This is a genomic window from Leisingera caerulea DSM 24564 (assembly GCF_000473325.1).
Taxonomy (GTDB): domain Bacteria; phylum Pseudomonadota; class Alphaproteobacteria; order Rhodobacterales; family Rhodobacteraceae; genus Leisingera; species Leisingera caerulea.
Window position 1 is genome coordinate 114925 of sequence record NZ_AXBI01000019.1, and the last position, 114581, is coordinate 229505.

Consider the following 114581-nt stretch of genomic DNA (forward strand, 5'->3'; position numbering starts at 1 on the left):
TGCCGGCAACGGCCAGAACGGCCGAGGCGCAGAGCAAGGATTTAACGGACATGAGCTTCTCTCCCAGTTTTGTTCTGCAAAAGCTTTTGTCCGGCCAAGGGAATAATTCAAGCAAAAGTTTTTTGACAAAATTCATAACATCATGTTATGCGGCGGCGTGTTCACCGCCAGCCAAAGGCCGCTAACCCCTTGAAATTCAGTCTCAGACAGCTTGAGGCCTTTCAGGCCGTCGCCCGCACCGGTTCCGTCACCCGGGCTGCGGAATCGCTGGGAATCTCGCAGCCTGCCGCCAGCCGGCTGCTGTCGGATTTTTCCAAGTCGGTGGCGGTGGAGCTGTTCACCCGCCAGGACGGGCTGCTGATTCCCACCAGTGAGGCGCGCTATCTCTTGTCCGAGGTGGGGCGGGTGTTCGACAGCCTGAACCACCTGGAAGAACTCAACCGCGACTTGACTGAGCGCACCGCCGGCCATCTGCGCATCGCCTGCCTGCCGGGGTTTGCAACCGCGCTGCTGCCCAAGCTGCTGGCCCGGTTCCTGGAACACCGCCCCGGCGTGCGGCTGACGCTGGAGCCGGACCGGCCGGAGCGGATCCTGGAGTGGATCATCGGCGAGCAGTATGACTGCGGCATCACCGACGGCTTTGCCGCCCATCCGGCGGTGGAAAACATCGACATCCCGATCCGCACCGTCTGCGTGCTGCCCGAAGGGGATCCGCTGGCAGAACAGGATGTTATCACCCCCCGCGACCTGCGGGACCGCAAGATCATCCACACCCGGCGCGACAGCCCGTTTTACCGCAGGCTGCACAAGGCCTTTTCCGAGGCCAGGGTGGAGCTGAACAGCTGGATCGAGGTGCGCCAGTTCTCCACCGCCTGCATCATTATCAGCCAGGGGCAGGGGGCCTCCGTCGTCAGCGCCCTGGACGCCGAGCAGTTCCACGGCCAGGGCATCGCCATCGTGCCCTTTGCGCCGGAGCTGCACCACCGCCTGTCGATCCTGCGGCCGGTGTCGGGCAGCCGTTCGCTGCTGGCGCTGGATTTCCTGGATGCGTTTGTGGACAGCTTGAAGCCCTTCCGCGCCGATCCGCCTCAGCCGCCGCGGATCTGAGGCCGCGCCGGCGGTGCGGCACGCAAACTGAAATCCGGCGCGGATTTCAGCCGTGAAAAATCGGATTTTTCATGGCCGGTTTCCTCGCAGGAAATCGGTTACCCCTCGTTCAGCAGCCGTTCGGCGGTGTGTTTGGCGTCGCTCAGATGCTGTTCAATGGCGGCCTGCGCGGCCTCGGCATTACCTGACACGATGGCCTGGCAGATTTCCTGCATATGGGCGGGGCCGGGTTTCTGCCGCTCTTCGGTTGACAGTGTCACCGCCCGCAGCCTGCTGATGCGGCCGTTCAGACGCTGGGCGATTTCCCAGGCGACGTTGTGGCCGGCGCCTGCAAAGATGATACGGTAGAACTCCGTCGTGGCGCGCAGCATCGGGCCGGGCACGCCTGCTGCAACAGCCTCTTGCAGCTCAAGCAGCGCGGCGGTCAGCTGCTCTGCCAGTTCTGGCGTGATGTTCTGCGCGCAGGCGGTGGCGGCGGCGGTCTCCAGCATCTGGCGGATGTCGTAGATCTGCCGCGCGTCCTGCCACGTGAGTTTGGCCACTATCGGCCCTTTGCCGGGCAGGATCTCCACCAGCCCCTCCGCCTCCAGATAGCGGATCGTCTCGCGCACCACGGTGCGGCTGACGCCAAGCTGGTCGCACAGGGGCCGCTCCACCAGCCGCTCGCCGGGGGCAAACTGGCCCGAGATGATCGCCTCCCGCATCCGCTCCTGCACGATATCGCGCAGGGTCTGCGGGGGGTGGTCGATTTTGCTCATCACAGGCTGGTTCATTGGGCTGGTCATGTGACCTCCGATAGCAACAGGGGCAGGGCGGAACAAGGCTGCATTGACATACTGTATGATGGTATACCATATTACGGCAACTGGAATCAGACAGGAAAGACCCGCCCATGCCCGCCGAAATCCGCAAGACGCTGCTGCATGTCGAAGAGACCCTGATCGAGGGCGGCAAGGCGGCCGAGCAGCCGCTGAAGATGATTGCCGCGGTGGCGGTGATCAAAAACCCCTGGGCGGGGCAGGGGTTTGTCGAGGACTTGCGCCCGGCGATCCACGACTGCGCGCCGGGTTTGGGCGAGAAGCTGACCGCGATGATCCTGGAGGCCGCAGGCGGCGGTGACCGGGTGGAGGGCTACGGCAAATCCGCCATCGTCGGTGTCAACGGCGAGGTGGAGCATGCCTCTGCCCTCATCCACACGCTGCGCTTCGGCAACCACTTCCGCGAGGCGGTGGGGGCGAAATCCTACCTCGCCTTCACCAACACCCGCGGGCCGGCCAATGCACCCTTGCAGATCCCGCTGATGGACAAGAACGACGGCGGGCGGCGCAGCCATTACCTGACCATCCAGCTGTCGGTTGCCGATGCGCCGGGGCCGGATGAGATTGTGATCGCGCTTGGCGCCTCCATCGGCGGGCGGCCGCATCACCGCATCGGCGACCGCTATCAGGACCTTAAGGAACTGGGCCATGACGCCGACAACCCTGCCGCTGTCTGAGCCTTACGGGGCCGTCTCCTGCCTAAGGGCAGGGGAGGGGACGCCGCTGGTGCTGATCCATGGTGTCGGCATGCAGTCGGCAGCCTGGGGGCCGCAGATTGAGGCTTTTGCGCAGACCCATGAGGTCATCGCGCTGGACATGCCCGGCCACGGCGGCAGCGCGCCGCTGCCTGCGGGGGCAGACCTGCCGGATTACGTGGCCTGGCTGCACGAGGTGCTGCGGGTGCTGGATCTGGGGCCGGTCAGCCTGGCCGGCCATTCGATGGGCGCGCTGATTGCCGGCGGCTATGCGGTCAGCCGTCCCGAAGACGCGGCCCGCGTGGCGCTGCTGAACGGGGTGTTCCGCCGCTCAGCAGAGGCCAGGGCAGCCGTTGAGGCCCGCGCCGCTGAAATCCGGGCTGGCAGTTTTGACCTGGAAACGCCGCTGGCGCGCTGGTTCGGGGACCGCCCCGCCGACCGGCACGCGCGGGCGCAGGTGGCGGAATGGCTATCGGGGGTGAACCTGGATGGTTACGCTGCCGCCTATTCCGCCTTTGCCCGCGGCGACAGCACTTATGCGGACGGCTTCGGCGGCATCCGCTGCCCTCTGCTGGCGCTGACCGGCGACGGGGACCCGAACTCGACGCCTGCGATGGCGCAGGCAATGGCTGATGCCGCGCCGCGGGGCAGGGCGGTTGTCATCGAAGGCCACCGGCATATGGTCAACCTGACTGCCCCCGCAGAGGTCAACGCCGCCCTGCGGGACTGGCTGTACACGGAAGGAGCGACGTCATGAGCGATATCGACCCGAGATCCCTACGCAACGCGTTCGGCACCTTCATGACCGGCGTCACCGTGGTGACGGCGCAGGATCCGGACGGAAACCCCATCGGCTTCACCGCCAACTCCTTCACGTCTGTCTCGCTGGACCCGCCGCTGGTGCTGGTCTGCATCGCCAACTCCTCCAGCAACTTCGCCGCGTTTGAGCAGGCGGGCGGCTTTGCCGTGAACGTGCTGGCAGAGGATCAGAAGGACGTCTCCAACACTTTTGCGCGGCCCGTCGAGGACCGCTTTGCCGCCGTCCGCTGGCAGCAGGGACCGCAGGGCAGCCCGGTGTTCGAGGGTGTTTCCGCCTGGTTCGACTGCTCCATGCACAACCGGGTAGAGGCGGGCGACCATCTGATCCTGATCGGCCGGGTGGAAGCGTTTGAGACCTCGCCCGCGCCGGGGCTGGGATATGCCCGCGGCGCCTATGTGACCGCCGCCGCCGAGGCCGAGGCGCTGACACAGGGCGCCAAGCTGATCGTCTCGGCCCTCATTGAGCATGAGGGCAAGGTGCTGCTCATGGGCAACGGTCAGGGCAAGCTGACGCTGCCGGAAACGCGGGTCGGCAAGGAGGGCGCCTCAGCCGCGCTCGCCCGGCTGATTGCGGAAACCGGGGTCGAGGCGGAGCCGGGGTTCATCTATTCCGTTTTCGAGGACGAAGCGCGCGAGCATCAGCACATCTCGTTCCTGTGCCAGTCCGCCGGGGGCACGCCGGCCAAGGGCGCTTTCACCCAGCTCAGCCAGACCACGCTGATGGACATTGCCGACGCGGCGGTCTGCACCATGCTGGAACGCTTCGCCAGTGAAAGCCGGATCGGCAATTTCGGGGTGTATTACGGAAACCAGATCCGGGGCCAGGTGCGCCCGGTGGCGACAGGGAGCAAGGGCGCATGAAATTTTCCCTCTTTGCGCATATGGAGCGGATTTCTGAGGATCAGGATCAGAAGCGGCTTTATGACGAGTTCATCCAGCTGTGCAAAATCGCCGATGACGGCGGCATGCACGCGGTCTGGACGGGGGAGCATCACGGGATGAATTTCACCATCTCGCCGAATCCGTTCCTGAACCTGATCGACGTGGCGCGGCATACGAAAAACGTGCGCCTGGGCACCGGCACGGTGATTGCGCCGTTCTGGCACCCGATCCGGCTGGCCGGTGAGGCGGCGATGACCGATATCATCACCGATGGCCGTCTGGACCTGGGCATCGCGCGCGGCGCCTACAGCTACGAATACGAACGCATGATGCCGGGCATGGACGCCTGGGAGGCCGGCCAGCGGATGCGGGAGCTGATCCCGGCGGTGCAGGGCCTGTGGCAGGGCGATTACGCGCAGGAGGGGGAGTTTCATTCCTTCCCGGAAACCACGTCCTCGCCCAAGCCGCTGCAGGAAAACGGCCCGCCGATCTGGGTCGCCGCGCGCGATCCCAACAGCCATGAGTTCGCAGTGGCCAATGGCTGCAACGTGCAGGTGACGCCGCTGTGGAAGGGCGACGGAGAGATTGCGGACCTCATGGGCAAGTTCAATGACGCCTGCGCCAAGCACGCCGATGTGCCGCGGCCCAGGATCATGCTGCTGCAGCATACTTATGTGGCCGACAGCGCGGCGGATGTGAAACGCGGCGCGGAGGAGCTGAACCGCTTCTACTGCTACTTCGGGGCCTGGTTCATGAACCAGCGCGACGTCAGCCAGGGCCTGATCGACCCGCTGAGCGACGAGGAAATCGCCGCGCACCCGTTCTATTCACCCGAGGCGATGGAGCGCGATCTGGTGATCGGCGAACCGGCCGCGGTAATCGAGCGGCTGAAGAAATACGAGGCCCTGGGCTATGATGAATACTCGTTCTGGATCGACTCCAGCATGAGTTTCGAGCGCAAGAAAGCCTCGCTTGAGCGGTTCATCACCGAAGTCATGCCCGCGTTTCAGTAAGGAGCGCCATATGCCTCGCCTTTTTCTGATCGCCATAGCTGTAATCCTTGGAGGGTGTGGCGTCCAAGTCAGCGAGAATACTAACCCATCGCCAAGGTTCCCGGAGGCTCAGTACACGGCCACTACTTTCTGGTACTCGAACAACAAAGCGGTGCCTCGGAGGAAAATGCTGCGGGCAGCCGCGAGAACCTGCCATCTGTCTAAGGATGCAGCGGAGACATCGTTGCTCTGGCAAGAGCCGTATGGACTTGCAGGCACCTGGTGGTTGGACTTCGCCTGTCCCACCCCTGAGACGGATTAGGACATAGAGGAACCTGAACATGCAGACCTTCCAGCAGTATATCGGCGGCGCGTTTGAGGACGCAGGCAGCACCTTCGAAAGCCTCGATCCAGCCACCGGCAAACCCTGGGCGCGTATGCCTGCCGCATCTGCGGAAGATGTGGACCGGGCGGTCAGGGCTGCGGAGGCTGCCTTTTTCTCCAGCGAATGGGCCGGAATGACCGCCACCCAGCGCGGCAAGCTTCTGCTGCGGCTGGCGGATCTGGTGGCGGAACACGCACCAAAGCTGGCAGAGCTGGAAACCCGCGACACCGGCAAGATCATCCGCGAGACCTCGGCCCAGATTGCCTATGTGGCGGAATACTACCGCTATTACGCAGGCCTTTCCGACAAGATCGAGGGCGCGCATCTGCCGATTGATAAACCGGACATGGAGGTCTGGCTGCGCCGCGAGCCGGTGGGTGTGGTGGCGGCCATCGTGCCGTGGAATTCGCAGCTGTTCCTGTCCGCCGTCAAAATCGGCCCGGCGCTGGCGGCGGGCTGCACGGTGGTCCTGAAAGCCTCCGAGGAAGGCCCGGCGCCGATGCTGGAGTTTGCCCGGATTTTTGACCAGGCAGGATTCCCGCCCGGCGTGCTGAACGTGATCACTGGCGGGCCGGAGGCGGGGGCGGCGCTGACCAGCCATGCATCGGTGGCCCATGTCGCCTTCACCGGCGGGCCGGAGACCGCGCGTCATATCGTGCGCAACTCGGCGGAAAACCTCGCTTCCACCTCGCTGGAGCTGGGCGGCAAATCGCCCTTCATCGTGTTTGACGACGCCGATCTGGAAAGCGCGGTGAATGCGCAGGTGTCGGGGATCTTTGCGGCGACCGGACAAAGCTGTGTCGCGGGATCGCGGCTTGTGATCCAGAAGGGCATAAAGGACGCCTTCCTTCAACGGCTGAAAGAAAAGGCCGAAGCGGTGGTCATTGGCGCGCCGGACGACATGGCGACGGAGGTCGGGCCGCTCTGCACTCTGAAACAGCGCGACCACGCGCTGCGGCTGATCGAAGCCTCGGTCAATGCCGGGGCCAAGCTGGTCACTGGCGGCACAGTGCCTGAAGGGGAGGGCTTCTATTTCCTGCCCACGGTGCTGGACTGTTCGGACGCGCCGGAGGCGCCCTGCCTCAGCACCGAATTCTTTGGTCCCGTCCTGTCGGTGGTCACCTTTGGGACCGAGGCAGAAGCGATGGAAATTGCCAACAACACCGCCTTTGGCCTGGCCTCCGGCGTGTTCACGCAGAACCTCACCCGGGCGCACCGGATGATCCGGGGCATCCGGGCGGGCATCGTCTGGGTCAACACCTACCGCGCGGTCAGCCCGATTGCGCCCTTTGGCGGCCACGGCCTGTCGGGCCACGGGCGCGAGGGCGGGCTGCAGGCGGCGCTGGATTACACCAAGGTGAAGGCGGTCTGGCTGCGCACCAGCGACGATCCGATCCCGGACCCCTTTGTGATGCGGTAGGGCGGGACGGACCTTAACATCTCCGGCAGCGCCGCCTGACCTGGCGTTTTGTCCCTTTGCCTGCCGCAGGCACCGGATCCGTTCTTCATCTGGCTGAAAATATCCTCGGGGGAGCGCGAGGGGGCAGACAGCCCCCTCGTTCAAGCCCTTGAACTAAGACAGAAACCCCTGCTTAGCCCCACGCGAACCAGAGGTAAGCCATAGATTTCTTTTGCCCGGCCCGGCGGTGTGGAATTCCTGATGAGGAAGCGCGGCAGGCGTGCAGCCCGTGCCGCAGTGTCAGGAGAGGGTCTGGAGATGGCGATGGAAAAGATAGACACGCTGGTTGTTGGTGCGGGCCAGGCGGGCATCGCCATGAGCGAGCATCTGAGCAGCAACGGCGTGCCGCATCTCGTGCTGGAAAAGAACCGCATCGCCGAGGCCTGGCGGACCGGGCGCTGGGACTCGCTGGTGGCCAACGGCCCGGCCTGGCACGACCGCTTTCCGAACCTGGAGTTCACCGGCACCGATCCGGAGGCCTTTGCCGGCAAGGAGCGGGTGGCGGAGTATTTTGCCGAATATGCCGAGCGCATCAAGGCGCCGGTCCGCACCGGGGTCGAGGTTCTGAAGGCTGAGCGCGTCAATGGCAGCGGCGCGTTCCGGGTCGAGACCTCGGACGGGGTGATCGAGGCGCAGCGCATCGTTGCCGCCACCGGCGCCTTTCAGCATCCGGTGATCCCGCCGGTGGTGCCGGAGGGGGCTGGTATCAATCAGCTGCACTCTTTCCATTACCGCAACCCGGAGCAGCTGCCCAAGGGCGCGGTGCTGGTGGTGGGCGCGGGGTCTTCCGGCGCGCAGATTGCTGATGAGCTAAACCGGGCGGGCCGCAAGGTGTACTTGTCGGTCGGCCCGCACGACCGGCCGCCGCGCATGTACCGGGGCCGAGATTTCGTCTGGTGGCTGGGGGTGCTGGGCCTGTGGGACCAGGCCGCGCAGGAGCCGGGCAAGGAGCATGTGACGATCTCTGTCAGCGGTGCCTATGGCGGCCGGACCATGGACTTCCGCCGTCTGGCGGGTGAGGGCGTGACCCTGCTGGGGCTGACCGAGTCCTATGACAAGGGCACCATGACGTTTGCAGGCGACCTGCAGGACAATATCGCCAGCGGTGACGCCGATTACCTGAAGATGCTGGATCTCGCCGACGCTTATGTGGCGCGCACCGGGATCGGCCTGCCCGAGGAGCCGCAGGCGCGCGAGGCGTATCCGGACCCGGACAGCCTGACCCATCCGATCCGGGAACTGGATCTGGAGAAGGAAGGCATCACCACTATCCTGTGGGCCACCGGCTTCCGCCAGGATTTTGGCTGGATGAAGGTCAACGCCTTTGACGCGCAGGGCCGCCCGCAGCATCAGCGCGGCGTGTCGAGCGAGCCGGGGATCTACTTCCTGGGCCTGCCCTGGCAGTCGCGGCGCGGCTCCACCTTCATCTGGGGGGTCTGGCATGATGCCAGGCATGTGGCCGACCAGATCGCCATTCAGCGCCAGTATGAAGGCTACCGCAGCCCCGGCGAGCGCCGCGCGGACCAGGTTTGAGCGCTGGCTTAGCCGCAGCCGAAGCAAGGGGTAGCCAGAAGGTGCTTTGGCTGTCCCGCCGCGCGTGAGAGTTTTTCCGGCAACCGCACTGTCCGGCCGGCCCCGTCACATCAGGAGGATTTCATGGCCCATACCCGCATCCGCAAGTTCAACACCTCGGACACCTACCCGGAACAGAACCTGGACAACGACCTGTGCCAGGCGGTGGTGACCCAGGGCGGCAAAACCGTGTACCTGCGCGGCCAGTGCCCGCAGAACCTGGATGATGCCAAGAATATCGACAGCCACGATCCGGTGGAGCAGACCCATAAGGTGATGCAGAACATCCAGCAGCTGATCGAAGAAGCGGGCGGCTCGATGGCGCATCTGGTCAAGGTGGTGGTCTATATCACCGACGTTCGCCACCGCGAGGCGGTCTACCGCACCATGGGCGAGTATATCAAAGGCGTGCATCCGGTGTCCACCGGCCTGGTGGTGCAGGCGCTGGCGCGGCCCGAGTGGCTGGTGGAGATCGACGGCACGGCGGTTATCCCGGACTGATCCGGAAGCGGGGAGGGGGCTGTCTGCCCCCTCTTGAGCCTGCGGCTCAATTCACCCCCGAGGATATTTCCGGCCAGATGAAGAACGGATCATCTCCAGCGGCTGGTGAGGAGGAAAGACGATGACATTTTCGCTTGTGGCGCGCTGCGCGGAGACGGGCATGTTCGGGGTGGCGATTTCGTCCTCCTCGCCGGCGGTGGCGGCGCGCTGTTCCTTTGCCCGCGCGGGTGTCGGCGCTGTGGCCAGCCAGAATGTGACCGACCCCAGCCTGGGCCCCTTGGCGCTGGACCTGATGGAACAGGGCATGACGGCTGCCGCCGCGGTGGCCAAGGTGCGCCAGATCGGGCGGTTCATCGAATACCGGCAGGTGCTGGCGGTGGACAGCATTGGCGGCACCGCCATTCATTCTGGGCCGGAGTCCCTTGGCATCTGGACCCAGGCGGAAGGCAAGGATGCGGCCTCTGGCGGCAACCTGCTGGCCAATGACGGGGTGTGCCAGGCGATTGTGGACGGGTTTCAGGCGGCGGAGGGCCATCTGGGCGACCGGCTGATTGCCGCCTTGCGGGTCGGGCTGGCGGCGGGCGGCGAGGCCGGGCCGGTGCATTCGGCGGGCATAAGAATGGTCGACAAGGTAAGCTGGCCGGTGGCTGATCTGCGCTGCGACTGGACCGAAGACTGCCCGGTTGAGGCCGTCGCCACCGCCTGGGAGATCTACAAGCCGCAGCTGGACGCCTATGTCCAGCGCGCGCTCGACCCGCGCGAGGCGCCGTCCTACGGCGTTCCCGGCGACGAATGAGCGGCGGATCAGGGAGAAAGACATGCTGGACTACACATACGACGACTGGAAGAGCCGCGCCGCGGCGCTGACCTTCCGCGGGCAGGCGTTCATTGACGGGACGTTCACGGATGCGGCCTCGGGCAAGACCTTTGCCAGTGTGAACCCGGCGACGGGCGAGGTTCTGGCGCAGGTGGCTGAATGCGATGCGGAGGACGTGAACCGCGCGGTGGCCGCCGGGCGCCGCGCGTTCGAGGACGGGCGCTGGTCGCGGATGGCGCCGGGGGACCGCAAGGCGGTGCTGCTAAGGCTGGCGGATCTGATCCGGGAAAACCTGGAGGAAATGGCGCTGCTGGACAGCCTCGACATGGGCAAGCTGGTCACCGATGCCGCCACCATTGATGCGCCCGGATCGGCGCATTTCTTCCAGTGGTATGCCGAGGCCATCGACAAGGTATATGACGAGGTGGCGCCAACCGGGCCGGGCGATCTGGCGCTGGTCTCCCGCGTGCCCCTGGGGGTTGTGGGGGCGGTGACGCCCTGGAATTTCCCGCTGGACATGGCGACCTGGAAAGCGGCGGCGGCGCTGGCGGCGGGCAACTCCGTTGTGCTGAAACCGGCGGAGCAGTCGCCGCTGTCTGCGCTGCGTTTGGCGGAACTGGCGGCAGAGGCCGGGGTGCCGGACGGGGTTTTCAACGTGGTGCCGGGATACGGCGCCACCGCGGGCAAGGCGCTGGGGCTGCATATGGATGTGGACTGCCTCGCCTTCACCGGCTCCACCGCCATCGGCAAGATGTTCATGCAGTATTCCGGCCAGTCGAACCTGAAACAGGTCTGGCCCGAAACCGGCGGCAAATCCCCCAACCTGGTGTTTGCCGATTGCGAGGATCTGGATGCGGCTGCGGACATGGCGGCCTTTGGCATCTTCTTCAATCAGGGCGAGGTGTGTTCGGCCAACTCACGGCTGTATGTGGAGCGTTCGATCAAGGATGCATTCGTCGAAAAGCTGATTGCCCGCGCCGAGGCCACCCAGCCGGGCGACCCGCTGGACCCGGCCTCGAAAATGGGGGCCATCGTCGATGAGAAGCAGACCGAGGGCATCATGCGGTTTGTTGAGGCGGGCAAATCCTCGGCCAAGCTGGTCGCGGGCGGCGCGCGCGTTACCGTTGATGGCAAGGGCTGCTTTGTGCAGCCGACGATTTTTGATGACGTCAGCCACGATAACCCGCTGGCACGGGATGAGATTTTCGGCCCCGTCCTGTCGGTCATTCCCTTTGACAGCGAGGCGGAGGCCGTCGCCATGGCCAATGACTCGATCTATGGCCTTGCTGCCTCGGTCTGGACCGATAACCTCAGCCGCGCTTGCCGCGTGGCAGACAGGCTGCATGCCGGCACGGTTTCGGTCAACACGGTGGACGCGCTGTCGGCGCAGACGCCCTTTGGGGGCATGAAGCAATCCGGCTTCGGGCGGGATCTGTCCTTGCACTCGCTGGAGAAGTACACTGCCCTGAAAACCACCTGGATCAAGTACAAGACCTGATCCGCCAAAACCCGGGAGAGCCTGCCCTTGCCAGTCAGATACACGCTGCGCCAGCTGGAGTATTTCGTGGCCGTGGGGGAGGCGGGCTCCATCGCGCTGGCCTCGGAAAAGGTGAATGTGTCGTCGCCGTCGATTTCGGCGGCGATTGCGCAGCTGGAACAGGAATTCGGGCTGCCGCTGTTTGTGCGCCAGCATGCGCAAGGACTGGCGCTGACCCAGGCCGGGCGGGTGATGCTGGAGCAGGCCCGCACCGTGCTGCGCGAGGCTGACAGGCTGATGGATATCGCGGGCGATATCTCCGGCCAGGTGCGCGGGCCGCTGGCAATCGGCTGCCTGCTGACCTTTGCCCAAGTGGTGCTGCCTGCGGTGCGGCGCGGGTTCGAGGACCGCTATCCGGACGTGAACGTGCGCCAGATCGAGCTGGACCAGGCGGCGATCTTCAGCGGCATCCGGCGGGCGGAGCTGGACATTGCGCTGACCTACAACCTGGATATCCCGGCGGATCTGCGCTTTGTCACCCTGGCGGAGCTGCCGCCCTATGCGCTGGTGGCCGAGGGCCATCCGCTGGCGGATCTGCCGGAGGTCACGGTGAAGGATCTGCGCGAGCATCCGATGGTGCTGCTGGACTTGCCGTTCAGCGCGGAATATTTCCTGTCGTTCTTTCATGAGGCAGGCATCAAGCCCAACGTGGCCGAACGCACCCGCGACATGGCGGTGATGCGCAGCCTGGTGGCTAATGGCTACGGCTATTCGATTGCCAACATCCGCCCGGTCAACGACCAGTCCCCCGACGGCAAGACGCTGAAGTTCATCCCGCTGAAAGGCGATCTGCGCCCGATGCGGATGGGCCTGCTGATGGCGCCGGATTCGGAGAATTCGATCACTATCCGCTCCTTTGTCGAACACTGCGCGGAGCTGGTGAAGGACGGTGCGCTGCCGGGGCTGAACGCCGCGCCGCAGGGCCAGGCCACCGGCTTAGCGGCAGGCTAATCAATGCTTCCGCAAGCTGACCTTTAGCGCCCTGGCCAGTCCTGTACCCTTCGAGTGCTCTTGCACCGAAGGAGATGGAAATTGCGCGATCCCCGCTATGATATTCTGTTCGAGCCGATGAAGATCGGCCCGCTTACCGCCAAGAACCGGTTTTACCAGGTGCCGCATTGCAATGGCGGCGGCTACCGCGACCCCTCTGCCGCGGCGGAGATGCGGGGCGTCAAGGCCGAAGGCGGCTGGGGCGTGATCTTCACCGAACAGTGCGAGATGCACCACACCAGCGAAATCACCCCCTTCATCGAACTGCGCCTGTGGGAGGACAAGGACATCCCGCAGCTGCGCCGGATGTCGGAAAAGATGAAGACCCACGGCGCGCTGGCGGGCATCCAGCTGGCCTATTCCGGGATCAACGGCCCGAACCTTTATTCCAAGGAGGTGCCGCTGGCGCCCTCTGCGCTGCCGATCCGCACCTTCACCAATGACCCGGTGCAGGCGCGTGCGCTGGACAAGCGGGACATCAAGGACCTGCGCCGCTGGTTCGTGAACGCGGCGAAACGGTCCAAGGAGGCCGGATTTGACCTGATCTGCCTGTATGGCGCGCATGGGTTCGGCATCTTCCAGCACTTCCTGAGCCGCGCCACCAACCAGCGGTCGGATGAATACGGCGGCAGTCTGGAAAACCGCGCGCGGTTCAGCCAGGAAGTGATCGCGGATATGCGCGATGCGGTGGGCGACAGCATGGCGATCACCCTGCGGGTTTCCTTGGATGAGACCATTGGTGAACTCGGATTCTCCAACGCCGAGGTGCGCGACTATATCGAGATGAACAAGGACCTGCCGGATCTGTGGGATCTGGCGCAGGGCACGTGGGAGGATTGCTCCGGGCCGAGCCGTTTCAAGGAGGAAGCCGCGCAGGAGCAGCTGGTGCGCGGCATACATGAGCTGACGGAGAAGCCCATCGTCGGTGTCGGCCGCTTCACCAGCCCCGATGTTATGGCGAAGATGGTGAAATCCGGCACGCTCGATTTCATCGGCTGCGCGCGGCCCTCGATTGCCGACCCCTTCCTGCCGAAAAAGATCGAGGAAGGCCGCATCGAGGACATCCGCGAATGCATCGGCTGCAACATCTGCATCACAGGCGACATGACCATGTCGATCAGCCGCTGCACCCAGAACCCGACCTTCATGGAGGAATGGCGCAAGGGCTGGCATCCGGAGAAGATGAACACCAAGGGTGGCAGCGATAACGTGCTGATTGTGGGCTCCGGCCCCGCAGGCCTGGAAGCCGCCTGGGCGCTGTGCCGCCGCGGCTATGACGTGGCGGTTGCGGAGGCCAGGGACGTGATCGGCGGGCGGGTAACGCGCGAGCGCCAGCTGCCGGGCCTTAACGCTTGGGGGCGTGTCGTGGACTACCGCGACTATCAGCTGAGCCAGCGTCCGAATGTGGAGATCTACCGCGAAAGCCCGCTGGACGCGGACAGCATCCTGGAGTTCGGGTTTGAGAACGTCTGTATCGCCACTGGCTCCACCTGGCGCCGTGACGGGGTCTCCCGCCAGCATGTGGTGCCGATGCCGATTGGTGAGGGTGCCAAGGTCTATACCCCTGACGACCTGATGGACGGCACCATCCCCGAGGGCCGCGTGGTGGTTTATGACGACGACCACTACTACATGGGCGGGGTTCTGGCCGAGCTTTTGGCCTCGAAAGGCGCGCAGGTGACGCTGGTCACGCCGTCGGCCTATGTCAGCGACTGGACCAACAACACGCTGGAGCAGGTGGCAATCCATCCGCGTCTGGTCGAGGCCGGGGTGAAAATCGTGCTCAATCAGGGCATTACCGAAATCCACGCCGGTCACGTGGTCAGCAACTGCACCTATACGGACCGCACCTGGACCATCGAAGCGGACGCGGTGGTGATGGTTGCCTCGCGCATTGGCAACGACGCCCTTTATGAAAACCTCCTCAGCCGCCAGGCGGAATGGCTGGACGCAGGCATCAAATCGGTCAAACTGATTGGCGATGCGAACGCGCCGGGGCCGATTGCGTGGGCTACTTACGCAGGCCACCGCTATGCGCGCGAGCTGGACGGGCCGGACCTCGGCGATGCGCTGCCGTTCCGCCGCGAGATCACCGAGCTGGCCGCAGAGTGAGGAGAAAGGTGATGAGTGACGCAATTTACAAGACGGTCGATGTGGTGGGCAGTTCCGCCAGCAGCATCGAGGACGCGGTGAGCGGGGCAATTGCCCGGGCGTCCAAGACCATCGACCACATCAGCTGGTTCGAGGTGGGCGAGATCCGCGGCCATGTCGAGGACGGCAAGGTCGCCCACTATCAGGTCGGCCTCAAGATCGGGTTCCGGCTTGACTGACCTTGCCACGACGCTGGAGATCCTGGAGCGGCTGACCGCCTTCGACACGGTCAGCCGCAACTCCAACCTGGACCTGGCCGCCTATGCCGAGGGTTTCCTGACCGGGCATGGCTTTGCGGTGACGCGTATCCCGTCGCCGGATGGCACCAAAACCGGGCTTTACGCCGAAAAAGGCCCGGATGGACCGGGGGTTCTGTTGTCGGCGCATACGGATGTGGTGCCGGTGGACGGGCAGGTGTGGACCCGCGACCCCTTCCGCCTGACCCGCGAAGGCGAACGCGTCTATGGCCGCGGCACCACCGACATGAAGGGCTATGCGGCCAGTGTTCTGGCGCTGGCCGGGCGGGCGGCAAAGGCTGATCTGACAGAGCCGCTGAAGATTGTGCTGTCGTATGACGAGGAGATCGGCTGTGTTGGCATCCAGCAAATGCTGGAGCGTCTGGCGCCGCTGGCCGGCAGCCCACGCGCCTGTTTTGTGGGGGAGCCGACAGGGATGCAGGTGGCCACGGGCCACAAGGGCAAGGCCGCCCTGCGCGCCGTCTGCCACGGCCAGAGCGGCCATTCGGCCCTGGCGCCGGAATTCACCAACGCGTTGCACCTGGCGGCGGACTTCCTGACCGAACTGCGCGCGCTGCAGGCGGATTTCGCCGCCAATGGCGCGCAGGACGCAGCCTATGACGTGCCTTATACCACTGTGCACGCAGGGAAAATCACTGGCGGCACCGTGCTCAACATCGTGCCGGACCGGGCTGAGATCACATTCGAGTACCGCCATCTTGCCGCCGACCGGGCTGGAGATATTCTGGCCCGGATCGAAGCCGCAGCGGAGAAGGTCAGCGCCCGCTACCCGGCGCCGGAGGCGCGGATTGAGGTGGCGCAATACAACGCCTACCCCGGCCTTGACGTGGCGCCGGACAGCCCGGTCGTGGCCTATGCCCGCAAACTCGCCTGCAGCAGCGGCTCGGCCAAGGTGGCGTTTGGCACCGAGGCCGGGTTCTTTGCCCAGCTCGGCATTCCCACCGTGGTTTGCGGTCCCGGCTCGATGGCGGGGCAGGGGCACAAGCCGGACGAATACCTGGAGCTGAGCCAGCTGGCCGCCTGTGATGCGATGATGGACCGGATCCTGGAAGACCTGACCGGCTGAGGCCGGAGCTTAATGCTCCGGCCCTTTCAGCATGGCGGCATTGCGTAAAATCTTATCGGATTTGTCAGCTGACAATTTGCCGGTCTCCTCCAGCACTGCGCGGAGGCTGCGGCCGCTGGCCAGCGCTTCCTTGGCGATGCCGGCGGCGGCGTCATAACCCAGATGCGGCGCCAGGGCGGTGGCCAGCACCAGGCTGTTGTCCAGCAGCGCGGCGCAGCGGTCTTCGTTGGCGGTGATCCCGGTCACGCATTTCTCTGTCAGAACCTCCACCGCGTTTTTCAGAATACGGATGGATTCCAGCAGGTTGTAGGCCACCACCGGCTCCATCGCGTTAAGCTGCAATTGCCCGGCCTCTGCCGCCATGGTGATGGTCAGATCGTTGCCGATCACCTGATAGCAGACCTGATTGACCACCTCCGGGATCACCGGGTTGACCTTGCCCGGCATGATCGACGACCCCGCCTGCACCGCGGGCAGAGTGATCTCGCCGATCCCCGCCCTCGGGCCGGAGGACAACAGCCGCAGGTCGTTGCAGATCTTCGAGAGCTTCACCGCCACCCGCTTCAGAACCCCGGAATAGGTGACAAAGGCACCAAGGTCGGAGGACGCCTCGACCAGGTGGCCCGCCTGCGACAGCTCAAACCCCGACAGCTCCGACAGGCAGCGCAGCGCCAGCGGTGCATAGCCCGGTTCCGCATTGACGCAGGTGCCGATGGCGGTGCCGCCCAGGTTCACTTCGGTCAGCAGCCGGCTGACATCGCGCAGCCGGTCGATATCCTCGCCCACGGTGACCGCGAAAGAGGCGAACTCCACCCCCAGGGACATCGGCACCGCGTCCTGCAGCTGGGTGCGGCCCACCTTGGCGATGCCGTCAAAGGCCTGGGCGCGCTCGTCAAAGGCCTGCTGCACCTTGTGCAAGGCTTCGCACAGCGGCGCGGTGCTGGCCAGCACCGCCAGCCGGATGGCGGTGGGGTAGACGTCATTGGTGGACTGGCCGTGGTTCACGTCGTCATTGGGGTGCAGATGCGCGTAATCGCCCGGGCGGTGCCCCATCCGCATCAGAGCCAGATTGGCGATCACCTCATTGGCGTTCATGTTGGTGGAGGTGCCGGCCCCGCCCTGGATCATATCCACGCTGAAATGCGCATGATGCTGCCCGGCGATGATCTCTGCACAGGCGGCGGTGATCGCAGCGGCCTTGTCCGGCGTCAGCCCGCCGGTTTCTGCATTGGCGCGGGCGGCGGCGGATTTCACCATCGCCAGGGCCCGCACCAGCGCCGGGAAATGCGACAGCGGCACGCCGGTGATCGGGAAATTCTGCCGTGCCCGTTCTGTCTGGATGCCGTGCAGGCTGTCTGCGGGCAGGTCCAGCTGCCCGATCGTGTCTCGTTCCGCGCGGGTTGCGTGCATTGTCTCACCGTTTTGCTGTTGGGAATGCCGCCGCCAGCTTAGCCGTACCGGCACGCGGACCAAAGATGCTGTTTCCACCGCAGGGCTTAGGGGCAGGCAAAGCGGGTGCGCGTCGAGCTAAGGCGCTGAAAGTGCTGGAGTATTAAAGATTAGGCAAAGACTAACATTTGCTGAGGGAGTCAATTCTTAATGCGGCCTCCGGGCCTTCCTATGCTGGATCAAACGACACACGGCAGACGGGGAGGCGCAAGTGCCCGCAAACAAGACAGATGCGATTGATGTGCGCAACGCGGTCAAGCGCTACGGGGACTTCACCGCCCTCAAGCGCATTTCGCTGACCATCAGGGACAACGAGTTCTTCACCCTGCTGGGGCCGTCGGGCTGCGGCAAGACCACGCTGTTGCGGATGATCGCCGGGTTCGAGGATGTGACCGAGGGCGAGATCCTGCTGTTCGGCGACGGCATCGCAAGCCTGCCGCCGCACCAGCGGCCGGTGAACACGGTGTTCCAGAACTATGCGCTGTTTCCGCATATGACGATCCTGGACAACGTGGCCTTTGGCCTGGAGATGCGCGGCAAGTCCAAGTCCGCCGCCCGCGAACGCGCGGCGGAGATGCTGGAGCTGGTCCAGCTGTCGCAATTCGCTGCCCGCAAGCCGTCCCAGCTCTCAGGCGGCCAGCAGCAGCGTGTGGCGCTGGCGCGTGCGCTGGCGCCACAACCAAAAGTCCTGCTGCTGGATGAGCCGCTGTCGGCGCTGGATCTGAAGCTGCGCAAGCAGATGCAGCTGGAGCTGAAGCACCTGCAGCGGGAAACCGGGATCACCTTCATTTTCGTGACCCACGACCAGGAAGAGGCGCTGACCATGTCCGACCGCATCGCGGTGATGTCGGCGGGCGAGCTGCAGCAATTGGGTACCCCGACCGAGATCTATGAACGGCCGCGCAATATGTTCGTGGCGGATTTCATCGGCGAAACCAACCTGTTGGAGGTGTCGGTGGATCAGGTGATGAATGGCCGCGCGACCTGTCATCTGGGCGGCGGCCATGCGCTGACCTGCAATTCGGTCGACGGTATCGGCGCAGGCGCCAAGGTGCATATGTCCGTGCGGCCTGAGCGGCTGTTCATGTCCGACGTGCCGGTGGAGGCCGAAAGCCTCAAGGGCCGGGTTGCCGAAAACATATTCGTGGGCACCGACATCAGCACGCTGGTCGATCTGGCCGAGGGGCCGCAGTTCATCGTGCGGACCTCCAATTCCGACCGCGGCAACAAGCGGATCTTTGAGCCGGGCAGCGAGATTTTCGTCAACATGGAGCTGGGGGCCGGGCGCCTCCTGATGGACTGATGGCAGCAGGCGCAGCAACCGGCGGCTCAGTCCGCGCAGACACATACAAGGACGCCCGCGGCTGGCTGCTGCTGCCGTCCTGGGCGGTGCTCGGCATCTTTGTGCTGGGGCCCGTCTGCATGATGCTGGTCTATTCCTTCCTGACCAAGGAATTCCGCGGCGGGGTGATCTGGGAGTTCTCCCTTGCGGCCTATGACCAGTTCTTCTTTGACCGCGGGCTGTTCGGGGATGAGCCGCCCACCATCGAGTGGACCTATATCGCTATCTTCTGGCGCTCCATCTGGCAGGCGGGGGCGGCGACGCTCCTCAGCCTCCTGATCGGTTTTCCGACCGCCTATTTCATCGCCACGCGGCCGGAACATATCCGCCCCGTCTGGGTGTTTTTGATCACCATTCCCTATTGGGTGAACCTGCTGATCCGCACCGTTTCGATGAAGTTCCTTTTGCGCGACCAGGGGCCGCTGAATGACTTCCTGACCGGCACCGGGCTGATCGACAGCCCGATCCATATCATCAACACCGACTTTGCGGTGCAGCTGGGGCTGTTCTACTCCTACCTGCCGTTCATGGTGCTGCCGATTTACGCGGCGGTGGAGCGCTATAACTTCTCGCTGTCTGAGGCGGCGGCGGACCTTTACGCCAGCAAATGGACCACCCTGCGCCGGATCGTGCTGCCCGCGGTGAAACCGGGCGTGGTGGCGGGCTGCATCCTGGTGTTCGTGCCCTCGATGGGCTCCTTCCTGGCGCCGGATCTTCTGGGCGGGGCCAAAAACTTCATGATCGGATCGCTGATCGAGGAGCAGTTCAAGGGCAACGCAGGCAACTGGCCGTTCGGGGCCGCCGCCTCGATGATCCTGCTGACCATGGTGCTGATCATCCTGCTGTTTTCCGCCCGCCAGCAGGCCAAAGCAGACAAGGCAGGGGGCTGAGCGATGGCGTATGTGAACGAAAATATCAAAACGTACAAAGGCTTCCGCGCGATCACCCTGTTGTGCCTGGTGGTGCTGTATGCCCCCTTGGTGATCGTCACCATTTACAGCTTCAACGCCTCCCAATCCATCACCAACTGGGAAGGTCTGTCGTTGCGCTGGTACGCCGATGTGTTCACCGGGCCGGAAAGCGCCAAGTTCAAGACCGCGGCCTTTAACAGCTTCACCATCGCGATCATGGCGGCCACCGCCAGCACGATGATTGCCACACTGGCCGCCACCGCCATGGTGCGCGGCGGCCAGTTCAAACTGCGCACTGTGTCATTCGGCCTGATCAGCCTGCCGCTGATGGTGCCGGAGATCGTGACCGCGGTGGCCACTCTGATCTTCTTCAACGCCATCGGCTTCACCCGCGGCTATCTGACCATCCTGGTCGCCCATATCGCCTTTTGCATCCCCTTTGCCTACCTGCCGATTTCGGCCCGGATGCAGGGGATCGAGGACAGCTTTGAGCAGGCGGCGATGGACCTTTACGCGACCCGCAGGCAGGCCTTTACCCGGATCCTGATGCCCCTGATGGCGCCGGGCATCATTTCGGGCTTTCTCTTGGCCTTCATCGTCTCGCTCGACGACTTCATCATCACCAATTTCGTCAAGGGCGCGGGTGTCGAGACCCTGCCCACCGCGATCTTCGGCTCAGTCAAGCAGGGCATCAAACCCAACATCATGGCGATCTCGACCATGCTGCTGAGCGTCTCAATCGTGATGGTCACCATCAGCTACTTCGTCAGCAAATCCGACAGCAACAAATGATCCAACACGGGAGGACCCCCATGAAAACCCTGCTGAAATCCAGCGCCGCCGCGCTTGCGCTGAGCCTGGCCGCCAATGCCGCCGCCGCCGAGGGCAAGCTGGTGCTGTACCACTGGTTCGAATACATGCCGCAGGAGCTTTTGGAGAAGTTCACCGCCGAAACCGGCATCGAGGTGACGATGGACACCTATGACTCCAATGAATCCATGCTGGCGACGCTGAAGGCGGGCGGCATGGGCACCTATGACCTGGCTGTGCCGGGCGATTACATGGTCAAGATCATGGCCGGCGAGGGCCTGTTGGACACCATCGGCGAGGGCGAGCTGGTCAACAAGGGCAACATCGCGCCGGAATGGGCCGATCCCGGCTTTGATCCGGGCCGGGCGCATTCCATTCCCTACCAGTGGGGCTCAACCGCCTTTGCGGTGAACCGCGACATCTATGGCGGCGATATCCTGACCACCGCCATCCTGTTCGATCCCCCGGAGGAGCTGTCGGGCAAGATCAACGTGCTGGACAGCCAGGGTGAGATGATGGCTCTGGGATCGCTGCATCTGGGCATCCCGCAGTGCTCCGATGACCGCGAACAGCTGAAGGCGCTGAACGCGATGCTGCAGGGGGCAAAGCAGCATTGGGCCTCTTTCAACTCCGACACCGCCAAGGAAGTGCTGGTCTCCGGCGATGCAGCCGCGGGGATGATCTATGATGGCTTTGCCGCCAAGGCGCGGGCGGAAGGCGCCAATGTGGAATATGCCTTCCCCAAGGAGGGCTATGTGGTCTGGATGGACAATGTGGTGCTGCTGAAGGATGCGCCGAACCGCGAGAACGCGCTGAAATTCATGGATTTCCTGCTGGAGCCTGAGAATATCGCCGCGGTTACCAATTATGCCCAGTACAATGCGGGCGTGGCCGGAACCGGGGATTACCTGGACGCGAACCTGGCCGCCCTGCCGGAACGCAACCCGCCTGCGGCAGCGGGCGAGGGCGTGTTCATCGAGGTCTGCGGTCAGCAGACGCAGGCGGTTTACGACCAGATCTGGACCAATCTCAAGAAGTGACCGGGCAAGCGAGGGGGCTGTCTGCCCCCTCCGGGCTCTGCCCGTTCGGTCCTGAAACCGTCCCCCGGACGGTTTCCACCACGGACCTCACCCCCGAGGATATTTTCAGCCAGATGAATAAAGGATCTTGCTGTTCAGGGGGGTACGACCAGCCGGGCCGCAATTCATGCTGTCGGTGGCCCAGGCGGCCCGCCGCGCTATGTGATGGCGCAGCTATGGGTTGCTCCGCCCGGGCATATGCGCTGCCCGGGCAGGCCTGTGGCGGGACGGGGCCGGCAGCGGTCCGCGTCCGTTGCACGGGCTAACGCGGGGCAATGCGCCATGAAGACCAGCGTCCGGAATGTGATTGTGCTTGGCGGCACCGGGTTTCTCGGCCAGCGGGTGGTGCGCCGTCTGCAGGACCGCGGCTGCCCGGTCAGCGCCGGGACGCGGTCTCCGGACGCCGCCGCCTCCTATCGCAGCAGCTGGGACAGCGGGGTCGGGCTGGTTCGTGTGGATCTTGCGGACCCGGACGTGCTGGCGCGGGCGCTGGAGGGGGCCTCCGCCGTGGTCAATTGCATCGGGTTTTATGCCGAGACCCGCCAGCAGAGCTTTCAGGATGTTCATGCCGAGGCCGCCCGCCGGATTGCCCGTCTGGCGCGCGACGGCGGGGTGCAGCGGCTGGTCCACATTTCCGGGATCGGCGCCAGCCTGCAATCGCCCTCGGCCTATGTGCGCGCCCGCGCCGAGGGCGAGGCCGCGGTGCGCAGCGTCTGCCCCGGAGCCATCATCCTGCGGCCCAGCGTGATGTTCAGCCGCAGCGGCGCCTTTTTCGGTGACCTGCAAAAGATCGTCGATCACCTGCCGGTGATCCCGCTGTTCGGCAACGGGCACACGCGGCTGCAGCCGGTCTGGGCGGGCGATGTGGCCGAAGCCGTGTGCCGGATCCTGGATGGCGCCCGCGTGCCCCGCAAGGTGTTTGAACTGGGCGGGCCGGATGTCTTTACCTACCGGGAAATACTGCGGCGGCTGGCGGCCCGCTCAGGCCGCAGGCGCCTGCTGCTGCCGGTGCCCTTTGCGCTGTGGCGGGCGGGGGCGGCGCCGCTGTCGCTGCTGCCGCGGCCGCCGGTGACCCAGGCGCAGATCGCGCTGATGGAGCACGACAATACCGCGGGCGAGACAATGGCGGGATTTGCCGATCTCGGGATCACCCCCCAGTCCGCCATTGCCATGGGGCTGGTCTGAGACGGGGCGGTCAAACCCTTTCACTTAAACGGATTTCCCCGCACCGGACCTGTTGTCCGGCGCGGGGAGAGGGTCAGGCGAAGCTGACGCCGTTCAGGATCATCGGCAGCTCAGTGACCCGCGGGCCGTTCGCCGCGATGGCATTGGCCAGCGCCGGAGCGGCGGGCGGGGTGCCGGGCTCGCCCACGCCGGTGGGCATCTCGGCAGAGGGCACGATATGCACCTCGATGGCGCCGATATCGCCGATCCGCAGCGGCTCGTAGTCCGGGAAGTTGAACTGGTCCACGACGCCCTCGGTCAGGGTGATCTCGTTGCGCATCGCGTGGCCCAGGCCATAGCCGATGCCGCCCTCCATCTGCGCCTTGACCACGTCCGGGTTGACCGCGATGCCGCAGTCCACCGCGCAGGTGACCTTCTCGATCTTCACGCCGTCATCGGCAGTGCCGGAAATCTCCACCAGCTCGGCCACATAGCTGCCAAAGCTTTTATGGACGGCGATGCCCTGGCTGCGGCCCTCCGGCGCGCTGCTCCAGCCGCCCTTGTCCGCGGCCAGTTTCAGCACCCCCGCCAAGCGCTGCTGATCGGCGCCGCCGCCCTCCAGCAGGGCAAGGCGGAACGCCACCGGGTCGCGGCCCGCGGCGCGGGCGGCTTCGTCCAGCATCACCTCCATCACATAGGCCGTATGGGTGTGCCCGACCGAGCGCCACCACAGCACCGGGGTTGCCTTGGCCACATCGCTGAGGCCGGTGAACTGCCCCGGGATCCGGTAGGGGGTGTCTGCCGCCCCCTCGACCGAGCTGTGATCGACGCCGCCGTGCACCATCATGCTCTCAAACGCGGTGCCTTTCAGGATCGACTGCGCGGCGATGCGGTGGTCCCAGCCGGTGATATTGCCCTCCGCGTCCAGACCAACCCGCACCCGGTGCGCAACGGCGGGGCGGTAATAGCCGCCGGTGATGTCATCCTCGCGCGACCAGACCAGTTTAACCGGGCGCGAGCGGTCGGTGAGGGCAAAGGCCAGCGCCGCCTCCACCTGGTAATCCGCCGTCGGCGTGGCGCGGCGGCCGAAGGAGCCGCCGGCAAACATCGTGCTGATGCGGACCTTGTCCATCGGCAGCTGGAAGATCTGCGCCATCGCCATATGCGGGCCGGAGGGGAACTGGCAGCCGTCGTGCAGGGTGACGCCGCCGTCAGCGTCGGCCTCAATGGTGCAGGTGAGCGGCTCCATCGGCGCGTGCGCCAGCAGCGGGAAGTAGAAGGTCTGCTCCACCACCTTCGCGGCCCCTGCGATCTGCTCTGTGGTGGCGGCGTGGTCCGCGCCGGTCACGTTGTATTCCGGCTCCGCGTTCACGGCGGCCAGCAGCTCCTCGCGGATCTGGTCCGAGCTGCGGTGTTCGGCGTTTGAGAAATCCCAGTCCACGGTGATCGCGTCGCGGGCCTGGAACGCGGCCCAGGTGTCCTCGGCATAGACCGCGACGCCTGCCTGGTTGGGCAGCACGGCGGCGCGGATGTAGCCTTTGACCGTCTTGGCGCCGGCATCGTCGAACCCGTTGGCCAGCCCGCCCATCCGCGGGCTGCGGATGATCACTGCAACCATCTGGTCCGGCAGATGCATGTCCATGGCAAACTTCGCGGTGCCGTTGGTCTTGGGCAGCGAGTCCTTGCGCTTGACCTGCGGGTTGCCGATCAGGCGGAATTCGCTGGGGTCTTTCAGCCGCGGTTCTGCCGGGGCCTCCATCTGCGCGGCGGCGGCGACAAACTCTGCCAGCGGCGCCTCCTGGCCTGCGCCCTTGAGGATACCGTCCTCCAGCGTCAGCTCTGCGGCGTCCGCGCCCCAGGCTTCGGCAGCGGCCCTGATCAGCATCTCGCGCGCGGCGGCCCCGGCCTGGCGGTACTGCATAAAGGAATTGGCCATCGCGGTGGAGCCGCCGGTGCCCTGCATCTGCCCGAACGCCAAGTTGGCATAGCGCGAGGCATCGGAGGGCGCGAATTCGTATTGAATGTCCTCCATCGACACGCCCAGCTCCTCGGCGATCAGGGTGGTGAGGCCGGTGGCCGGGCCCTGGCCCTTCTCGAAATGCTTGACGATGGCGGTGACGGTGCCGTCTGCGCCGATCTTCACAAAGGGGTTCAGCTGCGCAGGCGCGGAGCCAGCGGCCAGCGCGCCGTTCGGACGGACGCCGACATAAAGAACCGCAGCAGCGGCGGCAGCGGACGTGAGGAAGCCGCGGCGGGAGGTGGTGAGAGTCATATCAGGCCTCCATCATCTGGGATGCGCGCTGGATCGCGGCGCGGATGCGCTGGTAGGTGGCGCAGCGGCAGACGTTGCCGTTCATGTAATCGTCGATCTCCTCAACCGTCGGCTTGGGGTTTTCGCTCAGCAGGCCCACGGCGGACATGATCTGGCCCGACTGGCAGTAGCCGCACTGCACCACGTCCAGTTCGACCCAAGCGTCCTGCACGGCCTTGGAAGCCTTGGACTCCAGCCCTTCGATGGTGGTGATCTCGGCGCCTTCCACGTCTTCGACATAAGTCTGGCAGGAGCGCACGGGTTCGCCGTCCAGATGCACGGTGCAAGCGCCGCAGGCGGCTACGCCGCAGCCGAACTTGGTGCCGGTGAGCTTCAGCTCATCGCGGATCACCCACAACAGCGGTGTTCCGGGTTCGGCCTCGACCTGATGCGTCTGGCCGTTGAGTTTCAATGATATTGCCATGGCTATGGGGCCTCCCCTTGGCTGGAATTTTTGGGTCAGGAATTTTCGAAGTCTGCGAAGGCATCCGCGTAATCGGGATGCCAGCGCGACAGGGCCGGGCGGTTTTCCAGAATGTCGCCCAGGGCCCAGGCGACCCGGCGCCGGTCGCGTTCGGGCGTGACGTCGTTGTCGGGGCAGAGAATGTAGAAATCACCCGCCGCCATGCGGGACAGCAAGTGATCGACGGTCTGCCCGGACGTCCAGGCAGAGGCGGGTTTTTCCGGCATGAAGCTGGCGATCATGCCGGTATAGGTGAAGCCGGGCACAAACAGATGCGCGGAAACCGGTGCGCCGGCCTGGCGCAGGTCGTGGGCCAGCATCTCAGTCAGCACCTTCACGCCCGCCTTGGAGACGTTGTAGCCCGGGTTGCCTGGCGGCGTGGTGATGCCCTGTTTGGAGCCGGTGTTGACCACCACCGCGGGGCGCGCGGCGGCGATCATCCGGGGCAGGAAGGCCTGGACGCCGTTCAATACGCCGAACAGGTTCACCTCGATCATCGCGCGCCAGGCGTCAGGGTCCTCCCAGCTGCCGGAGGGGCGGGCGATGCCTGCGTTGTTCATCAGCACCGCCACCTCGCCCGCGTCAAAGGCCGCATCGGCCAACGCCTGAACCGCCTCTGCGTCGCTGACATCTGTGGGAACGGCCAGAACCGGCGCGCCGGCCTTTGCCTGGTTGCGCAGCGTCTCTGCCGCCTGGTCCAGCGCCTCGCCCGGAAGGTCGGCCAGCACCACCCCCAGCCCGGCCTGGGCAAAGCGTTCGGCGGCGGCATAGCCAACCCCGCTGGCGCCGCCGGTCACCACCGCCACGCCGCCTGCTGCAACTGCGTCTTTGTACATGAAATCTCCTCCCGCTAGCATTGTGCCGCCAGGGTTTGCCGCCGCCCCGGCTGTGCTGCTTGCAAGAAAAAGATAGGGCGGGCGGGGCGGATTGCCTTGCCTGATCCTCCGGATGATCTGCCTGATCCTCCGGCGCGCCGGGAATTACGGTTCTTTCGCCGCCGCCGCCCGCCTATATTCAGGGCGAAGAGGAGGGCCGCCCATGGTGCCGCTGGATCTGATCGACGACGTTGCCGCCTTTGTCCGCGCCAGGGGCACGCCGGAGGACGGCTGCGAGACCGGGGTGGAGGGGCTTCTGGCCTTTTGCCGCGAGACCCCGACTGCGTTTCAGACGATGGTCTATGAGCCGGTCATGTGCCTGGTGCTGCAGGGCGCCAAAGAGGCGCATCTGGACGACCGGGTGATCCGCTATGGCGCGGGCATGTCGCTGATCGTCAGCCATGCGCTGCCGGTGACGGCCGGGGTGATCGACGCTGCGCCGGATAAGCCCTATGTCTCGCTGGTGCTGCGGCTGGATCTGGCCACTGCGCGCAGCCTTTATGATGAGGCGGGCGCGGCGCAGGGGCAGCGGCGGGGCACGCATTCGATGAGCGTGGCGGACAGCGATGCGGCGCTGACCGATGCGATGGCGCGGCTGTTCCGTCTGTCGCAGGACCCGGCCGAGGTGCAGGCGCTGGCGCCCCTGGTGCTGCGGGAGATCCATTTCCGTCTGTTGCGCGCCCAGCACGGCGGGATGCTGCGGCAGCTGCTGCTGCACGAAAGCCCGGCCAGCCGGATTTCCAAGGCAATTGCGCTGATCCGCTCCGGCTACAAGGCGCCGATTGCGGTGGCCGATCTGGCCGCCGCGGCGGGGATGAGCCAGTCGACCTTCCACGAGCATTTCAAGTCGCTCACCTCGACGACGCCGCTGCAGTACCAAAAGGAACTGCGCCTGCTGGAGGCGCGCCGCCTGCTGATGAGCGGGGGGAAATCGGTGGCTTCGGCGGCCTATGACGTGGGCTATGAAAGCCCGACCCAGTTCAGCCGGGAATATGCCCGCAAGTTCGGTATCCCGCCGCGGGATGAAAAGCCGGCGCCAGCGGAAGCGTCTTAGCCTTCCAAGTAAAATATTGTCCCGCCCGGCCGCAAGCCGGGCAGCACCCGACCTCCCCGTCAAACTAGAGGTTTGCCTTCGGCAAAACGGGAGGGCGCTTCGCACCCACCCGAGGCCGGGCGCCGCCCTCAGCGCGTTGTTTAGCCGTTGCTTTTCTTCACCCAGGGCCGCTCCTGCCCCCGCGCCTCGCGGAGGGTCCGGCCATAAAGCCCGCTGTATGACCGCCCCAGCGACGACGCCGAGGAAAACCCGCAGCGCAGTGCGATCTGTTCCAGGCTCAGATGGGTTTCCTCTGACAAATAGCGGGCATGCTGAAGCCGCAGCATCTTGTAGTATTTGCCCGGCGTCATCCCCAACTCGCGCTGAAACGCCCGCGCCAGTGTGCGCTCCGACAGCGACACGCGCTTGGCCAGTGCTGCCGTGCTCAGCGGGGTTTCGATGGTTTCCGCCATCAGGTTCGCCGCCTTCAGCACCTTGGGCGAGCCCTTCTGCTCCAGCCGCGCGGCGCCGCGGTTCAGCTCTGACTGGCGCGACGGGTCATAGACAAACATGGTGGAGGCGCCAAAGGCGGCCGCGGAGCCATAGAGGTCCTGAATGAGGCTCAGCATCATGTCGAGCGCGGTGCTGGCGCCGCCGCAGGTGAGGAACGGCCCCGAGCGCACAAACCGCGCGGTGGAAACCTCGACCTTGGGGAAGGTCTCGGTAAAGGCCTCCAGCTCCTGCCAGTGGATTGTCGCGGTATGGCCGTCCAGCACGCCAGCGGCGGCCAGCAGCCAGGCGGCGGTGTCCAGCGCCAGCACCCGCTCTGCCCGCCGCACCGCGCTGCGCAGCCGGGTCAGCAGCGCAGGCGTCACCTGTTCGCGCACGTGGTAGCCCGCAACCAGCACCAGGGTGCGGTTGCCCTGATCCTCGCTGAACGCCCCGTCGGGGGTGATCTGCAAGCCGCTGGAACTGGTGACGGGCGCGCCATCCAGGGTGCTGACCCGCCAGCCGGCGACCTCCTGGCCGGAGTTCATCCGCACATCGCGCAGCGGCTCCATGGCGCTGGCCAGCACCATGTTGGAAAACCCGTCGAACAGCAGAAATTCGAAGATTGGCGGCGATTTTGGCTGCATCTGTGTAGTATCTGACCGAAACTGTATAAACGTAAGGTCAACTCCTGCGCTAATCACGCCTTAAGTCAAGCCTCTTGACGATCCGCTCACGACGCCCGCTCTCTAGCCACTGAGATTTCCATGACAACCGCGCCCCTTCTCTGGCAGCCGGATCTTTCGGCGCGCCGCAAACCTCTAATGTCCGACTTTCTGGCGCAGGCCAGGGCCGCCTCCGGTGCGGGGGTGGAGACATATGCCGATCTGCACGCCTGGTCGGTCTCCCGGCCGGAGGAGTTCTGGCCGCTGGCCTGGGATTTTTGCGGGCTGGAAGGGGAAAAGGGCGCGGTGCCGCTGTTGGCGGATGCCGATCCGATGCAGGTGCGCTTCTTCCCCGAAGCGCGGCTGAACATCGCGGAAACCTTCCTGAAGAATGCCGACGGACGCGAAGCCATTGTATTTATTGGCGAGGATGGCCGCCGCATGGTCTGGACCCGCGCCGACCTGAAGCGCGAGGTGGAAATGCTCGCCGCCGCCCTGCGGGACGCCGGGATCGAAGCGGGCGATCACGTTGCAGGCTATGTGCCGAACATGCCGCAGACCGTGGCGGCGATGCTGGCCACGGCGTCGCTGGGGGCGGTCTGGTCCTGCTGTGCGCCGGAAAGCGGGCCGGATGTTGTTGTCGACCGCTTCGGCCAGATCGCGCCCAAGCTGATGTTTGCCGCCGACGGCTATTTCTACAACGGCAAGACGTTTGAGACCCGCGCCGCGATTGCCGAAGTTGCCGCCCGCGTGCCGTCGGTCCGGCAGATCGTGGTCTGGCCCTATGCGGGCGATGCCGCGGACCTGCCCGAGGGCATGACCGCCTATGAGGCTTTCAAGCAGGCGGACGCCCCGGTGCTGGACTGCCGCGTGATGGGGTTCCGCGATCCGCTCTATGTGATGTTCTCCTCCGGCACCACGGGCAAGCCCAAGTGCATTGAGCATTCCGGCGGCGGCACCCTGCTCAGGATGCTGGTGGAGCAGCAGCTGCACTGCGACCTGCGCCCCGGTGACCGGATGTTCTATTATACCACCTGCAATTGGATGATGTGGAACTGGCAGGTGGCGGCGCTGGCCTCCGAGGCGGTGATCGTGCTGTTTGACGGCAACCCGATGTATCCCGGCATACGCCGCCTGTTTGACCTGGCGGAGGCCGAGATGGTCACCCATTTCGGTATTTCCGCCAAATACATAGACGCCTCGCAAAAGCGCCGGAACCGTCCGGTGGAGAGCCACGATCTGAGCGCCTTGCGGGTGGTGCTGTCCACCGGCTCGCCGCTGTCGCCGGAGGGCTTTGCCCATGTCTATGCCGACTGGAAAGCGGATGTGCAGCTGGCCTCGATCTGCGGCGGCACCGATATTCTGGGCTGTTTCATTGGCGGCTGCCCGCTGCTGCCGGTCCATCAGGGAGAGATCCAGGCGCCGGTGCTGGGGCTGGATGTGGCGACCCTGAACGATCAGGGCGAACCGGTGGAGGGCGTCGCGGGCGAGCTGGTTTGCCGCAACGCGCATCCGTCGATGCCGGTGCGGTTCCTGAATGACCCCGGCAATGCCCGCTATCGCGCCAGCTATTTCGAGACCTATCCGAACATCTGGCGGCAGGGCGATTACACCATCCGCACGGAGCACGGCGGCTATGTGGTGCTGGGACGCTCAGACGCGACGCTGAACCCCGGCGGCGTGCGGATCGGCACGGCAGAGATCTACCGGCAGCTCGACAAGATCGGCGAGGTCGCGGATGCGGTGGTTGTCGGCCAGAACCTCGACAACGACGTGCGGGTGGTTCTGTTTGTGATTCCCGCCGAGGGCGCAGCGCTGAACGATGTTCTAACCAACCGGATCAAAACGGAAATCCGCAAGAACGCCTCGCCGCGGCATGTGCCCGCCAAGATCATCGCCGTCGCTGACATCCCGCGCACCAAGTCCGGCAAGACCGCCGAGCTGGCGGTGCGCGATGTTGTGAACAACCAGCCTGTCCGCAACCTCTCCGGCCTCGCCAACCCGCAGGCGCTGGCGCTGTTTGCGGATCACCCCGAATTGCAAGCTTAACCTCAAAGGAGCGAGACCATGCCCCTGACCATGAACCGAGACGTTTTCATCACCGCCGCCGTGACCGGCTCTGGCGGCACCCAGGATAAATCCCCCCACGTGCCGCGCTCGCCCAAGCAGATTGCGGAGTCCGCGATTGCTGCCGCCAAGGCCGGGGCGGCGGTAGTGCACTGCCATGTGCGCGACCCGGAAACCGGCGCGCCGTCGCGGAAACTTGAGCTTTACCGGGAGCTTACCGACCGCATCCGCGATTCCGAGGTGGACGTGGTGCTGAACCTGACCGCGGGCATGGGCGGCGATATTGTGTTCGGCTCGACGGAAAACCCGCTGCCGGTCAACGAAGCGGCGACCGACATGATCGGCGCGACCGAACGCATGGCCCATATCGCCGAATGCCTGCCGGAGATTTGCACCCTCGACTGCGGCACCATGAACTTTGCCGAGGCGGATTACGTGATGACCAACACGCCCGGAATGCTGCGGGCGATGGGCCGGATGATGACCGATCTGGGTGTGAAGCCGGAGATCGAAGCCTTTGACACCGGCCATCTGTGGTTTGCCAAGCAATTGGTAAAAGAGGGAATTCTGCAACCGAACGCGCTGGTGCAGCTGTGTATGGGGGTGCCGTGGGGGGCGCCGAATGACCTCAACACTTTCATGGCGATGGTCAACAACGTGCCGTCGGACTGGACCTGGTCGGCGTTCTCCCTTGGCCGGGACCAGATGCCGTACGCGGCGCAGTCGGTTCTGGCGGGTGGCAATGTGCGCGTGGGGCTGGAAGACAACCTGTTCCTGGACAAGGGCGTGCTGGCGACCAATGCGCAGCTGGTGGAGCGCGCGGCGGGGGTGATCGAGGGCATGGGCGCCCGGATCATCGGCCCGGAGGCGGTCCGTGAAAAGCTGGGCCTGACCAAGCGCGCGCCGGTGGCGAAGTAAGCGGGGCAGGGAGTGGCATGCGTGCACCGCCTGTACACCCCCTGTGCACCGCTGCGCTGCGGCAAAAGGGGTAGATTGGGGGCTGGCCCCCAAACCCCCAGGATATTTTCGGCCAGAAGAAGAGCCGGGCGTTTTGTAAAGGACATCAGATGAAAACAGCAGCAATCATCGGCGGCGGCGTGATCGGGGGCGGCTGGGCCGCGCGGTTCCTGCTCAACGGCTGGAAGGTGCGGGTGTTCGACCCGGACCCGGAAGCGGAGCGCAAGATCGGCGAAGTGCTGGCCAATGCCCGCCGCTCGCTGCCCTCGCTTTATGACAAGGCGCTGCCGGCCGAGGGCGAACTGACCTTCCATTCGGAGATGGCGGAAGCGGTGGCAAATGCGGCCTGGGTTCAGGAAAGCGTGCCGGAGCGGCTGGACTTGAAACACAAGATCCACGCGCAGGTCCAGGCGCACGCGCCGGAAAGCGCGGTGATCGGCTCGTCTACGAGCGGTTTCAAGCCGTCGGAGCTGAACGCCGAGGGGGCCCGCGTTGTAGTCGCGCATCCGTTCAACCCGGTTTACCTGCTGCCGCTGGTCGAGCTGGTGGGGGATGCGGAGACCTGCGCGCAGGCCTCTGGCCTGCTGCGCGAAGTGGGGATGTACCCGCTGACCGTGCGCAAGGAGATCGACGCGCATATTGCCGACCGTCTGCTGGAGGCGGTCTGGCGCGAGGGGCTGTGGCTGATCAAGGACGGCATCTGCACCACCGAGGAACTGGATGAATCGATCCGCATGGGCTTTGGCCTGCGGTGGGCGCAGATGGGATTGTTCGAGACCTACCGGATTGCCGGCGGCGAGGCGGGCATGAAGCATTTTATGGCGCAGTTCGGCCCGGCCCTGAAATGGCCCTGGACCAAACTGATGGATGTGCCGGAGTTCACCGGGGAGCTGGTGGATCTGATCGCGGGCCAGTCGGATGCGCAATCGGGCCACATGCCGATCCGCGCGCTGGAGCGGCTGCGGGATGACAACCTGGTCGGCATGATGCGGGCGCTGAAGAAATCCGGCAGCGGCGCTGGCGGTGTGATCAACAGCCATGAGGCCACGCTGCCCGTGCCGGACGCGGTGGAGCTGCCGGTTACTGTCAGCCGCCCGGTGCCGCAGAGCTGGACCGATTACAACGGCCACATGAACGAGGCGCATTACACCGAGGCCTCAGCCCAGGCGACCGACCGGTTCATGGAGATGATCGGCTGCGATGCGGCGTACATTGCCGCGGGCGGCAGCTATTTCACCGTCGAGAACCACGTGCGCTTTCTGGATGAGCTGCACGAGGGCGATGCGCTGAAAGTAACCACCCAGGTGCTGACGGGCGAAGGCAAGAAGATGCATCTGTTTCACCGCCTGTCCGGCCCCGAGGGCACGCTGGCAGCGACCGTGGAAACCCTGCTCTTGCACATGGACCTGAACGCGCGCGGCACCTCGCTGCCGTCGCCGGAGGTGGCGGACAAGCTGGCCTCCTATGCCGCGGCCCATGCCGGGCTGCCGCTGCCGGAGGGCGCCGGGCGCCACGTCGGCCAGCGCGGATGATTTGGAAACCGGCGGCGTGCGGGCTGCCGGTTTTCCTTTGCGGGCCGGGCATCCTCCCCGATCCGGCCCGCAATTTTTGAACTGCGGCCGCAGGGGACGGCCGGAATTTGGCAGCCCGGTCAGCCGGGCAGCCCCCGCGGCGGAGGATCCCCGGGGGCATCGGAACAGGGTCAAGGGAGGACCAAATGTCTGAGAGCAATTCCAACAGCCACCTGGTGGCGAAGTCCGGTTTTTTCGCCGGTCTTCACCCGGGGATGGGCACGGCGGCGAAGGGGATGATCGCGTTTTTCGTCATCTTCACCGTTTTGAACGTGGATCTGGCGGGCGGCCTGTACAAGTCGGTGCGTGCCTGGATCGAAGGCTGGTTCAGCTGGTATTACATTTCGCTGCTGATCGGCATCATGTTTTTCTGTTTCTGGCTGATGGCCTCGAAGTTCGGCAAGCTGCGGCTGGGCGACGACGACTCGCGCCCCGAGTTCGGCAACTTCAGCTGGTTTGCGATGCTGTTCTCGGCCGGGATCGGGGTTGGCATCCTGTTCTTCGGCGTGGCTGAGCCGATCTTCTATTTCGACAACTCCGGTGCCTTCGGCTATCCGAACAACCCGCATGCCGATATGGCGGGCCACACGGAGATGGACATGCTGCGCGCCCGGGATGCGATGCGGGTGGCCTTCTTCCACTGGGGCTTCCATGGCTGGGCGCTGTATGTGCTGGTCGGGCTGTGCCTGGCCTATTTCGGGTTCCGCAAGAAGCTGCCGCTGACCATGCGCTCGACGCTGTACCCGATCCTGGGCGAGCGGATCTATGGCCCCTGGGGGCATCTGGTGGATCTGCTGGCGGTGTTCGGCTCTGTCTTCGGGATTGCCACCTCGCTGGGGCTGGGGTCCACCCAGATTGCCACCGGGCTGAACGTGCTGTTCGGGCTGGAGGTGACGCTGACGCTGAAGATCGTGCTGATCGTGATCGTGTCGGTCATTGCCACGGCCTCGACCGTCTCTGGCGTGGCGCGTGGAATCCGGCTGATTTCCGAGTGGAACATCTGGCTGTCGATCGCGCTGCTGCTGGCCTTTGTGGTGATGGGGCCGGGGCAGTGGCTGATGGCGTTCTTCATCACTTCGCTGGGGGACTACCTGTGGAACTTCATTCCGATGGGGTTCTGGACCGCGACCGAAGCGCCGGATGTCGCCTGGCAGGGCGGCTGGACCATCTTCTATTGGGGCTGGTGGATCGCCTGGGCGCCGCTGGTGGGCATTTTCATCGCCCGCATTTCCTATGGCCGCACCATCCGCGCGTTCATGGTCGGGGTGCTGTGCGTGCCGACCGTGGCGGTGTTCTTCTGGCTGTGCATCTTCGGCGGCACCGCGATCTGGCAGGAAATGCATATGGCGGGCGGCCCGGCGGCTGACGGCGGCGCGGGCGTCATTGCCACCGTCCGCAACTGGGAACTGCCCGGGGCGCTTTACGGCACCATTGCCAATATCGGCCAGACATCCTGGATGGGCGATATGAGCTGGACCGCCTGGCCGCTGTCGCTGCTGGCGACGGTGCTGCTGGTCAGCTGGTTCGTGACCTCGGCGGATTCCGGCACGCTGGTGATCACCACCATGCTGTCGATGGGCGACGAGAACCCGCCGAACAAGTTCCGCGTCATCTGGGGGGCCGGGATTGGCGCGACTGCCATCGCGCTGCTGATGTCGGGCGGGCTGAGCGCGCTGCAGACGGCGCTGATTGCGACCGCCTTTCCCATCTCCTTCCTGCTCATCGCGATGGTCTGGGGCCTGTGCAAATCACTGCGCGAGGATCCCTCGGCCGCGCCGATCAAAGCGGAGCCGGTGGCAACGCCGGATGGCACCCATCTGACGCAGGATCTGACCGCCTGAGGCGGATACCCATGCTGAACGGAAATGCGCCGGGCCTTTGGAGGGCCCGGCGCAGGCGTTTTATCTGAGCTTGATCACCGCCATCTTGTCCTGGGTCATGTCATGCATGGTGTAGCCGATGCCGCCGGTGTTGTAGCCGGACTGGCGGCGGCCGGCGAAGGGCATCCAGTCGACGCGGAAGGCGGTGTGGTCGTTGACCATCACGGCGGTGGCATCGAGCCCGCGCACCGCCTGCATCGCGGTGTCCAGGTTTTGGGTGAAGACCGCAGCCTGGAAGGCATAGGGCAGGCTGTTGGCGGTCCCGATGGCCTGCGGGATGCTGTCCGTGCTGTAGACGCAGATCACCGGACCGAAAATCTCCTGCTGCGAGACGCGGGCATCCGCGGGCGGGTCCAGCAGCACGGTGGGGGCATAGGTGGTCTCGCCCAGCCGCTTGCCGCCGGCCAGCACCCTGGTGCCGCCGTCGACGGCTTCCTGCACCCACTCCTCGACCCGGTCGACCTCGGCGGGGCGGATCAGCGGGCCGCAATCGACGCTGGGGTCGGTGGCGTCGCCCACTTTCAATGCCTGTGCCGCCTCTGCCAGTTTCTGCGCGATCTCTTCGGCCTTGGCGGCGGGGGCAAACACCCGCTGGACCGAGACGCAGACCTGGCCCGAGTGGTAGAAACCGCCCTTGGCCAAGAGCGGGATCATCGAGTCGATCTGTGCGTCCTCGGCCACGATCACAGGTGCTGCGCCGCCATGTTCCAGGGCGCAGCGGGTGCCGGGGGCGAGTTTCGAGCGCAGCATCCAGCCGACGCGGGCGGAGCCGATGAAGGAGAAGAAGCCCACGCGCGGGTCGGTGATCATCATCTCCGCCACCGTGTTGGAGCAGACCACATCGCGGCACCAGTCCTGCGGCAGCCCGGCCTCGTGCAGGATGCCGACAAAGGCCTGGCAGGACAGCGGCGTGTCCTCCGCGGGCTTCACGATCACCGGGCAGCCGGTGGCGACGGCGGGCGCGACCTGATGCACGATCAGGTTCAGCGGGTGGTTGAAGGCACTGGCGGCCACCACCACGCCGATCGGCTCGCGCTGGGTAAAGGCGATGCGGCCCGATCCGGCCTCGGTCAGGTCCATCGGGATTTCGGTGCCGGTCATCTGGCCGATCTCATGCACGCAGAGTTCGACCCCGTCGATGGCGCGTTTGACCTCCACCTTGGCGTCGACCAGCGGCTTGCCGCCCTCGCTGGCGATCAAGAGGGCGAGCTCGTCAAAGCGGTCCTCCATCAGCCGGGCGGTTTTCCTGAGGATCTCGATACGCTGATACGCGGGCAGCCAGGCATCGCGGTTGCGGAACAGCCCGTGTGCGGTGTCCAGCATCGCATCGATCCGGTCCCAATCGCTGGTTTCGACCGTGCCGATGCGTTCCAGGCTGAACGGGTTCACGACGTCTATGGCATTGGTCATATCAGGCACACCTTGTCGGCCAGTTCCTCGATCAGCACGCGCTGGTTTTCGCTGTAGTCGACCGGCACGTCGATCAGATGCACGCCACCTACGTCAAAGGCCTTGCGGAACGTGGGCAGCAGGTCTTCGGTGCGCTCGATCCGGTGGCCGGTGGCGCCGTAGCTGCCGGCGTACTGGACGAAATCCGGGTTGTTGAATTCCAGCCCCCAGTCGCCGAACCCGGCATGCGCCTGTTTCCAGCGGATCATGCCATAGGCGCTGTCGTTCAGCACTGTCACCACCAGATTGAGGCCAAGGCGGACAGCGGTTTCCAGCTCCTGGCTGTTCATCATAAAGCCGCCGTCGCCGCAGATCGCCATCACCCGGCGGTCCGGGTTCAGCTTGGCTGCCATCATCGCCGAGGACAGCCCTGCGCCCATAGTCGCCAGCGCGTTGTCCAGCAAAACGGTGTTGGGCTGATAGGCCTTGTAGTTGCGGGCGTACCACAGCTTGTAGATGCCATTGTCCAGCGCGATGATATCGCATTCGTCCATCACCTTGCGGGTGTCGGCCACCAGCCGCTGCGGGATCACCGGAAAGCGCGGATCATCGGCGCCTTCGGAGATATGTTCGTCGGTCTCCCGCTTGACGCGCTCAAAATAGCTGCGGTCGAAATCCAGCGGGCCGCCCAGGATCTTGCCCAGCCGGGTGATCGACTGGGCCAGATCGCCAACCACCTCCAGCTGCGGAAAATAGACCCGGTCGACCTGCGCCGCCTTGTAATTCACATGGATCACCTTGGTGCCGCCTTCCTCCATAAAGAAGGGCGGTTTTTCGACCACGTCGTGGCCGACGTTGATGATCAGGTCGGCGCGGTCGATGGCGCAGTGCAGATAGTCGCCGTCCGACAGCGCCGCAGTGCCCAGGAACAGGTCAGAGCGTTCGTCGACCACGCCCTTGCCCATCTGGGTGTTGAAGAAAGGGATCTGGATCAGGTCGGTGAAATCGCAGAGCGCGGAGCGGGCCTTGCGCCGGTTGGCGCCCGCCCCGACCAGCAGCAGCGGCATCTTGGCACTGCGGATCATTTCCGCTGCCTCGTTCAGCACCTCGTCGCCCGCCACCGCGTAATGGCGCGGGTGGGGCTGCAGGACAGAGGTGTCGGTTTCCTCGGCCGCGATATCCTCAGGCAGTTCCAGCAGCACGGCGCCGGGGCGTTCCTCCTCGGCGGTGCGGAAAGCCTCGCGGATCAGCGACGGGATGGTGTTGCCGTGCACGATCTGCTTGGACATCTTGCAGATCGGATCAAACAGGTTGACGATGTCGATGATCTGGAACTGGCCCTGTTTCGACTTCTTGATCGGCTTCTGCCCGGTGATCATGATCAGCGGCATCGCCCCCAGGTGGGCATAGGCGGCGGCGGTGGCCAGGTTGGTGGCGCCGGGGCCAAGCGTTGCCATGCACACCCCCGCCTTGCCGGTCAGGCGGCCATAGGTCGCCGCCATAAAGCCCGCGCCCTGCTCGTGGCGGGTCAGCACCAGTTCGATGCTGGAGGTGCGCAGGGATTCCAGCAGGTCGAGGTTCTCCTCGCCGGGGACGGCAAAGATGTACTCGACGCCTTCCCTCTCCAGCGCGGCAACAAGCAGATCGGAGGCTTTGGACGGAGCTGAAGCGGAGGGATGAGTGTCGGGCATGGGGGCTCCTGTTGGTTAAAAGGTCTTGGGGGCGGCTTACTGCGCGGCGTGCTGCTGTTCCGGCGTCGGATACAGCTCATCCATCGAGACGGAACGGCCGTTATCCAGCACGATGCGGGCGTGGTAGCGTTTGAGCAGCCGCGGCTCTGCCACGCCGCAGCTGTGGGCGATGATGCCGGCTTCCTTTTTCATGTTTTGGGCGTAACAGGCGACGCGTTCCGATTTGCTGGCCGGGTCGAGGCCGAACTGCAGCCTGCGGTCGTGGGTGGTGATGCCGGTGGGGCAGGTGTTCTTGTTGCACTGCAGGGCCTGGATGCAGCCGAGCGCAAACATGAACCCGCGGGCGGAGTTGACGAAATCGGCCCCGGCGCAGAATGCCCAGGCGACCTCTGACGGGTTGATCAGCTTGCCGCTGGCGCAGACCTTGATCCGGTCGCGCAGGCCATAGCGGATCAGGGTGTCGATGGTCAGCGGCAGGCTTTCGCGCAGCGGCATCCCCATGTTGTCGATCAGGCTCATGGGGGCGGCGCCGGTGCCGCCGTCGGCGCTGTCGATGGTGATGAAATCCGGGGCGCTTTCGATCCCGCGGGAGAGGATTTCCTGGCAGAGCCCCTCGGTAAAGCCATAGGCGCCCAGCACCGCCTTGAAGCCCACCGGCTTGCCGGTCACCTCGCGGACATAAGCGATCATGTCCAACAGGTCGCCGACGCAGTCGATTTCCGGGTGGCGGTTGGGGCTGATTGCGTCCTCGCCGGGGGTGAGGCCGCGGATTTCGGCGATTTCCTGTGTCACCTTGGCGCCTGGCAGGATGCCGCCCTTGCCCGGCTTGGCGCCCTGGCTGAGCTTGAGTTCAAACATGCGGACGGTGTCATGGGCGGCCACCGCGCGCAGCTTGTCCTCGTCAAAGCCGCCTTCGGGCTTGCGCACGCCGAATTTGCCGGTGCCGATCTGGAACACGAGGTCGCAGCCGCCTTCCAGATGGTAGGGCGACAGGCCGCCTTCGCCGGTGTTGAGCCATATGCCGGCCTTCTTGGCGCCAGACGACAGCGCCCGCACCGCGGGGACGGAAATGGCGCCATAGCTCATGCCGGAGATGTTGAAGATCGAGGCCGTGGTGTAGGGATGGCGCGCATAGGGGCCGATGGTGATTTCGGCCGGGGGCGAGGCCTCATGCGACAGCGACGGGAACGGGCAATTGGCGAAATAGATCGTGCCGGGCCGCCGCAGATCGCGGGTGGAGCCGAAGGCAATGGTCGAATCCACATTTTTTGCGGCGCGGTAGACCCAGGAGCGTTCGGCGCGGTTGAACGGCATCTCCTCGCGGTCGAGGGCAAAGAAATACTGCCGGAAGAACTCGCCCAGATGCTCGAACAAATAGCGGAAGCGGGCGATCACCGGGTAGTTGCGGCGCAGGGTGCTGTCGGTCTGGGTCTTGTCGCGGACATACAGAACGATCAGCCACAACAGGCCCGCCCCGATGGCGAAGATGAACGCATATGACAGGAATTCGAGCAGCGCCAGGACGGTGCTGGATATCTGGGACATGGTCTCTGTCGCTCCTTCAGGGGCTGGCGGCGCGGTTGGCTCCGCACGCCTGGCTTATGCCGTTACAGAATGCGCATTGGCCGCCGCGATTGCATTCACGGGCCGATCACATCCTCAGGAGCCGCGCCGGCGGCGGTGTGAGGGCAGGCTGCCCGCGGGGCTGACGTGCCCACAGGATAACGGCTGGCAGGCCGGTTTGGTTCCGCCCTGCGGCGCAGGCGTGGCTCCTGTTCGGGATACTGCGCCGGCGGGGTGAAAGTTGTCCAGACTGGAGACAGGCCGCAGGCAGGCTGCAGGCAGGTCACTGGGACGCGGCGGGCGCGGGCTGGCAGGCGGTGCGGACGTCCTGGACGAACAGCTCCACCGCGCGCCGGTGGACCTGGCTGCGCCGGGTGGCGAGCGAAAACGCCGAGTGCCAGCGCAGCTGCGGATGGCTCAGCTCGCGCAGCCGGCCCGCGCGCACCCGGCTTTCGGCATAATGCACCGGCAGCGGGCCCAGGTAATGGCCGGTTTCGATCAGCATCGCCATCGCCTCCATATTGGCAACCACCGCCTGGGGGTCGGGGCTGCCGAGGTCGGGGGAAACCAGCATGTCATAGGAACGCTGGCAAAGCGGGTGCCGGGCGATCTCCTGCGGGCTGACCTGGTGCTGCGGCTGGGTGAACAGCGGGTGGCCCTGGCCGCAATACAGCCGGTGCTCCTCGCTGCACAGCGCCTCATACGCCAGGTCGGCAATCTGATTGCGGAACGGCGCGATGGCCGCGTGCAGCGCGCCGGTGATCAGCTGCTGGGTCAGGTCTGAGGGCGGGGCGACAACGATTTCCAGCTGCACGCCGTTCGGGCGGGAGAGGAATTTCTGCAACGCTCGCGGCAGGTTGAGACCGGGCAGGCTGCTGACCGCGTCCACCACGCCGATGCGCAGGCTGCCGGTGACGGCATCGCGCAGCTCCAGCAGTTCGGCGTCGAAATCGCGGGCGCTGCGCAGGATTTCGCGGGCCTTGCGGTAGGCGATTTCGCCCCTTTCGGTCAGGCGGAAACCGCCGCGGCCGCGCTCGCAGACCCGGTAGCCGAGCGAGGTTTCCAGGTCGCGGATGCGGATGCTGATCGCCGGCTGGGTGATCCCCAGCGCATATTGCGCGTCAGAGAACCCGCCGCAGTCGGCAACAGTGACAAAGGTTTCCAGCAGCGTGTTGCGCAGCAGTTTCATGGCGCTGATCCTCCCCGGCTGACATGGCGGTAATACATTAAGAACGTTTATGTGACGATAAGCATCATGATATTCTTTCATGAAAGCGTCCGTGCTCAACTGCCCTGAAACCTGGCTATGGAGACGCGGATGTCTGCACACAGTTACGAAACCGGCCGCCTGAACCTGCCCTTTGTCGGCATCGCCACCTTCGGCAAGAAGCCCTATGTGGAGGATTGGGACAGCATCAACGCCGACGTGGCGATCCTGGGCGCGCCCTTCGACTTCGGCTGCCAGTTCCGCTCCGGCGCCCGCTTTGGCCCGCGGGCGGTGCGCGAGGCCTCGACACTGTTCAGCTTCGGCCATGCCGGCGCTTATGACCACGAGGATGACGCCACCTACCTGGGCGCGGATGTGCGGATCGTCGATCTGGGCGATGCCGACATCATCCACACCAAGACTGAAGAGAGCCACGCCAACATCGAATACGGCGTCAAGAAGATCCTGGAGGCAGGCGCGCTGCCGGTGACCATCGGCGGCGATCATTCGATCAATATCCCCTGCATCAGCGCCTTTGCGGAAGATTGCGCGAAAAACGGCCCGATTCATGTGGTCCAGATCGACGCGCATCTGGACTTTGTCGACGAGCGCAAGGGCGTCACTGACGGCCACGGCAACCCGATGCGCCGCGCGATCGAGAAGGACTATGTCTCCGGCATGACCCAGCTGGGCATCCGCAACGTGTCCTCCACCGCCAGAGAAGGCTATGCTGACGCGCGTGAACGCGGCTCTGACATCCTGTCAGTGCGGCAGGTGCGCAAGCTGGGCACCGGGGCAGTGCTGGACCGCATCCCCAAAGGTGCGCGCTATTATGTGACCATCGACATTGACGCCTTCTGCCCCTCGATCGCGCCCGGCACCGGCACCCCCAGCCACGGCGGGTTCCAGTATTATGATGTGCTGGAAATCCTGCAGGGCCTGTCCAAGCGCGGCGATGTGGCGGGTATCGACCTGGTCGAGGTCGCCCCGGCCTATGACCCCTCCGAAAGCACCCAGATCCTGGCCGCGCAGCTGTTGCTGAACTTCATCGGCTTCATTTTTCACAACAGGGGATAAGGGCCTGCTCCCGGTGCTGTGCCAGGCCGGGCGGCAGAGGCTGACGTATCAGCGGTCCATCTTGCCTTCTGCAAACGCCCGGGCGGCTGCCACGGCCTCCGGGTCGGGCTCCACCCCGGTGAATCCCAGCAGATAGCCCTCCAGCCGGGCGGTGCGGGCCTGCATCGGCTCGCGCACCTCCAGCGCGTGGTAGCCGCATTGCATGAAGTAGAGGATACGGGCACGGGCGTCGGCCTCATAGGGCGTATAGCCGTGGCGCTCGAACATGGCGGTCACCGCCTTGAGCCGCAGCGCGTCCGCCGCGTCGATCCGGTTGCGCACCTTGCCGTCGCGCCGCGACCATTCGCGCACCGCAAAGTCCAAGGACGCGTCGAACAGCGCTGGATCGACGAAGCAGCGGAAGAAGTTGCAGACCGCCCAGGTGATATTGTCAGCTGGCAATTCGCAATGGGTCAGGACCGGTGCGGTGTTGCGCGCCTCCCAATCGTCCAGCAGCGCCTCCAGCAGGTGTTTGCGGCTTTTGAAGTACCAGTAGAAGCTGGAACGCGAGACGCCCAGACGCTCGCCGATGGCCAGCACCTTGACCCCCGCCACCCCGTCGCTGACCAGAAGATCGCGGGCCACGTTCAGCCAGTCCTCGGGGGTGACTTTCACGTGGCCGCTGAGCGGTTCCTTGTCCGGGTTGTCCCGGTGCAGCACGGGGGCGGCGCGTCTGGCCATGTCAGCTCTCCGGCGGTGCGCCGCCCTCGGCGGTGCGTTTGGCGATGAAGGCTTGCAGCGCTTCAGCGCGGGTTTCATCTGTTTGGGGCCGGTTATCATGGGCCAGGATGTCCTTCCAGACCCGGGTGGCGCGGCTGTTGGCATCCAGGCTGCCGCGATCGGTCCAGGTGCCGAAATTGGCGTAGTCATGCACAACCGGCTGGTAGAACGCTGTGCTGTAGCGTTCCATCGTCTGGGGCGCGGCAAAGAAATGCCCCTGCGGCTCCACTTGCGACAGCGCGCTGGCGTAGCCGATTTCCTCCGTCCCCGCCTGGGCGCCTGCACAGAGTTCGGCGATCATGTTGAGAACCTCGGCGTCGGTGATCAGTTTTTCGTAAGAGACCGACAACCCGCCCTCCAGCCAGCCGGCCGCGTGGATGATCACGGTGGCGCCCGCCATCAGGCAGCCCCAGAGGCCCATCTGGTTTTCATTGGCGGCCTGCACGTCGTTGCAATTCGAGGCCGACCCTGCGGCGGACCGCCAGGGCAGGCCGAGGAAGCGCGCCAGCTGGCCAGCCGCCAGCGAGGCCTGGAAATGCGCAGGCGTGCCAAAGGCAGGTGCGCCGGATTTCATGTCCACGTTGGAGGTGAAGGTGCCGTAACACACCGGCGCGCCGGGCTTGGCAAGCTGGGTCAGGGTGATGGCGGCCAGAACCTCGGCATGGCTGAGGGTGATGGCCCCTGCAACCGTGATCGGTGCCATTGCGCCCATCAGTGTGAAGGGGGTGACAATCGAAACCTGCCCGTGGCGGGCAAAGTCGATCAGACCTTGCGCCATCGGAATGTCCAGCGTGCGCGGGCTGTTGGTGTTGATGATGGTATAGCAGCGCGGTTCCGCCATGAATTCCGCATCTGTCAGCCCGCGGAAGTCGCGGATCATCTCGAAACAATCCATCACCTGCGGCGTGCCGCGCGAGAAGATGAAGGGGAACTTGTCCGTCCGGGTCATCTGCGCCTCGGTGGTGAAGTAATGGCGCAGGTGAATAGAGACGTCCTGCGGCTCCACCTGGGGCGAGATCATGTGGAAGACGTCGAAGTGATGGGTGAGCTGCAGGTATTCCAGGTAATCCCGGGCTGAGCCGGGGCGGCGGCCGCGCTCCAGATCGGTGGCATTGGGGGCGCCTGCACCGGCCTGGAACACCAGGCTGCCCAGCTCCAGCGTGATGTCGCGCGCCCGCGCACCTGCCCGGCAGGTGATCGAGCGGGGGGCGGTAGCCAGTGCCGCCTCCACCATATCGCGGCCGATAAAGACCATCTCCGCATCGTCATCGATGCGGGCGCCGCCCTTGGCATAAATCCGGCGCGCTTCGGGCAGCAGCACCTTCATGCCCAGCTCTTCCAGTATGTTCAGCGCGGTTTCATGCATGTCCGCGATCTGATGCGCCGGAAAAACCTCCATCAGCGGAAAGGGGTTCTTCAGCTGACGGTAATTCACCTGGCGTTTCAGGGCCTGGGCCGCAGCGGATTTACGGCCGCGCCGCCGGGCAGAGGGTTCAGGGGTCATGCCGGGGTCTCCGCTGGGTGAAAACGCACCATCTGGCGCGTCACATTGTCAAAATTCGCGTTCACGCCCAGTTGCGGCGGTGCGGTCAGCTCAACACGGCTGGTGCGGGTGAGAATGGCGTGTGCGGCGATGCGGGTTTCCATCCGCGCCAGCGCGGCACCGAGGCACATGTGCGCTCCCTGGCCAAAGGCGAGGTGCCGGTTCGGGCTGCGGTCCGGCTTGAAATCATCCGGGTCATCAAACACCGCCGGGTCGCGGTTGGCTGCGGTCAGCCAGACCACCACGCGGGCGCCCTTGGGGATGGTGACGCCGTGCATTTCCACGTCCTGCAGCGCAAAGCGGTCGATATTGCGGATCGAGTTGCGCATCCGCAGGGTTTCCTCAACCGCGCCATCGGCCAGGGCGGGGTCCGCGCGCAGCCGGGCGGCCTGATCCGGGAAAGCATCCAGCAGCCGCACGAAATTGGTGATCAGGTTGGTGGTGGTTTCGTTTCCTGCCAGCAAAAGAAGCATCGCCATCGACAGCAATTCAGCCTCGGAGAGCTGTTCGCCTTCCGGGCCGGCGTTGCGGAAGGCGGCAAACAGTGCCTCGCCGCCCCAGCCGGGGCGCGAGAGGAAGTCGCGGAAATAGGCAGTCATCTCCCCTCCGGCCAAGCGCCCCCGCTCGGCCAGCGCCGGATCCAGCTCCGGCAGCCAGGTGACCGCGCCGGAGTTGTCGCCCAGCACCGCGGTCCATTGCCGGATCTGATCCATGTCTTCCGGCGGCAGGCCAAGGACTTCGCAGATCATGGCAACGGTGATTTGCGCGGCGAAATCCTCGACCAGGTCGAAATCCCCGGTTTGCAGCGCGATCTCCATGCGTGTGTCCACCACATTTTGCACTGCCGGGCGCAGGGCTTCGTTCGCCTTGGCCATAAAAGCCCGGTTGGCGATCATCCGGAGGCGGCGGTGCTTGTCCCCGCTTGCGGAAATCATGTTGTTGAACAGGAAGCTGAGGTTGGCGTCTGCCATGTCGCCGCCGCCCTGCAGGCCGCGGTCGGAGGAGAAGACATCCGGTGACAGCAGCACCTGGCGCACATCTTCGTAGCGGAAGATGTGCCAGCTGTCAGTCAGGCCCGGGGACAGGTGATACACCGGGTGTTCTTCCCGCATAAAGGCCAGAACCGGATAAGGATCAGCCCTGAATTCCGGGCTGGTGAGCGCGTTGAACTGATTCAGGAAGGACATGGGGTTAAACCCGCATTGCCGTGCCGGCGGGGTCGTAGGGGGAGGGGGCAATCACGCGTGCGGAACGTTCCTGGCCGACGATATGCACGGTCAGTTCCTTTCCTTCCGCAGCTGCATCCCGATCCACCATCGCCATGGCGAGCGATTTGCCCACGGTGTGCCCATAGCCGCCGGAAGTCACAAAGCCGACGCGGGTTTCGCCCTGCCAGACCGGCTCAAAGCCGCTGGCATCGGCGTCCGTGGCGTCCACCTGTAATGTCACCAGCACCTGCGCCGGGCCGCCTGCCTGGCGCTCTTTCAGCGCCGCATCGCGGCCGATGAAGTCCTTGTCCCAGTCGATCCAGCGGTCCATGCCGGTTTGCGCGGCGGTGTAGCCTTGGGTGAATTCGGCGCTCCAGATCCCAAAGCTCTTTTCCAGCCGCAGGCTCAGGAGTGCGTTGAAGCCGACCTCGCGGATGCCGAGGTCCGCGCCAGCCTCCAGCAGGGTTTCGCGCAGGGTGATGTGTTCGGCGGCGGAGCAGTGGAGTTCATAGCCCAGTTCCCCCGCGACCGAGAGGCGGCCGACCTTGAGGCGCAGCATGCCGATGTCGAACGTGCCGCAACCCATGAAAGGCAGGTCAGCGATGGGGCCGTCTGTCAGCTTTTCCAGCACCTTACGGCTGTTCGGCCCGGAGAGGCTGAAGCCGGTGACGGCATCGGTCACGTCCCGCACCCCGACGCCCTCGCCCATGTGGTCCTGGAACCAGCGCAGGTGCCATTCGCGCAGGTAGTAGCTGCCCATGATCCACCATCTGCCATCGCCCCAGTTGAAGACGGTCAGATCGCCCTTGAGGCGGCCCTCGGGCGACAGCATCGGTGCCAGCTTGGCGCGGCCCGGTGCGGGGAGTTTTGAGGCCATGATACGGTCAAGCCAGGCCTCGGCCCCTGCGCCCGAGATTTCGAACCGGGAAAAGGCGGAGATGTCCAAAAGGCCGACGGCCTCGCGTACCGATTTGCAATCATCCGCAACGATGCCGAAGGCGTTGGAGCGTTTCAGGGTCGGGGTTTCGGCGAAGTCTTCCGAGGGCGCAAAATAGAGCGGGATTTCAAGCCCGTAGCTGGCGCCCCAGCGGCAGCCTGCGCGGGTCATGTCCGAATAGGCGGGGGCCTTTTTCAGCGGACGGCCTGCGGGCAGCTGCTCGTTCGGGTAGGTCATCACGAAGCGGCGGGTGTAGAACTGGCCGGTGGTTTCCTTGATGAACCGCTTGTTCTGAGCGTAGTCGCCGAAGCGGGCCACATCCATGCCAAAGACATCCGCCTCCGGCTCTCCGTGGATCATCCATTCGGCCAGCGACTTGCCAACGCCGCCGCCCTGCAGGAAGCCCGCCATCACGCCGCAGGCGCACCAGTAGCCGGGCTTGCCGCGCACCGGGCCGACCAGCGGGTTGCCGTCGGGCGCAAAGGTGAAGGCGCCGTTGACCCAGGTTTTGACGCCAGTGGTTTGCAGGGCCGGGTAGCGTTCAAAGCCGAGGGTGAGTTCGCGTTCGATGCGGTCCGGGTCTTCCTGCTGCAGTTCGAAGCCGTATTCCCAAGGGGCCCCGTCCATCATCCAATGCTCGTGGTCGATCTCGTAGATGCCCAGAAGGATTCCCTTCTGGTCCTGCCGCATATAGGTGAAGCCCTCCAGATCCACGGTCATTGGCACCTCGAAGTCGAGCTGTTCCAGTTCGGGGATGGTGTCGGAGATCAGGTAGTGGTGGTTAAGCGGCGACACCGGCAATTCGATCCCCGCCATGCGGCCCACTTGCTTGGCCCAGAGGCCCGCGGCATTGACCACATGTTCGGCGTGGATGGTGCCCTTTTCGGTGACAACCTGCCAGCCGCCCGCGACCTGATGCAGCTCCAGAACGCGGTTGTGTTCTATCACCTCCGCACCGCGTTTCCTGGCGGCCCCGGCATAGGCGTGGACGGTGCCAGTAGTGTCGACATACCCCTCCCGGTCGGCCCACATGCCGCCGAGGATGCCCTCGGTGGACATGATCGGGCACAGCTCGCCCGCTTCCTGCGGGGTGATCAGGCGGCAGTCGTCGATGCCGATCGACTGGAAGGTGCGGTAGGCAGATTGCAGCCATTCCCAGCGGTCCGGCGTGCCCGCCAGCGTCATGCCGCCGGTCATGTGCATGCCGACGGACTGGCCGGACTCCTGTTCGATCTCGGACAGGAGGTCGATGGTATAGGCCTGCAGCGAGGCGATGTTCGGGTCCGCGTTCAGCGCGTGAAAGCCGCCCGCGGCGTGCCAGCTGGAGCCGGCGGTCAGCACCGAACGCTCAATCAGGCAGACGTCGGTCCAGCCGAACTTGGCCAGGTGATAAAGGACGGAGGCGCCGACAACGCCGCCCCCGATGACAACGGCACGATAGTGCGTCTTCATGGCTTTGCTCCCTGTCTGACACCGCCGGGTCAGCGGGGAGCCTCCCCGAATCCGCCCTTTGGACATTTCTGTCCAATTCATCGGCGATCCTGGACAGTCTTGTCCAGAGAAATCTTGCGCGGGCGGTATCAGGCGCGGGACAGGGTCAGAGATCCAGCTCGATCGTGTCCGTTGCCGGAACGGCGCAGCAGATCAGCGCGCTGCCGTCCTCGGGCGCGGCGGAGGGCGGGGTGCGGTAGGCGAGTTCGCCTGCGAGAAGCCGGGTGGCGCAGCTGCCGCAATTGCCTGCACGGCAGCTGAACTCCGGCGTCAGCCCGTGGCGTTCGGCCAGCTCCAGCAGGGTGCCGTCCGCCGGGGTCCAGGGCTGTTCGAAACCGGATTTCGTGAAGCGGACGATGGCAGAGTCTGCTTCGGGAACAGCGTCCTGGAGGTTCGGTGCGTCTGTGGCGCGTTTCAGCGCGGACGGCCCGAAAGCCTCGGCATGGATATCAGCGTCCTTGACCCCAAGGCCCAGCAGCCCGTCATAGGCCGCCTGCATGAACCCGCCCGGGCCGCAGAGGTAGATATCGGCGTCCGCCGGCGGCAGCACCTTTTGCAGGACGCCTGCGGTGAGCCGTCCGGTGAGATCGAAGTCCCGGCCTGCCGTGTCCGTCGCAGCGGGCGCGCTGATCAGCGAGACATAGCGGATCTGGCCGCCGGAGGCCTGCTCAAGTCTGCGGAACTCGCGGGCAAAGGCGCGCTCCCCCAGGGTGCGGGCCGCGTGCAGAATGGTCAGCGGGCGCAGGTGCCGGGTGCGGACCCCCTCCCGCAGCGCATGGCGCGCCATGGCGATCATCGGGGTGACGCCGACGCCGCCGGCGATCAGAACCGCCGGGCGGTCCTCTGCGGTGTCGAGGAAGAACCCGCCGCGGGGCGCCTTGGCCTCGATCACGGCGCCTGTTTGCAGGTGAGCGTGCAGGTGGCGGGACACGGTGCCGGTCTCCTCGCGCTTGACCGAGATGCGGTAGTGGCCCTCGCCGGGGGCGGAGGACACGGTGTAGGTCCGCACCAGCGGCTTTTGTGCATCGGGCGGCGTGATGCGGATGGTCAGGAACTGCCCGGCCTCAAAGGGCAGCAGCGGCCCGCCGTCCTCCGGCTCCAGGTAGAAGGAGCGGATCACGGTGCTTTCCATCTCTGTCCGGGTCACCCGGTAGCGGCGCCAGGTGCTGCGCTGCTGTTCCAGCTGCGCGCGGGCCTCAACCTCTGCCCAGGTTCCGGTCATCAGCGTATTGGGTGAAAACGCACCGCGTTCGGCGCGCAGGGGCAGGATGCCTTCCAGCCAGGTGCCCTTGTGCAGGGTGAACCGCCAGCCGCGCTCAGCACCGTCGAAGGCGGTGACCTCCGGATGCGTCTCGTCCAGCAGCTCGACAGTGCCGGTGAGCAGCAGCAGGCTGCCGGTGGTGAAATCCGGGAACACCAGGCCCGCGCGCGGGTTCAGCAGGAAATTCCCCAGCGTGTTGAAGTGGTTGTTGCCCGGGAAGTCGGGGATGGTCAGGCGGTTGCCGTCGATGCGGACAAAGCCGGGCCGCCCGCCGCGGTGCGAGACATCGACGCCTTCGCGTTCCGGGCGGCTGGCGGCGGGGATGTGGCTGGCGACAAAGAACATGTCGGCCCCGGCGATCAGCGCGGTATGGCTGCTGCCGAAATCTGTGAAGTGCTGAGGCTGAGCGGGGGCGTGTTCTTTTACAGGTTCCAGCCCGCGCAGCTGGATGTATTGCGGGCAATTGCCGAAGGACTGGTCGACCCGCAGCGTAAAGCCATCAGGTCCGGCGGCAGACACCCGGCCGTTGACCCGGTTGCGGCGGCGGCTGTGCAGTTCGATCCCAAGCATCCCAAGCGCGGCGCCTCTGCGGACCGCGGCCTGCACCGGATCGCGGGTATCCGGCTGCAGCGCGATATCCAGGTGCTGCGGGTCCGGCGAAGCGGCAAAACCGGGCGGGCCGGCCAGCAGGCTTGCCCAGGGCCAGCCTTCGCTGTCCACGGCACCCGCTGCCAGGACCGGCAGCTGGGCATAAAACAGCCGGTGCTGGTCCGGCATGAAGGAGCGGATCACCCGGCGGCCAAAGGTCTCCATCATCTCGCGCTTGCCGGCGCGGTGCTGCATTTCCTGTTCGCCTTCGTGGAAGGGGGAGGGGGTGTTTGCATCGAGGGGAGTCATGGAAACCTCCTGGTGTCTGAGACGGGTTCGCGGCGGCCCGTGAAAAGGCCGCCGCGCTGGGGCAGGGCGCGATCAGGCTGCCAGGCCGACCTTGGTGATGGGCATCGGCTTGAAGCCCTTCAAGCCTTCGATATTGGCCAGCAGGGCGCGCACGTTGGGGTAGGGCTCCAGCGAGATGCCGCCTTCGGGCGCGTGGGCGACATAGGAATAGATCGCCACGTCGGCGATTGTGGGGGCGTCGCCGACCAGGAAGCTGCGGCCCTCCATATGGGCGTCGATCTTGCCCAGCACGCGGGCCGCAACGGTGGCGCAGAACTCAGCATCGAGCGGCGCATTGAAGACGTTGATCAGCCGTGCCGCCGCCGGGCCGAATGCGATCTCACCCGCGGCCAGGGTCAGGAATTTCTGCACTTCGGCTTCCTTCACCGGATCGGCGGGCAGCCAGGCCGGGGCGTATTTGCGGGCGAGGTAGACCAGGATGGCGTTTGAATCGGACAGCACGGTCCCGCCGTCCTCGATCACCGGCACCTGGCCCGCGGGGTTCAGCGCCAGGAACGGCGGCTGTTTGTGCTCGCCCGCGGCAAGGTCGACGGTGACGACGTCATGGGCGATCCCGGCGAGGCTGGCGAACAGCTCCACCCGGTGGGAATGGCCGGACAGGGGGAAGCCGTGGATGCGGATGGAATGGGGCATGTCTTGGGTCCTTTTGCTTGGCATGTGCCGTGGGTTTGTGAAGACACCCGGAAGATACGCTGCGTTACGGTTGGCGATAATATTCCTTGTTGTGGAATAATTATGTACGGTACGTTCATAAACAGGGCGACTGGAGCACCCGCGATGGACAAGCTGGACTGTATGCGCACCTTTGCCGCGGTGGCGGCGCAAAGCTCCTTTACCGGCGGCGCCCGGCAGGTGGGGATCAGCACCAAGCTGGCCAGCAAATACGTCGCCCGGCTGGAGGAGCAGCTGGGCGCGCAGCTGCTCAACCGGACAACCCGCAAGGTGACGCTGACCGACACCGGCCGGGCCTATCTGGAGCGCTGCCTGCCGCTGCTTGATCAGTTCGACGAGCTGGAGGACGTGGTGCAGCTGCGCCAGCAGGAGCTGGCAGGCCCGGTCCGCATCACCGCGCCCACCGGCCTGGGCAGCCGCGAGCTGGTGGAGGCGCTGCAGCCCTTCCAGCAGGCGCACCCCAAAGTGGCGGTGGAGCTGGTGCTGTCGGACCGCCACCTGCCGATTCTGGAGGAGGGGGTGGATCTGGCAATCCGGTTTGGCGCGCTGCGGGATTCGACGCTGGTGGCGCGCAAGCTGTGTACCATGCGGCGGGTGGTGGTGGCCTCGCCGGAGTATCTGGCGGCGCATGGCGAGCCTGCCGAGCCGGAGGCGTTGGCCACCCACAACTGCCTGCTGCTCACCACCGCGCCGCAGCCGGACGTATGGGCGTTCGGACGCGGCAGCGGGGCGGGAACCATCACCGTCGGCGGCAGCTTCAGGGCCAACTCGCCGCGGGCGGTGGCGCATATGGCGGCGGGCGGGCTGGGCATTGCCCGCTGCCCCCATTACACCGCGCTGCCGTTTCTGCAGGACGGCAGGCTGCAAGTGCTTTTCGAAAAACAGGAAACCGATCCGATCACGCTGTATGCGGTGTATCCGCCCAGCCGCCATCTGACGGCGCGGATCCGTGCCTTGATCGACCATCTGGCGGCCCATTTCGGGCCGGGCTGACCGGTGCGTCCCGCATCGCCTTTCCGCCAGTGTTTCAGCTTTCTGCAAATACTCCGGGGAGCGCGAGGGGCCGGCCCCTCGCATCCGCCGCTGCCGCATATGAAGGGGCAGCCGGTAAATACGGCAACAATATTGCCCTATTTATTTTATGCTTGAAATAATAATCCAAGACTGCGTAGGCTCACCTTCAGGGCTGGCGCAAGATCAGCCGGGGAGATGCGGGCTTATGGCGGTCTTGGCTTCTGCGGCTGCCGCGGTAAAGTCGTAAGCATTTGATCAAGAACCCTGGTTTTGGGCCGGGGCACATTCTGGGAGGATTGAACGATATGAAGACCATTCGGATGCTGGCGATGGCGGCCGCAATTCCGGCGCTGGCAACGGCCGCGCAGGCGGAGACAAAAATCGGCATGATCACCACCCTGTCCGGCGGCGGCGCGGGGCTGGGCGTGGATGTGCGCGACGGATTTATGCTGGCGATCGAACAGGACGGCCGCGACGGCGTCGAGGTGGTGATCGAGGACGATCAGCGCAAGCCCGACGTGGCGGTGCAGATCGCCGACCGGATGATCCAGTCCGAGAAGGTGGACATCATGACCGGCATCATCTGGTCCAACCTGGCAATGGCGGTGGTGCCTGCTGCAACCGCGCAGAACGTGTTCTACCTGTCGCCGAACGCCGGCCCCTCGGCCCTTGCGGGCAAGCGCTGCCATCCGAATTACTTCAACGTCGCCTGGCAGAACGACAACCTGCACGAGGCTGCGGGCGCCTATGCCAATGAGGCGGGGCTGAAGAACAGCTTTATCCTGGCGCCGAACTACCCGGCGGGCAAGGACGCGCTGACCGGCTACAAGCGGATGTACGACGGCGAGCTGGCCGGTGAGATCTACACCAAGCTGGGCCAGACCGATTATGCCGCTGAAATCGCACAGATCCGCGCTTCGGGCGCCGACTCGGTCTATTTCTTCCTGCCCGGCGGCATGGGGATTTCCTTCCTCAAGCAGTATGCAGGCAGCGGCGTCGATCTGCCGGTGGTCGGCCCGGCGTTCTCCTTTGACCAGGGTATCCTGCAGGCGGTGGGTGATGCCGCGCTGGGGGTGAAGAACACCTCGCAGTGGAACAAAGACATCGACAATGAGGCCAACGCCGAATTTGTCGCCTCCTTCCAGGAAAAATACGGCCGTCTGCCCTCGCTGTACGCGAGCCAGGGCTTTGACACCGCCAACCTGATCCTGAGCGCGCTGGACAAGGCGGAGCCCGGCGACCAGGACGCGTTTCGGGCGGCGCTGAAGGCGGCGGAGTTCGCCTCCGTGCGCGGTGACTTCAAATTTGGTGACAACCACCACCCGATCCAGGACATTTATGTCCGCGAAGTGATCAAGGAAGGCGATGTCTTTACCAACAAGATCATCGCCACCGGCCTGAAAGACCACGCCGACGCTTATGGCGGCGAGTGCAAGATGTAAGCTAAGCCTCTGAGCGGAGACGCCCTGTCCGGCGTCTCCGCAAGCGGTCAAGCTTCCCCGCGGAAATCCGAAAATGACTTATATTCTTGTTCTGGAGCAGATCCTGAATGGGCTCCAGCTCGGGGTGATGCTGTTCCTGATGGCAGCCGGGCTGACGCTGGTGTTCGGGGTGATGGGGCTGATCAACCTCGCCCATGGTTCGCTATATATGGTGGGCGCCTTTGCCGCTGCTGCAGTGGCGGGCTGGACCGGCTCCTTCGTGCTGGCGCTGGCGGCCAGCCTCGCTGCCGCCGCCGCCGCGGGTGCGCTGATGGAGCTGGTGGTAATCCGGCGCCTGTACCGGCGGGACCATCTGGATCAGGTGCTGGCGACCTTTGCGCTGATCCTGATCTTTTCCGAAGGCACCCGCTGGCTGTTCGGCTCCTTCCCGCTGTTCCTGGATGTGCCGTCCTATCTGTCGGGGCCTGTCAGCCTGCCGGGGGGGATTGAATATCCGCTGTACCGTCTGACCATCATCCTGATCGGATTGGGCATTGCCGCCGGGCTGTTCCTGCTGATCGCCCGCACCCGCATCGGCATTCAGATCCGTGCAGGCGAGGCCGACCGCGAGATGATTGCCGCGCTCGGCGTCGATATTTCCAAGCTTTACACGCTGGTCTTTGCCCTTGGCGCGGCGCTGGCCGGGCTGGCGGGGGCGCTGGTGGGCGCGATCCAGTCTGTGCAGGTCGGCATGGGTGAGCCGGTTCTGATCCTGGCCTTTGTGGTGATCGTGATCGGCGGCATCGGCTCCATCAAGGGGGCCTTGGCGGGTGCGCTGCTGGTGGGGATGACCGATACTCTGGGCGGGGTTTTCCTGCCGCAGCTGTTCGGCTTGTTTCTGGACCCGGCCAGCGCGGCCTCTGCCGGGGCGTCGCTGGCGTCGATGCTGATCTATATCCTGATGGCGGCAATCCTCTTGGTGCGCCCCTCTGGCCTTTATGGAGGGAGCGCATGATGCTGACGCGCGAGAGCCTGCTCAACTGGGCGATGATTGCGGCGCTGCTGATCGTGCCGCTGGCAGCGTGGTCGCTGGATGAGCCCTTTATCATCACTTTGGCCACCAAGGCCGCGATCCTGGCGCTGGCGGGTGTGGGACTGAATATTGCCCTTGGCCTTGGCGGGCTGATCAGCCTGGGCCATGCGGCGTTCTTCGGGATTGGGGGTTATGCTATGGGCATCCTTGCCGCCCATGCCCAGAATTATGAGCCGCTGTTCGACTGGCCGTTCCTGTTTGAGGGCAGCAACCAGATGCCGCTGATCTGGCTGGTGGCGGTTGTGTTCAGCGCGCTGGCGGCGCTGGTGATCGGCGCGCTGTCCTTGCGCACCTCGGGTGTCTATTTCATCATGATCACCCTCGCCTTCGGGCAGATGCTGTATTACTTCGCGATCAGCTGGAGCGCCTATGGCGGCGAGGACGGGCTGTCGATCTGGGTGCGCAACGAATTTCCGGGTCTCAACACCCTCGATCCGATCCAGTTCTTTGCCATTGCCTATGTGATCCTGTGTCTGGCGCTGGTGTTTGCCGCGCGGCTGGCGCGCTCGCCCTTCGGGCTGGCGCTGGCGGCGGCGCGGCAGAATGAGGAGCGGGTGCAGGCGGTGGGCCTGACGCCGTTTACTCTGCGGCTGACCGCATTCGTGATTTCCGGGGCCATCACCGGGCTGGCGGGGGCGCTGTTTGCCGATCTCAACCGCTTTGTCAGCCCCACCATGCTCAGCTGGCACACCAGCGGCGAGATCATGATCTTCGTGATCCTTGGCGGGGTCGGGCGGCTGTATGGCCCGGTCGCGGGGGCGGCGCTGTACATCATGCTGGAGCATCTCTTGGGCGGTGTCAGCGATTACTGGCAGATCTTCCTGGGCGTGCTGCTGCTGCTGATCGTGCTGTTTGCCCGCGGCGGGCTGATCGGGGCGCTGGCAGGACGGGAGAAGGCGCATGGCTGAGGCGGTTCTGAAAACCAAGGGCCTGTGCAAGAGCTTTGGCGCGCTGCAGGCAAGCAAAGATGTCTCGCTGGACCTGCGGCCCGGTGAAATCCACGCGCTGATCGGACCGAACGGGGCGGGCAAATCCACGCTGATCAAGCAGATCGCGGGCAATATCGCGCCGGACAGCGGCCAGGTGGAGCTGCTCGGCCGGGATGTCACCGCGCTGGACACCGTGGCGCGGGCGCGGATGGGGCTGGGGCGGACGTTCCAGATTTCGGCGCTGGCGATGGAATACACCGTGCTGCAGAACGCGGTGCTGGGGGCGCTGGGGGGCCGGGGCCGGCCGTTCCATTTCTTCCGCAACGTGATGAAGGATCCGGAGCTGCTGGCGCAGGCGCGCGACGCGCTGGAGCGGGTGGGGCTGACAGACGATGCAAACCGCCGCACCGCCGACCTGTCGCACGGCCAGCGCCGCCAGCTGGAGGTGGCGGTGGCGCTGACGCTGAAGCCCAGGCTGTTCCTGATGGATGAGCCGATGGCGGGCCTGGGCGCGGCCGGGTCCAAGGCGCTGACCGGGTTCCTGGATGGCTTGCGGCAGGAGGCGCCGATCCTGCTGGTGGAGCATGACATGGACGCGGTCTTTGCGCTGGCGGACCGGATCAGCGTGCTGGTCTACGGCCAGATCATTGCCACCGGCACCGCGGACGACATCCGCGCCAACGCCGAGGTGCGCCGCGCCTATCTGGGAGAGGAGGACGCCGCATGAGCCTGCTGACCTTACACGGCGTCGAGGCCTCTTACGGCCCGGCGCAGGCCTTGTTCGGCGTCGATCTGGAGATCGGCGAGGGCGAGGTGGTGGCGCTGATGGGCCGCAACGGGATGGGCAAATCCACCACCATCAAAACCATCTGCGGGATGCTGGGAACCTCCAAGGGGGAGCTGACGTTCGACGGCCATGACCTGCGCCAGCTGCCGTCTTACAAGATCGCGCGGCTGGGTGTCGGTCTGGTGCCCGAGGGGCGGCGCTGTTTTGCGCCGCTCACAGTGGAGGAGAACCTGATTGCCGCCGCCCGGCCCGGGCCCTGGGACATGAAGAAGGTCGCAGAGCTGTTCCCGCGGCTGGAGGAGCGGCGCAGCCAGACCGCCGGATCGCTGTCGGGCGGCGAGCAGCAGATGCTGACCATCGGCCGCGCTCTGATGACCAATCCGCGGCTGCTGATCCTGGACGAGGCAACCGAAGGCCTGGCGCCGGTGGTGCGGCAGGAGATCTGGGCCGCGATCGGGCGGCTCAAGCGCGAGGCGGGGCTGGCCATTCTGGTGGTCGACAAATCGCTGAAGGAGCTGTCGGCCATCGCCGACCGCGCGGTGATCCTCAACAAGGGCAGCAACGCCTGGGGCGGCAGCATCGGCGAGCTGCCGGCAGAGGTGGCGGACCGGTATTTGGGGGTGTGACCCCCGGGGCCAGTCAACGGCGCCTTTGGGCGTAAAAGGTGATGCATTTTTGCAAGTTTTGAACCTTAGGAACGGCTGTTCCCGGCACCCTTCGGGCCTTTGGCCCGGCAGGCGGCGATTGGCGCTTGACCACGCGCCTGATCCTTACTAGCCCGCACTTACCCAGCAATACGTCAGGCAGAAATTGCAACCGCACATAGCGGAGATGGGACATGATTCTGCGACGTACTGCTGCGTCAGCTTGTGCCCTGCTGGCAGCCATGCCGGCACTGGCCGAAGTTGTCGAGCTTGAACAAATCAACGTAAACCAGCACAGCGGCGAGGGCTTCTTTGGCGAGAGCATCTCGCTGGAGACCGGCGCCATTGCCAAGACCGGCGACCCGATTGCGGAAACGCCGCGATCGGTGACGGTTGTGACCGCCCAGGAAATCGCTGCGCGCGGCGCCCAGAACGTGGAGCAGGCGCTGCAATACTCCGCGGGCATCGTCGGCGGCCAGTGGGGGCTGGACAACCGCGCTGACTGGTATCTGGTCCGCGGCTTCAGGGCCAGCACGCTGCATGACGGGCTGCCTGCCCGCTATGGCTTCTACAATGACACCAAGCCTGAGCCCTTCCTGCTGAACAGCATCGAAGTGCTGAAAGGGCCGGCCTCCGGCCTGTATGGCAGCGGCTCGGTCGGCGGGGTGGTGAACACCACCTCCAAAACCGCGGCGCAGGACGCCGAAAACCTGCTTCAACTGCAGGTTGGATCGCATGACCGCAAGCAGGTGGCCGCAGATGTCAGCGGTGATCTGAACGAGAGCGGCACCCTGCGCTACCGGTTTGTTGGGGTGCTGCGGGATGCCGAGACCCAGGTTGATCATTCGCAGGACGACGTGCTGGCGCTGGCGCCGTCCATCACCTGGCGGCCCAATGAGGATACCGAGCTGACGGTGCTGGCCAACTATCAGGAGACCGAAGGCAGCCCGCTGATCCAGTTCGCCTCGATTTATGGCACGCTGCTGCCTGCGACGGGGTTCGGCAATGGCGATTTCCTCCCCAGCAGCGTTTTTGTCGGTGAGCCGGGGTTCGACAGGTTCGACACCGAGCAGCGCGCCATCACCGCGATGTTCAAGCACCGGTTCAACACGGTCTGGAGCCTCAACGCCAATGCGCGCTATCTGGACGCCGAAGCCCTGTACCAGCACGCCTGGTGGGCTTTCGACAACACCGGCACCGGCCGGTACAATCCGGACGGCACCATCAACCGCACGTTCTACCGCGCGGAAAACCGGCTGAAGACCTGGGCAATCGACGCCTATGCCACCGCGGAATATGCGCTTGGCGGCTTTGATATGCGGACCTTTGCCGGGGTGAGCTACACCCGCGGGCATTATGACAGCGATACCGGTTATGGCGCCCAGGTTGGCCCCATCGACCCGTTCAACCCGGTCTATGCCGGCTATCCTTCGATCACCGTGGCAGACACGCCCGGCACCTCGATCACTGAGGCGGGCGCTTATGTCCAGCATCGCGCTTCCTACGACGGGCGGCTGTTCGTTGATCTGGGCCTGCGTTACGGCGACATCGAAACCGGGGCGAGCAACGGCAGCTTTGGCGCGACGAGCATCGCCGCCAAGGACAGCGAATGGACCACCAACGCGGCGGTTATGTACCGGTTCGGCAACGGCGTGGCCCCCTACATCAGCTATGCCGAAAGCTTCCGCCAGGATGCGATCGGCACCGATGTGAATGGGACCCCGTTTGAGCCGACACGCGGCGAGCAGGTAGAAATCGGCGTGAAATACCACCCGCTTGGTACCGATACGCTGCTGACGGCGGCGGTGTTCGACCTGACCAAGTCGAACCTGACGGTGGCCGATCCAGGCAATCCCGGCTTTCAGGTGCAATCGGGCGAAGCCACCGCCAAGGGGCTGGAGCTGGAAGCCTATCACCGGTTCGGCGATCTGACGGTTGATGCGGCCTATACCTATCTCGACACCGAAGATGCCGAGGGCGATTACATCGCCCAGGTGCCCAAGAACGCGGCGTCACTGTGGCTGAACTATGCGCCGCGGCAGGGCCAGTTGCAGGGTTGGACATTCGGGGCCGGGGTTCGCTACAACGGCGAGGCCTGGGGTGGGTCCAGCACCTACCTGACTCCGTCCTACACGCTGTATGACGCAGCGGTGTCTTACGGCCAGGACAACTGGCTGGTGTCGCTGAACGTGCGCAACCTGAGCGATGAACGCTATGTCACCACCTGTGCGGGCGGTGCCTGCTATTTTGGCGACGGGCGCAACGTGGCGCTGACGCTCTCCACCAAGTTCTGAGCCCTTCCGCAGCGGTTCAAAAAGGAAAAGGCCCGCGCACGGCGCGCGGGCCTTTTTTGCCGGGTCAGACACTGTGGCGGGTTTATCTTGAAAAGCTCATCGGCAGATTGAAGGTGAGCTGGCTGAGGCTGAGTTTCTTGGGGGGGAGGGGAATTTTCCGGCCCGCGTTACCGCCTGCAGCGCCGCCTGGTCAAACACGGCGCTGCCGGAGGATTTGGCAATCCGGTACCCGAGAAGCTGACCGGAGCGGGACACGGTGATCCGCACCACCGCTACGCCGCTGCCGCTGGCGCCAGAGGGGTAACGCTTGCGGCGTTCGATGCGGGCGCGGATTTTTGCGCCCCAGACCGCTTGCAGCCTGGCCCGCTGCCCGGCCTCGGCAGTGGCAGCAGCAGAGCCGCCCGCCTGCCCGGCCTGTGCGCCGCCGCCAGACCCGGCGGCGCGCTGCCCGGCCCGGCTGGCTGAAGTCTGCTCCGCCTTACGCGCCTGCTGCGGTTCGCGCGTGCGCTTGGGCTTCGGGCGCGGCTGCGGCTCAGGTTTTGCCTCCGGCTCAGGCTTTTGCTCAGGCGGCGGCGGGGGCGGCGTGGTGTCTATCTCCAGCGTTTCGGCAGGCGCGGGCCGGGCCAGTGCAATCTGCGCGGCCGCGCGCGGCGCCTGGGCCAGCTCGAACTGCGGTACCGCGGGCGCCGCGGAGACAGTAGGCGGCCGGGTCAGGTCTGGCTGCAGTTGCGGCACGGCCTGCGGCGGGCGCTGCCAGGCTTCGACCATTTCGGCCATGGTGGCATCCGCGGCCTGGACAGAGACCAGCGCATCGCCGCCCGCGCCGCTCGACTGTGTGCCGGAGCGGGGCGCGGCGGCGAACAGCGCGGCGTGGATCAGCGCGGCGATCCCGGCAAAGACGGTGAGTTCGGCGGCGCGTTTCATTGCGGGCGCACCGCCAGTTCGGCCCGGCTGAGCCCGGCGGCTGCCAGCTGCCGCAGGATCCGCGCCAGCACCGCGGCCTCCAGCCCGGCATCGGCCCGCAGCTGCACCGCGGCGCTGTCGGTGCTGGCGGCGGCCAGCCGGGCAATCGCCGCCTCGCCCCCGGCTCCGTCAAAGTGCATTTGGCCATCCGCATCAATATACAGCACAGCGTCTGCCTTGGCCTCGGTGTCCAGCGCGGCCTCGGGCGGGGTGACGTCGAAGGGCTCGGGCTGGGCCAGGCGGGAGGTCATCAGGAAGAAGATCAACAGCAGAAACACCACGTTGATCATCGGCACGATGGATTCAGCCCGCGGGCGGCGGGGGGGATCGGTCAGGTCCATGCGCGTCTCCTCATTCCACCAGCACGAAATTGGTGAAGCCCGCCTGCCGCAGCAGCGCGGTCACGTCGGTGATGCGCTGCAGGCTGGCCTTTTCGCGGCCGCGCAGCACCAGCAGGTCAGCCGGGGTTTCCATCAGCGGCGCCAGCGCCTGCGTCAGGTTGCTGCCGGCCACCGGAACGCCGTTGATGTCCAGATTGTTCGGCCCGATCCCGATCAGCCGCGGCGGGCCGGTGTAAGTGCCGCCCTGACCGGCCAGCGGCAGGTCCAGCACGGCCTCCATGCCAAAGCGCGAGGCCAGCATGAAGAACACCAAGAGCAGGAACACCACGTCGATCATCGGCGTCAGGCTCGGCTTGCGCCGGGGTTTGGCGGGCGGGTCCAGCAGCATCGTCTCACTCGGCCGCCAGTTTCAGGTCCGCAGGCGCGGCGGCCACGAACAGCCGGGTGGCGCTGTCTTCGATATCGCGGCGGATGCGGCTGATCACCGCCTCGAACCAGGTGAGCGCGGCGGAGGCCGGGATTGCCACCGCCATGCCCGCGGCGGTGGTCAGCAGCGCCTCCCAGATGCCGCCCGCCAGCAGCGCCGGATCGGCGCGAGAGCCTGCCGCCTGCAGCGCCTGGAAGGCGGCGATCATGCCCAGAACGGTGCCGAGCAGGCCCAGGAGCGGCGCGATGGTGGCAATCAGCTCCAGCGCGCCCAGCCCGGTGGCGGCACTGCCCAGATGCAGCTTGGCCACCCGGGCGGTTTCCTCGCGGGCGCGGTTCTCGGGCAGGGTGGCGAGGGCGGTCAGGGCCGTGGCCACCACCCTGGAGCGGATGCCGATGCGCCCCTTGACGATGGCCAGCGCGGCGCTGGTTTCGCCGCGTTCATAGGCCTCCACCGCGCGGCCTGCCTTGCCGCGCGACCAGGCGCCGATCAGCGCCAGGCGCCAGATTTTCCACAGGATCAGCGCCAGGGTGATTACAGACAGCGCCGCAATCGCCCAGATCGACGGGCCGCCGTCGCGCAGGAATTTCACCGCCTTGGCAGCGGCATCGCGGGCGGTCTGCGCCAGTTCCTCCTGCCGGGTCAGCGGTTCGGCGGGCGGCAGCGCCTGTGCCGCCGGCACATCATCGGCGGGTTCAGTCAAAGCAGCGTCAGTGCCGGACGGGGCCGCAGGCGCGGCGGCTGCCGGGACGTCCACTGCGTGTGCCGCTGGGGTGACAGGCGAGGATACCGCCGGGGCCTCGGCGGCGATTTGCGGCACCGGTGCCGCGGGCGATTCCTGCGCGGCAACCGGACCTGCAAACAGCGGGGCGGTCAGAAACACTGCGGCAACGGCCGCATGGGCGCGGTTGGTCATGATTGGCTCCAATATGCGGCGATATAGCTGGTTCCGGGGGCGGGTTTGTCCTGCCGAAGCGCTGCGCGCAGGCGCTGAACTTCGGCCTTCTCGCAGGCGAACCACAGGTAATGGCCGGGCGCGTGCTTGCGCGCCGCCAGCGCCCGGTCTGCCAGGCTGTGTTTGTCCTCGCGGCGCAGCCAGGTCAGCGTGACGCCCTCTGGCGCGGTCACTGGGTAGCCGCAGCCTTCTCCTTCGTTGCTCAGCAGAACGGCCTCGCCCGCGCTGTTCTGCGGCAGGCTTTCCAGGATGCGGGCCGCGGCGGGCAGGGCGGTTTCGTCGGCGTAGAGCAGGATGTTCGAGGCCGCGGGAATGCCGCCGCCGCCGGGACCTGCAATGGCGAGCCGGTCCCCGGGGCGGGCCCGGCGCGCCCATTCGGTGGCGCGGCCCCCGTCGTGCAGGAAGATATCGAACTCCATCAGCCCGGCCTCATGGCTGATCCGGCGGGTGGTGTAGACCGGACGGTGCAGCGCGGCCTCTCCCCCGGGCCAGACAGTGGCGCCGGTTTCCGACAGCCGGGGCCATTCCGGCGCGGCACAGTCCGGGGGCGGCAGCAGCAGGCGGAAGTGGATGGCATCGTCCTGAAAGCTGGCGAGATCCGGGGATTTGACCTGAACACGCAGAAAGGCGTTTCCGATTGGCGTAACCGACTGGACCGTGGTGAAATGGACGTTGGGCGGCAGCGCGCCAGCGGCGGCGTCCGGCCAGCGCAGGGCCTTGGAGGCACCGGGCCGGATCTCGTCCAGGTGGCTGGCGATGCCGTCCTTCAGCATGTGCAGCCGGTCCGGCATGGCTGCCGAAACGCGGATCGCTGTGCCGCCGTCCCGGGCGGCAAAGCTGTAGTGACCGAAGCCTGTGATTTCCACCGTCACTGCAACGGCGCTGTTTTCAATCACCGGCAGCTCATGCTCCTGCGCCATGGCAATGATGGCCTGGCGGACGGCGGCAAAGGGCAGCTCAGGCAGTCCGGCGTTTGCCTGCAGCGGGAAAGCGGGGCGGATGGTCATGGCGGCCTCGTTCATTCGGGGATGACATGCGGGGTGCCATGCACCGGATCGGCGATGATCCGGCAGGGCAGCGCAAAGACGGACTTCATGACCGCTTCCGTCACCACCTCGGATGGCGAGCCCTGGCAGAACACCCGCCCGTCCTTGAGCGCGATCATGTGGCTGGCAAAGCGGGCGGCCAGGTTGATGTCGTGCAGCACCATTGCCACGGTGCGGCCGGTTTCGCGGTTGAGCCTCTGCACCAGCTTCAGCAGCTCAATCTGGTGCGGCAGGTCCAGGTAGGTCGTGGGCTCGTCCAGCAGCAGGATGCCGGTTTCCTGCGCCAGCGCCATGGCGATCCAGGCCCGCTGGCGCTGCCCGCCCGACAGTGCCTCCAGCGGTCTGGCCCCGTGCCCGGCCATGTTGGTGAGGTCCAGCGCCCGGGCGACCGCCTCCGCGTCCTGCCGCGACCATTGCCGCAGCGCCGACTGATAAGGGGTGCGGCCGCGTGCCACCAGGTCGCGCACCGTCAGCCCATCGGGCGCGGACGGGGTTTGCGGCAGGATCGCCAGGCGCTGCGCGACTGAGCGGCTGCTTTGCCGGTGGATCGCCTTGCCGTCCAGCACCGCCTGGCCGCGGCCGGCGGGCTGCAGCCGGGCCAGGGTCCTGAGCAGGGTGGATTTGCCGCAGGCGTTGGGGCCGACAATGGCGGTCAGCCCGCCATCGGGAATGGCAGCGGTCAGGCTGTCCAGCACGGGCATTCCGGCATAGCCGGCCGAGAGATCCTCGGCCCGCAGGCGGGCGGTGTCAGGCATCAGAGCGTTCCTTTGCGAGAATGCGCCAGCAGCAGCCACAGCAGCACCGGGGCGCCGATGAGCGCGGTAAAGACGCCGGCGGGCAGCTGCACCCCCGGCACCATGCGGGCGGCGGTGTCGGCCAGCAGGGTCATCAGCGCCCCGGCTGCGGCGGCGGCCAGCAGCGCAGGCCTGCCGCCGGGGATCAGGCGGCGGGCGATCGGCCCTGCGGCAAAAGCGACAAAGGGCAGCGGCCCGGCGGCGGTCACCGCCAGCGCGGTCAGGAGAATGCCAGCCCCGGTCACCGCCAGCCGCAGGCGGGAGACGGGCAGCCCCAGGCCGGTTGCGATGCCGTCCTCCATCGCCAGCCGCGCCAGCGGGAAATGCAGCTGCCACAGCACCGGCGCCAGCAGCGCCAGTCCGGCCCAGACCCGCGCCGCGTCCGTCCATCTGCGGCTGTGCAGCGAGCCGGTGAGCCAGCCGATCATGTCGGAGGCGGTCTGCGGGTCGATGCGGCTGATCAGCAGATCCGCAGCGGCAGTCAGCGCCAGGCTGGCGCCGATACCGGTCAGGATGAGGCGGCCCGGGGCCAGGCCGTCCTTCCAGCTCAGCAGGATGACCAGCGCTGCGGCCAGCGTGGCGCCGGCAAGGGCGCCGGCCAGCATCATGCCGCCGGTCAGGGTCACCGCGGCCAGGGCGCCGCAGCTGGCGCCGGCGTTGAAGCCGATCACATCCGGCGAGGCGAGCGGGTTGCGCAGCATCGTCTGGAACATCGCGCCTGCCAGGCCAAAGGCAGCGCCGGCGCCAAGCGCGGCGGCAATCCGCGGCAGCCGGTGGTCCAGCAGGATCATCTGCTCGATGCCGGTGCCCTGGCCGCGCACCACAGCGGCCATCTGGCTGCCGCTGAGGGGGTAGCTGCCGGTCAGACCCGCCAGCAGGGCGGCGGCCAGCAGCATGGCCATCAGGCAGAGACCGGCCAGCAGCGCCCGGCGTGATACCTGCACCGACAGGGCAGCGAAGCGGAGGGTCCAGGTCATAGGCTGCGCACTCCGTTCCGGCGCACCATCCAGATCAGCACCGGTCCGCCGATCAGCGCGGTCATCACGCCCGCCTGCATATTGCCGCCGAACAGCGGCAGGCGCCCGGCCAGATCGGCGGCGATCAGCAGCAGCGGTCCGAACACCGCAGAAAAGGCCAGCGTCCAGCCCATGTCCGGCCCGGCGGCCCAGCGGGCCAGATGCGGCACGATCAGCCCGGCAAAGGCGATCGGCCCGGCCATCGCCACGGTGGCGCCGCACAGGAGCACGATGGCAATCCCGGCGGTGGTCCGCGCCAGCCCGGTGCGCACGCCCAGCCCCCTGGCGGTGTCCTCGCCCAGCTGCAAGGCGTTCAGCCCGCTGGCCGCCACGGCGGCAAGCCCTGCGCCCAAGCTTAGAAAGGGCAGCAGCGCATAAAGGGTCGCCGTCTGAATACCGTCAAACCCGCCCAGCACCCAGAAGCGGAAGACATCCAAGGTTTGCGAGCTGACCAGCAGCAGCGCCCGGGTGAGGGCGAGGATCAGCGCGCTGAGCGCCGCGCCCGCCAGCACCAGCCGCAGCGGGTTGGCGCGGCTGCCGCCGCCCAGCAGGAACACCAGCACCGAGGCCGCCAGCGCGCCGCCAAGCGCCACCCAGACAAAGGCTGCCGGATCTGTGATGCCGAAGCCCAGGATGCAGATGACCACCCCGAGCGCGGCTCCGCCGTTGATGCCCAGCAGGCCCGGATCGGCCAGCGGGTTGCGGGTCATGCCCTGGATCAGCGCGCCGGAGATGCCAAGCGCCGCGCCTGCAAGCACGGCACCGGCCAGCCGCGGCAGGCGCATCTCGCGGATCACGATATGGGCGGCATCATTGGGGTCATAGGCTGTCAGCGCGGTCCAGACAGTCTCCCAGCCGGCGGGCCGGAAGCCAAAGCGCAGCGCGGCGGCTGACAGCAGCACCAGCCCCAGCAGGGCTCCGGCGAGTCTGAGGCCGCGCAGGCTGGCGGCAGGCCGGGCCGGGGAGATGGCAACGGCAGAGATGCTCATGTCATTTTCCCTCCGGCAGCAGACCGGCCTTGGCCATGCTGGACACGGGCGTGGCCGGGTCGCCATCCAGGGCGGCCTCCAGCAGCGGCACCAGCTGATCCAGCGCGGCGTCCAGGCTCAAGGGGCTGGAATGAGACAGCGCCGAGGACAGCAGGCGCCCGGCATAGATCTCCCGCCCCTCCCGGGAGGCGCGCAGGGTATGGCGCAGGGGCAGGCGCTTGAGCCGCTGAACAGACCCGCCGGCGTCGATCCAGATCAGCACATCGGTGTCGATGGGAGAGAGATCCTCCTCAGGAACCAGGGCATAGTAGCTGTTCGCGGGGGTGAACGGGTCGGATACCTCAGGGACTTTGAAGCCCAGGGCGGCCAGGAACTGTCCGCGGATGTCGGTTGCGGAATAGGCGCCGGTCCGGGTGGCCGAGACCATGACGGCGCTTGCGCCCTGCCACTCGGGGTGGGCGGCGCGGATGGCGGCGAAGCGGCCCTCGATCCGGGTGATGATCCGGTCGGCCTTGGCAGCGTTTCCGGTTGCCGTGCCCAGGGTGCGCAGCATGGCCTGCCAGGGGGAGCCGTAGCTGCCGTGGGCGGCCTTGGGCGGGATGGTGGGTGCGATTTGCGACAGCAGCGCATACTCGCGTTCGCTCATGCCGGACCATTGGCCGGTGATCAGGTCCGGTTCCAGGGCGGCGATCCGCTCGATGTCGATCTGGCCCTGCAGGACGATGGGCGTGGCATCGCCCAGGGCCGCCTGCGCCCAGGGCCAGACACCATGCGGATGGTTGCCGAACCACTTGCGCAGAGCATAGGGCGTTTCCCCCAGCGCCAGCAGGAAATCATGGCCGATGTAGCTGAGCGAGACGATGCGCTGCGGTTTGGCGGGCACAGTTGTGGCGCCGTAGCGGTGTTCGATCACCGCCGGGAAAGGTTCCGCCGCGCTGGCCGCGGGGGCAAGCACCGCTGCGGCCAGCAGCAGGTATGCGCCGAGCCGGGCACGCGTATCTGGAAATATCAGAGCCAGCTTCACAATTCACTCCAGCCTGCGGCGCGGACAGGAACTGCGCCGGGATGTTGATCCGATGATGGCTGGACTGTGTGCCGCGCCAATGGCGCGGAGCGTCTCGCTGAAGGGCGCCCGGTTCAGGCGCGTCCGGACGCTTAATTAACCTTAGTTCTTTTGTCAAGTTATCTGGCCGCCCGGTCCGCAACTGAAACGGACGGCCTGCTGGTCTCAGATGTGCAGCGCGTGACCCAGCGCGCGCAGGCACGCTTCCTGGAGGCCTTCCGACTGGGTCGGGTGCGCGTGGATGGTTGCGGCGATGTCCTCCAGGCAGGCGCCCATTTCGATGGCGAGCGAAAACGCCGCCGACAGTTCGGAGACACCGGCCCCGACCGCCTGCAGCCCCAGCACCGCCTGGTCGGCATCGCGCCAGACAACGCGGATGAAGCCGTCCTCGCGCTCTGTCGTCATGGCGCGGCCATTGGCGGCAAAGGGGAATTCGGCGCTGCTGCTGCCCTCCACTTCGCCCGGCAGGGCGCCGCAAGTGACAATCTCGGGGTCGGTGAAACAGACGGCTGGGATCGCGCGCTTGTCCCATTCGACTGCGTGGCCTGCGATATGCTCGGCCACCATCTCACCCTGGGCCATGGCGCGGTGCGCCAGCATCGGCTCGCCGGTGACGTCGCCGATGGCGTAAATGCCCCGCATCGAGGTCTGGCAGGTCTTGTCGATCCGGATGTAGGGGCCGTTCAGGGTCAGCGCCAGCTCATCAACGCCGATGCCTTCGGTGCGCGGGCGGCGACCGACGGTGACCAGGACTTTCTCTGCCTGAACCCCGCCCTGGCTGGTGGTCAGAACGCCATCGGCGAAACCTTCGGCCCTGGCGCCGGTCATCACCTTGACGCCCAGGGTGTCCAGCCGCTTGGCAACCGGCCGGGTCAGGGCCTGATCGTAGAGCGGCAGGATGCGGTCTTCGGCCTCGACCACGGTGACCTTGGTGCCGAGCTTGGCAAAGGCGGTGCCCAGCTCAAGCCCGATATAGCCTGCGCCGACCACGGCGAGGCTGCCGGGCACGGCGTCCAGTGCCAGCGCCTCTGTCGAGGACAGGATATCACCGCCGAACGGCAGCGAGGGCAGCTCGACCGGGGCGGAGCCGGAGGCGATCACCACGAACTCGGCCCGGATCTGGTCCTCTTCGTCACCGCGTTTGACAGAGACGGTCTTGCCATCCAGGAACCGGGCGCGGCCCTGTACCAGACGCACGCCGGCTTTGCGCATCAGCCCGCTTACACCGGTGGTCAGGCGCGAGACGATGCCGTCCTTCCACGCGACAGTCCGGGCGAGGTCGATCTGCGGGCTGCCTGCAGAGATGCCAAGCGGCCCGTCGGAGGCATGGGCGATCTTGTGAAATTCGTCGGCGGCATGGATCAGCGCCTTGGAGGGGATGCAGCCGACGTTCAGGCAGGTGCCGCCGGGCTGGGCCTCGTCCACCACGATGGTGTCGATCCCCAGCTGCCCGGCCCGGATGGCGCAGACATAGCCGCCGGGGCCTGCGCCGATGATCAGCAATTTACACTTCAGATCAGTCATTCAGCCCTCGACAAACAGCATGGCCGGATTTTCCAGCAGGGATTTCAGTTTCTGCACAAAGACCGCCGCGTCCCAGCCGTCGATCACCCGGTGATCGAAGGAGCAGGAGATGTTCATCATCTTGCGCGGCCGGAACTGCTGGCCGTCCCAGACCGGGCGGATCTGCATCTTGTTCACCCCGACGATGGCCACTTCGGGGTGGTTGATGATCGGCGTGGTGGCAATCGCGCCAAGCGGCCCCAGCGAAGTGATGGTGATGGTGCCGCCGGTCAGCTCTGCGCGCTGGATCGAGCCGTCGCGGGCGGCCTCGGCCAGGCGGGCAAGCTCGCCTGCGTTGTCCCACAGGCTGTTTGCCTCCGCATGGTGCAGCACCGGCACGTTGAGCCCCTGAGGGGTCTGGGTCGCGACGCCGATATGCACACCGCCGTGGCGGTGGATCACACCTGCCTCATCGTCGAACCGCGCATTCAGCGCAGGCTGCTCCCGCACCGCCTCGACGATCGCGCGCATCAGGAACGGCAGCAGGGTCAGCTTGGGCCGCTCGCCCTCGTGCTTCTTGTTCAGCGCCGCGCGCAGGTCCTCCAGTGCGCCCATCTCCACCTCTTCGACGATGGTGATATGCGGGATCTGCCGTTTCGACAGCGCCATCTTCTCCGCGATCTTGCGGCGCATGCCGACAACGCGGACTTCCTCGACGCCGGTGTTGCGGCCGCGGGTCACGCTGCCCTGCTGGATGCCGCCGGAGGCGATCCAGCTGTCCAGATCTTCATGGCTGATGCGCCCGGCCGGGCCGCTGCCGGGGACCTGGCGCAAATCGACGCCTTCCTCCCGGGCGCGGGCCCGCACCGACGGCGAGGCCAGCGGTTTGGTGCCATTTGCGCGCGGCACCGGAGCGGCGGGCGCGGCAGGGGGAACGGGCGCTGCCGGTTCCGGGGCCGGCGCAGGCTGTTCCGCCGCGGCAGCGCCCGCTTCGGGGCGTGTCTCAGCCTTGGGCTGCGGGGCCGGTTCCGCCTGTGCGGCGGCATCGGCGGATTCGTTGCCCTCTCCCTCCACCTCGATGCGGATCAGCACCGAGCCGATCGCCATCATTTGGCCGATCTCGCCGCCCAGCTCCAGCACCTTGCCGGACACCGCCGAGGGCACCTCGACCGCGGCCTTGTCGGTCATCACGGCCGCCAGGATATCGTCCTCGCGCACGATGTCGCCGGGCTTGACGTGCCACTCGGTCAGCTCCGCCTCGGCAATGCCTTCCCCTACATCGGGAAGACGCATGGCAAACACACCCATCCGGTCAGCCCTCCATCACTTTTTTCAATGCCTCGCCGACCCGGGCGGGGCCGGGGAAATATTCCCATTCCTGCGCGTGCGGATAGGGCGTGTCCCAGCCGGTGACGCGGATGATCGGCGCCTCCAGGTGGTAAAAGCAGTTTTCCTGCACCAGGCTCATCAGTTCGGCGCCGAACCCGGAGGTGCGCGTCGCCTCATGCACGATCACGCAGCGGCCGGTCTTTTCAACGGATGCGGTGATTGTCTCCAGATCAAGGGGCAGCAGGGTGCGCAGGTCGATCACCTCGGCGTCGACTCCGGCGGCCTCTGCCGCAGCTTCCGCCACATAGACCATGGTGCCATAGGCCAGAACCGTGACGTCCGCACCCTCGCGGGTGATGCTGGCCTTGCCCAGCGGCACGGTCTCTGCGCCCTCCGGCACGTCGCCCTTGGGGTGGGATTTCCAGCTGGTGACGGGGCGGTCGTGGTAGCCGTCGAAGGGGCCGTTATAAAGCCGCTTCGGCTCCAGAAAGATCACCGGATCCGGGTCCTCGATGGCGGCCAGCAACAGCCCCTTGGCGTCGCGCGGATTGGAGGGCACCACCACCTTCAGCCCCGACACATGCGTGAACAGCGCCTCCGGGCTCTGGCTGTGGGTCTGGCCGCCGAAGATGCCGCCGCCGGTGGGCATGCGGATCACCAGCGGGCAGGTGAAATCGGCGTTGGAGCGGTGCCGCAGGCGCGCCGCCTCAGAGACGATCTGGTCATAGGCCGGATAGACATAATCGGCGAACTGGATCTCGATCACCGGCTTCAGCCCGTAAGCCGCCATGCCGATGGCGGTGCCGACGATGCCGGATTCGTTGATCGGCGCGTCAAAGCAGCGTGATTTTCCGTATTTCTCCTGCAATCCCGCGGTGCAGCGGAAGACGCCGCCGAAAAATCCCACATCCTCGCCAAAGACGACGACGCGGTCGTCTGCCGCCATCGCCACGTCATGGGCCTCGCGGATGGCCTCGATCATGGTCATGCTGGCCATCTCAGTACCCCGCTTCCTGGCGCTGCCGGATCAGATGCGGCGGCATGGTTTCATAAACGCCTTCGAACATGTCGCGCGGGCTGGGGGTCTTGCCGCCGCCCAATGTGCCGATCGCCTCGGCCTGCTTCTGGGTGGCGATGACGCCGTCCAGAATTTCCGCCTCAGCCTGGGTGTGGCGGTCCTCGCTCCACTCGCCAATGGTGATGAGATGGGTCTTCAGCCGCTCGATGGGATCGCCCAGGGGCCAGGCCGCAGCCTCGCGCCGGGAGCGGTAGGCGGAGGGGTCGTCGCTGGTGGAATGGCCGCCCGCGCGGTAGGTGACATGTTCGATCAGGGTCGGGCCATGCCCCAGGCGGGCGCGTTCGCAGGCCCATTTCGCCACTGCGTGCACGGCCAGGTAGTCGTTGCCGTCCACCCGGATCGAGGCGATGCCAAAGCCGTGGCCGCGGGCGGCAAAGGTGCCGACGCCGCCGCGGGCAATGCCCTGGAAGGTGGAAATTGCCCATTGGTTGTTGACGATGTTCAAGACCACCGGCGCCTTGTAGGTGGAGGCAAAAACCATGGCGGCGTGAAAATCGCTCTCAGCCGTGGAGCCGTCGCCGATCCAGCCGGTGGCGATCTTGGTGTCGCCCGAAATGGCCGAGGCCATTGCCCAGCCGACCGATTGCACGAACTGGGTGCCCAGATTGCCGGAAATCGAAAAGAACCCGTGTTCCTTGGAGGAATACATGATCGGCAGCTGGCGCCCGTGCAGCGGGTCGTCGGCGTTGGAATAGATCTGGTTCATCATGGTCAGCATCGGATAGCCGCCCGCGATCAGCAGCCCGGCCTGGCGGTAGGTCGGGAAGTTCATGTCGCCCGGCCTCAGCGCACGGGAAAAGGCGCAGGACACGGCCTCTTCGCCCAGATGCTGCATGTAAAAGCTGGTTTTCCCCTGGCGCTGCGCATTCAGCATCCGCGCGTCAAACGTGCGCAGGGTCAGCATGTGCCGCAGGCCCTCGCGCAGCTCGTCAGGGCTCAGCGCGCCGGCCCAGTCGCCAACCGCCTCGCCGTCCTTGTTCAGCACCCGGACAATGGAAAACGCCATGTCGCGGATCGAGTCGGGGTCCGCATCAACCGGCGGGCGTTTGACGGCCCCGGCGCGCGGAATTTCGAAGTCCGAGAAATCAGGTGTGTCGCCCGGACGGCAGCCCGGTTCCGGCACGTTCAGCGATAGCGGCGGAAAGTCATCACTCATGCGGTACCTCTTTGTTCTGAGCGCCCCCAGGCGGCGCGCGGAAGAATGCGCGCGGCGCAGTGCCTGTCCCGACAGCTTAGCAAAACCGCATGGTTGAAAAATAACGAATATGGGGGTACTGGTGCGAAAATCAGAGGAAATTTACTCGGAAACGCAAAATTTATGGTGGTTTTCGCTACAGATTCAGTTGATCGGGAGATACTTCGCGCGCTGCGTGATGACGGGCGGATTCCCCTGGTGCAGCTGGCGGCCCGAGTCGGCCTGTCCCAGACGCCCTGCAAGCGGCGCCTGCAGCGGCTGGAGGAAAGCGGCCTGATTTCCGGCTACAACGCCCGCATCGACCGCAAGGCGGCGGGGTTTGGCATCACCGCCTTTGTGTCGGTGGAGCTGGAGCGCCAGGACGCGGACGAGATCGCCAGCTTCCAGAAGAAGATTGCTCAGTTCGAGGAAGTGGTGACCGGCACGCTGATGACCGGCGCGCAGGACTTTCTCTTGGAAATCGTGGTGGAAAGCCTGGAGGAATTCGAGACGTTCCTGCAGACCAAATTGCTGCGCATCTCCGGCATCCGCGTGGTGCGGTCGCGCTTTGCGCTGCGCAAATTCATCGACCGGGCGCGGATTCCGTGACCGCGGGGCGGTCAGCGGCCGTCAGCCGGCCTCGACCGCCAGAAGTTTCCGGTACATCTCCAGCAGGAACACCTCAGCCTCGGCATAGCGGTCCTGTGCCTTGGCGGGGGCGATTTCCTCGATCTGGACGTCGAAATCGGCGTAGTGCTGGGTGGTGGCCCAGATCGAATACAGCAGATGGTGCGGATCGACGGTTGCAATCCGGCCCTCGCGCATCCAGTCCTCCAGCACAGTGATCTTGGTGTTGTACAGCTCCTTCAGCGGGCCGAAGATCTCGCTGCGCGACTGCGGCAGGCCGCTCAGGATCTCATTGGCGAAGAACTTGCTTTCCTTTGGGAAATTCCGCGAGATTTCCAGCTTGCGGCGGATGTACTGGCAGATTTCGTCGATCGGGTCGCCATGCGGGCTCAGCATGTTCAGCGGCGCCATCCACAGCTGAAGGGTGCGGGCCAGAAGCTCCTTGCGGATCGCGTCCTTGCTTTCGAAATAATACAGCAGGTTCGGCGTGGTCAGCCCGGCGTTCTTGGCAATCAGGTTGATCGACGCGCCGGAAGATCCGTGCTGGGCAAAAACCTCCAGCGCGGAGGCCAGGATTTGTTCAGTCTTTTTCCGCTGAATCCGGGTCTTCGGCTTTTCAGCTGCCATGCGCGCCATGTAAATTCCGCCACCTATAAAAATGTCTATCTGGCGCCCTATTGGCACAAGTCAAAGGCTGTTGCCAGCGGTCGCGCGCAAAAGGCCGGTTCAAATCAACGTGCGGCTGCGGGCGGGCCGCCCCGTGGGGCAAATGAGCGGGCAGCCAGAGCCGCCCGCCAATAGGCACCGTCCGCGGGGAGATTTGTCCGGACGGTGCCGTTTCCGGGCCGGGGCCCGGTGCAGTTCAGCGGAAGGCCGGGATGATCTTCTCGCCATAGTCGGCGATGATTTTCTCTTCGTCGCCGCTGTCGAGATAGATGTTGAACTGGGTGGTGCCGGCATCCTGCAGATCGCGGATCTTGGCGATATGTTCGTCCGGGGTGCCCAGCACGCAGAAGCTCTTGACGATGTCTTCGGTGATGAAGTCCAGGTACGGGTTATCGCTCTGGCCGTGCTTGGAATAGTCGTAGCCCTTGCGGTTCTTGATGTAGTCGGTCAGGCTGGTGGGGACGTGATCGCCGTCGGTGCCGTATTTCTCAACGATGTCAGCGACATGGTTGCCGACCATGGCGGGGAACCACTTGGTCTTCTCGATGCCTTCCTCGATCGGGCCGGTATGCGCGGGCGCTGCCGCCATCACGCGGTAGTTCGACATGTCGCGGCCTTCGGCCTCGCCGCCGGCCTTGGCCTGATCGGCCAGCCATTTGATGATCTTGGGTTCGGCGATCTGCAGTACCACGCCGTCACCGACCTTGCCGGCCGAGGCCAGGGCCTTGGGACCATATGCGCCGATCCAGACCGGCAGTTCGTAGCCCTGGGCCCAGGGGAATTTCACCGGCTCGGGGCATTCGCCGTACTGCACTTCCTCGCCGCGGATCAGCGACTTCACGACGTGGGTGAATTCTTCCATCCGCTTGATGGTCGACGGCTTCTTGCCCATCACCCGCACGGCGCTGTCCCCGCGGCCCAGGCCGATGTCGAAACGTCCGCCGGACTGTTTCGCCAGCGAGCCGAACAGCGAGGCTGCCACCGACCACTCGCGCGAGTTCGGGTTGGTCACCAGCGGGCCGAAGCGCATCTTGGTGGTGTGCTCCATGCACATCGCCATCGCGACAAAGCTTTCGCGCCACAGGATGTGGCTGTCGTAGAACCAGCAGTAGGCAAAGCCTGCGTTTTCCGCCTGGCGGACCAGTGCGCGGGCGCGTTCGGGCTCAACGAAGCCCTTGAAGCAAATACCGAATTCCATGTGTGTTTTCTCCCTGTTGGAATCTTAGTGTTCGGGGGCCCAGATGCGGATGCCCGCATGGGTGAAGGGCACCGCCTTGGAAATGTTCTGGCGGATCAGGATCGGGGTGATCGCCTCGATGCAGCGGGCGGCCTCGGCGTCGCCGGCGTTGTAGGCCTGAACATCCAGCGCGCCGACCAGCTCAATCACCTTCTTGCGGGCAGGCAGGCTGTTGCCGCAGACCAGGATGTCGCAGTTGATCGGCCAGTCGAGGTTGTTGAGCGTGGTCGCCGACACGTTGTGCAGCGCGCCGATCACCGGAATGTCGTCACCCAGCAGCGCCTGCGCGGCCTCGGTGGCGGAGCCTTCTGGCGGCATTTCAACCTTCTTGGGGTCGCCTTCCTTCAGCGGCACCACGATGTCGACCAGGATCTTGCCTTCCAGCTGCGGCTTCAGCGCCTCCAGCGTGGCGTTGTGGGCAGAAAACGGCACCGCGAGGATGACCATTTCATCCGCCGCCGCGGTGGCGCCAGCATTGTCCAGCCCTTCGATCGGTGCGGCGCCTTCCGGCAGCTTTGCCATCAGGTCTGCCGCGATGCCGGCGCTGCGCTCGCCATCGCGCGAACCCAGTGCCACGGCGATCCCTGCGCGGGCAAAGCGCAGCGCCAGCCCCTGGCCCTGCGGCCCGGTGCCGCCAATGATTGCGATCTTCATCTGAACATATCCTCCTGTTTTTTTCTGAGTATGTCGGCGCCGCGGCTGTCGGCGGGCTGCCAGTCGAGCCCGCGCAGCAGCACCGCCGGTGTTTTTCCGTTCTTGCGCACCACCAGACCGGAGGCGGCGGAGATTTCATCGGCCAGCGCCGGTTCGGTCACCTGCAAGGGCCGCCCCCAGGCATCCAGGTTGCCCTGCTCCTGAATGGTGGCCGGGACCTTGCTCAGCCCGATGGCCACGTTGATCTGGCCCAGCCGCCAGGGGCGGCCGAAGGTGTCGGTCATCACCACGCCGATCTGCGCGCCGAAGCGGGCGGCCAGCGACGTGCGCAAACGCTCGCAGCTGGCGTCGGGGTCGCGCGGCAGCACCATCGCCGCGTCCTCCTCGCCGAAGTTCGACTCATCCACCGCGGCATTGGCGGAGATGAAACCCAGCCGGTGTTCGCAGATCATCGTGCCGGTGTTCTGATCCGGGCGGCGGAAGGCGCGCACCACCCGGGTGCTTTCGCGCAGGACGATCTCCACCTTGCGCGGGTCCTTGTTCAGCTCCTCGCCGTATTTGACGGCCTCGTCCGAGGGCGTGACCGAGGCCAGCGGGATGATGCAGTCCTCGGCCTTGGAGAACACCTTCTGCGCGATGCACAGGATATCGCCGTCCTGCAGGCCAAGCCCGGCCTGCTCCAGGCAATCACCCAGGATCGCGCCCAGATCGTCGCCGTTCCGGATATCCGGCACGCCGGGCACGGCGGTGAGGGAGACGGACAGACTCATCGCGCGCCCTCCCGCACCAGCGCCTGCGGGTCCTGCGCCAGCAGGCAGCTGAGATCCTCGGCGGTGTCGACATCAATACGCAGGCTGTCCAGCGGCAGCACCACCGGGCAAAGGCCCGCAATTTCTGCCGCACGCCGGTGGGCGATCAGCGACTTCTGCCCGTAGGCAAAGGCAAAGGGGCAGGGCAGCGGCACCAAAAGCGCGTTGGTGCCAAGGTCGGTCGCCGGGCACAGCACCGCGCGGGTGCCGTCCAGCGGATAGGCCAGAAGCTGGGCCAGATCGTCCGGCGACGGGTCCGCCAGATCGCCCGGCAGCACGCACAGTGCCTCATACCCTTTGGCCGTTGCCCAATCCGCTGCTGCCTCCACCGCCAGCGACAGGGTGCCGGGGTCGTTGTCGTCGATGCAGATCAGCCCGGCCTGGCGCGCGATCCGCGCAATCACCGGGCTGTTGGACACCACGGCAATGTCGGCGGCGCCTTCGGGCAGCATGGCAACCGCCTCCTGCAGCCGCGTGATGGTGGAGCGGAACAGCCCCCGGGCCAGCGCTTCGCGGTCCCGCGGCGCCAGCGCCATGCTCAACCGCGTCTTGGCCCTGGAGGGGTCCTTCATCGGGATCACCGCCAGCCGCTTGCTGCATTTCACCGCCGCGCTCATGCCGCCGTCTCCCGGTTTGTGCGGGCAAGGCCCAGATCCGCAACTTCGCGTGCAAGGCGGGCCTTATCGTCCTGGGTCTTCATCAGAATGTCGCTGCAGACCGGCGCCAGCCCCATCGCGCGGATTTCGCCCGCCAGCCCGGCGTCCGCGTGGTCGATCACCAGCGTATCGGCCAGCCCGCGGTACCGCGCAGCCACACCGGCCGCATCGGCCCGTTCCCCCAGCGCCGCCATCATGCGGTCGGCCGGGCCCTTGACCACCTTGCCGCCGATGAACGGGCTGACAGCAACCTTCTGCGCACGCGCCGCGCGCAGCGCCGCGGTGATGCCCGGCACGCCCAGAATGGGGGCAATGCTGACCAGCGGGTTGGAGGGCGCAATCACGATCAAATCCGCCTGCCGGATCGCCGCCAGCGCCTCTGGCGCGGGGCGGGCCTGCGCCAGCCCGTCAAAGGCCAGCTCCCGCACGTCCGGGGCGCAGCGTTCGCGCACGAAATACTCCTGGAAGCTCAGCCAGCCCGCATCGGTGCGCACCCGTGTCTGCACCTTATTATCTGTCGGCAGCAGGATCTCCGCCCGCACCCCAAAGGCGCGCGCCACGTCGCGGGCGATATCGCTGGGCCGGTCGCCCTGCAGGCGGCGCATGGTGCGGTAGATGTGCAGGCCAAAGTCGCGGTCGCCCAGCGACATCCAGGTGTCCGCGCCCAGCTTGTTCAGCGTCTCCAGCGCCCGGTGGCCCTCATCCGCCACGCCCCAGCCCTGGTTGCGGTCGATCACATCACCCAGGCTGTAAGTCAGCGTGTCGATATCGGGCGAGACCCAGAGGCCGTGAAACTCATCGTCATCCGCCACATTGCCGATCACCGACAGCGCCACATCCGGCAGCGCGGCCAGGCCCTCGGCCATCTTGGCACCGCCGACGCCACCCGCCAGCAGGGTGACCTTATGCTTCTGCGCGCTCATTCTGCCGCCTCCAGCTTGGGCCCGCGTTCGGGGAACATTTCCAGAAACGCCAGCGGGTCGCTGCCCTGACGGTCCACCAGTGGCGCGATCACCTCGGGATCGTGATCGACATAGACGTCGCGGATCTCGTAAATGGTGTTGCGGCGCACCGGCACCCGGCCCGCGGCGCGGATGATCTCTGTCAGTTCGCGCGCTGTGATCTCCTGCCCGTGGGCAGACCCGGCCGAGCGCGAGATGCTTTCGTTCATCAGCGTGCCGCCCAGGTCGTTGACCCCGCGTGACAGCATCTGCTGTGCCCGCGCCGCGCCCAGCTTGGTCCAGCTCACTTGGATATTGTCGATCCAGCCGTGCAGCATGATGCGCGACACCGCGTGCATCAGGTCCACCTCCAGCGCAGTCGGGCCGGGGCGCACTTTGTCCGGGTTCTGCGACCAAAGCGGCGATTCGGTATGCACAAAGGAGAGCGGCACCAGCTCGGTGAAGCCGCCGGTATCCTTCTGGATGTCGCGCAGTAGCCTGATGTGCGCGGCCCAGTGCTCAGGCCCGTCGATATGGCCGTACATGATGGTGGCGGTGGTGGGGATGCCGACCTCATGCGCGGCGCGGATGATCTCCACCCATTTTTCGGCGCTCAGCTTGTTCTTGGTCAGCTGCATCCGCACTTCGGTATCCAGGATCTCCGCCGCGGTGCCGGGCATCGAGCCGAGACCGGCGTCTTTCAGATCCGCCAGGAAGTCGTGATAGGACATCTTGGTCTTGGACGCGCCATACCAGATCTCAAACGGCGAGAAGGCATGGATATGCATGTCCGGCAGCGCTGCCTTGATGGCGCGGATAATGTCGCGGTAGTAGGTTCCCTCCATCTTGGGATGCAGGCCGCCCTGGATGCAGACCTCGGTCGCACCGCGGTCCCAGGCCTCCTGCGCGCGCTCGACGATCTGTTCGGGCTCCAGCCACTCGGCGTCCTTGTCCTCGCTGCGCTTGGCAAAACCGCAGAAGCGGCAGCCCATATAGCAGATGTTGGTGAAGTTGATGTTGCGGTTCACCACAAAGGAGACGCGGTCGCCATTGGCGCGGCGGCGCAGCTCGTCGGCCACGGCATAGACGGCCACGGCGTCAGCGCCGGTGGCGCGGAACAGCTCGACGCCTTCGGCTTCGGACACTTCGCCGCCCTCCAGCGCCATCTCCAGAATGGCGCGGACCGGGGCGGAGGCGGCGCCGACGGCAGCCGGGACCGCGGCAAAATTCTCGGCGGGGTGCTGGATGGTCATGCTGTCTCTCCGATGTGGCGCTGATCGCGGGCGAGGCCGTTTTCCTGGGCCATGCCGGCCGCACGGGCCAGCACGCCGGGGTTGATGAAGCCGCTGTCCCCGGTCAGGTAGCGGGGGTAAACGGTGAGCCGCTCGCGCAGGTCAAAACCGGCCCCGGTGCAGGAGCTTGCCAGCGCTCGGATCTCCGGCCATTCGTGCTGCGGGTTGATGAAGTCGATGGTCACGGGCGAAATGCCGCCCCAGTCGTTGATGCCTGCCTCCAGATAGGCGATGTGGCGGGCGCTGAGGTTCGGCGGCGCCTGCAGGCTGATCTCCGGTGCCAGGATGATGCGGGCGGCGGCGATGGTGCGCAGCATGTCCTCCAGCGCCGGTTCCGGGTGGTTCGCCATCTCGATATCCGGCTTGCGCTGGAAGTTCTGGATGATCACTTCCTGGATGTGGCCGTGGCGGGCGTGGGCGTTGTTGATGGCGTGCAGCGCCTCGATCCGCTCGGCAAATGTTTCGCCAATGCCGATCAGCAGGCCGGTGGTGAAGGGCACCTGTTTCTCGCCTGCGCGCTCCAGCGTGCGCAGCCGCTGCACCGGCACCTTGTCGGGGCAGGCATAATGCGGCTGGCCCTTGCGGGTCAGGCGGCGGCTCACGGTTTCCAGCATCATCCCCATCGAGGCGGAGACCGGGCGCAGCACGTCGATCTCGTCATCGGTGAGGGTGCCCGCGTTCACATGCGGCAGCAGGCTGGTTTCCGTCAGCACCAGCTCGCACATGTCGCGCAGGTAATCGGTCAGGCGGGAATAGCCGAGCTTTTCCAGCCCCTTGCGGGCCTTCTCATAACGCAGTTCCGGCTTTTCACCGAGGCTGAAGAGGAGTTCCTTGCAGCCCTCGCGCTCACCCTTCTGTGCGGTGGCCAGCACCTGCTCCGGCGTCATGATATTGGCCTCCGGAGACTCCGGATGCTTGACGAAGGTGCAGTAGCCGCAGGTGTCGCGGCACATGTTGGTCAAAGGCACAAAGGCCTTGCGCGAATAGGTGACCGTGCGGCCCCAGTGGGCGTCGCGGATCCCGGCTGCGCGCATCATCAGGGCGCGCAAATCCCCGGTCTCCGCCCAGGCTGTGCCTGTGCTGAGCGATTGGGTGTTCATGGTGTCCTCCCTGCCTCAAAGACTGTGGAGGAGGGCGCGGCATGTCAAATATTTTTTTAGCTGTAAGTCAAAAAAAATACCGTGAAGGTGTGTTGATTGCAGATAATAGGCTGTTTTTAAACTGCAAAAAATATGAGCTGACAAAAATATTGACTACTAAGTAAAACATCCAAATACTTCTTCCCAATCGCAGGCAGCCGGTTTGCCGGACGCTTCAGCGAAAAGGGAGGACATTGAAGTGCTTATTGGAACGCCAAGGGAGTTGGCGGCTGGAGAGTCGCGCGTTGCGATGACGCCGGACTCTGCGCGTCAGCTGCAGAAGCTGGGGTATGATTGCGCGATCGAGGCCGGGGCCGGGGCGGCGGCGGGGTTTTCCGATGCCGCTTACGAAGCCGCCGGGGTCGAGATCATCAAGACACCGGCCGCGCTGTGGAAAGCCGCCGATATTGTCGCCAAGGTGCGCCAGCCGGACGCCACCGAGCTGAAGCGGCTGACCAAGGGCAAGACGCTGATTTCCTTCTTCAACCCGGCTGGGAACGAAGAAGGCATGGCGCTGGCCAAGGCCAAGGGCGCCAATGTGATCGCCATGGAAATGGTGCCGCGGATCAGCCGCGCGCAGAAGATGGATGCGCTGTCGTCGATGGCCAATATCGCGGGCTACCGCGCGGTCATCGAGGCGGGCAACAACTTCGGCCGCTTCTTCACTGGCCAGATCACCGCGGCAGGCAAGGTGCCGCCCGCCAAGGTGCTGGTGGTCGGCGCAGGCGTCGCGGGGCTTGCCGCGATCGGCACCTCGACCTCGCTGGGCGCGGTGACCTATGCCTTTGACGTGCGCCCCGAAGTGGCCGAGCAGGTGGAATCGATGGGCGCCGAATTCGTCTATCTCGATTTCGAGGAGGAGCAGCAGGACGGCAGCGCCTCGGGCGGCTATGCCTCTGTTTCCTCGCCGGAATTCCGCGAAGCGCAGCTGGCGAAGTTCCGCGAGCTGGCGCCGGAGATGGACATCGTCATCACCACCGCGCTGATCCCCAACCGCGAGGCGCCGGAGCTGTGGACCGAGGATATGGTCGCGGCGATGAAGCCGGGCTCGGTCATCGTCGACCTGGCGGCGGAGAAGGGCGGCAACTGCAAGCTGACCGTGGCGGATGAGAAGATCGTGACCGACAACGGCGTCACCATCATCGGCTACACTGATTTCCCCAGCCGGATGGCGGCGCAGTCCTCGACGCTTTATGCCACCAACATCCGCCACATGATGGCCGACCTCACGCCGGACAAGGACGGCCAGGTCAACCACGACATGGAGGACGACGTGATCCGCGGCGCCACCGTGGCGTTTGAGGGCGAGATCACCTTCCCGCCGCCGCCGCCCAAGGTGCAGGCGATTGCCGCCAAGCCCAAGGAGACGGTGCCGGAGCTGACGCCGGAGGAAAAACGCGCCCAGGAGGTTGCGGCCTTCAAGGCGCAGACCAAGAGCCAGGTCACCCTGCTGGCGGGCGGCGGTGCGCTGCTCTTGCTGGTGGGCCTCTTTGCGCCGGTCAGCTTCATGCAGCATTTCATCGTCTTTGCGCTGGCCTGTTTCGTGGGCTTCCAGGTGATCTGGGGCGTGGCGCACAGCCTGCACACGCCGCTGATGGCGGTGACCAACGCGATCTCCTCGATCATCATCCTGGGCGCTTTGATGCAGATCGGCTCCGGCTCGTTCCTGGTGATCCTGCTGGCGGCGCTCAGCGTCTTCATGGCGGGTATCAACATCTTCGGCGGCTTCCTCGTCACCCGGCGCATGCTCGCCATGTTCCAGAAATCTTAAAGCGAGGCAGGTAAAATGGATTACGGTTTCACCACCGCCGCCTATGTCGTTGCGGCTGTTCTTTTCATCCTGTCGCTTGGCGGCCTCTCCAACCAGGAAAGCGCCAAGCGCGCGGTCTGGTACGGCATTGCCGGCATGGGGCTGGCGGTTTTTGCCACCCTGATCGGCCCCGGCTCCGGCCTGTGGCTCTTGTCGGTCCTGCTGATCGCGGGCGGCGGCCTCATCGGCACCTATGTCGCCAAGCGGGTGCAGATGACCGAGATGCCGCAGCTGGTCGCCGCGATGCACTCGCTGGTCGGCCTCGCCGCGGTGTTCGTCGGCTTCATCGCCCATTTCGAGATCGGCAATGTGGCGGCGGCCGTGGCTGCGGGCAGCACCGAGGACCTGGGCACCTTTGCCAAGCTGATCGCCAAGAAGACCCCGGCCGAGATCGCCTTCCTGCGCGTGGAACTCTTCCTCGGCATCTTCATCGGTGCGATCACCTTCACCGGCTCGGTCATCGCTTTCGGCAAGCTGGCGGGCAAGGTGACCTCGGCCGCGACCAAGCTGCCGGGCGGCCACATGCTGAACGCCAGCGCCGCGGGGCTCTCCTTTCTCTGCCTGATCTGGTACTTCAACTCGGGCGGCTTCCTGCCGCTCCTGCTGATGACGCTGGCGGCGCTGTTCATCGGCTACCACCTGATCATGGGCATCGGCGGCGCCGACATGCCGGTGGTGGTCTCGATGCTGAACAGCTACTCCGGCTGGGCCGCGGCGGCGATCGGCTTCTCGCTTGGCAATGACCTCTTGATCGTGGTCGGCGCGCTGGTCGGCTCCTCCGGTGCGATCCTCAGCTACATCATGTGCAAGGCGATGAACCGCTCCTTCATCAGCGTGATCCTGGGCGGCTTCGGCGGCACCACGGGGCCTGCGATGGAGATCGACGGCGAGCAGATCGCCATCGACGCCGACGGCGTGGCGGCGGCGCTGGAGGAGGCCGATTCTGTGGTGATCATCCCCGGCTACGGCATGGCGGTGGCGCAGGCGCAGCAGAACGTCGCCGAACTGACCCGGCGTTTGCGGGCAAAAGGGAAAGATGTGCGGTTTGCTATCCACCCGGTTGCAGGCCGCCTGCCGGGCCACATGAACGTCCTCTTGGCCGAGGCCAAGGTGCCTTACGACATCGTGCTGGAGATGGACGAGATCAACGAGGATTTCCCGGACACCGACGTGGCCATCGTCATCGGCTCCAACGACATCGTGAACCCTGCCGCGCAGGAGGACCCCAACTCCCCCATCGCCGGCATGCCGGTTCTGGAGTGCTGGAAGGCGAAACAGGTCTTCGTCTCCAAGCGCGGCCAGGGCACGGGCTACTCCGGCATCGAGAACCCCCTGTTCTTCAAGGAAAACACCCGCATGTTCTACGGCGATGCAAAGCAAAGCCTCGACACGCTGCTGAACCAGGTTGCGGCCTGACCACTCTCAAGAAAAGGATTCGGATATGACCACTGATCCAAAACGCGCAAACGCGATGGACGCCTATTGGATGCCGTTCACGGCCAACCGGCAGTTCAAGCAAAACCCGCGCATGGTCGCTGCGGCGGAGGGGATGTATTACACCACCACCGACGGGCGGAAGGTGATGGATGGCACCGCGGGCCTGTGGTGCGTCAATGCAGGCCACGCCGCGCCGCGCATCACCGAAGCGGTGCAGAAACAGGTCACCGAACTGGACTATGCGCCCGCCTTCCAGATGGGCCACCCCAAGGCGTTTGAGCTGGCCAACCGACTTGCCGAGCTGGCGCCGGGCGATCTGAACCACGTGTTCTTCACCAACTCCGGCTCTGAATCGGTGGAGACCGCGCTGAAGATCGCGCTGGCCTATCACAAGGCCAAGGGCGAGCAGGGCCGCACCCGGCTGATCGGCCGCGAGAAGGGCTATCACGGGGTCAATTTCGGCGGCATTTCGGTGGGCGGGATCGTCAACAACCGCCGCCATTTCGGCAGCCTGCTGACCGGCGTCGACCACCTGCGCCACACCCATGATCCGGAGCGCAACGCCTTTACCAAGGGCCAGCCGGAGCATGGCGCGGAGCTGGCCGAAGACCTGGTGCGGCTCATTGACCTGCACGGGGCCGAAACCATCGCCGCGGTGATCGTCGAGCCGATGGCGGGCTCCGCCGGGGTGATCCTGCCGCCCAAGGGCTATTTGCAGCGGCTGCGCGAGATCACCCGCGAGCATGGCATCCTGCTGATCTTTGACGAGGTGATCACCGCCTATGGCCGCCTGGGCCGGGCGTTTGGCGCCGATTACTACGGCGTCGAGCCGGACATAATCACCACCGCCAAGGGCCTTACCAACGGGGTGATCCCGATGGGTGCGGTGATGGTCAGCAGCGAAATCCACGACGCCTTCATGACCGGGCCGGAGCATATGATTGAGCTGTTCCACGGCTACACCTACTCCGGCAACCCGGTCGCCTGTGCGGCCGCCCTGGCGGCGCTGGACACCTACCGCGAGGAGGAGCTGTTCGAGCGCGCCGCGTCGCTGGAGGAATATTGGGCCGACGCGCTGTTCAGCCTCAAGGGGCTGCCGCATGTGAAGGACATCCGCTGCGCGGGCCTGGTCGGCGCGGTGGAGCTGGAGCCGGTGGCGGGCGTGCCGACCAAGCGCGCCTTCGACACCTACCTGCGCGCCTGGGACAAGGGGGCGCATCTGCGCACCACCGGCGACATCATCGCCATGTCGCCGCCGCTGATCATCGAAAAACGGGAAATCGACGAGCTGATCGGCATTCTGGCCGAGTCGCTCATCGCGTGAGGACCTGCCCCTGGCCTGCGGCCCAAGCGGCGCGCGGGGCAGGGGCGGCAAAGGGAGAGAGATATGAAAGACGTGCAAAGCAACGCCCGCATCAACGGCAGCCGCCTGTGGGACTCGCTGATGGAGATGGCAACCAAGGGCCCGGGGGTGCGCGGCGGCAACAACCGCCAGACGCTGACCGATGCCGACAAGGAAGGCCGCGACCTGTTCAAGCGCTGGTGCGAAGAGGCCGGCATGACGGTGGGCGTGGACAGCATGGGCAACATGTTTGCCCGCCTGGAAGGCACCGAGCCGGATCTGGATCCGGTGATGATGGGCAGCCATCTGGACACCCAGCCGACGGGCGGCAAATACGACGGCGTCCTTGGCGTGCTGGCGGGGCTTGAGGTGGTGCGCTCGATCCGCGATCTGGGCATCACCCCGCGCCGCCCTATCGTGGTGGTGAACTGGACCAACGAGGAGGGCACGCGGTTTGCCCCCGCCATGCTGTCCTCCGGCGTCTTTGCGGGCGTTCATACCCAGGACTGGGCCTATGCGCGTGAGGACGCGGAGGGCAAAAAGTTCGGCGAGGAGCTGTCCCGGATCGGCTACAAGGGCGATGAGCCGGTGGGCAACCGCAAGATGCACGCAATGTTCGAGCTGCATATCGAGCAAGGCCCCATTCTGGAGGCCGAGGGCAAGGACATCGGCGTCGTGACCCACGGTCAGGGCCTGAACTGGCTGCAGGTCACGCTGACCGGCCAGGAAGCGCATACCGGCTCCACCCCGATGCCGATGCGCCGCAATGCGGGCCTTGGCGCCGCGCGGATCACCGATCTGGTGCATGAGATCGCGATGAGCCACCAGCCCGATGCGGTTGGTGCTGTCGGCCACTGCGACTATTACCCCAACAGCCGCAACATCGTGCCGGGCAAGGTCGTGTTCACCATCGACTTCCGCTCGCCCAGCTTTGACACCCAGACCGACATGGAACAGCGCCTGCGCGAAGGTGCTGCCAGGATCGCAGGGGAGCTGGAACTGGGACTGGAGATCGAGCAGGTGGGCCATTTCGACCCGGTGACCTTTGACGAGGGCTGCGTGGAGGCGGTGCGCCGGGCGGCCGAAAAGCTGGGCTATTCGCACCGCAACATCATTTCTGGCGCGGGCCATGATGCCTGCTGGATCAACAAGGTGGCGCCGACCGCCATGGTGATGTGCCCCTGCGTTGACGGCCTCAGCCACAACGAGGACGAGGAAATCAGCCGCGAATGGGCGGCGGCGGGGACGGATGTGCTGCTGCACGCCGTTCTGGAAACCGCAGAGATTGTGGAGGAGCAGGCATGAGCCAGAGAACCGTAATCAAGGGCGGCACGATTGTTGCCGCTGACCGCAGCTATGCCGCCGATGTCGCCATCGAGGACGGCAAAATCGTCCAGATCGGCGCAAACCTCAGCGGCGACAAGGTGCTCGACGCCGAGGGCTGCTTTGTCATGCCCGGCGGCATCGACCCCCATGTGCATCTGGAAATGCCCTTCATGGGCACCCATTCGGCGGATGACTTTGAATCCGGCACCCGCGCGGGCCTTGCAGGCGGCACCACCATGGTGGTGGACTTCTGCCTGCCCAGCCCCGGCCAGTCGATGCTGGAGGCGCTGGAGGCCTGGCACGCCAAGTCGAAACGCGCCTGCGCCGACTATTCCTTCCACATGGCGGTGACCTGGTGGAGCGAGCAGGTGTTCAACGAGATGCAGCAGGTTGTGGAGCTGGGCATCAACTCCTTCAAGCACTTCATGGCCTATAAGGGCGCGCTGATGGTGGATGATGATGAGCTGTTCGACAGCTTCCGCCGCTGCGCCGCGCTGGGTGCGCTGCCGATGGTGCATGCGGAAAACGGCGACGTGGTGGCCACCATGCAGCAGAAGCTGCTGGCCGACGGCATCCGCGGCCCCGAAGGCCACGGGCTGTCGCGCCCGCCCGAGGTAGAGGGCGAAGCCACCAACCGCGCCATTATGATCGCCGACATGGCGGGCGTGCCGCTGTACGTCGTGCACACCTCCTGCGAGCAGGCGCATGAGGCGATCCGCCGGGCGCGCCAGAAAGGCATGCGCGTCTTCGGCGAGCCGCTGATCCAGCATCTGGTGCTGGACGAAAGCGAATACCGCAACCCCAACTGGGACCACGCCGCGCAGCGGGTGATGTCGCCGCCGTTCCGCGACAAGGCGCATCAGGACAGCCTCTGGGCCGGCCTTCAGGCAGGATCGCTGCAGGTGGTGGCGACCGACCACTGCGCCTTCACCGTGGATCAGAAACGCTTTGGCATCGACGATTTCACCAAGATCCCGAACGGCACCGGCGGCCTTGAGGACCGGATGCCTGTCCTGTGGAGCGAGGGCGTGAACACCGGGCGGCTGACACCGAACGAGTTTGTGGCCGTGACCTCGACCAATATCGCGCGTATCCTCAACATATACCCGCGCAAAGGGGCCATCCTGGAAGGCTCCGACGCCGATCTGGTGGTGTGGGACCCGAAGAAGTCCAAGGTGATCTCGCCCGAAACCCAGCAGTCGGTGGTGGAGTACAACGTCTTCTCCGGCCGCGAGGTGACCGGCCTGCCGCGCTATACCCTCAGCCGCGGCGAACTGGCGGTGGACGACGGCACCGTCTGCGCCACTCCGGGGCACGGGCGTTTTGTTGAACGGCCCGCGTTCCCGGAAGTCAACAAGGCGCTGTCCAAGTGGAAAGAGGTCACCGCGCCGCGCCAGGTGGTGCGCTCGGCTGAAAACATGCCGGCCTGCGTCTGATCATGATCCCCGGCGCAGGCCGGGGACTCTTGCATGTGCTGCCTGCCGCAGAAGCAGGCGGCAACAAAGCCAAATAACAGGGAGGAAACTCAAAATGGCTGATGTAACCAGCGGGTATTCCGCGTCCGGCGCCGAGGCGCCGCCGCAGGTGGATCTGACCGGGATCGACCCCGAACTATACAACGAGGACCAGCTGCCGACGACGGCTGCGGAACGCACCTGGGACTGGGTGGCGATTGCCGCGCTTTGGGTTGGCATGGTGGTCTGCATCCCGACCTATCTGCTGGCCTCCTACCTGATCGGCTCGGGCATGAGCTGGGATCAGGCGGTGATGACCATTCTGGTCGCCAACGCGATCGTGCTGATCCCGATGGTGCTGGTGGGCCATGCCGGCACCAAATACGGCATCCCCTTCCCGGTACTGCTGCGGTCTTCCTTCGGACCCACCGGCGCAAAGATCCCGGCGGTGGCCCGCGGCATCGTTGCCTGCGGCTGGTTCGGCATCCAGACCTGGGTTGGCGGCTCTGCGATCTTTGTGATCCTTAACACCCTGACCGGCGGTGCGCTGGCGGGCGAGGCGCTGCCGGTGCTGGGCATCAGCGCGGGCGAGTTCATCTGCTTCCTCGCCTTCTGGGCGCTGCATCTCTACTTCATAGCCAACGGTACCGAGTCGATCCGCTGGCTGGAGACCTATGCAGCCCCGTTCCTGCTGGCGATGGGCCTGGCGCTCCTGGCCTGGGCCTATGTCAACGCAGGCGGTTTCGGCGAGATGTTGTCGACCCCCAGCGCCTTTGATCCGGGCCAGCCGCAGGAAGGCCAGTTCTGGGTTGTCTTCTGGCCGAGCCTGACCGGCATGATCGGTTTCTGGGCGACGCTGGCGCTGAACATCCCCGACTTCACCCGCCACGCCAAAAGCCAGAAGGACCAGCTTTTGGGCCAGATGGTCGGCCTGCCGATCCCGATGGCGCTGTTTGCCTTCATCGCCTCCGCCGTGACCTCGGCCACTGTGGTGATCTATGGCGAGGCGATCTGGGATCCGATCCAGCTGTCTGAGAAGATGGGCGGGTTCTCGGTGATCATCGCGCTGTTTGCGCTGATCGTTGCGACGCTGACCACCAACCTGGCGGCAAACGTGGTGGCACCGGCGCACGGGTTCTCGAACCTGGCCCCCAGCAAGATCAACCTCAAGCGCGGCGGCTATATCACCGCGGGCATCGGCATTGCCATGTTCCCCTGGATCCTGGTGAATCACATCATCGGCTGGCTGATCGCCTATTCGGCGCTGCTGGGCCCGATTGCGGGCGTGATGCTGGCGGACTACTACCTGCTGCGCAAAACCAAGCTGGAAGTGGCGGATCTGTTCAAGATGAACGGCATCTATTCCGGCAGCAACGGCACCAACTGGGCCGGTGTCTGGGCACTTGTGATCGGCATCCTGCCGAACCTGCCGGGCTTCCTGGCCGGTGTCGGCATCACTGCGGGCACCTCGGACTTCTTTGCCACGATCTACACCTACGCCTGGTTCGTGGGACTGTTCGTGGCCGGCGCTGCCTATCTGGTGCTGGCGAAGATCCTGAATAAGTGACCTTTGGCCGGGGCGGCGCCTGCCGCCCCGGTTTCCTTTTCAGACCAGCGGAGTTCCCATGCCCAAAGCCTATTGGATTGCCCATGTCACCGTGACCAATCCCGACCCCTACAAGCTGTACGCTGAAGGCGCGACGGAGGCGTTCAAGACATTCGGCGCCCGCGTTCTGGCCCGCGGCGGCGCCTGCGAGCAGATGGAGGGCGACGGCCATCCGCGCAACGTGGTGATCGAGTTCGACTCGATGGAAGCCGCGCTTGGCTGCTACAACTCGCCGGAATACCAGGCCGCCAAAGCGCACCGCGAGGGCGCGGGGCTGGCCAATATCGTGATCGTCGAAGGCGCGCCTGGCTGACCGGGCCTGCATTTGCACCGGTTGCTTGCCGCCATGCGAGACGCGGGGGGGGGCAAGTTGCCGGTCAAGTCTTTGTTTTCCCAGTTAAACCCTGAATCCCGGTTGCGCGCTGCTATGATCGTCCTTCAAAATTGTCAGCTGACAACGACGTCAATCCGGTTTGCGCCATGGCGATGCTCAGCTCTTCGCTCAGCGCCTCCCACAGCTGTTGCAGCCCTGCCTCACCCCCTGCGGCAATGGCAAATTGCAGGATCCGCCCAAGGAAGGTGAAATCCGCCCCGGCTGACAGCGCCTTCAGCACGTCCTCGCCCGACCGGATGCCGCTGTCATAAAAAACCGGCACGTCCGGCCCGACCGCCGCCCGGATTTTCCTGAGCATCTCTATCGGCGCAGGCGCGGCCTCCAGCTGCCGGGCGCCGTGGCTGGAAACCTGGATCGCGTCCACGCCCGCCGGCACCAGAACGCGGGCGTCTTCAACGTCCAGCACACCCTTCACCACCAGCTTGCCGGGCCAGGCATCGCGCAGCCGGGCCAGCGTATCCCAGGTGGCGCGGGCCCGGCTTTCGGTGCGGTCGAAGTCATAGCCCTCCATCTCGAAATTCGCCATCACCGGCTTGCCCTTCAGCAGGGTGGTCAGCGACCAGCGCGGGTGCAGGGCAAAATCGAGGAACTGCCGCGGGCCGATGCGGAACGGCATCTTGAAGCCATGGCGCAATTCCCGCGGGCGGCGGCCCACCTCCGGCACATCGACCGTGAGAACCAGCGTCTGATAGCCAGCGGCGCGGGCGCGCTCGGCCAGCTTAAAGGTGCCGCTGCCGTCGCCGCTGAAATAGAGCTGGAACCAGGCATAGCCCTCTGCCGCTTCCAGAATGGTTTCCAAAGGGGTGGAGGCGACGGTGGAAACCCCGTGCGGCACCCGGTAGCGCGCCGCCAGCCGGGCCAGCATCAGGTCGGCGCCGGGGGCCGACAGGTTGCACATCCCCATGGGGGCAATGCCAAAGGGCCGGTCGGCCTCGGCGCCTAAAATCCGGGTGGCGAGCGAGCGCCGGCTGACATCGCGCAGGATGCGGGGCCGCAGGGTGAGGGCATCCAGGGCCGCGCGGTTGCGCGCCGCCCCGGTTTCCTGCCCGGCGGCCCCGTCGATATAGTCAAACACCATCCAAGGCAGCCGCCGCCGGGCCAGGCGGCGGGCGTCCTCAGCCGAATGGATGGCGCCAGCGGCCATCAGCCGGCCACGGCCTTCATAAAGCGGTCGCGGATCACCACCGGATCCATTGTGATCACCGGCATCTTGGCGTTGCCGCTGTCGCATTTGACCACCAGCACTGTGGCCTCGCCGCTGGCCAGCGCCTCCTCCAGCGCCGCGCCGGTGTCCTTGTCCTGCACCTCCACCACCCGGGCGCAGCCGGCGGCGCGGGCCATGCCGGCCAGATCGGTGCGCTGGCTGGTGTAGGTCGGCTGATCGCCGGTGGAGCCATAGGAGCCGTTGTCGATGATCATCAGGACATAGTTGCCGGGCGCGTTGTTGCCGATGGTGGGCAAGGTGCCGAGGTTGGTCAGGATCGAGCCGTCGCCGTCGATCACGATCACCGGTTTCGGCTGCGCCAGCGCCAGCCCCAGCCCGATGGAGGACGCCAGCCCCATGGTGCCCAGCATGTAGAAATTGCTGGGCTGGTCGTCGATCGCGTGCAGCTCTTGCGACGGAATGCCGATGTTGCAGACCACCAGTTCGTCGCGCAGGATGGGCGCGATCTCTTTCAGGATTTCGGAACGGATCATTGGTCGCCATAGCCTCCCCAGAAGTTGGCGTCGGTCAGAATGGCAACGGGCTTGTTGCACATGAAGGTGTATTTCAGGATGTTGTCGAATTCCTCGACGTCCCGCTGCCAGTGGAAGTGGTAGGTGGGAATGTTGAGCTGCGCCAGAAGCGCCTTGGTATGCACCGCCATTTCCACCTGGCAGGCCACCGGCTCGCGCAGCTCGCCGCGGTAGGAGATCAGCATCGGCAGCGGCATCCGGTAGTATTGGATCAGCGTTGCCAGCGTGTTGATGGTGACCCCGATGGCGGTGTTCTGCATGATGATGGCCGGGCGCTTGCCGCCCATCCAGGCGCCGGCGCACAGCCCCATGCCCTCATCCTCTTTGTTGGAGGGGATATGGAAGATGTCGTCGCGCTGGTCGATCTCCTCGATCACGCCGGCCAGCTGCTTACAGGGCACGGTCGTGACGAAGGAGACGCCGTTGGCCGCCAGATCGTCGGCGATCCTCTTGTCGATATTCATGGTCGGTTGCCTTTGCTTCGGGGGTCTTGTTTCGGGGTCACGAGGTGCGGCAGACATGCACCGCGCAGGGCGCGTGGCGGACCACGCGGGCGGCTGTCGAGCCGAGGAAAAAGTCGCTAAGCCCCGGTTTGTGGGAGCCGACGACGATGCAGTCCATGCCGTGCTGCTCGGCGTATTCGACGATGGCGCGGTAGGACCGGCCCTTGATGATCTCTGCCGTGACATCGCCGTAGCCTGCGGTTTTTTCGGCCAGCGCCTCGCGGGCCTTGTCAAAGCCCTCGCGCACGGTGTCTTCGTCCAAGTAGGCGGTGACCGAACTGTGCGGCGGCTCATAGACATGGAGCGCGGTGATCTGCCCGCCGGGGTTGCACAGGGTGGCGGCGGCCTTCAGCGTTGTTCCGGACACCCCGTGATCCAGGGCCATGGGAACCAGGATATTGTCATACATGGTTGCTCTCCGTTTGTTTGGGGCGCGCGGTCAGGCCCAGGGGTCGAGGATGATCTTGGGCGCCGCCACCGCGCCGCTGCGCAGGTCGCGAAAGGCAGCAGCGCCGTCTGACAGCGGCCGCGTTTCGGGCCAGTCCAGCAGCCCAAGGCGGCCGTCAAAGATCGCTTGCGCGGTGTCGCGGAAGTCCTGCGCGGTATAGGTGTAGGTGCCGATGAAGGTGATCTCCTGCAGGGTCATGCGGCGGATATCCAGGCCGCCGGTGTCCTCGCCCAGGCCGACATGGGCAATCACCCCGCCGGGCGCAGCAGCGGCTGAGGCGGCGGTGCGGGTGGCGGCATAGCCGACGGCGTCCACTACCAGCGGCACCATGCCCCGAAACTCCGCCACTGCCTGCTGGCCGCAGCGGTCTGTCAGGAAGGCCCGGCGCGCGGCGTTGGGTTCCTGGATCGTCACATCCTCCACCCCCATCGCCCTGAGCGCCAGTGCCGCCGCCAGCCCGATGGCACCGCCGCCGATCACCAGCGCGCGGCGTTCGGTGTCCGGATGCAGCGCCTCCAGCGCCAGCCGGGCGGCGTGCCAGCTGACTGCCAGCGGTTCGGCCAGCGCGGCCTTTGAAAGCGGCACATCGTCCGGCACGGTCACCAGGTTACGCTCCGGCAACGCCACAAACTGGGCAAAGGCGCCCGCGCGCGGGGGCATCGAGATGATCTGGCGGCTGGCGCAGAGGTTTTCGCGCCCCGATGCGCAGGCAGCGCAACTGCCGCAGGTCACCAGCGGATTGATCGTCACCCGGCGGCCCGCCTGCGGGCCGTCCTCGATCACGCCCGCGGCTTCGTGGCCGAGGATCAGCGGTGCGGGCCTGCGGGCGTCGTGGCCCAGATAGGCGTGCATGTCCGAGCCGCAGATGCCGGAGGCATGGACGCGGATCAGCTGCTCGTCCGGCTGGCCTGCGGCCATCGGCACATCACGGACCGCCAGCGTCTCAACCCCTTCATAAACCAAGGCTTTCATTTCGCGGTGAACCCCCCGTCAACCATCAGGATTTGCCCAGTGACATAGGCCGAGGCCTCGGAGCACAGGAACAGCAGCGGCCCGTCGAGATCCTCCAGCCGGCCGTTGCGGCCGATGCAGGTTTGCGCGGCGTTGCGGGCGGCGCGGGTGTCATCCCCGAACACCGCCTGGGTCAGCTCGGTCGGAAAAAACCCCGGCCCGATTGCGTTGGCGGTGATGCCATGGGACGACCAGGCCTCTGCCATGGCGCGGGTCAGCTGGCCGATCCCGCCCTTGCTGGCGCCATAGGCGATGCCGCCGGGAAAGGCGCGGGTGGTCTGCAGCGAGGCAAAGTTGACGATCCGCCCCCAGCCCTGCTTTTGCATCGCGGGCACAAACGCCTGGCTGAGGAAGAAGGGCGCCGACAGGTTCAGCGCCACAGTCTGATCCCAACCCTCTGCCGTCACTGCATCTGCGGGTTGCCGCGTGTTGACGCCGGCTGCGTGGATCAGGATGTCCGGCGCGCCGAAGGGGGCCGTGACGGTGTCCCGCAGCGCCTCCAGCGCGCTGCGGTCCGCCACATCCGCGACCGCATAAGCCGCAGCCGGGCCGATCTCGGCACAGAGGCTTTCCAGCGCCTCCGCCCGGCGGGCCACTGCGACCACCTGCGCCCCGGCGGCGGCCAGCGTGAGGGCCGCCCGCCGCCCCAGGCCGGAGCTGGCGCCGGTGATGCAGGCGGTCCGGCCTGTCAGATCGAACAGGGCGCGCGGGTCAGCCATTGGCGGTCAGGTCAAAGGTTTCGTCCGGGAAATACTTGGCCAGCCGCACGTCGGCGGCGCGGGCGTGGCCCTCCATCCCTTCCAGCCGGGCGATCCGCGCCGTGGCCTCGGCCACCGGTTTGGAGCCTTCGCGGGTGGCGCGCTGCCAGGTGACGATCTTCATGTATTTGTGCACCGACAGCCCGCCGGTATAGCTGGCCGCGCGCGAGGTCGGCAGCACGTGGTTGGTGCCCGCCGCCTTGTCGCCGTAAGAAACCGTGGTCTCCTCGCCCAGGAACAGCGAGCCGTAGCAGGTGAGCCGCTGCAGCCACCAGTCCAGATCCGCGGCTTGCACCGTCAGATGCTCCGGCGCGTATTCGTCGGAACAGGCCGCCATGTCCTCGCGGTCCGCGCACAGGATCACCTCGGCATAGTCGCGCCATGCGGCGGTGGCGTTCTCGCGGTTCACCTCCGGCAGGTCGTCGATGTAGCCGGGCACCAGCCGCATCACCTCTTCCGCAAGGGTGCGGTCATCGGTCACCAGCCAGACCGGCGAGTTGTAGCCATGCTCTGCCTGGCTCACCAGATCGGTGGCGACGATGTGCGCATCCGCCGTGCCGTCGGCCAGGATCAGGCTGTCGGTGGGGCCTGCGATCATGTCGATGCCGACACGGCCGAACAGGATGCGCTTGGCCTCGGCCACAAACTGGTTGCCGGGGCCGACCAGGATATTGGCCTTGGGCAGGCCAAAGAGGCCGAATGTCATGGCCGCCACACCCTGCACGCCGCCCATCGCCATGATCTGGTCCGCGCCGCAGATATGGGCGGCATAGACGATGGCGGGGGCCACGCCCACCCCGGGGCGCGGCGGCGAGCAGGCGGCGATGTGCTTGCAGCCCGCAACCTTGGCGGTGGTCACCGTCATGATGGCGCTGGCGATATGGCTGTAGCGCCCGCCGGGCACATAGCAGCCCGCCGCATCCACAGGGATCACCTTTTGCCCGGTGATGAAGCCGGGAGAGATTTCGGTTTCCACATTCTGCATCGTGCTTTTCTGCAGCTCCGCAAAGCGGCGCACATTGTCGTGGGCGAACCGGATGTCGGCCTTCAGTTTCTCCGGCACTTGCGCACAGGCGGCCTCGATCTCCTCTTCCGTCAGCAGCACATTGCCTTCGTACCGGTCGAACTTGGCGGCGTATTCCAGCGCCTTGGCGTCGCCGCCGGCTTCGATGTCGTCCAGGATGCCCTGCACGGTCTTATGGGTCTCGGAGGCATCCGACTTGGGGGTCAGGTCGGCCTTCTTGAGGTATTCTCGGGTCATTTCCAGGGGGTCCTATTTGAAGATATCAGGAAGCAGCGTGGTCGAGATCGGCGGAATGTAGGCGATCAGCAGCACCACGATCAGCATGGTCAGAACAAAGGGGATGGCGCGGGCGGCGATCTTGAGGATGGACTCGCCGGTGATGCCGGAGACAACGAACAGGTTCAGGCCCAGCGGCGGGGTGATGAAGCCCACCCCCAAGGCGGTGATCATCATGATGCAGAACTGGATTTCGTTCATGCCGATGTTGTCCGCGAGCGGCTTCAGGATCGGTGCCAGGATCACGATGTTGGGGGTCGTCTCCATTACGCAGCCCGCGGCGATCAGGATGCAGATCATCAGCAGGATCAGCACCGAGGGATCATCGGTCAGCCCGGTAACCGCGGTCACGAACCCCTGCGGCACGCCCATGATGGCCAGTGCCTCTGCCAGCGGGGCGGAAAAGGCGATGATCGGCAGGATCACCCCGTTCACCTTGGCGGAGCTGACCAGCATCGCCGGGAAGTCCGACAGTTTCAGGGTGCCGAGCAGGAAGCCCATCAGGATGGTGACGACCACGGCGGTGGCGCCGGCCTCGGTCGGGGTCAGGCGGCCGGAGAAGATGCCGTAGAAGATGATGCCCGGCACGATGAAGGCATACCACCCGGATTTCAGCGCATGGCCCAGGTTGCCCAGCCACTCGCCCAGCCCCATGTTGCCGCCGGTCTCATAGGTATAAAGCCGGTTCATGATGATGTTGGTGATCAGGATCGACACCAGGATCGCGAGGCCGGGGATCAGCGCCGCCAGAAACAGGGTGGAGGCGGAAATACCCAGCACCAGGCCGATGATGATATAGGCGATGGAGGGCGGGATCAGGATGCCGGTGCAGGCACCCGCGGCCACCAGGGCGCAGGCATAGGGGCGCGGATAGCCGCTTTCGACCAGCCGGGTGATGGTCATCCGCCCGACTGCCGCCGCACCCGCGGCGTCAGAGCCGGAGATTGCGGCAAACATGCCGCAGACCAGCACCGTGGCAGAGCCGAAGCCGCCCCGCGTCCAGCAGGTCAGCGCCTCGGCCACATCGAGGAACTTCTTGCTGAGCCCGGTGCGCACCAGCACGTCGCCGGTCAGGATGAACAGCGGCACCGCGGTCAGGGCAAAGGCGTCGATGCCGGTGAACAGGCTTTCGCCGATGGCGCTGAGCGGCAGGTCGCCCGACATCACCAGCATGGTGATCGCCGCCGCGCCGATAGCGGCCCAGACCGGCACCGCCAGCGCAATCAGCGCCACGAACATGATCACCGGCAGATAGAAGTCCCAGCCCAGTTCGACTGTTTGGTTGAGTGAATTCCACAGCATCGCTTAAGGCCCCTCAATCAAACAGCTTGTCGCCTTCAAAGACGGGGGTGCCGTCGCGAAGGCTGCGGTAGTCGCGCAGGAAGGATTGCAGCAGGCGCCAGACCATCAGGGTGAACCCCGCGGGCACCGCCATCAGGAACCAGACCATGGAGACCCGCAGCCCGTGGCTGACCGATCCGAACTTGGCCGAGACCAGCACCGTCTCAAACGACCAGTAGAGCGCCACCAGGGCGACGATGAACATCACCAGATCGCCGAAGATGTAGAGCAGCGCCTTGGGCCGGGGGCCGAGGTAGTGCATCAGCACGTCAATGCGGATATGGGCGCGTTCCTTGACCGCAGCCGCGGCGCCGATCCAGGCCAGGTAGATAAAGGAATAGCGGACGATCTCCTCGCCCCAGATCGAGGAATAGGCAAACAGCTCGCGCCGGATCACCTCGATCGCCATGGTGATGACCAGCATCACGTAGAAGGTCAGCAGCAGCCAGCGCTCTGCGTTCTTGTCTATCGTTTGCAGGATCTTCATCGCTATTCCCGGGGTTCAGGCACACCCCCGCAGCCAGCCGGCAGGCTGCTGCAGAAGCGGCGATTTCGAAAGCGGGCGGCCGCCGGTGTCCGGCGCGCGCCCCTGCAGCGCTCAGGCGTCGTGGACGTAGTATTTGCCCTGGGTGCCTGCGGCCTCTTCCAGCTTGGCGAAATTGTCCATCGACCCGGCAAGTTCGGTCTTGAAGGCATCCCACTCGCTGCGCTGATAGCCGCCGGCGTCCTTCCACTCGGCCAGCTGGTCATCGCTCAGCGTATGGAATTCGACGCCCGCCTTGGCCAGTTCCGCCATTGCATAGGCGCGGGCGGAGGGCACCTTGGACAGGTTCTGATGCGCGGTCATTTCCGAGCCCCACATCACACCGTCCTGCACGTCCGCCGGCAATGAGTTGAACCACTCAAGATTGCAGGAATAGACCTGGCTGTCCGGCACCGCCTGGGTAAAAGTCACGTGGCTGAGAATGTCCTTGAAGCCAAAGACATAAAGCGCCCCGACGGACGGATCGAGCGCATCCGCCACCCCCTGTTTGATCGCCGAGGGAGTCTCGCCCCAGGCCACCGGCGTGGGGTTGGCGCCGACCATGCGGTAATACTGCTGCAGCATCTTCGAGCCCGGCACCCGGAATTTCACGCCCGCCATGTCGCCCGGCGACATCACCGCGTTGCCGCCCTTGCGCACCGCGACCACACGGGGGTCGATGTTGACATAAAACAGCGCTTTGAAACCGGCGGCCTCGACCTTGGGATGCACCTCGGTCTTCCAGAAACCGGAGTTCACCAGATTGGTGAACCGCTGGTTGGAGCCGCAAAGATAGGGCATGTTGATCAGGTCAACGGTGGAGGCGAAGGGCGCGAAGTTCGACAGCGAATGCTGCGCGGCCTGGATGGTGCCGCCTTGAACCTTCTGCACCAGCGCGCCGCCCGCACCAAGCTGGCCGCCAGGGGCAAGCTTGACGTAGATCTTGCCGTTGGTGGCGTTCTGGATGTTCTCTTTTAAATCCAGCTGCATGATCGGATAGCTGCGGGAGGCGCCGAGCACATAAGCGGTCGCCACCGTCATGATATGCTCCGCTGCGCGCTCGCGCTCTTTCTCTTCCTTGGCAGTCTGCGCGGCGGCCTCCGATGACCACAGAATGCCGCCCGCACCCGCCACCAGCGCCGCGGTGAAGGAGCCGGTTGAGGCCAGTTTCAGAAAATTACGGCGCTCCGCAGATTTGGGGCCATCCTTGTCAGTCGTCATTGTCTTCCTCCCTTGGAAATCCGTCAGCTGCCGTTGTTTTTCTTGTGGTCAGCCTCGCGCTTGAGGATCGCGGCCACGAACAGGACCGAGGCCGCAAACAGGACCAGCATCTCTCCCACGTCGTTCAGAAAGCCGCCGCCGCCAAACGCGCCCAGGGCGACATTGGCAAAGAACACGGCAAAGACGGCAACGGCAGCGAGGAGAAACATCGTTTAATCCCGTTTTTTGATCCCAACACCATTTGTAAGCGCTTACATCATTAATGCAAGCGCTTACATGGGCGGATGGCAATGGCTGCGATTTGTGCTAAGACAGGGGCCAATGGAATGGCAGGCATGATATGGGAAAAACCCGCTCAGCTCCGACACTTACCGATGTTGCACGGGAGGCCGGCGTCTCGACCGCGACGGTGTCGCGCTGCCTCAACACGCCGGAACGGGTGATCGAATCGACCCGTCAGCGGGTCCTGCAGGCGGTCGAATCACTGGGCTACACCCCGAATTTTGCGGCCCGGGTGATGGCGGCCAAGCGCAGCTTTACCATCGGGGCGATCATTCCCACCATGGATAATGCGATCTTTGCCCGCGGCCTGCAGGCCTTCCAGGACGAGCTGCGGGAGCGCGGCTATACGCTGCTGGTGTCCAGCTCGGCCTATGATCCGGAGGCCGAACGCGAGCAGATCCGCACCCTGGTTGCGCGCGGCGCGGACGGGCTGCTGCTGATCGGGCACGCGCGCGACCCGCAGATTTACGAATACCTCGACCGGCATCAGGTGCCGTCGCTGGTCGCCTGGTCCTATGTGCCGGAGGCCAGGCGGCCCTCGGTCGGGTTCAGCAATGCCTGCGCCATGCGCGCGCTGGCGGAGAGCGTTCTGGCGGCGGGCCACCGGCGGATTGCGATGATTTCCGGCCTGACGGAGGGCAACGACCGGGCGCTGAGCCGGGTGGAGGGTGTCAGGCAGGCATTGCAGGCGGCCGGCCTGGGGGAGGGGGCGCTGACCCTGATCGAAACCCCGTATGAAATCGACAAGGGGGCAGAGGCGTTCCGCCAGCTGATGGCGCTGGAGCCGCGCCCGACGGTGGTGATGTGCGGCAACGACGTGCTGGCGGCGGGCGCCTTGCGCAAGGCGAAAGGGATGGGCATCGCGGTGCCGGAGCAGGTCTCTGTCACCGGGTTCGACGACATCGAATTGGCGGCAATTGTCAGCCCGGCGCTGACCACGGTGCATGTTCCGCACCGCGAAATGGGCCGCAAGGCCGCGCGGGAGCTGGTGGCGATGGTTGAAGGCACATCGGCGGGGCAGCCGGAGTGCATCAGCACGCATGTCGTGACGCGGCAGTCGCTGGCTGCGCCGCCTGACCCGTCGTGAAAACGGTCAAAATCAGCGGTTGAACACGAAAGCTGCGCGCAGCGGGCGCTGTCCGGGCACATGTGGACACCGGCAAGCGGGCCTGCCGGTGTCCTTTGCATGTCTGGGGCTTGCCGCCCGCGCTTACTCCGCCGCGATTGCGCGGTTGCCGCGGTCTTCCGGCTGGAACGGCGACCATTCAAGTTCGCCGTCATACCGCCAGGCCAGCTTGCCTTCGCTGTCCATCGCAATCAGCGACAGCCAGCGGTTGTCGAACAGCGCCCTGACATTGGCGTGCCGTTTCAAGACATCGGTCATCGCCTCGCGCGGGGCTTCGATGATGACGGTCAGGCGCAGCGGGTCATGCTGGAAGCCGTCGCCATCGTGCACCGACTGCCAGGGCAGCCCGGGGCGCAGGGCGCCGCCGTTGCCTTCCAGCACGCCGATGCCGCCCGCAACATTGTGCAGCAGCTTGTTGCCGCCGCCGAACAGCTCCGGCGCCACGGTGGAACCGTAGTACTGCAGGCTGATCCAGCTGGCGACCTGCACCGGGGCGGTCATGATCAGCTCCAGCACGCCAAAGCCCTCGTCGGTCTGCCAATCGTAGTTGTGCAGGAAGGTGTTGCCGGACAGGTCCGCGCCCTCCGTCCGCTGACGCGGGGCGGCGATCAGCGCCTGGCAGCCGGCCAGGCCCCATTCGGGGCGCAGCTCGGCCCAGTCGCTTGCCCGGCGGGCAATGTCCGCTTCCCCCTTGGCCCGCGGCAGCCGGATCGCGCGTTCGCTGCGGGCCAGCCGCCCGGCATCGTCCAGCCAGCGCTTCAGCCGGGCGACATCCGCCTTCCACTCCTGCCCCGGCAGATCCTGCTCATAGAGCGTGACCGCGTCGGTGGTGGTGTGGTGCAGCGCCGGCAGGAACAGCGTATCGGCGGGGATGCTGATGCCTTCGCCCCGCAGCCCCTCGCGCACCTGGGCGTCATTCAGCAGCCCGGCCAGCAGGCGCGCGTTCACATCGCCGGCATGGCCGCCGCAGGCGCCGCACTGCAGGGCGCTTTCATGCGGGTTGTTGGTGACATCGGCGCCGTGGCCCGTAAGCATCACGATCCGCGCGAAATTCTCTGTCAGGGACATCGCGGCCAGCACGGATTTGGCCATGCCGACGCGGGTTTCCAGACCGATCGCAGGGTCAAGCTGCGGGGCGGGGTCCGGCTTGGCGCCAGCGGGGCGGCCAAGCGAGTCCCGCAGCAGCTTGCTGACATACAGCGGGCCGGTGGCCTCGACAAAGGCAAAGGAGGAGACCGCCGCCAGTTTGAACCGGCCCCAGGCGCGCTTGGCCCGCGCCGCATAGCGCCGCTTCCGGTCAATGTCGTCCGCTTCGGCGGCCTGCGAGGTTACACCGGGCTGCAGCAGGACCGGGCCGCGGATCTCGGTCACGTCCGAACCGGCGGCGCGGTGCGCGCTGGCAAGGCCGAAGAAGCCCGCGAAGCCGATGGTTTCGATCCCGGCGTCCTGGGCTTCCAGCATCCGGCGGAACACCTCGGAGCGCACGTCGATGCAGAAGGCGGCCTGCACCGCAGGGCGTCCCTCAGTCCGGCGCGGCTGGCGGGAGGCCAGGACAGCGGAAAGCTTGCGCTGCTGCGCCCGCTCGGCGGCGTCCTGAAGCACCGCGTCGATGACCAGATCCCGGCTGGGGGTCACCGGCATTTCATGCTGTGCGGCAACCTCTGCCCAGCGGCTGGCAATCTGCTCCTTGTAGAGATGGAACAGCGCCTCGTCGAAGACCATCCGGACCGCCAGCAGCTCAGCCGCGGTGTTGTCGGCCTTGCCGTCCAGTTCCGCCTGCCACAGCAGATAGCGCGCATACTGCGCCCAGCCGCCCAGGGTGATCAGCCACCTGTGGTAGGCGGTGCCGGCGGCCCCGGCCGACACGCCGAGGGCCTCGGACGCACGGCCGATGGCCCGCCAGTGGGACCGGTTGGTGGCGGCAACGAAGGCGCCGAAGCCCTTGAGGCCGTGAATTTCCGGGGTCAGATCGCGGGAGGCGAATTCGCGCCAGGCGCTGAACGCGCCGCCGGTGCGGTTGGGCTGCCACAGCGCCTGTCCCTGATCGAAGTGGCTGGACGCCCAAACGCCGATCCGCTCCTCGATCAGGCCGGGCCAGTCGATGCCGGACACATCCGCCGCCAGTTCCGCCACCGTGGGCAGCGCGCTCAGCGGTGCGCTTTCGGTCCTGAGCGCCGCCTTGACGGTGTCCAGATCCGGCTGGCCAAAGCGGGTTTCGGCACTGGCAAGCGCATCGCGCAGATCCTCCACGCCGATCTCTCCGGCGTCGAATTTGGCCGCCCAATGCGCGCGCTCCGGCGTGATCCGTGCACCGGCGACCCGCGCCATGCGCGCGGCCGCCACTGCCAGGGGTTCACCGGTCTGGCCAAGGAAAGGGTTGACCGCAACGCTGGATGAGAGCGGGAACAGCGGCGGGATGGCTTTCACCGCCTTGTTCGCCTCAGCCACAAATTCCAGCAGGGCAGCGGGGTAGGTTTCGTGCTTGGTAAACATGTCTCGCTCCGTTTCAGGCGGTTTTCCGGTTCGACCAGCCGTCCAGCAGCCTGTCGAAGATCGCGTTTGCGTAAAGCCCGTTGGACAGATGCACGCGCAGGCCGGAGGCGGCCGGATGCGTGGCCCAGAGCGGGAAGGTTGCCTGCGCCACGGCAACCGCGCCGAAGCTGAGCAGCGCCAGAACGATCAGTGCCCATTCCAGCGGGCCCGGGGCGGGGGCCGGGGGCAGCGTGCCGGCCGTCATGTGCAGGGCTGCAGATTGCAGCAGGAAGTAGCCCACCGAGGTTGCGGAGGCATAGATCACGGTGCGGCGGGTCAGCGCGCCGGGGGCTGCATCGGCAAAACCTTGTGCCAGGATGTAGGCGACGCCGAAGATCAGGATCACACCCAGGGCGATGGCCTGAACCGACTTGCCGTCAAAGCCGAAGACCGCGCCGATCAGCCCGTACATCACAATGCCGATGGCAAAGGCCTGCAGCACGTTGCGGGCGCTTGGCACCGCGACCGGGCCAGGGCGGCGGATGGCGGCAACATTGCGGACCGCCTCGCCCGCGCTGAGGAAGGCGTGCGCCTTATACAGCGAATGCGCCACGATGTGCAGCAGGGCCAGCGGGAACAGTGCCAGGCCGCATTGCATGACCATAAAGCCCATCTGCGCGATCGTGGACCACGCCAGCGAGGTCTTGACCGCGGCTTGGGTCAGCATCACCAGCCCGCCGAACAGCGCGGTGAAGCCGCCCAGCATCACCAGCAGCGCCATAACACCCGGCGCGGCCAGCATCACATCGGCAAACCGGATCAGCAGGAAGCCGCCCGCGTTGATGACACCCGCATGCAGCAGCGCCGAAACCGGGGTCGGGGCCTCCATCACCTCGGTCAGCCAGCCGTGGGCCGGAAACTGCGCCGAGGCCAGCACCGCCGCCAGGGCAACCAGCAGCGCCGCGGCAACCGTCGCCGGGCCCGGCTGCGCGGCGGCCAGGATCGCGGAGATGTCGGACGTGCCGTAGCCCAGCACCAGCAGCAGCACCGCGCCTGCCAGCGCGAATTCGCTTGCCCGCGCAACAACGGCCTTTTTGCGTGCGGCGCGCCGGGCGGTGGTGCGCTCCGGATAAAACAGAAGCAGGCGGTTCAGCAGCAGGCTGGTTGCCACCCAGGCCGCCAGAAGCTGAATAAGGTTGCCCGACATCACCAGCAGCAGAACCGCGGCCAAGGTCGCCGACATCCAGCCGGTAAACGCGCCCTGGCGCGCTTCGCCGTCCATATAGGTGGCCGCGTAGCGCATGACGATCCAGCCGATGAAGCTTACCAGCACCAGCATGGTGGCACTGACCGCGTCCAGCCGGACGGAAATCCCCACGCCCCACAGGCCGATCAGCGCCGAGTTTCCCGGGCCGTGAAGCAGCAGCAGGACGGCTGAGAGGGCCGAGACGGCAAAGGCGGCAAGCGCGGACCATTCGGCCAAGCGGGGCAGCAGGGCGGGGCGGCGGCCAGGTGTCTGGCGCGCATAGACCGCGGCGGCCAGCAGGATAAGCGGGCTTAGAAGTGGCAGAAACAGGTGACTCATGGTTCAATTTCCTTGGTCTCAGCAGGCGGAATCGCGTTCCAGAAGGAGATAGGGCAAGTTTTTAGTTATAAAAAATTCATTGTTTGTTTGATTGTGTTCTAATAAATAGAACGATATGCCGCTGAACTATCACCACCTCCGCTATTTCTGGGCGGTTGCGCACGACGGGAACCTGACCCGGACCGCGCAGCAGCTGAACCTGTCGCAATCTGCCTTGTCCGTTCAGATCAAGCAGCTGGAGGAACGTCTGGGCCATGCCCTGTTCGAGCGCCGCGGGCGGCAATTGCATCTGACCGAGGCGGGCCGGATCGCCCTGGACCATGCGGATGCGATCTTTACCGCCGGGCAGGAACTGGTCGCCACATTGCAGGAGACAGGCCGCACCCGTCAGGCGCTGCGCGTGGGGGCGCTGGCCACCTTGTCCCGTAATTTCCAGATCGGTTTCCTGCGCCCGATCCTGGCGCGGACGGATGTTGAGGTGATCCTGCGCTCCGGCAGCCCGGCGGAACTGCTGGAGGGGCTGGGCACGCTCAACCTGGATCTGGTGCTGATGAACCGGGAGCCGCCGGACGACAGTCTGGCGCCCTATGAAACCCATCAGATCGCCGAACAGGCCGTCAGCATCGTTGGCTCCCCGGAACGGTTCGACCCGGACCGGCCTATCCGTGAACTGCTTGGCGAACACCCGTTTATTCTGCCCACCACCGACAACACCCTGCGCACAGCCTTCGATGCCATGGCCAGCCGGCTGTCGGTGCGCCCGCAAGTGGCGGCAGAGGTGGATGATATGGCGATGATGCGCCTGCTGGCGCGGGAAAACATCGGCCTGGCCCTGGTGGCGCCGATTGTGGTTCAGGATGAGTTGACCTCCGGGCGGCTGGTGGAAGCCCGGGAGCATCCGCGGATCAGGGAGACGTTTTACGCCATCACCCTGCGCCGCCGGTTTCCCAACCCGGTTGTGCAGGAGCTGCTGGCGAGCAGCTTTGATCCGGCACCGCTGCCCTGAGCCTCTGACCGGTCAGGGCCGCTGCGGGGATTCGTCACGTTTGAAAAAATGCTTCACTCTGGCAATCCGCTGCCGGATACGAGGCCGCGGGCCCGCAGCGCTGTGCCGGGGCAGGGCGCGTGGGTCAACTTGCCACTCACCGCCATATTGCCAAGCCGGATCTTTTCGTATACCGCGGCATACAAATAGCATCCGGGGTGTTGGCAGCGGCTGCCGGACCCGGGGTGCAAGCTTCTTATAACGCTTACTCGCCGGGACAGCCATGAGCCTTTACACAGACTACCTCAATGAGATCGAAACCCGCAAAGAGCAGGGTTTGAACCCCAAGCCCATCGACGATGGCGCGCTGGTTGAAGAGCTGATCGCGCAAATCAGGGACACCGGAAACGCGCACCGCGACGACTCCCTGAACTATCTGATCTACAACACCCTGCCCGGCACCACGAGCGCCGCAGGCGTCAAGGCGAAGTTCCTGAAAGAGATCATCCTGGGCCAGGCCGAGGTTCCGGAAATCTCCACCGGTTTCGCGTTCGAGCTGCTGTCCCACATGAAAGGCGGCCCGTCGGTTGAGGTGCTGCTGGATCTGGCGCTTGGCGAGGATGCCGCGGTGGCGGAACAGGCGGCTGAGGTGCTGAAGACGCAGGTCTTCCTGTATGAGGCAGACACCGACCGTCTGAAGCAGGCGTATGCAGCCGGGAACGGCATCGCCAAGGACATTCTGGAAAGCTATGCAAAGGCAGAGTTTTTCACCAAGCTTCCGGACATTGACGAAAAGATCGACGTCGTCACCTATGTCGCTGCCGAGGGCGATATCTCCACCGACCTGCTGTCGCCGGGCAATCAGGCGCACAGCCGTTCGGACCGGGAACTGCACGGCAAATGCCTGATTTCCGAGAAGGCCCAGCAGGAAATCGAGGCGCTGAAGCTGCAGCACCCGGGCAAGCGCGTGATGCTGGTTGCGGAGAAGGGCACGATGGGCGTCGGGTCCTCCCGCATGTCCGGGGTCAACAACGTCGCCCTGTGGACCGGCAAGAAGGCCAGCCCCTATGTGCCGTTCGTGAACATTGCGCCGGTTGTCGCAGGCACCAATGGCATCTCTCCCATTTTCCTGACCACCGTCGGCGTGACCGGCGGCATCGGGCTCGACCTGAAGAACTGGGTCAAGAAAACGGACTCCGACGGCAATCCGATTCTGAACAACGACGGCAACCCGATCCTGGAGCAGAAGTACTCTGTCGAAACGGGCACCGTTCTGTCGATCAACACCAAGACCAAGAAGCTCTGCCGCGCTGAGACCGGCGAAGAGCTGGCGGATGTCTCCTCTGCCTTCACCCCGCAGAAGGTCGAATTCATGAAGGCCGGCGGCTCCTATGCCATCGTGTTCGGCAAGAAGCTGCAAAGCTTTGCGGCCGAGACCCTGGGCGTTGAGCCGGCACAGGTCTTTGCGCCGTCCAAGGTGGTGTCGCATGAGGGCCAGGGCCTGACCGCGGTCGAGAAGATCTTTAACAAGAACGCTGTTGGCGTGGCTGGGGATACGGTCCTGCACGCAGGGTCTGACGCCCGCGTGAAGGTCAACATCGTCGGCTCCCAGGACACCACCGGCCTGATGACCGCGCAGGAGCTGGAGTCGATGGCCGCGACCGTCATCTCGCCGACCGTGGACGGGGCCTATCAGTCCGGCTGCCACACCGCCTCGGTCTGGGATCTGAAAGCGCAGGCCAACATTCCCAAGCTCATGAAATTCATGAACAAGTTCGGCCTGATCACGGCGCGGGACCCGAAGGGCGTCTATCACTCGATGACCGACGTGATCCACAAGGTGCTGAACGACATCACCGTGGATGACTGGGACATCACCATCGGCGGCGACAGCCACACCCGCATGTCCAAGGGCGTGGCCTTCGGTGCCGACTCCGGCACCGTGGCGCTGGCGCTGGCAACCGGCGAGGCCACCATGCCGATCCCCGAGTCCGTCAAGGTGACGTTCAAGGGCCGTATGAAGGACCACATGGACTTCCGCGACGTGGTGCACGCCACCCAGGCGCAGATGCTGCAGCAGCACGGCGACAACGTTTTTCAGGGCCGCGTGATCGAGGTGCACATCGGCACCCTGCTGGCTGACCAGGCGTTCACCTTTACCGACTGGACCGCAGAGATGAAGGCGAAGGCCTCCATCTGCATCTCCAACGACGACACGCTGGTGGGCTCGCTGGAACTGGCAAAGTCGCGCATCCAGGTGATGATCGACAAGGGCATGGACAACGAGGCCGGCACCCTGCAGGGCCTGATCGACAAGGCCGACAAGCGCATCGCCGAAATCAAGTCCGGCGAAAACCCGGCCCTGGCGCCGGACGGCAATGCCAAGTATTTCGCCGAAGTCGTCGTGGACCTGGACGCAATCGACGAGCCGATGATCGCGGACCCCGACGTGAACAACGCGGATGTCTCCAAGCGCTACACCCACGACACCATCCGCCCCGTGTCCTATTACGGCGGCGACAAGAAGGTCGACCTGGGCTTTGTCGGCTCCTGCATGGTGCACAAGGGCGACATGAAGATCGTCGCGCAAATGCTGAAGAACCTGGAGAAGAAATCCGGCAAGGTCGCATTCAACGCGCCGCTGGTTGTCGCGGCGCCGACCTACAACATCATTGATGAGCTGAAGGAAGAGGGCGACTGGGAAATCCTGCAGCGCTACTCGGGCTTTGAGTTCGACGACCTGATGCCGAAAAGCAAGGCGCGCACCGAATACGAGAACATCCTGTATCTGGAGCGTCCGGGCTGCAACCTCTGCATGGGCAACCAGGAGAAGGCCGCCAAGGGCGACACGGTTCTGGCCACGTCCACGCGCCTGTTCCAGGGCCGCGTCGTGGAAGACAGCGCAGACAAGAAGGGCGAGTCCCTGCTGGCCTCGACGCCGGTTGTTGTCCTGTCGGCGATCCTGGGCAGAACCCCGAGCATGGACGAGTACAAGTCCGCCGTGGAGGGGATCGACCTGACCAAGTTCGCACCGCCGCTGGAAAAACCCGCTGGCGCGCGCTCGGTTCATTTCTGACGCCGGCTGTTACCTTTGGGCTTCAGCCGCCGCGGTTCGCGGCGGCTGAAAACCCCCGCGCCGCCGGGCAGGTGCAAACCCTTGCCCTGCGGCGAGACTTTCAGGAACCGGCCGGGTTTGACCTCCACCCGCCGCGGCCTCGGGCGCCTGTAATCATGATTATGTTAATTGATGAGTGAAGACTGACTGGCGCGGCTTTGCCGGATTGCGGCAGGTGCCGGGCCCGACTCGCGCAAAGGTGTGCTGCTAAGTGTATGAAATAACATAGTTAGTTTGGTCGAGCGGCACTGGACTCTGCAGCAGGCCCGGGCGCTGGCCCCCGTGGAAGCAATACACGTTAAACGGTAATTGCTTTTTCATACTCCTTCTTTAAGGTGAAAAAGGTCCAACGAGGTACAGCTCATGAACCTTTCTCTCTCCAGATTCTTTGAACGGACCCCGGCGACCAATCTCGACACCTGCGACCGTGAACCGGTCCATATGATCGGAATGATCCAGAAGGGCACCGGCCTGCTGGTTCTGGACCATGCCGATGGCCGCATCGTTGGCGTGTCAGAAAACCTCCATGAAATCATTGGAATGCCAGCTGACGCCTTGCTTGGCGCGGGTATCGAGACCGTTTCGGAGGATATCTCCGGGCAGCTGGCCGAATTGACGGACAGCCCGCACATTTCCCACGAAATCCTTGATGCGCAGTTTGAGGCGGATGGCGCTGTCTATGATGTCGTCACCCACACGCACGCGGGCCGCCGCTTTGTCGAGTTCATCCGCAACGAAGCGCCGTCGGCGTCCCTGGTGCGGAAACGGATGCGGCGCTGCGGTTCGGCCTGTTCGCAGATCATGGGCGCTGTGACCTTCGAGGAGGCGATGCAGGTTGCCGCCAATGCGGTGCGCGATCTGACAGGCATGTCCCGGGTCAAGATCTACCGCTTCCTGCCCGACTGGTCAGGTTCAACAATCGCGGAATCGCGGGACGACCGGATGGAGTCGATGCTGGGAATGCACTTTCCCGATACCGATATCCCCAAGCAGGTCCGGGAACTGATGACCATCGTGCCCCACCGGTTCGTCGGGTCGGTCCAGGACGAAAACGTGCCGATCCGCGCGCTGGCCGGTCACGCCGGTGAGCTGGACATGACCTGGTCGATGGGGCGCGCAGTCTCTGCGATGCACACCGCCTATCTTCGCAACATCGGGGCGTTCTCGTCATTTTCCTGCAGTCTGATGGACAAGGGCAAGCTGTGGGGCCTGATTGCCTGCCACCACGTCGACGAGGCGATTGTGCCTTCGGACAGCTGGGCCCTGGCACAGGAAATCGGAACCGCGCTGATGCTGCGCTACGACCAGGCGCAGCGCACGGAAACCGCGGACATGATCTCGCAGCTGCGGCGGATCGAAAGCAACTTTGCGGCCGAACTGCGCCAGACCGGCGACGTCGAGGACGTGATCAAAACGCTGGTCCCGGTGCTGCAGAAATTCCTGCGCGCCGACGGGTTCGCCTTCCAGTACGGGCTTAACCTGCACACATCCGGTGAAACGCCGCCGCCGGAGTTTATCCGCAATCTGATCCGGTGGACCAAGGACAATCTGACCGGGGAGGATCAGTTTCAGACGATCTCGCTGCAGTCGATCTATCCGGACTCGGCGCCCTACAAGGACGTCGCCTGCGGGGTGCTGGTGCAGCCGATTGTGGTGCACCGGGTCTGCCAGCTCATTTGGTTCCGCGGGCCGATCACGCAAAAGGTGACCTGGGCCGGGCGCCCGGATGCCAAGATGGTGGCGGATGAAAAGACGGGTGTCACCCTGGGGCCGCGGACGTCGTTCGACAAATGGGTCGAAGAGCATAGCGACCAGAGCCTGCCCTGGGAGGAGGCTGAGCTGCAGGCCGCGCGCGAAATCTTCCAGGAGTTTCTGGACATCATCTCTTCCCAGTTGCTCCTGAAGGAGGAAAACTCATCGCTGCGCCGCTTTGCGCATATGGCGGCGCATGACCTCAAGGCGCCGCTGCGGGGCATAAGCTCGGCGCTGCAATGGATGGAAGAGGATGAGGCCGACCCCGCAAGCGTTGAAGAGCATCGCCACCTGGCCGCGCAGCAGGCGAAAAAGCTGCAGCGCCTGACCGAAAGCCTGCTGGAACTCGCCGTCCTGCAGGAGCAAAAGCCGAAAATGGTGACTGTGGACCTGGGCCTGCTGGCGCAGCAAGCGATTGAGTTGCTGGGGCATGACATCGCGGCGGCGGACGCCGAGGTCCGGATAGACGGCCTGCCGTCCTGCGTCGCCGCGCCGGACCTGCTGATCCGGGTGTTCCTGAACCTGATCGGAAATGCGCTTAAATACGGCCGCTCTGCGGATCGGCCGCTTCGGATTGCGGTCTCGTCAGAGGATGACGGCAGCTGGCACCGCATTGTGATTAAGGACAACGGCCCCGGCATCCCGCCGCAATACGCGGAGCGGATTTTCGAGCCGTCCCAGCGGCTGGTGACAGATGACAAGGCCGAAGGATCCGGCTTTGGCCTGTCGATCTGCGCCGAGATCGTCAAGTTGCACAACGGGCGCATCTTTGCCGACAAGACCTCCGAGACCGGCGCGCGGTTTGTCATGGAGTTGCCGAAAGCTCCGCTGCAATGACGCGCCCGAAGGACGCCGCCCGGCGGTCCGCGCGCGTGTGGCTTCGTGAGGCCACGCACCGTCTGCATCTGGACCTGCACAAGCATCCGCTCTACCGGCGCTTGCCGGAACCGGATCTGACCTGCCAGGAACTGAGGGCAACCGCGGCAATAACCTATTCAGCCGCGGCGGTGGTCGAGTCCAGCCGGGCCAGCCGGCAGATCTGGCCGGAGATTTCTTTGTCGGACCATCTTCAGGACCTGGCGAGGGATCTGGGTGATCAGGCGTGCCTGCCGCCGCCGCCGGGACAAGCGCATCTGACAACCGAAGCGGGCCTGCTTGGCGCGCTTTACGTCATTCATGGCTCCGCATTCGGGGCTGCCTCGCTCGCTAAGTCGGTCAGGCGCGCTGTGCCCTCGGCTCCCCGGTCCTTTCTTATGCCCCGCAACACGGAGGCCTGGCAGTACCTGTGCCGGCTGCTTGATGCGGTACCGGCGGCCGAGTTGCCGCTGCTTGCGCAGGGTGCCAAGGAAGTTTTCCGCAATTATAAACTGCTCGCCGATTTTCAGCTGGAGATTTGCCGGGCCGCCATTCCCTCCGGGGCTATCAAAATCCCGCCTGCCAGCCGCCAAGCCTGGCAATCGGCCTCAAGGTAGGCGTCGGCTGCGGCCGGCCTGCCGGAACGGGGCCAAGCGCAGCTGCGTCTTCAGTCTGTGAGCCGCCTGTCCGGATCCAGGTTGCGCGCCGGGACCCCGGACTGTGGCCCGAAGCGGCGGGCTTTTAATCCCGGCGGTGCAGGGCGGCCGCCGGACAAGCCCGCGGGGCTGCGGCCGGCTGCATCAGGCACTCAGACGCTGCGGGGCAGCGTGACGGGCTGCGGGGCCGACAGCGCCCAGTTCGAAGCTGCCGACAATCCCTGTCAGGCTGTGGGATTCGTTCTGCAGCAGCTGGCTGGCCGCCGCGGCTTCTTCTGACATGGCCGCGTTCTGCTGGGTCATGCTGTCAAGCTGATGCATGGCGCCATCAATCTTTTCCAGCCCGCGGGACTGGGCGCGCACGCCGTCAGCAATGTCGGTAACCAGGCCGGACACCGCCGACACCTGCTCGATGATGCTGGTCAGGGCATCACCGGCACGGCCGACCATCGAGACCCCATTGGCCACATGCTCCTCGCTGGCGCTGGTCAGCCCCTTGATCTGCCCGGCCGCATTGGAGGCTCGCTGCGCCAGGGCCCGCACTTCGGAGGCGACCACGGCAAACCCGGCTCCGGCCGGACCCGCCCGTGCGGCCTCTACCCCGGCGTTCAGCGCCAGCAGGTTGGTCTGGAAGGCAATGTCGTCGATCATGTTGATGATCTTGGAGATTTCCGACGAGGCTTCCTGAATCTGGTCCATCGCCTCCACAGCTGACGTCACCACCTCGGTGCTCTGTTCCGCCTCGCTGCGGGCGCCGCGCATGGTTTCATCCATCTTGCCCGCCCGTTCCGCGGTCGAGCGGATGCCTTCCGTCAGTTCGCGGATCGCGCCGGCGGTTTCCTCCAGCGTCGCCGCCTGGCTTTCGGTCCGGTGCGCCATTTCCGTGGCGGCGCCGCGCTGCTCTTCGGAGAAACGGCCGACATTCTCCGCAGCGCCGACAACCTGAGCCATTGAACTGCGCAGTTTCTCGAGGCTGCGGTTGAAGTTTTCCCGCAGCGCCTCGTACTGGCCCGCAAACGGGGCCTGGATGTCACAGGCCAGGTTGCCGCGCTGCAATTCGGACAGCGCCGCGCTCATGCTGTCGACCACCGCCGCGGTATGGCGCGCCGCCTCCACCTCGCGCGCGGCGGCCTCGTCCGCGTCTTTCAGCTTGCCGCGGAAGCTGTCGAGGCTTCGCGCCAGGTCGCCCAGTTCGTCGCCGCGGTCGCGGCCGCTGATTGCAGTCTCGTAATTGCTGTCCGCCAGCGCATTGGTGGCTTCGCGCAGCGCGTGGATCGGCCGGGTGACGCTGCGGGCCGCAAGCCAGGATACGCCAATGGCCGCCAGCAGCGCCGCGCCGATCAGCCCGGCGGCCGTCAGGCGGATCCGTTCGACCACGGCAAAGGCGGTATGCTCATCCGTTTCCAGCACCAGTGACCAGTCAAACCCCGGCAGATCCAGCGGCATCACCAAGGCTAAGGCGCGCTCGCCAAGCGAGGAGGCCACGCCTTCGAACTGGCCGGCTTCCCGTGCCCTGGCGGCCTGGATCTGCGGTGTGTCCGGCATTGCCTGCAGCACCGGGAACAGCCCTGCCGCGGACGACGGGCTGCGGGCCAGACCATCGCTGCTGACCACAAAGATATTCTGATGGCTGCCGCCCGACAGGTTGCTGGTCAGCGCGTTGACAACCCCCGCCGTTCCCAGCTGCACCGCGATCACCCCGACCACCTCCTTGCGTTTGGAGAACACCGGGGCGGCCATGAAGGCTGCGACGCCCTCTGCGCTGTGGCTGTAGGCGGCATAATCCGCTGCCACAACGGTGCCGGCCTCGGCCTGCAGGGCGGCCTGAAACACCTGGGCCAGCCCGCTGTCCGAACCAGGCTGAATATCCGTCAGGAAATCGCCCTGCTTTTTCACCGAATACACCACCTGCCCCTTGGCGCTGATCAGGTAGAGGTCCTGATAGCCGTTGAGGCGCAGGCTTTGCAGAAAGGTGGGGTGATAGGTGGTATGCGACTGGTTGTAATAGCTGCCGTCGCCTGCGTCCGTCAGTTCCTCCCGCTGGTCCGCGGGATGCGGGTTCGCCTCTGCGTAGGTCTGTTTCAGATAGGCGACGGGGTCGTCTTCCTCGACCATGCCGATCACCCGCTCGAAGTTGCCGATCGCCCGGAACACGGCCGGCTGTCCGGCCAGGCTCGACACATCTGACCGTGCGGCCTTGATCAGGAACTCCAGCGCCTGGGCGCCGGACTTGGCCTCAATCTCCTGCGCGGCAAAGGCGTTTTCCCGGATGCTGCGCTCTGCCATTGAATAGACCAGCAGGGACACGGTGACGAGAAACGCGCCCGTCAGCGCCACCATGATCATCGGCAGTTTCAGTTTCAGCGGCAGTTTCGTGGTCCGGGGCATTGGCGAAAGTCTCCTGCAATCGGCGTCGCGCCCTGGTCTGAGAGGGGCGCATACAGGAGTGTTAATCAGCAAAGTCCTGAAAAAGTGTGTACCGCAATGGCACCATAAATGAAGTTTTCCGGAAATGAGTGGAAATTTATGCCGCAAATTTGAAGTGCGGCAGAATGCGCAGAACAGGAGGTGATACCCTATATTATTATCGGCATTCCGTTTGCATCTTTTCGAAACGTCCGGAGGATGGTGACGCAAAACGGCTAGTCTGGTCATATTCAGATTTGATGATCTTGCAAAAGCAGTCCGCGGAGACTGGGGGCCGGCGGATAGGCTGCGGCTGCGCAAGGGGTAACCTTCTGGCGGATGCTTGTTTGCAGTCGGCATCGTTAAGGGGGCGAACATTGCCGCGGGTCTGGCCAAGAGTGGCCGCCGGGCGCAGGCCTGCGTCACTGATGCCTGCGCCCAAGCGCGGGCCGTTTGATTGTCCGGGCTGGTGCAGCGCGGAGGTGACCGCTGGCAGCAGCAGGCGGGGCTGGGCTGCGGTTTAAAAATCCTGCCAGAGATTGCGGGCGGCGGCTGCCGCCGCTGCAGGGGCCGGGCTGGCCTGGACCTCCCAGGTGTCCTCCCCGTGCGCCGTTGGCGGAGGCGGAGCGGCGGGTGCGGCGGCAGGGGCCGCCTGGCCGTCTGCGGCCTGGAAGCCCGCCACCAGTTCTGCCAGCTTGGCGGCATCGGAGTTCAGCATGTGGCCGGCCGCGGTGGCCTGTTCCACCATCGCGGCATTCTGCTGGGTCACCTGATCAAGCTGGGTGACGCCGGCGTTGATCTCACTCAGCCCGGTCGATTGTTCCGCCGCGCCCTGGGCAATGCCGGAGACCAGCTGGGAAATCTGGGTCACCCGCTCGACAATGCTTTGCAGCGCGCCGCCGGCCTTGCCGACCAGATCGACCCCCTGCTGCACATGGCTGGAGCTGTCGCCGATCAATGTCTTGATCTCGGTGGCGGCATCGGCAGAGCGCTGTGCCAGCGCCCGCACTTCGGCGGCGACCACGGCAAAGCCCTTGCCCGCCTCGCCTGCGCGGGCCGCCTCGACGCCTGCGTTGAGCGCAAGCAGGCTGGTCTGAAAGGCGATGTCGTCGATCACGCCGAGGATCTTGGAAATCCGGTTCGAGCTCTGCTCGATCTCTGCCATTGCGGCCACGGCGTCCTGCACAACCTCGTGGTTGCCCTCGGCTTCGGTGCGGGCCTCTTCCATCGTGGCCTCGACACTGCGGGCGCCTTCGGCGGCGGATTTGACCGATGCCGTCAGCTGATCCAGCGCCGCGGCGGTCTGCTCCAGCGTCGCGGCCTGGCTTTCGGTGCGGTGCGACAGGTCGTCGGAGGCCTGGCTGATTTCAGCGGCGCCGCTGCGGA

At 65.5% G+C, this 114581-nt stretch carries 97 protein-coding genes and 1 pseudogene (2 of these 98 only partly in view); 45 read left to right on the top strand and 53 right to left on the bottom strand.

Features of this window, described 5'->3' with window-relative positions; translation table 11 throughout:
• Positions 1–52: the start of a sn-glycerol-3-phosphate ABC transporter substrate-binding protein UgpB gene (ugpB, locus tag CAER_RS0102685; RefSeq protein ID WP_027233960.1), read on the bottom strand. Its footprint begins 1250 nt before the window's first position; 52 of the gene's 1302 nt are visible here — the first part of the coding sequence; it begins with the start codon at positions 50–52; its stop codon lies beyond the left edge, outside the window.
• A gap of 137 nt (positions 53–189) precedes the next feature.
• Between ugpB and CAER_RS0102690 the strand changes: the two genes are divergently transcribed.
• The gene (locus tag CAER_RS0102690) at positions 190–1107 is read left to right on the top strand and encodes a LysR substrate-binding domain-containing protein (RefSeq protein WP_027233961.1); all 918 of its coding nucleotides are present in this window, start codon (positions 190–192) and stop codon (positions 1105–1107) included.
• 98 nt (positions 1108–1205) lie between these two features.
• Here the strand turns inward: CAER_RS0102690 and CAER_RS0102695 are convergent, their stop codons facing one another.
• Positions 1206–1880 (bottom strand): GntR family transcriptional regulator, encoded by a 675-nt coding sequence (locus tag CAER_RS0102695; protein ID WP_027233962.1) that lies wholly within the window; start codon positions 1878–1880, stop codon positions 1206–1208.
• Between the two features lie 119 nt (positions 1881–1999).
• Here CAER_RS0102695 and CAER_RS0102700 point away from each other — a divergent pair, with 119 nt between their 5' ends.
• The 13 genes from CAER_RS0102700 (at position 2000) to argE (ending at position 16048) form a co-directional block, all read left to right on the top strand.
• Positions 2000–2602: an amino acid synthesis family protein gene (locus CAER_RS0102700; protein WP_027233963.1), complete on the top strand. Its 603-nt coding sequence runs from the start codon at positions 2000–2002 to the stop codon at positions 2600–2602.
• Positions 2574–3377 (top strand): alpha/beta fold hydrolase, encoded by an 804-nt coding sequence (locus CAER_RS0102705; protein WP_027233964.1) that lies wholly within the window; start codon positions 2574–2576, stop codon positions 3375–3377. The genes CAER_RS0102700 and CAER_RS0102705 overlap by 29 nt, the downstream gene beginning before the upstream one ends.
• Positions 3374–4300: a flavin reductase gene (locus CAER_RS30590; RefSeq protein WP_027233965.1), complete on the top strand. Its 927-nt coding sequence runs from the start codon at positions 3374–3376 to the stop codon at positions 4298–4300. The genes CAER_RS0102705 and CAER_RS30590 overlap by 4 nt, the downstream gene beginning before the upstream one ends.
• Entirely contained in the window at positions 4297–5334 is a 1038-nt protein-coding gene (locus CAER_RS0102715) for an LLM class flavin-dependent oxidoreductase (RefSeq protein WP_027233966.1), read from the top strand. Before CAER_RS30590 ends, CAER_RS0102715 begins: the two co-directional genes overlap by 4 nt.
• A gap of 320 nt (positions 5335–5654) precedes the next feature.
• Positions 5655–7118 carry an aldehyde dehydrogenase gene (locus CAER_RS0102720; protein WP_027233967.1) on the top strand — a complete coding sequence of 488 codons (1464 nt, stop codon included), beginning with the start codon at positions 5655–5657 and terminating at the stop codon, positions 7116–7118.
• Between the two features lie 297 nt (positions 7119–7415).
• Entirely contained in the window at positions 7416–8690 is a 1275-nt protein-coding gene (locus tag CAER_RS0102725) for a flavin-containing monooxygenase (protein WP_027233968.1), read from the top strand.
• A 123-nt stretch (positions 8691–8813) separates the two neighbouring features.
• Positions 8814–9230 carry a RidA family protein gene (locus CAER_RS0102730; protein WP_027233969.1) on the top strand — a complete coding sequence of 139 codons (417 nt, stop codon included), beginning with the start codon at positions 8814–8816 and terminating at the stop codon, positions 9228–9230.
• 121 nt (positions 9231–9351) lie between these two features.
• Positions 9352–10026, top strand: a complete 675-nt coding sequence (locus CAER_RS0102735; RefSeq protein WP_027233970.1) for a DUF1028 domain-containing protein — start codon at positions 9352–9354, stop codon at positions 10024–10026.
• Between the two features lie 22 nt (positions 10027–10048).
• Positions 10049–11545, top strand: coding sequence for an aldehyde dehydrogenase (locus CAER_RS0102740; RefSeq protein ID WP_027233971.1), 1497 nt, complete (start codon positions 10049–10051; stop codon positions 11543–11545).
• A gap of 27 nt (positions 11546–11572) precedes the next feature.
• Positions 11573–12535, top strand: a complete 963-nt coding sequence (locus CAER_RS0102745; RefSeq protein WP_027233972.1) for a LysR substrate-binding domain-containing protein — start codon at positions 11573–11575, stop codon at positions 12533–12535.
• A gap of 81 nt (positions 12536–12616) precedes the next feature.
• Positions 12617–14686: an oxidoreductase gene (locus CAER_RS0102750; RefSeq protein WP_027233973.1), complete on the top strand. Its 2070-nt coding sequence runs from the start codon at positions 12617–12619 to the stop codon at positions 14684–14686.
• An 11-nt stretch (positions 14687–14697) separates the two neighbouring features.
• The gene (locus tag CAER_RS0102755) at positions 14698–14904 is read left to right on the top strand and encodes a dodecin (RefSeq protein ID WP_027233974.1); all 207 of its coding nucleotides are present in this window, start codon (positions 14698–14700) and stop codon (positions 14902–14904) included.
• Entirely contained in the window at positions 14897–16048 is a 1152-nt protein-coding gene (argE, locus tag CAER_RS0102760; protein WP_027233975.1) for an acetylornithine deacetylase, read from the top strand. The genes CAER_RS0102755 and argE overlap by 8 nt, the downstream gene beginning before the upstream one ends.
• A gap of 9 nt (positions 16049–16057) precedes the next feature.
• Here argE and CAER_RS0102765 read toward each other — a convergent pair whose 3' ends face one another.
• Positions 16058–17458, bottom strand: coding sequence for an aspartate ammonia-lyase (locus CAER_RS0102765; RefSeq protein ID WP_027233976.1), 1401 nt, complete (start codon positions 17456–17458; stop codon positions 16058–16060).
• Positions 17459–17708: 250 nt separating this feature from the next.
• On the opposite strand from CAER_RS0102765, the gene CAER_RS0102770 reads away from it, so the two are divergent.
• The 5 genes from CAER_RS0102770 to CAER_RS0102790 all read left to right on the top strand — a co-directional run bounded on the left by CAER_RS0102770 (position 17709) and on the right by CAER_RS0102790 (position 22824).
• The gene (locus CAER_RS0102770; RefSeq protein WP_027233977.1) at positions 17709–18800 is read left to right on the top strand and encodes an ABC transporter ATP-binding protein; all 1092 of its coding nucleotides are present in this window, start codon (positions 17709–17711) and stop codon (positions 18798–18800) included.
• A complete protein-coding gene (locus tag CAER_RS0102775) occupies positions 18800–19729 on the top strand; it encodes an ABC transporter permease (RefSeq protein WP_027233978.1) in 930 nt (309 codons plus the stop codon). Before CAER_RS0102770 ends, CAER_RS0102775 begins: the two co-directional genes overlap by 1 nt.
• A 3-nt stretch (positions 19730–19732) precedes the next feature.
• Entirely contained in the window at positions 19733–20542 is an 810-nt protein-coding gene (locus tag CAER_RS0102780; RefSeq protein ID WP_027233979.1) for an ABC transporter permease, read from the top strand.
• A gap of 20 nt (positions 20543–20562) precedes the next feature.
• Positions 20563–21600, top strand: a complete 1038-nt coding sequence (locus CAER_RS0102785; RefSeq protein ID WP_027233980.1) for an extracellular solute-binding protein — start codon at positions 20563–20565, stop codon at positions 21598–21600.
• A gap of 321 nt (positions 21601–21921) precedes the next feature.
• On the top strand, positions 21922–22824 hold the full coding sequence (locus CAER_RS0102790) for a complex I NDUFA9 subunit family protein (RefSeq protein ID WP_027233981.1): 903 nt from the start codon (positions 21922–21924) through the stop codon (positions 22822–22824).
• A gap of 73 nt (positions 22825–22897) precedes the next feature.
• Here the strand turns inward: CAER_RS0102790 and CAER_RS0102795 are convergent, their stop codons facing one another.
• Genes CAER_RS0102795 through CAER_RS0102805 form a run of 3 tightly spaced genes read right to left on the bottom strand, consistent with a single transcriptional unit; the run spans position 22898 to position 26413 of the window.
• Entirely contained in the window at positions 22898–25075 is a 2178-nt protein-coding gene (locus tag CAER_RS0102795; RefSeq protein ID WP_027233982.1) for a xanthine dehydrogenase family protein molybdopterin-binding subunit, read from the bottom strand.
• Between the two features lies 1 nt (position 25076).
• Entirely contained in the window at positions 25077–25538 is a 462-nt protein-coding gene (locus CAER_RS0102800; protein ID WP_027233983.1) for a (2Fe-2S)-binding protein, read from the bottom strand.
• Positions 25539–25573: 35 nt separating this feature from the next.
• Positions 25574–26413: an SDR family NAD(P)-dependent oxidoreductase gene (locus CAER_RS0102805; RefSeq protein ID WP_027233984.1), complete on the bottom strand. Its 840-nt coding sequence runs from the start codon at positions 26411–26413 to the stop codon at positions 25574–25576.
• Positions 26414–26615: 202 nt separating this feature from the next.
• On the opposite strand from CAER_RS0102805, the gene CAER_RS0102810 reads away from it, so the two are divergent.
• A complete protein-coding gene (locus CAER_RS0102810; RefSeq protein ID WP_027233985.1) occupies positions 26616–27506 on the top strand; it encodes an AraC family transcriptional regulator in 891 nt (296 codons plus the stop codon).
• A 140-nt stretch (positions 27507–27646) separates the two neighbouring features.
• On the opposite strand, the gene CAER_RS0102815 is transcribed toward CAER_RS0102810, so the two are convergent.
• The gene (locus tag CAER_RS0102815; RefSeq protein WP_027233986.1) at positions 27647–28621 is read right to left on the bottom strand and encodes a GlxA family transcriptional regulator; all 975 of its coding nucleotides are present in this window, start codon (positions 28619–28621) and stop codon (positions 27647–27649) included.
• Between the two features lie 120 nt (positions 28622–28741).
• On the opposite strand from CAER_RS0102815, the gene CAER_RS0102820 reads away from it, so the two are divergent.
• The 4 genes from CAER_RS0102820 (at position 28742) to CAER_RS0102835 (ending at position 35075) form a co-directional block, all read left to right on the top strand.
• The gene (locus CAER_RS0102820; protein WP_051357655.1) at positions 28742–30688 is read left to right on the top strand and encodes an acetoacetate--CoA ligase; all 1947 of its coding nucleotides are present in this window, start codon (positions 28742–28744) and stop codon (positions 30686–30688) included.
• Between the two features lie 18 nt (positions 30689–30706).
• Entirely contained in the window at positions 30707–31624 is a 918-nt protein-coding gene (locus CAER_RS0102825; RefSeq protein WP_027233988.1) for a beta-keto acid cleavage family enzyme, read from the top strand.
• A 149-nt stretch (positions 31625–31773) separates the two neighbouring features.
• Positions 31774–33195: a carnitine 3-dehydrogenase gene (locus tag CAER_RS0102830; RefSeq protein ID WP_027233989.1), complete on the top strand. Its 1422-nt coding sequence runs from the start codon at positions 31774–31776 to the stop codon at positions 33193–33195.
• Positions 33196–33380: 185 nt separating this feature from the next.
• A complete protein-coding gene (locus tag CAER_RS0102835) occupies positions 33381–35075 on the top strand; it encodes a BCCT family transporter (protein WP_027233990.1) in 1695 nt (564 codons plus the stop codon).
• 60 nt (positions 35076–35135) lie between these two features.
• Here the strand turns inward: CAER_RS0102835 and CAER_RS0102840 are convergent, their stop codons facing one another.
• The 4 genes from CAER_RS0102840 to CAER_RS0102855 form a co-directional block, all read right to left on the bottom strand.
• A complete protein-coding gene (locus CAER_RS0102840; RefSeq protein ID WP_027233991.1) occupies positions 35136–36524 on the bottom strand; it encodes an aldehyde dehydrogenase family protein in 1389 nt (462 codons plus the stop codon).
• Positions 36521–38194, bottom strand: coding sequence for an acetolactate synthase large subunit (locus tag CAER_RS0102845; protein WP_027233992.1), 1674 nt, complete (start codon positions 38192–38194; stop codon positions 36521–36523). Before CAER_RS0102845 ends, CAER_RS0102840 begins: the two co-directional genes overlap by 4 nt.
• 36 nt (positions 38195–38230) lie before the next feature.
• The gene (locus CAER_RS0102850; protein WP_027233993.1) at positions 38231–39739 is read right to left on the bottom strand and encodes an FMN-binding glutamate synthase family protein; all 1509 of its coding nucleotides are present in this window, start codon (positions 39737–39739) and stop codon (positions 38231–38233) included.
• 301 nt (positions 39740–40040) lie between these two features.
• A complete protein-coding gene (locus tag CAER_RS0102855) occupies positions 40041–40946 on the bottom strand; it encodes a LysR family transcriptional regulator (RefSeq protein WP_027233994.1) in 906 nt (301 codons plus the stop codon).
• Between the two features lie 129 nt (positions 40947–41075).
• Here CAER_RS0102855 and speB point away from each other — a divergent pair, with 129 nt between their 5' ends.
• A complete protein-coding gene (gene speB / locus CAER_RS0102860) occupies positions 41076–42041 on the top strand; it encodes an agmatinase (RefSeq protein ID WP_027233995.1) in 966 nt (321 codons plus the stop codon).
• A 48-nt stretch (positions 42042–42089) separates the two neighbouring features.
• Here the strand turns inward: speB and CAER_RS0102865 are convergent, their stop codons facing one another.
• The 6 genes from CAER_RS0102865 to CAER_RS0102890 form a co-directional block, all read right to left on the bottom strand.
• Positions 42090–42761, bottom strand: coding sequence for a TetR/AcrR family transcriptional regulator (locus CAER_RS0102865; RefSeq protein ID WP_027233996.1), 672 nt, complete (start codon positions 42759–42761; stop codon positions 42090–42092).
• A gap of 1 nt (position 42762) precedes the next feature.
• Positions 42763–44304: a trimethylamine methyltransferase family protein gene (locus CAER_RS0102870; RefSeq protein WP_027233997.1), complete on the bottom strand. Its 1542-nt coding sequence runs from the start codon at positions 44302–44304 to the stop codon at positions 42763–42765.
• Positions 44301–45530, bottom strand: a complete 1230-nt coding sequence (locus tag CAER_RS28725) for a cytochrome P450 (RefSeq protein WP_051357656.1) — start codon at positions 45528–45530, stop codon at positions 44301–44303. The genes CAER_RS0102870 and CAER_RS28725 overlap by 4 nt, the downstream gene beginning before the upstream one ends.
• 4 nt (positions 45531–45534) lie before the next feature.
• On the bottom strand, positions 45535–47940 hold the full coding sequence (locus CAER_RS0102880) for a GcvT family protein (RefSeq protein ID WP_027233998.1): 2406 nt from the start codon (positions 47938–47940) through the stop codon (positions 45535–45537).
• A 145-nt stretch (positions 47941–48085) separates the two neighbouring features.
• Positions 48086–50137 carry an FAD-binding oxidoreductase gene (locus CAER_RS0102885; RefSeq protein ID WP_027233999.1) on the bottom strand — a complete coding sequence of 684 codons (2052 nt, stop codon included), beginning with the start codon at positions 50135–50137 and terminating at the stop codon, positions 48086–48088.
• 72 nt (positions 50138–50209) lie between these two features.
• The gene (locus CAER_RS0102890) at positions 50210–50830 is read right to left on the bottom strand and encodes a glutathione S-transferase family protein (protein WP_027234000.1); all 621 of its coding nucleotides are present in this window, start codon (positions 50828–50830) and stop codon (positions 50210–50212) included.
• A 144-nt stretch (positions 50831–50974) separates the two neighbouring features.
• Here CAER_RS0102890 and CAER_RS0102895 point away from each other — a divergent pair, with 144 nt between their 5' ends.
• From CAER_RS0102895 to CAER_RS0102925, 7 genes are all read left to right on the top strand, one after another.
• Positions 50975–51862 (top strand): LysR family transcriptional regulator, encoded by an 888-nt coding sequence (locus CAER_RS0102895; RefSeq protein WP_027234001.1) that lies wholly within the window; start codon positions 50975–50977, stop codon positions 51860–51862.
• 326 nt (positions 51863–52188) lie between these two features.
• A complete protein-coding gene (locus CAER_RS0102900; RefSeq protein WP_027234002.1) occupies positions 52189–53325 on the top strand; it encodes an ABC transporter substrate-binding protein in 1137 nt (378 codons plus the stop codon).
• Between the two features lie 73 nt (positions 53326–53398).
• Complete coding sequence (locus tag CAER_RS0102905) at positions 53399–54319, top strand: branched-chain amino acid ABC transporter permease (protein WP_027234003.1); 921 nt, start codon at positions 53399–53401, stop codon at positions 54317–54319.
• Positions 54316–55305, top strand: coding sequence for a branched-chain amino acid ABC transporter permease (locus tag CAER_RS0102910; protein WP_036796821.1), 990 nt, complete (start codon positions 54316–54318; stop codon positions 55303–55305). Before CAER_RS0102905 ends, CAER_RS0102910 begins: the two co-directional genes overlap by 4 nt.
• Complete coding sequence (locus CAER_RS0102915) at positions 55298–56053, top strand: ABC transporter ATP-binding protein (protein WP_027234005.1); 756 nt, start codon at positions 55298–55300, stop codon at positions 56051–56053. The genes CAER_RS0102910 and CAER_RS0102915 overlap by 8 nt, the downstream gene beginning before the upstream one ends.
• Positions 56050–56739 (top strand): ABC transporter ATP-binding protein, encoded by a 690-nt coding sequence (locus CAER_RS0102920; protein ID WP_027234006.1) that lies wholly within the window; start codon positions 56050–56052, stop codon positions 56737–56739. The genes CAER_RS0102915 and CAER_RS0102920 overlap by 4 nt, the downstream gene beginning before the upstream one ends.
• Positions 56740–56951: 212 nt before the next feature.
• Positions 56952–59051 (top strand): TonB-dependent siderophore receptor, encoded by a 2100-nt coding sequence (locus CAER_RS0102925; protein WP_027234007.1) that lies wholly within the window; start codon positions 56952–56954, stop codon positions 59049–59051.
• A 96-nt stretch (positions 59052–59147) separates the two neighbouring features.
• On the opposite strand, the gene CAER_RS27285 is transcribed toward CAER_RS0102925, so the two are convergent.
• The 13 genes from CAER_RS27285 to CAER_RS0102990 form a co-directional block, all read right to left on the bottom strand.
• Positions 59148–59975 carry a TonB family protein gene (locus tag CAER_RS27285; protein ID WP_245597320.1) on the bottom strand — a complete coding sequence of 276 codons (828 nt, stop codon included), beginning with the start codon at positions 59973–59975 and terminating at the stop codon, positions 59148–59150.
• Positions 59972–60355 (bottom strand): ExbD/TolR family protein, encoded by a 384-nt coding sequence (locus tag CAER_RS0102935; protein WP_027234008.1) that lies wholly within the window; start codon positions 60353–60355, stop codon positions 59972–59974. Before CAER_RS0102935 ends, CAER_RS27285 begins: the two co-directional genes overlap by 4 nt.
• Positions 60356–60365: 10 nt before the next feature.
• Positions 60366–60743 carry an ExbD/TolR family protein gene (locus CAER_RS0102940; protein WP_027234009.1) on the bottom strand — a complete coding sequence of 126 codons (378 nt, stop codon included), beginning with the start codon at positions 60741–60743 and terminating at the stop codon, positions 60366–60368.
• 4 nt (positions 60744–60747) lie between these two features.
• Complete coding sequence (locus tag CAER_RS0102945) at positions 60748–61698, bottom strand: MotA/TolQ/ExbB proton channel family protein (protein ID WP_027234010.1); 951 nt, start codon at positions 61696–61698, stop codon at positions 60748–60750.
• On the bottom strand, positions 61695–62759 hold the full coding sequence (locus CAER_RS0102950) for a siderophore-interacting protein (RefSeq protein WP_245597321.1): 1065 nt from the start codon (positions 62757–62759) through the stop codon (positions 61695–61697). The genes CAER_RS0102945 and CAER_RS0102950 overlap by 4 nt, the downstream gene beginning before the upstream one ends.
• On the bottom strand, positions 62756–63538 hold the full coding sequence (locus CAER_RS0102955; protein WP_027234012.1) for an ABC transporter ATP-binding protein: 783 nt from the start codon (positions 63536–63538) through the stop codon (positions 62756–62758). Before CAER_RS0102955 ends, CAER_RS0102950 begins: the two co-directional genes overlap by 4 nt.
• A complete protein-coding gene (locus CAER_RS0102960; RefSeq protein WP_027234013.1) occupies positions 63538–64554 on the bottom strand; it encodes a FecCD family ABC transporter permease in 1017 nt (338 codons plus the stop codon). Before CAER_RS0102960 ends, CAER_RS0102955 begins: the two co-directional genes overlap by 1 nt.
• Positions 64551–65582, bottom strand: a complete 1032-nt coding sequence (locus CAER_RS0102965) for a FecCD family ABC transporter permease (protein ID WP_027234014.1) — start codon at positions 65580–65582, stop codon at positions 64551–64553. Before CAER_RS0102965 ends, CAER_RS0102960 begins: the two co-directional genes overlap by 4 nt.
• Position 65583: 1 nt before the next feature.
• Positions 65584–66606 carry an ABC transporter substrate-binding protein gene (locus CAER_RS0102970; protein ID WP_084299359.1) on the bottom strand — a complete coding sequence of 341 codons (1023 nt, stop codon included), beginning with the start codon at positions 66604–66606 and terminating at the stop codon, positions 65584–65586.
• A 204-nt stretch (positions 66607–66810) separates the two neighbouring features.
• Positions 66811–68169 carry a dihydrolipoyl dehydrogenase gene (lpdA, locus tag CAER_RS0102975; RefSeq protein ID WP_027234016.1) on the bottom strand — a complete coding sequence of 453 codons (1359 nt, stop codon included), beginning with the start codon at positions 68167–68169 and terminating at the stop codon, positions 66811–66813.
• Positions 68170–69456, bottom strand: a complete 1287-nt coding sequence (locus tag CAER_RS0102980; RefSeq protein ID WP_027234017.1) for a dihydrolipoamide acetyltransferase family protein — start codon at positions 69454–69456, stop codon at positions 68170–68172. It lies immediately after the preceding gene.
• Positions 69457–69460: 4 nt separating this feature from the next.
• Positions 69461–70474, bottom strand: coding sequence for an alpha-ketoacid dehydrogenase subunit beta (locus CAER_RS0102985; protein ID WP_027234018.1), 1014 nt, complete (start codon positions 70472–70474; stop codon positions 69461–69463).
• A gap of 1 nt (position 70475) precedes the next feature.
• Positions 70476–71711, bottom strand: a complete 1236-nt coding sequence (locus tag CAER_RS0102990; RefSeq protein ID WP_027234019.1) for a 3-methyl-2-oxobutanoate dehydrogenase (2-methylpropanoyl-transferring) subunit alpha — start codon at positions 71709–71711, stop codon at positions 70476–70478.
• 162 nt (positions 71712–71873) lie between these two features.
• Here CAER_RS0102990 and CAER_RS0102995 point away from each other — a divergent pair, with 162 nt between their 5' ends.
• Positions 71874–72338 (top strand): Lrp/AsnC family transcriptional regulator, encoded by a 465-nt coding sequence (locus CAER_RS0102995; protein ID WP_027234020.1) that lies wholly within the window; start codon positions 71874–71876, stop codon positions 72336–72338.
• Positions 72339–72359: 21 nt separating this feature from the next.
• On the opposite strand, the gene CAER_RS0103000 is transcribed toward CAER_RS0102995, so the two are convergent.
• From CAER_RS0103000 to cofG, 8 genes are all read right to left on the bottom strand, one after another.
• Positions 72360–72992 (bottom strand): TetR family transcriptional regulator C-terminal domain-containing protein, encoded by a 633-nt coding sequence (locus CAER_RS0103000; RefSeq protein ID WP_027234021.1) that lies wholly within the window; start codon positions 72990–72992, stop codon positions 72360–72362.
• A 226-nt stretch (positions 72993–73218) separates the two neighbouring features.
• A complete protein-coding gene (locus CAER_RS0103005) occupies positions 73219–74220 on the bottom strand; it encodes a TIGR03842 family LLM class F420-dependent oxidoreductase (RefSeq protein ID WP_027234022.1) in 1002 nt (333 codons plus the stop codon).
• A gap of 24 nt (positions 74221–74244) precedes the next feature.
• The gene (gene npdG / locus CAER_RS0103010) at positions 74245–74913 is read right to left on the bottom strand and encodes an NADPH-dependent F420 reductase (RefSeq protein WP_027234023.1); all 669 of its coding nucleotides are present in this window, start codon (positions 74911–74913) and stop codon (positions 74245–74247) included.
• The gene (cofE, locus tag CAER_RS0103015; RefSeq protein WP_027234024.1) at positions 74910–75683 is read right to left on the bottom strand and encodes a coenzyme F420-0:L-glutamate ligase; all 774 of its coding nucleotides are present in this window, start codon (positions 75681–75683) and stop codon (positions 74910–74912) included. Before cofE ends, npdG begins: the two co-directional genes overlap by 4 nt.
• Positions 75680–76339, bottom strand: coding sequence for a 2-phospho-L-lactate guanylyltransferase (gene cofC, locus CAER_RS0103020; RefSeq protein WP_027234025.1), 660 nt, complete (start codon positions 76337–76339; stop codon positions 75680–75682). The genes cofE and cofC overlap by 4 nt, the downstream gene beginning before the upstream one ends.
• On the bottom strand, positions 76336–77301 hold the full coding sequence (gene cofD / locus CAER_RS0103025) for a 2-phospho-L-lactate transferase (RefSeq protein ID WP_027234026.1): 966 nt from the start codon (positions 77299–77301) through the stop codon (positions 76336–76338). The genes cofC and cofD overlap by 4 nt, the downstream gene beginning before the upstream one ends.
• Positions 77298–78572, bottom strand: coding sequence for a 5-amino-6-(D-ribitylamino)uracil--L-tyrosine 4-hydroxyphenyl transferase CofH (cofH, locus tag CAER_RS0103030; protein ID WP_027234027.1), 1275 nt, complete (start codon positions 78570–78572; stop codon positions 77298–77300). The genes cofD and cofH overlap by 4 nt, the downstream gene beginning before the upstream one ends.
• On the bottom strand, positions 78569–79711 hold the full coding sequence (gene cofG / locus CAER_RS0103035; protein WP_027234028.1) for a 7,8-didemethyl-8-hydroxy-5-deazariboflavin synthase CofG: 1143 nt from the start codon (positions 79709–79711) through the stop codon (positions 78569–78571). Before cofG ends, cofH begins: the two co-directional genes overlap by 4 nt.
• Before the next feature lie 238 nt (positions 79712–79949).
• Here cofG and CAER_RS0103040 point away from each other — a divergent pair, with 238 nt between their 5' ends.
• From CAER_RS0103040 to CAER_RS0103070, 7 genes are all read left to right on the top strand, one after another.
• A complete protein-coding gene (locus CAER_RS0103040; RefSeq protein WP_027234029.1) occupies positions 79950–81521 on the top strand; it encodes a Re/Si-specific NAD(P)(+) transhydrogenase subunit alpha in 1572 nt (523 codons plus the stop codon).
• Positions 81522–81536: 15 nt separating this feature from the next.
• Positions 81537–82976, top strand: a complete 1440-nt coding sequence (locus CAER_RS0103045) for an NAD(P)(+) transhydrogenase (Re/Si-specific) subunit beta (RefSeq protein ID WP_027234030.1) — start codon at positions 81537–81539, stop codon at positions 82974–82976.
• 25 nt (positions 82977–83001) lie between these two features.
• The gene (locus CAER_RS0103050) at positions 83002–84321 is read left to right on the top strand and encodes an omega-aminotransferase AptA (protein ID WP_027234031.1); all 1320 of its coding nucleotides are present in this window, start codon (positions 83002–83004) and stop codon (positions 84319–84321) included.
• A gap of 63 nt (positions 84322–84384) precedes the next feature.
• Positions 84385–85644: a Zn-dependent hydrolase gene (locus CAER_RS0103055; protein ID WP_027234032.1), complete on the top strand. Its 1260-nt coding sequence runs from the start codon at positions 84385–84387 to the stop codon at positions 85642–85644.
• The gene (gene hydA, locus CAER_RS0103060; RefSeq protein ID WP_027234033.1) at positions 85641–87101 is read left to right on the top strand and encodes a dihydropyrimidinase; all 1461 of its coding nucleotides are present in this window, start codon (positions 85641–85643) and stop codon (positions 87099–87101) included. Before CAER_RS0103055 ends, hydA begins: the two co-directional genes overlap by 4 nt.
• Before the next feature lie 94 nt (positions 87102–87195).
• Entirely contained in the window at positions 87196–88686 is a 1491-nt protein-coding gene (locus CAER_RS0103065; protein ID WP_027234034.1) for an NCS1 family nucleobase:cation symporter-1, read from the top strand.
• Positions 88687–88744: 58 nt separating this feature from the next.
• The gene (locus CAER_RS0103070) at positions 88745–89038 is read left to right on the top strand and encodes a DUF1330 domain-containing protein (protein ID WP_027234035.1); all 294 of its coding nucleotides are present in this window, start codon (positions 88745–88747) and stop codon (positions 89036–89038) included.
• A 112-nt stretch (positions 89039–89150) separates the two neighbouring features.
• Here the strand turns inward: CAER_RS0103070 and CAER_RS0103075 are convergent, their stop codons facing one another.
• From CAER_RS0103075 to CAER_RS0103125, 11 genes are all read right to left on the bottom strand, one after another.
• The gene (locus CAER_RS0103075; RefSeq protein ID WP_027234036.1) at positions 89151–90263 is read right to left on the bottom strand and encodes an alpha-hydroxy acid oxidase; all 1113 of its coding nucleotides are present in this window, start codon (positions 90261–90263) and stop codon (positions 89151–89153) included.
• Entirely contained in the window at positions 90263–90817 is a 555-nt protein-coding gene (gene comE / locus CAER_RS0103080; RefSeq protein ID WP_027234037.1) for a sulfopyruvate decarboxylase subunit beta, read from the bottom strand. The genes CAER_RS0103075 and comE overlap by 1 nt, the downstream gene beginning before the upstream one ends.
• Positions 90814–91320 carry a sulfopyruvate decarboxylase subunit alpha gene (gene comD / locus CAER_RS0103085; RefSeq protein WP_008558271.1) on the bottom strand — a complete coding sequence of 169 codons (507 nt, stop codon included), beginning with the start codon at positions 91318–91320 and terminating at the stop codon, positions 90814–90816. Before comD ends, comE begins: the two co-directional genes overlap by 4 nt.
• Before the next feature lie 37 nt (positions 91321–91357).
• Entirely contained in the window at positions 91358–91768 is a 411-nt protein-coding gene (locus CAER_RS0103090; RefSeq protein ID WP_027234038.1) for a universal stress protein, read from the bottom strand.
• Positions 91769–91798: 30 nt separating this feature from the next.
• Positions 91799–92779 (bottom strand): alcohol dehydrogenase catalytic domain-containing protein, encoded by a 981-nt coding sequence (locus CAER_RS0103095; RefSeq protein ID WP_027234039.1) that lies wholly within the window; start codon positions 92777–92779, stop codon positions 91799–91801.
• Positions 92776–93537, bottom strand: coding sequence for an SDR family NAD(P)-dependent oxidoreductase (locus CAER_RS0103100; protein WP_027234040.1), 762 nt, complete (start codon positions 93535–93537; stop codon positions 92776–92778). Before CAER_RS0103100 ends, CAER_RS0103095 begins: the two co-directional genes overlap by 4 nt.
• Positions 93530–94837, bottom strand: coding sequence for a histidinol dehydrogenase (hisD, locus tag CAER_RS0103105; protein ID WP_027234041.1), 1308 nt, complete (start codon positions 94835–94837; stop codon positions 93530–93532). Before hisD ends, CAER_RS0103100 begins: the two co-directional genes overlap by 8 nt.
• A gap of 12 nt (positions 94838–94849) precedes the next feature.
• Positions 94850–96178: a TRAP transporter large permease gene (locus CAER_RS0103110; RefSeq protein ID WP_027234042.1), complete on the bottom strand. Its 1329-nt coding sequence runs from the start codon at positions 96176–96178 to the stop codon at positions 94850–94852.
• Between the two features lie 13 nt (positions 96179–96191).
• Positions 96192–96704 (bottom strand): TRAP transporter small permease, encoded by a 513-nt coding sequence (locus CAER_RS0103115; protein WP_027234043.1) that lies wholly within the window; start codon positions 96702–96704, stop codon positions 96192–96194.
• A gap of 111 nt (positions 96705–96815) precedes the next feature.
• Positions 96816–97961: a TRAP transporter substrate-binding protein gene (locus CAER_RS0103120; protein WP_027234044.1), complete on the bottom strand. Its 1146-nt coding sequence runs from the start codon at positions 97959–97961 to the stop codon at positions 96816–96818.
• A 23-nt stretch (positions 97962–97984) separates the two neighbouring features.
• Positions 97985–98170 (bottom strand): hypothetical protein, encoded by a 186-nt coding sequence (locus CAER_RS0103125; RefSeq protein WP_027234045.1) that lies wholly within the window; start codon positions 98168–98170, stop codon positions 97985–97987.
• Positions 98171–98301: 131 nt separating this feature from the next.
• On the opposite strand from CAER_RS0103125, the gene CAER_RS0103130 reads away from it, so the two are divergent.
• Entirely contained in the window at positions 98302–99330 is a 1029-nt protein-coding gene (locus CAER_RS0103130; protein ID WP_027234046.1) for a LacI family DNA-binding transcriptional regulator, read from the top strand.
• Between the two features lie 123 nt (positions 99331–99453).
• Here the strand turns inward: CAER_RS0103130 and CAER_RS0103135 are convergent, their stop codons facing one another.
• Both CAER_RS0103135 and CAER_RS0103140 read right to left on the bottom strand, forming a co-directional pair.
• Entirely contained in the window at positions 99454–101862 is a 2409-nt protein-coding gene (locus CAER_RS0103135) for a YbcC family protein (protein WP_027234047.1), read from the bottom strand.
• Positions 101863–101875: 13 nt separating this feature from the next.
• Entirely contained in the window at positions 101876–103426 is a 1551-nt protein-coding gene (locus CAER_RS0103140; protein WP_027234048.1) for a proton-conducting transporter transmembrane domain-containing protein, read from the bottom strand.
• A 115-nt stretch (positions 103427–103541) separates the two neighbouring features.
• On the opposite strand from CAER_RS0103140, the gene CAER_RS0103145 reads away from it, so the two are divergent.
• The 4 genes from CAER_RS0103145 to CAER_RS0103165 all read left to right on the top strand — a co-directional run bounded on the left by CAER_RS0103145 (position 103542) and on the right by CAER_RS0103165 (position 110750).
• A complete protein-coding gene (locus CAER_RS0103145) occupies positions 103542–104432 on the top strand; it encodes a LysR family transcriptional regulator (RefSeq protein ID WP_027234049.1) in 891 nt (296 codons plus the stop codon).
• Between the two features lie 262 nt (positions 104433–104694).
• Positions 104695–107487, top strand: a complete 2793-nt coding sequence (locus CAER_RS0103150; RefSeq protein ID WP_027234050.1) for a bifunctional aconitate hydratase 2/2-methylisocitrate dehydratase — start codon at positions 104695–104697, stop codon at positions 107485–107487.
• Positions 107488–107889: 402 nt separating this feature from the next.
• A complete protein-coding gene (locus CAER_RS0103160) occupies positions 107890–110115 on the top strand; it encodes an ATP-binding protein (RefSeq protein WP_027234051.1) in 2226 nt (741 codons plus the stop codon).
• The gene (locus CAER_RS0103165; protein WP_027234052.1) at positions 110112–110750 is read left to right on the top strand and encodes a heme oxygenase-like domain-containing protein; all 639 of its coding nucleotides are present in this window, start codon (positions 110112–110114) and stop codon (positions 110748–110750) included. Before CAER_RS0103160 ends, CAER_RS0103165 begins: the two co-directional genes overlap by 4 nt.
• Positions 110751–110933: 183 nt before the next feature.
• Here the strand turns inward: CAER_RS0103165 and CAER_RS0103170 are convergent, their stop codons facing one another.
• Together CAER_RS0103170 and CAER_RS27290 are read right to left on the bottom strand one after the other, a co-directional pair.
• Entirely contained in the window at positions 110934–113177 is a 2244-nt protein-coding gene (locus CAER_RS0103170; protein WP_027234053.1) for a methyl-accepting chemotaxis protein, read from the bottom strand.
• Between the two features lie 538 nt (positions 113178–113715).
• Positions 113716–114581 (bottom strand): annotated as a pseudogene (locus CAER_RS27290) (methyl-accepting chemotaxis protein) (its annotated part continues 442 nt past the right edge of the window); the annotation flags it as partial.

Bases quoted from the DNA above. Each gene is read 5' to 3' on its own strand.
- CAER_RS0102985 (WP_027234018.1), bottom strand. From the start codon at position 70,474: ATGGCCAGCATGACCATGATCGAGGCCATCCGCGAGGCCCATGACGTG.
- CAER_RS0102915 (WP_027234005.1), top strand. From the start codon at position 55,298: ATGGCTGAGGCGGTTCTGAAAACCAAGGGCCTGTGCAAGAGCTTTGGC.
- CAER_RS0102795 (WP_027233982.1), bottom strand. From the start codon at position 25,075: ATGACTCTCACCACCTCCCGCCGCGGCTTCCTCACGTCCGCTGCCGCC.
- CAER_RS0102800 (WP_027233983.1), bottom strand. From the start codon at position 25,538: ATGGCAATATCATTGAAACTCAACGGCCAGACGCATCAGGTCGAGGCC.
- CAER_RS0102940 (WP_027234009.1), bottom strand. From the start codon at position 60,743: ATGCTGCTGGACCCGCCCGCCAAACCCCGGCGCAAGCCGAGCCTGACG.
- CAER_RS0102910 (WP_036796821.1), top strand. From the start codon at position 54,316: ATGATGCTGACGCGCGAGAGCCTGCTCAACTGGGCGATGATTGCGGCG.
- CAER_RS0102880 (WP_027233998.1), bottom strand. From the start codon at position 47,940: ATGAAGACGCACTATCGTGCCGTTGTCATCGGGGGCGGCGTTGTCGGC.
- CAER_RS0102765 (WP_027233976.1), bottom strand. From the start codon at position 17,458: ATGCACGCAACCCGCGCGGAACGAGACACGATCGGGCAGCTGGACCTG.
- CAER_RS0102960 (WP_027234013.1), bottom strand. From the start codon at position 64,554: ATGACCTGGACCCTCCGCTTCGCTGCCCTGTCGGTGCAGGTATCACGC.
- CAER_RS0102755 (WP_027233974.1), top strand. From the start codon at position 14,698: ATGAGTGACGCAATTTACAAGACGGTCGATGTGGTGGGCAGTTCCGCC.
- CAER_RS0102990 (WP_027234019.1), bottom strand. From the start codon at position 71,711: ATGAGTGATGACTTTCCGCCGCTATCGCTGAACGTGCCGGAACCGGGC.
- CAER_RS0103070 (WP_027234035.1), top strand. From the start codon at position 88,745: ATGCCCAAAGCCTATTGGATTGCCCATGTCACCGTGACCAATCCCGAC.
- CAER_RS0102855 (WP_027233994.1), bottom strand. From the start codon at position 40,946: ATGAAACTGCTGCGCAACACGCTGCTGGAAACCTTTGTCACTGTTGCC.
- CAER_RS0103115 (WP_027234043.1), bottom strand. From the start codon at position 96,704: ATGAAGATCCTGCAAACGATAGACAAGAACGCAGAGCGCTGGCTGCTG.
- hisD (WP_027234041.1), bottom strand. From the start codon at position 94,837: ATGACCCGAGAATACCTCAAGAAGGCCGACCTGACCCCCAAGTCGGAT.
- CAER_RS0103145 (WP_027234049.1), top strand. From the start codon at position 103,542: ATGCCGCTGAACTATCACCACCTCCGCTATTTCTGGGCGGTTGCGCAC.
- CAER_RS0102695 (WP_027233962.1), bottom strand. From the start codon at position 1,880: ATGAACCAGCCTGTGATGAGCAAAATCGACCACCCCCCGCAGACCCTG.
- CAER_RS0103140 (WP_027234048.1), bottom strand. From the start codon at position 103,426: ATGAGTCACCTGTTTCTGCCACTTCTAAGCCCGCTTATCCTGCTGGCC.
- CAER_RS0102995 (WP_027234020.1), top strand. From the start codon at position 71,874: ATGGTGGTTTTCGCTACAGATTCAGTTGATCGGGAGATACTTCGCGCG.
- speB (WP_027233995.1), top strand. From the start codon at position 41,076: ATGTCTGCACACAGTTACGAAACCGGCCGCCTGAACCTGCCCTTTGTC.
- CAER_RS30590 (WP_027233965.1), top strand. From the start codon at position 3,374: ATGAGCGATATCGACCCGAGATCCCTACGCAACGCGTTCGGCACCTTC.
- CAER_RS0102965 (WP_027234014.1), bottom strand. From the start codon at position 65,582: ATGAGCATCTCTGCCGTTGCCATCTCCCCGGCCCGGCCTGCCGCCAGC.
- CAER_RS0102720 (WP_027233967.1), top strand. From the start codon at position 5,655: ATGCAGACCTTCCAGCAGTATATCGGCGGCGCGTTTGAGGACGCAGGC.
- CAER_RS0103170 (WP_027234053.1), bottom strand. From the start codon at position 113,177: ATGCCCCGGACCACGAAACTGCCGCTGAAACTGAAACTGCCGATGATC.
- CAER_RS0103075 (WP_027234036.1), bottom strand. From the start codon at position 90,263: ATGGCCGCTGGCGCCATCCATTCGGCTGAGGACGCCCGCCGCCTGGCC.
- CAER_RS0102840 (WP_027233991.1), bottom strand. From the start codon at position 36,524: ATGACCAATGCCATAGACGTCGTGAACCCGTTCAGCCTGGAACGCATC.
- CAER_RS0103100 (WP_027234040.1), bottom strand. From the start codon at position 93,537: ATGGCTGACCCGCGCGCCCTGTTCGATCTGACAGGCCGGACCGCCTGC.
- CAER_RS0102790 (WP_027233981.1), top strand. From the start codon at position 21,922: ATGAAGACCAGCGTCCGGAATGTGATTGTGCTTGGCGGCACCGGGTTT.
- CAER_RS0103045 (WP_027234030.1), top strand. From the start codon at position 81,537: ATGGATTACGGTTTCACCACCGCCGCCTATGTCGTTGCGGCTGTTCTT.
- CAER_RS0103000 (WP_027234021.1), bottom strand. From the start codon at position 72,992: ATGGCGCGCATGGCAGCTGAAAAGCCGAAGACCCGGATTCAGCGGAAA.
- CAER_RS0102935 (WP_027234008.1), bottom strand. From the start codon at position 60,355: ATGGACCTGACCGATCCCCCCCGCCGCCCGCGGGCTGAATCCATCGTG.
- CAER_RS0102775 (WP_027233978.1), top strand. From the start codon at position 18,800: ATGGCAGCAGGCGCAGCAACCGGCGGCTCAGTCCGCGCAGACACATAC.
- cofD (WP_027234026.1), bottom strand. From the start codon at position 77,301: ATGAGCGCGCAGAAGCATAAGGTCACCCTGCTGGCGGGTGGCGTCGGC.
- CAER_RS0102865 (WP_027233996.1), bottom strand. From the start codon at position 42,761: ATGGCCAGACGCGCCGCCCCCGTGCTGCACCGGGACAACCCGGACAAG.
- CAER_RS0103055 (WP_027234032.1), top strand. From the start codon at position 84,385: ATGAAAGACGTGCAAAGCAACGCCCGCATCAACGGCAGCCGCCTGTGG.
- CAER_RS0103065 (WP_027234034.1), top strand. From the start codon at position 87,196: ATGGCTGATGTAACCAGCGGGTATTCCGCGTCCGGCGCCGAGGCGCCG.
- CAER_RS0102980 (WP_027234017.1), bottom strand. From the start codon at position 69,456: ATGGGTGTGTTTGCCATGCGTCTTCCCGATGTAGGGGAAGGCATTGCC.
- CAER_RS0102725 (WP_027233968.1), top strand. From the start codon at position 7,416: ATGGCGATGGAAAAGATAGACACGCTGGTTGTTGGTGCGGGCCAGGCG.
- CAER_RS0102785 (WP_027233980.1), top strand. From the start codon at position 20,563: ATGAAAACCCTGCTGAAATCCAGCGCCGCCGCGCTTGCGCTGAGCCTG.
- CAER_RS0103090 (WP_027234038.1), bottom strand. From the start codon at position 91,768: ATGTATGACAATATCCTGGTTCCCATGGCCCTGGATCACGGGGTGTCC.
- CAER_RS0102820 (WP_051357655.1), top strand. From the start codon at position 28,742: ATGACAACCGCGCCCCTTCTCTGGCAGCCGGATCTTTCGGCGCGCCGC.
- CAER_RS0102730 (WP_027233969.1), top strand. From the start codon at position 8,814: ATGGCCCATACCCGCATCCGCAAGTTCAACACCTCGGACACCTACCCG.
- CAER_RS0102830 (WP_027233989.1), top strand. From the start codon at position 31,774: ATGAAAACAGCAGCAATCATCGGCGGCGGCGTGATCGGGGGCGGCTGG.
- CAER_RS0102715 (WP_027233966.1), top strand. From the start codon at position 4,297: ATGAAATTTTCCCTCTTTGCGCATATGGAGCGGATTTCTGAGGATCAG.
- hydA (WP_027234033.1), top strand. From the start codon at position 85,641: ATGAGCCAGAGAACCGTAATCAAGGGCGGCACGATTGTTGCCGCTGAC.
- CAER_RS0102815 (WP_027233986.1), bottom strand. From the start codon at position 28,621: ATGCAGCCAAAATCGCCGCCAATCTTCGAATTTCTGCTGTTCGACGGG.
- CAER_RS0103095 (WP_027234039.1), bottom strand. From the start codon at position 92,779: ATGAAAGCCTTGGTTTATGAAGGGGTTGAGACGCTGGCGGTCCGTGAT.
- CAER_RS0102705 (WP_027233964.1), top strand. From the start codon at position 2,574: ATGACGCCGACAACCCTGCCGCTGTCTGAGCCTTACGGGGCCGTCTCC.
- CAER_RS0102950 (WP_245597321.1), bottom strand. From the start codon at position 62,759: ATGAACGAGGCCGCCATGACCATCCGCCCCGCTTTCCCGCTGCAGGCA.
- CAER_RS0102920 (WP_027234006.1), top strand. From the start codon at position 56,050: ATGAGCCTGCTGACCTTACACGGCGTCGAGGCCTCTTACGGCCCGGCG.
- comD (WP_008558271.1), bottom strand. From the start codon at position 91,320: ATGAATATCGACAAGAGGATCGCCGACGATCTGGCGGCCAACGGCGTC.
- CAER_RS0103120 (WP_027234044.1), bottom strand. From the start codon at position 97,961: ATGACGACTGACAAGGATGGCCCCAAATCTGCGGAGCGCCGTAATTTT.
- cofC (WP_027234025.1), bottom strand. From the start codon at position 76,339: ATGAGCGCGGCGGTGAAATGCAGCAAGCGGCTGGCGGTGATCCCGATG.
- CAER_RS0102955 (WP_027234012.1), bottom strand. From the start codon at position 63,538: ATGCCTGACACCGCCCGCCTGCGGGCCGAGGATCTCTCGGCCGGCTAT.
- CAER_RS0102835 (WP_027233990.1), top strand. From the start codon at position 33,381: ATGTCTGAGAGCAATTCCAACAGCCACCTGGTGGCGAAGTCCGGTTTT.
- CAER_RS0102945 (WP_027234010.1), bottom strand. From the start codon at position 61,698: ATGACCAACCGCGCCCATGCGGCCGTTGCCGCAGTGTTTCTGACCGCC.
- CAER_RS0103050 (WP_027234031.1), top strand. From the start codon at position 83,002: ATGACCACTGATCCAAAACGCGCAAACGCGATGGACGCCTATTGGATG.
- cofE (WP_027234024.1), bottom strand. From the start codon at position 75,683: ATGAGTCTGTCCGTCTCCCTCACCGCCGTGCCCGGCGTGCCGGATATC.
- lpdA (WP_027234016.1), bottom strand. From the start codon at position 68,169: ATGACTGATCTGAAGTGTAAATTGCTGATCATCGGCGCAGGCCCCGGC.
- CAER_RS0102825 (WP_027233988.1), top strand. From the start codon at position 30,707: ATGCCCCTGACCATGAACCGAGACGTTTTCATCACCGCCGCCGTGACC.
- CAER_RS0102870 (WP_027233997.1), bottom strand. From the start codon at position 44,304: ATGACCCCTGAACCCTCTGCCCGGCGGCGCGGCCGTAAATCCGCTGCG.
- CAER_RS0102890 (WP_027234000.1), bottom strand. From the start codon at position 50,830: ATGCCCCATTCCATCCGCATCCACGGCTTCCCCCTGTCCGGCCATTCC.
- CAER_RS0103125 (WP_027234045.1), bottom strand. From the start codon at position 98,170: ATGTTTCTCCTCGCTGCCGTTGCCGTCTTTGCCGTGTTCTTTGCCAAT.
- CAER_RS0102700 (WP_027233963.1), top strand. From the start codon at position 2,000: ATGCCCGCCGAAATCCGCAAGACGCTGCTGCATGTCGAAGAGACCCTG.
- CAER_RS0102735 (WP_027233970.1), top strand. From the start codon at position 9,352: ATGACATTTTCGCTTGTGGCGCGCTGCGCGGAGACGGGCATGTTCGGG.
- CAER_RS0102780 (WP_027233979.1), top strand. From the start codon at position 19,733: ATGGCGTATGTGAACGAAAATATCAAAACGTACAAAGGCTTCCGCGCG.
- comE (WP_027234037.1), bottom strand. From the start codon at position 90,817: ATGATCCGTTCCGAAATCCTGAAAGAGATCGCGCCCATCCTGCGCGAC.
- CAER_RS0102885 (WP_027233999.1), bottom strand. From the start codon at position 50,137: ATGACTCCCCTCGATGCAAACACCCCCTCCCCCTTCCACGAAGGCGAA.
- CAER_RS28725 (WP_051357656.1), bottom strand. From the start codon at position 45,530: ATGTCCTTCCTGAATCAGTTCAACGCGCTCACCAGCCCGGAATTCAGG.
- CAER_RS0102805 (WP_027233984.1), bottom strand. From the start codon at position 26,413: ATGTACAAAGACGCAGTTGCAGCAGGCGGCGTGGCGGTGGTGACCGGC.
- cofH (WP_027234027.1), bottom strand. From the start codon at position 78,572: ATGACCATCCAGCACCCCGCCGAGAATTTTGCCGCGGTCCCGGCTGCC.
- CAER_RS0102850 (WP_027233993.1), bottom strand. From the start codon at position 39,739: ATGTCCCAGATATCCAGCACCGTCCTGGCGCTGCTCGAATTCCTGTCA.
- CAER_RS0103110 (WP_027234042.1), bottom strand. From the start codon at position 96,178: ATGCTGTGGAATTCACTCAACCAAACAGTCGAACTGGGCTGGGACTTC.
- CAER_RS0102895 (WP_027234001.1), top strand. From the start codon at position 50,975: ATGGACAAGCTGGACTGTATGCGCACCTTTGCCGCGGTGGCGGCGCAA.
- CAER_RS0102810 (WP_027233985.1), top strand. From the start codon at position 26,616: ATGGTGCCGCTGGATCTGATCGACGACGTTGCCGCCTTTGTCCGCGCC.
- CAER_RS0103135 (WP_027234047.1), bottom strand. From the start codon at position 101,862: ATGTTTACCAAGCACGAAACCTACCCCGCTGCCCTGCTGGAATTTGTG.
- npdG (WP_027234023.1), bottom strand. From the start codon at position 74,913: ATGAAGATCGCAATCATTGGCGGCACCGGGCCGCAGGGCCAGGGGCTG.
- CAER_RS0103005 (WP_027234022.1), bottom strand. From the start codon at position 74,220: ATGGAATTCGGTATTTGCTTCAAGGGCTTCGTTGAGCCCGAACGCGCC.
- CAER_RS0102900 (WP_027234002.1), top strand. From the start codon at position 52,189: ATGAAGACCATTCGGATGCTGGCGATGGCGGCCGCAATTCCGGCGCTG.
- CAER_RS0103150 (WP_027234050.1), top strand. From the start codon at position 104,695: ATGAGCCTTTACACAGACTACCTCAATGAGATCGAAACCCGCAAAGAG.
- CAER_RS27285 (WP_245597320.1), bottom strand. From the start codon at position 59,975: ATGAAACGCGCCGCCGAACTCACCGTCTTTGCCGGGATCGCCGCGCTG.
- cofG (WP_027234028.1), bottom strand. From the start codon at position 79,711: ATGAACACCCAATCGCTCAGCACAGGCACAGCCTGGGCGGAGACCGGG.
- CAER_RS0102905 (WP_027234003.1), top strand. From the start codon at position 53,399: ATGACTTATATTCTTGTTCTGGAGCAGATCCTGAATGGGCTCCAGCTC.
- CAER_RS0103160 (WP_027234051.1), top strand. From the start codon at position 107,890: ATGAACCTTTCTCTCTCCAGATTCTTTGAACGGACCCCGGCGACCAAT.
- CAER_RS0102845 (WP_027233992.1), bottom strand. From the start codon at position 38,194: ATGCCCGACACTCATCCCTCCGCTTCAGCTCCGTCCAAAGCCTCCGAT.
- CAER_RS0102740 (WP_027233971.1), top strand. From the start codon at position 10,049: ATGCTGGACTACACATACGACGACTGGAAGAGCCGCGCCGCGGCGCTG.
- CAER_RS0103165 (WP_027234052.1), top strand. From the start codon at position 110,112: ATGACGCGCCCGAAGGACGCCGCCCGGCGGTCCGCGCGCGTGTGGCTT.
- CAER_RS0102925 (WP_027234007.1), top strand. From the start codon at position 56,952: ATGATTCTGCGACGTACTGCTGCGTCAGCTTGTGCCCTGCTGGCAGCC.
- CAER_RS0103130 (WP_027234046.1), top strand. From the start codon at position 98,302: ATGGGAAAAACCCGCTCAGCTCCGACACTTACCGATGTTGCACGGGAG.